Consider the following 115,343-nt stretch of genomic DNA (forward strand, 5'->3'; position numbering starts at 1 on the left):
GTGTACTAGAAACGAAAATTGAGTCGCCTGTCGTAAAAACCGCCTCTGCTGTAGTAATTCTCCAGGAACAACAAGGTCATTGATAGAAACCCGTGCAGAATGGTGGCGCAGTGATTTGGGATTACTGCGGCCAGCCATCGCAGGGGGTTGCAAATCTTTTTAATATTCAAATACATTTATAAAAAGCGGATCGGGACGATAGGTGTTTAACTGATCCCACCGTCACCGATTACCGCTTTGAGGGGCGTGCAAACCTCTTTATCTTTCATTCATCCTTTACATGCTCTATGATAGATCAACCATACAGCTGAGTAAACTTTGAACATCATTTTATAAACTTTCTGAGTTTCTTTGTAACGAAGTTCGTCGTCACCGGCCTTAGTATAGAGTGCAGCATACAGCCATTCCTGCAGCTGATCCCTGTATTGATGCAAGGTTATTTTCTTAAAGACACGTTTCATTATCTTTACAGGGTTAGCAGTTCTTTTTTTGTTAAATTCTTAGGGTACCATTCCAATTCATATTTTTCCTTTTCAGCTTCAGCATCAGTAATAACAAAGTTGTCTGCTCTATCAGCATAATAGAGCAGATAGCAACTGTCCAACAACCGAATGTTCATATCGTAGGTGAAAAGTAAGCTTCCCGCGCCGTGATTTTTATTACAATAACATTTTTCATGCGTTACAAAGTATCTCCAGTTTTGAAGCTTATTTTTGTGACCATAAACCCAATCAACAGCAAAAAACTCACTTATAACAGATAGCGGATTTGCCACTTCATTGTACTCGAGCTTCTTAATATTGATTTCCCAAGGTAAACGATCCGATTTCTTCATTTCAAATTCTTATTATGGTTCTTGGCCCATTGCTGATACAAATCAAATAGCTCCGAAACGTGTACCGAACCATTATTGGTTGTATTTCACAATAAAGCGGTTGTATTCTAGGAATCGCATATATCCAAATCGGTTGTAAAAAACATTTCTTTAGGCCGCTTTCTGATAATTTTCAACATACATTTCCTGCCTTTTAATTAAAGAGAACATGCGTAAGATCAGTTTAAACTTTATGTTGTTTAGTACTAACTGCCAGCATACCGAAAGGTCGGTTATGTCATTATCATGATTAGGCAATTGTCTGATGAAACGCTATTGGGCAAGCGGATTGCCCGTCAAGCCGATATAACTTCTTGTCCCAAAAGTCACTTACTTCTAGCGAAGCGTGTGCATCGAACAGATGTTATATGAAAAGAATTTGCTGGCATTAAGTTCATAACTTATCCATGTCTTTCCCATATGCCGTGACGAGTGCATCATGCAATAGCTCGGCTCGTGAATACTTTCCATCGCTCTAATCCCCAATTACCCCTTTATCGTCTATGCTGAATTCATCGAACCGAAATATATTCTTTGCAAGCCAGATCCAAAACTTACCTCTGGTCGGCTCAACTCAATTCCTAATGAACTTCTGAGTAAAATGATGGTATCTTCGGACACATCAAAGGCACTGTAAATTGTTTTATCTTTCTCTGCTTCAGTAAGTTGTTGCTTCTCGAAATTCTATCCGATGCTTTCCATGCTCTGTATTGCGATTCGTTTTAGTTGTTCTTTGGCATTAACAAATCGTCATCAGGGTTAAGATAATTAAAAAATACGGCCTCATTAGAGTTGAAATCACAATTCACAGCTTTATAGGGAATAGTTATAAATTATAACTGCTGCATCTTAGCGCAACCACAAAGTTCAGTTCCATTCAGAACCTGTAAAGGGTATATATATACAGCGTCGTCCGCTACGCTATCTTCGCTGCCCTTTACAGAACCCGCCTGGAAGCTGCTGCGGTGTTTAAGCGTCAAGATGCTACCCGTCTAAGCTGCATATTTCGCCAATTCAACATAGCCTGATTGCCGGTTAATAAGAGCGAACATGCGTGCGACAATATTATTACGAAGAATGTCTATCGTACTCATCTTGCTTTTGCCTCGCTGATCCTTCTTTGGTAGTAAGCCCTTAACTCTTTGTTGTGAATAATGGCACTGATTGCAGCTAAATGAAGCAGCTTTTTAAGCTGTTTATTAGCCAAATGGCTAACCTGCGTTTTTCCTCTGACGCTCGTTCCAGACGTATGTTCGAAAGGGGCTTTTCCGATATAACAAGCTAACTTTCGCCAGTTTGAAAAACTGGTAAAGTTATGGGTACTTGTAATCATATTCGCTGCAATGACAGGCCCTGACCTTTCATGCTGGTTAGCAGGTCATAGGTCTTCTTTAAAGAACATCACTATCAATAATACTTAATATCTGCGCGTCTAAGCTTTTGATTTGTGTGGTCAAGTGACCGATTATGCTTTTATAGACCTAAAACATCTCAGCATTGTCGGCTATCCCTGGTAATAAGCGCTGTTCTTTAAAGGTTGCTTCGAAGCCGCCCCTGTTACGTACCAGGCGGTCGCCCAAGGTCAACAGCGTTTGAAGTTTGAGTATACTTTTAGCTGGCAATACGTATGATTTGATATCGTCCCGGTGCAGCCAAGCATAATTCGCTATGCTCAGTATCAATAAAATCACTTTTACCGCAGTGCATACCAAGCGACTTCTTAATCTCAAGTGGAGAGATCATTGCGAATGGAACACCGGCTTTTTTAAAAGGGTTTGGACTTAGTGCTAATACTCTAAGCCAACTTTTTTCAGGTAGGAACTGTAAACTATGTTTGTCAGATAGCAGTTGATAAACGTTCTGCGTTAGAGATCCAAATTGCCGGGATGCCATCAGCTCCGAGCGGATAAATGCATTCGTCATGTTCATTAGCGGTCATATATGGAGATGGAGTGTGTTGGTTGCAGTGATCGTTGTGATTAGTTCGCGAGCTATCGTTTATTCTGAATTTATAATCAGGGTAAATATGACATACGTTCTTTTTATTTTATTTTAGCGTGCATATTAAATTGTTCTTTTTTCAGATATTAGGCCACCTTATCATTACAAATGAAGCCAATTGATAAACTCATCGATCTTTTAAAACAGGACAAAGTAATTCCGGTGATCGGTGCCGGTGTCTCGTATGCTGCTGCTGGGATTCCAGATTGGGCTGGTGCTATCGAGAACGGGTTGAATTTTGCAGAAGATCGCCATGTCAGATCAGAAGAAATCGATAAAACGCGCGTACTTTTATCCGCTGGCGATCTAGTCGGAGCAGCCGATGAGTTGAAAAAGGTTTTGAACGCTCCTGGTCATCCCTACGCTGATTGGTTGGAGGATCTTTTTGGAAATCCTAAAACTCCATCTCTGAAACTTTTGAATAACATTCATGACCTGTGTCCTTCAATCATATTGACGACTAACTATGACGATCTGCTTTCTGCCCCTTATAAAGTAAACAAGAAGAAAATATTCGACTGGACCCATCATAGTGAAATAGCGAGAGCACTTAATAAAAAGGAAGATTTTATACTTCATCTTCATGGCGTTTACCAAAACCCTGAATCTATTATTCTGAGTTCGACAGATTACAAAAGCCTGGCTGGTAATAAGGGTTATAAAACAATCCTGCAGAGACTTTGGTCGGAACATCACTTTTTATTTATTGGCTGTAGCCGTGATGGTATCCTGGATCCTGACTTTAGCACTGTGATCGATTTTATGAATAAATGGTTCCCGACCGTGCCACACGAGCATTATATTCTGATGAGGGAACCGGAATTAGCAAATGGCAGCCATATCGAGTTATTAAAAACAGCGAATGTACACACCATAACTTATGGTAAGGAATACGATGATCTCCCTGTTTTTCTGAAAGGCATCAATCCGAACCAGGATAAGATGGTGGGCCGTTTTAAAAAATTTGGAGAAGAAGTGGATGCTACCCTACACAGGTTATCTACTTCCGGCAAACTTGACCAATCCGCTGTCGATCAGTTTGTAAAAAACAGTTTACCTGATAAAGCCTACTGGTTGGGTTCAGCAGAGTTAAAAGCCCTCGAAGAGGCTTTGAGAAATCATAATCTTGAATTAAATAATAAGCGACAACAACTGGCATCTACTCAAGCACTCACCCGGGGCTTGGTGAGTGTTACCAAACTGGAGGAACTCATTGAATTATGGAATCGACACTCTGAAAATATCGCCTTATTGCTAAAGAGTGACATGATCGACACAGCGTTGCTTGCTCACAGTTTCCTAAAAGCTTTTCCTAACGGAATGTTAGACGATATTAAGCACCGCGCATGGGGAGCGATACACGGTCAGTTCTTCGATCATAATTTTAATCAGTTTATAGGAGAAGCAAAGCATATAAAAACGAGAACGATACCAGATGCCGAAGAAATATTTGCAGATCGCTACTTTTTCGAGAACCTAAAAAGGATACTTCAGTCATTAAAAGGTTTACTTGACCTGGACCCTGAAGTGGTTTTCCCTGACCTAGCTGAAGCTACGATCACACCTGATTCAGATTATCAATTGCTTTTTTTGGCAAAACAGGAGATCAGTCTAAGAAAAGCCGTTTATCCTTACGAAGTGAAGGCTGCCTTGCCGGGTGAAAAAACACTTCCTTTTGAAGATGCTGTTCTCATGCGCTCTGGTAATCAACACTTTGTCGTTGGCCATACTTCGCAGCATTGCTTTAGCTGGAATCCGCACAAAGACCTGTTTCCACAAACCTTTTTTACTGCTGAGATTGGTGAAGGAATAGGCCATGTAAAGAATTTGCAATCGTCCGGGCGGGTGATCACTTATATTTTCACCGATCGCAGACTATTGACTTTCCAAGACATGGAACTTGATGTGGAATCTAAAATAAACCAAACTTTCGCTAATGTCTTACTATTACCGGACGGGGAAAGCTTTTTAGGTTCCAAGTCCGTAGCCTCTAACGTTACGGGTGATTTTATATTTAGTATTGATAGCAATGGTTCCATTTCACCATTGCTATCGATCGTGGAATTATGGAAAAGGCTGTCAGATATGGAGCCGTTAAAAGGCCTTATTGACAGGCTACCTGAAGGGCAAATTCCGTCTTTCACTGAAGCAACGATACATGGCACAAAAATGAAGTCAGCAACTTGGTTTGGTGAACAAGTGATCGCTTTGACGGCAACCTTAACTATAAAATATTTCAAGTCTTCGGTTCTGATCATCTTCCGGTATGAGGAAGGGGAGCTAAAGATATTGTCCCGTGTCTTTTTCCCGGAAAAAATTTGCTACTCCTATGCTTTGATCGAGCAGGCTGACCGAATGGATCTTGTTGCCGGCTACGTTGCTATGGGCAACTTTTCTCTGATTCAATATTTTGAAGGGATCAATACCAAATTGGATACAAAAGCAGAGGGCCAACCGGCTATTTTGAAAAGGATAGGCTATAAGAATTCGGACATCTTATCCGTTCAACAAATTGCAGCTAACCGGATCGTAGCTATTAAAGAAAGTGACACTTTGTATGAGGTTGACCTGCCATCATTAACGAATCGTTCTATGCCGGTGGAAAATTTGATCCGGGTAACTTTGATAGTGCAGTAGTGTCTGGTAAAAGATTATGGAAATCAAATTGATCGTAGACAAGCCTGACAACATCTCCACGGCGTTGAAAAACGAAGCTATCGATCTGATCGCAAGTGGCGGACAGATCAGATATAACTATGCCAAAGCTGGTTTGCAACGTGCCGGGTTGATCGCGCTTCTTGTGGCGGACGATTTGATTATAGCGACAGCTTGTTTTAAAAACCCAAACGCAAGCTACAGAGACGATATTTTCGATATGGCGATGGTGTCCGATTTAAACAGGTCTTACTCTTATGAGTTAGGTTATATTGTTACCAGAAAAGGTTATGAAGGTCATGGCTCCTGTCAAAAGCTTTTGAAAGAACTATTCCCGCTTATTAGCGGCCATGCTATGTTCGCCACTACCCGAAAACCGGAGATGGTGCATATACTTAAGAAATTGGGGTTCCAACAACAAGGAGGCATCTATAAAGAAAATCTTATTCTGCTTACTTATAAATGATTTTCGATCGCTAAACTTTGATCATCCCTCAAATGAAAAATAATGACGCTCAATTTCAACTGCCTTCAAAGCGAAGGCTCTCTTTTACAGAACGACTCGAATCTTTAGATAGCTGGTTTATTGTTACGGCCAGTGCTGTACTTTATGTCGCTGCCGTGATGATTTTTTCCTGCATTGAATATTCGATCGGCGTAAAAGGGAACTTTAAAGATGAGTTATCCGGCTTTTGGGAATTGGTCTATTTCAATTTCATATCCATATTGACGATTGGTTATGGAGATGTATCACCTTTGGGCTATGTCAGGGTGCTAACGATCATTGAAGCAATCATTGGATTAACGATATACACTTTGAGCATTTCGGTAATCACGCTGAAACTTTTGCTACCTGCCAGACATACGATCGTATTTTCAAAATATGCTTATTATAGCACAGACGATGAGGCGTTTATGATCATTTATCTGAATACGGCTAAACAATTTATCACGAATCTTGAAACAACCTGGTATTTTAAACTGAATGAAGATTGGAAAACCGGTTCACCCAGCCGTGTTCCATTTATAACGAGGTCAGTGCAGACGTTTTATCTTGGGTACGGAATACCGGTCGAACGCTTGGTAGCGCAACTACACTCATATGACTGTCTTCGTGTTGGCTTATCGGGAGATCTTGGAATGACGCGTTATTCGACCTATGTTCAGTATGATCTCGAGGATATCTTAGTAATAGAAAACCGGGACGAGCTAAAGAATTATGAGGGTTTTTATCAGGTCGACGAGCATTGGCAGTCTGATAAGTTTTCCTCTTATTTTCACTACCGGCCGAAAGATGCAGCGACACTTGCTGAAAGGTTAAAGTCGCGTGTCTCCTGATCTAATCATTAGGTAAGCCTGATACGTAATTGCTGTTCGATATAGGCTTCAAATTTTTCTTCTCTGGACTCAAGCTTTGGCGGCACGTCGAATCTTAACAGGTGGACCTGGTCGTTCTCGATCGCCTGAGCGACGATTTCAGCGGTATCTTTGCTGTAATAACATTATATAATACACAGTAAACGATTATAAGGGTGCGGATAATCTGAAGTTTCAGGACCTTGCAGATCATATAATATACCAAACAGGTTTATTAATGCGAATAACATACGGATACGGTCCTGTTTCGTAACCTTATCAAAGATCTTCTCTTCGCGAAGTAATAAACCGAATCCAACGAGATCCGCATAATGCTCCCGCTGATAATTGATATTAGGGTAGTCTGCACTTAACTTTTGTACGTCATCGGCATCTGTTTCCAGGTCGCCGTTAAGGAAATGTGCGATCTCATGATAAGCCAACAGCTTTTCCTGGATCGTCAGAGTCAGAAAATGCGGATAGTCGAGTTGTTTATCCAGGATGATCTGTGGTCCTAAGGGCAGCTTAGTTTCCCTGAAATGCGCATAGGTCTCCACATACATTTCTATCAATTGCTCGCAGCTCACCTGCTGACCGGGGTTTCGTGAGCAGTCCAGTACCATTTCAGGAAAATGGATGGCCAGACTTAACTTTACAAGTTTATGTAAAATAGTGATCAGGGAAGAGCTGATAAAAAGGGCGTAAAACCGCTGGTCAGGGGAACGTCTGATCCTGGCGTACATGCGGCGGTTATCTACAGTTGTATAATAAAACCGCTCAGCAAATACAGCTTTCATATCTTCAGGAAGTGTTGCGCAGAAGTGTATTTTCAAACCATCTAATATGTGCTGATACCTGGTTCTTGTCGGCGTAAAATCAGCATCAAGATCATAGCGCGTGACTTCAGTTGCTCTCCGTAATGCTTACGCAACATCGCCCTTCTTTCTTCCAGATCTTCCGGTTCTGCCGCGTATTCGTATTCTTCTGCTTTGATGAGGTCGGCATATTCTTTTGCGGTATCGTACATATCTTAGTTATTCAACCGCGCAGTGAACAAATGAAGTTCTTCGTAGCTTTCAGCCATATCCCTTCCCATGAGTTGCTCCATAATTGTTCGATCGGTTACTATTTTTTCATCCTCAATAGTAAGGGATCGGTCGCGCCCTAATAACATCTCCCGCTCTGTTTCGCTGGTCTTTGCGCTTTCAAATGGAGCGATATGGGTACCTTCGGGACAGATGATCTTGATAAGTGCTGGCGTTTGGCCCGGATCAAGGGTATTGTAATGGTTTTGAACACACTCGTAATTTTCACCTGTCGACAGATAGGCCGGATAATTTATTTCTTTACCATTTTTAAACTGATCAAGGATCTGTACAGCGGTGACCCGGTAAACGGTTAGTTCATTTGGTAGTTCGTTTTTGCTGATGATTTCGTCAAGAATTGCGGTTGTATGCTGCCACTCATCAGGTAGCGAGCCATTGCGAAGCATAGCATTAAGGTCCGTGGCAAACATCTTTGAATCAAGATACGGATCGTTGCATTTATAGTGATCAAAATAGATCTGTTCTTCAGGCGTGAGGTTATCGTAAAAGTTTTGCATCGTAATAAGTGTTCAAGGTTGATAAAAGTAATGAACCTGTGACTATATCACAAGGATCGTTTCAGGGTTTATTGATTAAACTTAATACGGCCAGATACGGTGCTACTTTGGGCGTAAGTAAAAGCGAGAAACTTCAGGATCTTATCTTACAAAAAAATGGGCCTACCGAAGAGGAATTTGGCCGGCTTTTGGTAACCAAAAACACTTTCCTTAACTACTATCTGAACGCGCCAGTGAGCTACGTAGAACAAGATATCGAACGCATCAAAGGGACATTTCAGCACTTAGATGCTTTTATCGAAAAAGAAACGGTCTGGCCATAAAGGATTGTATCGACTTTTACAAGTTGGTGGTTGCGCTGGAAACAAAATGGATCAACAGACCTGAATAATGATTTGGACTTGAAAAAGTTGCTGAATTTAGTTTGATGACGGAAGGCCAATGATTGAATAAGAAGACACAATAATTAGAGTTACGTCCTTGGAGGTAAAATTTCCATAATGATAAACGTACAAAATTTAAAGTAGTGACGTATAATTAATATAGAGTGATATATTTGTATATCCAATTGAGATTATTTATTTGATTTGAGCGGGTCTTAAGAGAGACCTGTTTTTTAAAACATCGCTTATAAGAAGTGAGAGGCTGATTTTGATTTAAGTTACAAATCCCTCCCTCTCCGCTGAGTAAATCTCAAATTATTAAAACGCCTTAAATGCATTATTTAGGGCGTTTTTTGATTTTAGACAAGCCAAATATTCAATAAATTGCATGATGTTGATGACTTTTGGCTGAACATCGGCATGTCAAAACCGATAAGTCGTCAGGAACATTATATGTTTTTCGATGTAAGAATAGGGATCGTAATTCAGGCCATTCCTATTAGCCTGAATTACGATCCGCTGTTTTTATCAATATCCGGTATTTTGCTTCAAAATAGCTGCCCCACCAGCACTGCTTAGGTCTATTTGCCTTTGCGGTATAGGGTAGTATTCATTTTTGCCAGTTGTAAAATGGCCGCCTCTTACATCCTGAGTAAATTGGCCCTGGTAGGTTATGTAGGCATTAAGCTCCTGCGCAGCTATGCCCCACCTTACTAAGTCAAAAAAGCGGTGGCCTTCTAAAGCCAGCTCAATTTTGCGTTCGTAATAAATAGCCTTTAAGGCTAAATCTTTACTGCTGAAATAGCCGGAAGGATAAACGCTGATTTTGTAATTAGCGGCGGGTGTGGTAGAGAAGCCTGCGGTTGGTTTATCCGGGGTTTTGTATTTGTAAACAAAACCTACTGGTTTTGAAGCCCGGCTGCGAACCATATTTATCAAAGCTAATGCCCTTGTTAAACCACCGGTTTGTGCCTCTGCTTCTGCAGCCATTAACAAAACATCAGAAAAACGGATAATATTATTATTGATTCCCGAGCCTGGTGCCCATGAAAGCATATCGCCTTCGGTATCCTGCGCAGCCTGCCCAAACACCATTTTAATAGGTGAATACGGGCCGGCATAGGGTTGGTTACGTACCCAATCATTACCAGGATGGTTGCCCCAATCAAGGTAAGGGATGCCGCGTCTGCCAGCTGTCCAGTCTAAACGCGGGTCGATGTTACCTGCGTCCGGCGTAAATGATTGTGCCGATGTTAAATTCATATCTGTTTTTATCGGATGATCATTGTAGTTATCCAGGTATGGCAAGCCTGTTGCATCTGTACGGAAGTGATTTACCAGATCGATAGATGGCTGGTAGAAACCGCAGCAACCAAACGGGCTGCCGGTGCCATACGGAAAGTTAAGCATATCGCCGTTGTTGGCATTAGACGGCCCGCCAGGATCGGCGTTAGCAGCAGCCTGTACCGCAAAAACAGATTCGGGGCTGTTGTTGGTCGCAGCCCTAAAGTTATCCTCAAAACGGTCGTTCAATTGATACTTGGCACCAGAGGCAGTTTTGCCCTGAGCGATAACGGTTTCGAACAGATCCCGGGCTTCTGGAAATTTATGCTCAAATAGGTAGGTTTTGGCAAGATAAGCGCCTGCAGCCCCTTTATTAGCGCGGCCTGCATCGGCTTGGTCGCTTTCCATATTCTCATAAGCGAACTTAAAATCTTCCTCAATTTTTGGCCATATATCTGTGTTATTTGGCTGGTTAAAATCAGTAGTGTTTTCATCAATATAGGGCACATTATTAAACATCTTTTTAAGATCAAAGTAATAGTGTGCACGTAAAAAACGGGCCTGACCTAGTAAATTGGCTTTTTCTGTTGCCGAAACGGTGGTTACCTTCCCAATAGTACTTATTAGAACATTAGTACGTGAGATCCCTTCATAATCTGCCTTCCATTTGCTGTTAAAAAATCCGTTGGTGGGGTCACTGTTATACTTTTGGATCAGCTCTATCGGGGTTTGGTCGCCCGGATCACTACCTTTATTAGCATCGCCGCCGGCAACACCACCATAGATCCAATTATCCGGAGATGCTTCCCATGCACCACCGCCGCCGATGGAAGCGTCGCCACCCTGCTGGCCATCAAGTGCCGCATAAGCACCGATCAATAGCTGGTTGACGCCCTCTTTCGATACTAAAAGGGGGTTTTCCAGCGAGCCGGTTAATGGTTTATCTAAATATTTTTTACACGAGCTAAATGCCAGCGCACTGCCCAATATTATTGTGATCAAATTTCTTGTTTTCATCTTTTAATCTTTTACAATTATCAATTGGTTATAATGAAAAATTCACACCTATTAAAAAGGTACGGGGACTTGCGTAAGTACCTTCGTCAATACCAAAATTCAGTACCCCACCGTTTAATTCAGGGTCTGTGCCTGTATAACCGGTTAGGGTGAACAAGTTTGTTGCCGATGCATAAACCCTCAGTTTTTGGATGCCCGACTTTTTTGAAATATTGAAAGTGTAACCAATTTGCGCATTACGGGCACGTACATAAGTACCACTCTCCACAAAATAGGAGTTGGGTGTAGAGCCGCTGCTTACAGAGGCGTCCAGCTCCTGAACAGGCGCTTTGGCATTGTGATTTTCAGGCGTCCAGGAATCATACAATGCTGTTTTGCTTTTCGCTGTCTCAAATGACGAGTAAAAATCTGTCCAGTACTTAACATTATTCCAGATCTTGCCACCAAATGCCCCATACAATAGCATATTAAAATCAAACCGTTTGTAAGTGAAGCCAAGGTTCAAACCCGCTGTAAACTTAGGGTTAGGGTCGCCGATGAAGGTCCTGTCGGAATCGTTTATTACGCCGTCGCCATTAACATCTGTATAGCGGAAACGTCCTGGCTTAACATCTGTTTGGTAAATGGCATCCGGGTTACCGGTAGCTGCCTGTACTTTAGCATTTGCAGCGTCAATCTCTGCCTGCGAGTTCCAGAAACCGGCTGTTTGGTAACCGTAAAACTGGCCTATCGGGTGGCCAACTTCGTTCCGTACCATGTTCAAATCAAAACGGCGCGAAATATCTGAGTAGAAATAGGTGGCGCTGTTTGATACTTTGGTGATCTTGTTATTATAGGTTGTGAAAGACAGCGTGCTATTAAAATTAAAATCGTTGTTTATTTTAAAATTACCGGTTACCGAAACGTCCAAACCATCGGTTTTCATTTTTGCTATGTTAACATAAGGAACAGTACCGTTACCCTCGGTACCTAAATGTTCCGGATTAAATAGCAGGTCATTTATGTCTTTACGGTAATAATCGGCAGTAATGGATAGTTTATCACCAAAAAAGGTAGCATCAAAACCAATATTACTGTTGATATCCTGCTCCCATTTGGCTTCCGGGTTTCCTATGTGTTGCTGATAAAAGCCGGGCTGAATAACTGTACCGCCGCCTATTGGGTAATAGGATTGGCCGATACTGCTGCCATAGGTATTATAAGCATTATCAGGCGTAAGATTTCCCTGGTTACCCATAATACCCCAGCCACCGCGAATCTTTAGATCGGTTAACCACTTCACGTTTTTTAAAAAACTCTCCTGCGATATGCGCCACCCGGCACTTAATGCCGGGAAATAGCCATACTGGTGTTCTTTAGAAAATTGCGAAGAGCCGTCTCTGCGAATAGTGGCGTTGAATAAATATTTATCGTTAAAAACATAATCTAGCCTTGAAAATAAGGAGAAGATGGTGTAAGAGTTATGGTCGCCATAGTTGCTTGAGCCATTTGCGGAACCAGTATTTAGGTTAACATAGTTAGGGTCAAACGTGAAATAGTTCTGCCTGGTTGCTCCAATGTTGCTATTATAACTTTCAAAGGCTTCGCTGCCAACTACTGCTTTAATATCGTGCTTGCCTAATTTTTTATGATAAGTTAGGGTGTTTGTCCAGGTATAATTCCAATTGCTGTAACTGTCTTCTCCATAACCATTGGTCTGGGTATTCTCTTTACTCTCGTAAGTTGGGTAATTAAAGTAATGCGAATTACCGTTGCTAATATCGCCACCAAAAGTACTGCGGAAATTAAAGTCGTTCAGAAAATCGGCCTCGGCATAAACATTACCAAACAGGCGGTAAGCTACATTGCCGTTAACCTTTGACCGCTGTTGTATAGCAACCGGATTATTAGCATCTCCCAGGCCTGAGCCGTAGCTGCCTGCATAATTACCGGCTATATCATATACCGGTATAATGGGCTGCTGCCTGATGGCCATAGTAATAACACCATCGGGATTGTTACCACCAACTTTAGGGTTTTTTGTTACCGAATAAGCCAGGTTTTCGCCCACCCTAACATGTTTATTAAGATTGAAACTGGTATTGGCCCTTAAAGTATAACGTTTTTGATAGGTATCTATCAGTGTACCCTGCTGATTAAAATAATTGGCGGAGATAAGGTAGTTGCCCTGATCGCTGCCTCCGCTCACAGCAATATTATGACTGGTTATTGGCGCACTTTTAAAAATTTCGTGGTACCAGTCTGTACCGGCCTTATTTGCTTTGGTTATGCGGTAAAAGCTGTTAAAATCATCGCCGCTGGTATAGTACGGATTTACATAATATAACGAAGGATCTACAGACGGATTGCCGGCCATGGCACCTGCAGGCACTATATAATCGGGCAAGGTATAGCGCGATGCTGAACCATCCGGGTTATATTGCTCGTCCGTAAAATCTGTAATACCCGAGTTGGTTTGAGCCAAATGTTTCAGATCGGCCATTTCCTGCGGATTCAGCGTGTTCCAAACATTCCCGCTTTTTGGTTTCTGGATACCATAGTAAGCATCATACTGAATGTTTACTTTCCCTTTGCCCCGTTTAGTTGTGATGATAATTACACCGTTAGCAGCCCTTGCCCCGTAGATAGAGGCCGAGCTGGCATCCTTCAGGATCTGGAAGTTTTCAACATCATTTGGGTTCAGTGTGCTTACATCTTGCGTAGGTATACCATCAATAACGTATAATGGTGAGTTGTTACCAAAGTTATTGAAACCTCTTATACGCACTTGCGGCTCTTCGCCCGGCTGGCCCGAGCCAATTACCGTAACACCCGAAGCCTGTCCCTGTAACTGCGAGTTTACTGATGACGATGCTGTTTTGTTCAAATTTTTTACATCAACTACCGATACCGCACCCGTAAGGTCTTTTTTGCGTTGCGTGGTATAACCTACTACCACCACTTCGTTTAGTGATTTAGATTCTTCATTAAGTTTTACGTTGATCACCTGGCGTCCGTTTACTGAAACAGTTTGCGGGCTGAAGCCTACAAAGCTAAATTCAAGCGAGCCGGTGCCATCTGGCAGGGTGATGGCATATTTACCATTTACATCGGTAGTAACGGCAAGTGTACTCCCCTTTAGTTTTACCGTTACTCCTGGTAACGTTTGGCCTGCCATGTCTGTCACTAAGCCGGTAACGCTTAATACGTTTACGGCATTATCGCCTGCGGGCTTTACAATTACCACATTATCCATTATCTGGTAGGTGAGTGCCTGGTTACTAAGAATAATTTTCATGACCTCGTCAATAGTGGCATCTTTAGCAACAACCTCTATTTTTTTATCTTGATTTACCTGGTCAAGGCGGTAAAAAATGCTGTAAGTGCTGCTTTTTTCAATCTGCTTAAACATTTGCTTCACTGTAATGCTGTTCTCATTAAAGTTGAATATCTTTTGAGAGTATACCGCAGCGTGTATTTGCATTATCCCCGCCACAAGCAAAACGGTAACAAGCTTCATAATTTTGAGCGTTTTTCGCCAGACAGCAGGAGCCGTCACAGCTTTTCTGTAAAATTTAATCATAAATTTGCGTTTGTTAATTAGTTAATACAATGCTTCCCCAAGCGTTAGGGTATTAGCTATTAATTGATTTCCAATAAATACACCCGGATTGTTAGCGCAGTCCGGGTTGTTTGTTTTTTATAAAGTTTATCCCATATTGTTTGCTTAAGTTTTTTAGCTGTTTTATTTAGTTTTATCTTTTATGATCGTGATAATTCCCGTACTGGTAGCTGAGTAAGAAATAGGTGTATTTTGTTTGATGATATTCAGTACTCTATCAATACTCTTTACATTTTTAAAATTCCCCGAGTAACGAATTGCACGCAGCGTAGTATCTGCAATGCTGATCTTTACGTTATAACGGCGTTCTAAAACACGCGCTATCTCATCCATCGTGTTACTGTCAAAAACAAGCAGGTTGTCTTTCCAGCCAATATAATTATCCGTCTTATCGGGCGCAAACTCCGTAATTTGAATTTCGTTATACCTTTTTACAGGCATGTTATTAATGCCTGTTAAACCTGGTTCATTATTGGTACCATGGTTCCAGATACGCAGGGTTTGCTTTTGTTTAATGTGCATGCGATTGGTAGCATTAGCTTTTTGCCCCTTATCTTCTATAGATATTTCGCCGTTTACAACCGCTGTTTCAAAGTAGGGATCGTTAGGATATGCCTTTAAATTAAACCGGGTACCAATATCCCTAACGATGTAATTTTTGGTGTGCACTAAAAACGGAATATCCTTTTTGCCGGGGGCAATTTCAAAAAAGCCCTCACCTTCCAGATAAACAGTACGGGTTGTTTTACCAAAATCCGCCCCATATTTAAGTACTGAACCAGAATTTAGCCAAACCACAGAACCATCTGTTAACGTGATTTTGCTTATTTGCCCCGGAACGGCTGCTAGTTGGTTAACAGTGGCTTTAAAAGGGGTGTTATTTTTAAACGGCAATAAGGTTACGATAAGCATCGCAGCCACGCTTAAAGCCACAGCCAACCATATTTTGACGGCCTTTCCTTTAGATGGCTGCAGATTGGTTTTGCTTAAAAATAATTGATAGGCCTTTTTTGTATCTACTATTCCGTGGGGTTTTGTGAGCAAGCTTAATTGCCATGCTTCGTACAACTGGGCAAAGTATTGTTCATTCTCCGGATGAGCATTCACCCAGTTTTTTACAACTTCTTTTTCCTCATCAGTGGTTTGCTTAGTAATATATTTTACCAGCAGCATCTTTATGTATTCTTCTTCCTCCATTTATTAGTGGTATGACAACTCATTGTTAAATTACCCCCAATATTTTTTTACTATTTTATTAAATCAGTTGAATTATATTTGATATTTTAAACATTGGTCAATTAAGTTAACAGATTGATAAAATTGTTTTAATAAATCTTGCAGCCTTTCTGGATTTACCCTAACTTGTTAAAGTTTTTTAAAAAGCCCCTATCTTTAAAGTTTAAGTTTAATGTCAGAGGATAACGAAGTTTTATTAAGTAAGTTGATGAGTGGCGATAAGCAGGCTTACGAATGGCTTTTTAATCGCTATTATGCAAAACTTACTTTTTTTGCCAATCGTTTTGTGAATGACATAGCTATTGCCGAAGAAATAACCGGTGAAGTATTTTTTGTACTTTGGGAAAAGCGCGATCAACTAAAAATAAAATCTTCTATAAGTGCCTATCTGTATGGCATGACAAAAAACAGATGCATCAATTTTTTAAAGCATCAAAAAATAGAAAACCTGTATTTAAATTATTTGCTAAAAAATAATTTGGTGGATACGTGTGCAGCAGATACAGAAGCGGGTTATAATGATAAAGAATTAGCTCAACAAATTCAATTTGCTGTTGATAGCCTGCCCGAAAAGTGCCGGCAGGTATTTATGATGAGTCGTTATGAGGATATGAAGTATCGTGATATAGCTGCAAAGCTGAGTATATCGTCTAAAACAGTGGAGAGACATATGAGTATTGCGTTGGAACGACTGCGAAAAATATTGAAATACGTTTCTTATGTTATTTAGCATACAAGTTATGGAACCTGGCTTGCATGTATTTTAAGAATGTAATATGTTGATTTATTAGAACTGGAATTACAAATTTGTTCCATCTCCCCCCGGCAGTTTCGATAACAAACAATTTTTTGTTTTGCCACTTAGTTCCCAATTGAAAAATCATACCATAGTGCGACATAAATCAAAATCTGCTACCCCGGCCGAATTTGAACAGTTTGTATCAGATGTTAGAAGAAGTGAAGCCTCCCAGGACGAATTTGAACCATGTACTCGTTGGCGGTGAAGCTTCTATCAATCTTCACTTTTACGAAAAATTAATTTTTACTTACTGTTTTTTGCCAACATTGCCCATTTTTCGCAATTTAATTGCTTGTAGTAATAGCAGTATAACGGTAAATAAAAATAATTAAAGTAATAGGAAATCTTAACTAAGACATACATATTTGTAGCAACAATAGTGAATAACAATTTCAATTGTTTTTCCGCTGTCCAATTAACTTTGTAAGCTTAATTATAAAACCATATTCCTGATTAATTTATTTAACCAAATGCTTTCTAATCTGCATAATTAGGGGTTAATCTAGTCGGTTATTTCCAAATATGCAATATCCTGATCAGCATACGTACATACATATATACATATAAACCAATCCACCAATTATGCAATTTAAACACTTACTTTTATTATGTTTCTTTGCTTTAACCTGTCTCTTTGTTCAGCCTGTTTTGGCACAGAACAAAGTTATTACGGGAAAAGTAACTGATGCAAAAGATGGCTCCACGCTACCTGGCGTATCTGTAGTTGTTAAAGGTTCAACTACCGGCACAAATACCGATGCCAATGGCCAATTTAAATTATCAGTGCCCGAAACTGGTGCTACTTTAGTATTCTCTTTTATTGGGTATACCTCGCAGGAACTTGCCGCTACAGGCGCAGCTTTAAATGTTGCCCTGCAATCATCGTCCACAACGCTTAGCGAGGTAGTCGTGGTAAGCGTAGGGTATGGCTCTCAACGTAAAAAAGACGTTACCGGCGCGGTTGGAAGCATTAGCTCAAAAGATTTCAACCAGGGTGCTATTGTTAACCCATTGTCGCAAATACAAGGTAAAGTTGCGGGGGTAAATATTACACAACAGGGTGGTAACCCAAACAGTGAAGATGCCGGTATTTCCATACGCGGGCAAACTTCAATCACCGGGAACCAATCTCCATTATTTGTAATTGATGGTGTTGCCACAACAGGGAACTCTCAATTTCAAAATCTTTCTCCTGCTGATATAGAATCATACGATGTTTTAAAAGATGCATCTGCAACTTCTATCTACGGTTCACGTGGTGCAAATGGGGTAATATTGGTTACTACGAAAAAAGGCCGCCAGGGCCGTGCACAAATTGAGTACACTGGCTTTGTAGGGATTTCTAACCAGGCAAAATATTACGACCTGTTAAACGCATCGCAATACTCGCAAGCGATCAGGCAAATTGACGGCGTTAACCCGGCAACCTACGAAAAAGGCGGCAATGTAGACTGGCAGCGCGCTATTTCACGTACCGCTCTTACGCATAACAATAATATTGCGGTATCTGGCGGGGCAGCCGGGTTTAGCTACCGGGGTTCTGTAAATTATTCTTTACAAGATGGTACCATTATTAATAACGGCAGAAAACAGCTAGGTTTTAGGTTCAATGCAGATCAAAAAGCACTTAATGACAAATTAGTATTGTCGTTAAATCTGTCAAATACCACCATATACCGTGATCGGCTTACCGATGGTGCGCCGCTTAACCGTTATATTTTTAACGCTCCACCAACTTATCCAATCAGAAACGCCGATGGTTCATATAATACCTTCACAGATTTTGACCTGGCAAACCCGCTGTTGCACTTGCTTGAAACTACCAGCACTGCTACCACTTATCAAACATTAGGTAACTTTTCTGTAAACTATAATTTGCTTCCATCACTAAAGATTGGTGGTACCGGCGTATTGATACATGATAATACCCTGAGCCATTATTTCCAGCCAGCATTTCCGGGCGAAGGGAATTTAAACACAGCAACGCAACGAAGTGATAACAACAACTCGTACCAAAGTAATGCTCACATTGATTACAATGAGTCGTTCGGTAAACACAACATATCAGCAACTGCTGTATATGAGTATAACGATTTTTACACTGAATATTTCTCCGCACAAGGCTATAACTACCTGGTTCCAGAAAATTTAGACAACGTTTTACAAGGAGGCGACGCATCCAGAAATCAAATTAATTCGGGGAAGGATAACTACAAGATCATCTCTTTTCTTGCCCGTTTAAATTACAATTACAATAACAGGATTTATTTGACCGCTTCGGTACGTCGTGATGGTTCTGATAAATTTGGACCAGATCGTCATTATGGTACTTTTCCGGCGGTGAGCGTTGCTTATCGTTTGAAATCAGATCTGTTAAAAAATGTTAGCTGGATAGATGATATGAAGATCCGTGCAGGTTACGGTGTAGTGGGTAACTCAAGTGCCTTGAACCCTTACCAAAACCTTACGCTTTATGGTGCCGGACAAAAATATTTTGACGGAAGTAATTCATCTTTCCCATACCCAAGCAGCTATACTTATATACAAAATGCAAATCGCGATTTGCAATGGGAAGAACGTAAAGGTAGAAACGTAGGTATTGATTTCTCTTTATTTAACAACCGTTTATCGGGTGATATCAACTATTACAATGATAAAACCGATAAAATGATCTATAACTATGGTGTACCTACTCCGCCATTTTTCGTGAATACGATATTTGCAAACGTAGGTTCATTAACGAACAAGGGTTTAGAAGTTGCGCTTACAGGGCAGGTTGTAAAAAGTTCAAACTTCAACTGGAGTGTAAACGGGCAGATCACCTTCAATAAAACGAAGATTACCAGCCTTTCCGGAACTTACAACGGCTTCACTTTAGCATCAGACCAAATCATTACGGCTAGCGCTTCCGGCCGTGGTTTAAGCTCAAGCCAGTTAACCTATCTAAAGCCGGGTTACCCGATTGATGTGTTTTATCTAAATCATTTTGAAGGCATTGATGCCGACGGAAATACTATTTTAAGTGAGGATAAACGTTATATCGATCCAAACCCTAAGTTTAATTACGGTATAGGTAACACTTTTGCCTATAAAAACTGGAGTTTTAACTTTTTCTTCAGAGGTGTATACGGACAGAAAATATTTAACAATCCACGACTTATTTTCACTACACTTTCAAGATTACCGGGCAACAACGTAACGGTTGAAGCACTCACAAGCGGCAATAAAGATGTTCGTATTTCTGACAAATTCTTAGAAAATGCATCCTACCTGCGTTTAGATAACGCTTCTTTAGGTTATACCTTTAAAAATATCAAAGGCCTGTCTAACCTGCGGGTTTATTTAGCGGGTAACAACATTTTTGTTATTACCAAATACAAAGGTTTAGATCCGGAATTTGCGCCGAACTCTCATTACGTAGATGGTGGTACCAGCAATAGTACAGGTACAATACAATCATACCCTAAATCAAGAGCGTTTACGCTTGGAGCCAATGTGTCGTTCAAATAACATTACAGAATTAGAATATTAAAAACATGAGAAAGAAATTAATATATATATTACCGGCTTTGTGTGCTGCAGCAGCAATAATTAGTGGCTGTACAAAACTGGATAGCCAAGTTTATAACCAGGTACAACCCGGAGATTTTTTTAAGACTCCGCAGCAGACCAGTGCATTTCTGGCGCAGGCATACACGCCCATGACCAACATTCCCGCTAATGCTGTATTCCAGAACAACGAAGCATCATCAGACGAAATGATTGTGCCAACCAGGGGAAATGACTGGTATGACGGCGGTAAGTGGCAGTCGATCTGGTTGCACACCTTTCTGTTCGATATCGATAACATCAATAATGCCTGGAATGATATAAGCAGCGGCATTGGAAAAAGCAACTTAGTTTTAACCACGCTTGCAACACTGCCAGAATCAAATAAACCAGCTAATGCTGCGCAGGTAACTGCGGAAATAAAGGTATTAAGGGCCTATTACTATTTCATGTTTATGGATATGTTTGGTAATGTGCCTTTAGTTACAGATTTTAACCAGGATCCTACTACCATTGTACAATCTTCCAGAAAAGATACTTATGCTTTCCTTTTAAAAGAGGTTGAAGATAATGTCGAATTACTTTCTGATAAATCAGCAGCTAGCTATGGCCGCATGACCAAATGGGGCGGCTACATGCTTTTGTCTAAATTGTATCTTAACGCTCAGGTTTATACAGGCGTACCACAATGGCAAAAAGCTGCCGATGCAGCTGATAAGGTGATTAAATCAGGTAAGTATAGTTTGGCTCCAGATGTATTGTCAAACTTTGTTGTAGTGAACGAGGGCTCGCCTGAAAATATTTTTGTTGTCCCTTTTGATAACATCAATATTCCCGGGAATGGTATCGTAACTTCTACATTGAACTACAACAATATTTTCACCTATAATTTAACCGGCAGGCCCAACAACGGATTTTGTGCGCCAACCGCTTTTTATAACAGCTTTACCGATGGTGATGACAGGAAGAAAATGTGGGCTGTTGGCCAGCAATTTAGTTCTGCAGGTGCACCACTAACAGACGACGCCACAAAATTACCGGTAATTTTAAACCCTAATTTTACGGATTTAAGCAATGCCTCTGATGCATTTAAATTTGTTGGTGCACGTAGTATCAAATATGCGCCGCAGCCGGGTACAAACGGTAACAACAGCAATGATGGTGTTATCTTCAGGTTAGGTGATGCTTATTTAATGCAAGCAGAAGCCTTATTGCGATTAGGTAATGCGGGCGATGCACTTACTTTGGTAAATGCTATCAGGAGCAGGTCTGGTTTAACCACTGCATGGACAACAGCTGATCTTACCTTGCCAAATCTGCTTGCAGAACGTGGCCGTGAAATGGCTTGGGAAGGATGGCGCCGTAATGACCTGATCAGGTTTGAAATTGCCGACAATATCCCATATTTTACCGGTGCAAGGGTACCATCAAAAAGTGCAGATCCTGGTGATAAGCACACGTTGATATTCCCTATTCCACAACAACAATTAATTACCAATATTAAATTGGTTCAAAACCCAGGATACCCTGGTAAATAATATTAATTTACTTTAGTATAACGTGCTGCAATTGAGTTTTGCAGCACGTTTTTGTTTTATATTGCATCCTGATAAATTTAAATGAAAAGATGGCTGATACCTTTGGGGATATTATTTGTGCTGGCGTTAACTGCTTTAATCCCCATAAGGCAAACCTCTCAATTAATCATTAACTCATCATATTATAACGTATATCAAAACCTTGCAACGGCTACAGGTTGGGTCAAATGGTTCCCTTACTTTAAAAGTAACGCAGCCGTTATATCGCGGGATAAAGGCGGATTTAAGATTACAAACGCTTTGTCAGCGGTAGTGTTAAAACAAATTGGTTTGGGCGCTTTCCAAATTGAAGTTACCCTGGGTAATAATATTGTACAATACGATTGTTCTGTAACGGCTAGCGATACAATGGGCGTAGCGAAATTGAATGTGAGCCGCCGCACTGGTTTACTCAAGTATCTTTGGTTGTATGTGAAGGATTTTAATGATGACACATTTGCCTATAATTTAAAAAACTATTTAGAAGATCCCCTCCAATATTATGGCTTTGCAATAAAAAATCAGGTGGTAGAGAATAAGGTTATGATGGTAATTCGGCAAAAAAGTGCTCGTAATAATATTTGTCAAGACAACCTTGCTGCTTTTAGATATCTGCTTAATTTTTCAACCAGCGAGAAATTGAAAATTACCGGTCCGGTAGAACTGCAATACGTCGCTTCTATGAGTGATTCAGCTGAAGTGATGATTGGCTTACCGGTAGCAAAAAAGCTTCCGCAGGCTATACGGATCCAATATATGGACACCTATGGAGGGAAAGTGCTGGTTGGCTATTTTAAAGGGAAATATAAAGACAGGCAAAAATTATATGCTGCTATGAACTTATATTTAGCCGACCATTATCTACACGAACAAACTAAACCTTTGGAGAAATTTAGTAACAACCAACTACCGGATAAAGATGAAAGTACAGTTGATTTGCAAATAATTATTCCATACGTCTGATGGTTATTTTACCTGTTTACAATACTTACTGGGAGATTTAAAAAAGGGGATAGGTGCACAATATTATGCCAATGAAAAAGTACTTAAGAAAAACGCGGGTGGTTTATTTATGTATAATTGCCAGCACATTTTTTTGGTGCGCATGTAAACCTAAAAAGGCTGAACACAGCATTTTTAAAGCCCTTAATACAACGCAAACCCGGGTCAACTTTGTAAATAAAAATACAGAGGGGCCATCATTTAATATTCTTGACTACTTGTATTTTTACAATGGTGCTGGGATGGCATCAGCCGATTTTAATAACGACGGGCTGCAGGATCTCTATTTTGTATCTAACGAAAATGAGAACAAATTATATATCAATAAAGGAGGTCTCAGTTTTGAAGACGTCACTAAAAAGGCGGGCGTTTCAGGTTCAGGCAGCTGGAAAACGGGCGTAACGGTTGTAGATATCAATGGTGACGGACTGAAGGATATCTATATATCTGTAGTGAGCGGCTATAAAGGCTTTAAAGGTAAAAACCAACTTTTCATCAACAATGGTAACCTCACTTTTACAGAATCGGCAGCTAAGTATGGTTTAGACTTTGCCGGCTTTTCTACTCAGGCCTGTTTTTTTGATTACGACAAGGATGGCGACCTGGATATGTTCCTGCTTACCTCATCCGTACATGATAATAACTCTTACGGCGATGCTGCGCAACGCCTGGTTTATGACAAAAACGCAGGCGATCACTTGTTTAGGAACAATGGTGGTAAATTCACCGATGTTACCCAGAGATCCGGGATCTATGCCTCGGTTATCGGCTACGGGCTTGGTGTAAGTGTTGGAGATTTAAATAATGACGGCTGGGATGATATCTATGTAAGTAACGATTTTTTTGAACAGGACTATTATTATATCAACCAAAAGGATGGCACATTTAAAGAAGAGTTGAAGAACGCATTCGGGCATACGAGTTTATATTCCATGGGGAACACCATCAGTGATATCAATAAAGATGGTTACCTTGACGTGTTAAGTACCGATATGTTGCCCGAGGAAATCAAAGCGCTTAAATCTACGGTTAATGACGAATCCCTTGATATTTACAACCAGCAAGTTAACTCAGGGTATTATTATCAGTACACAAAAAATTGCTTGCAGCTTAATGTGGGTAATGGCAAAAAATTTGTAGATATCAGCCTGTATTCGGGTGTATCTGCTACCGACTGGACATGGTCGCCAATAGCACAGGACTTTGATATGGATGGACATAAAGACCTGTTTTTTTCTAATGGCATCAAAAGGCGCCTGAATGACATTGATTATATCAAATATATGAACGGTCAGGATAGCAACACGGGATTTGAAACCAACCGAACGTTTGATCAGACCAAATTAAACCTGATGCCTGCCGGCCAGGTGCACAATTACCTCTATCGTGGTGATGATCAGCTAAAGTTTACAGATATATCAGATGGTAATGATATGACAGCGCCGTCCATGTCATCAGGAAGCATCGCAGTTGATCTGGATAACGATGGCGACCTGGAACTGGTTACCAATAATATGGACGAACCTGCTAGCATTTATCAAAACACTACGATTGAAAACAGCGGGAAACACAAGCCTGCGTTTTTAAATCTGAGTGTAAAATATAGCAAAGGCAACATAGACGGTATTGGTACAAAGCTGTATTTGCGTTCTGCCAAACAGGTAGATCATCAGGAAATCCAAACCAGCACAGCTTACGCAAGCACTCAAAGCAACAGTCTATTGTTTACATTTTCCCCCGGTGACAAACCCCTTGAACTATTAGTTGTTTGGCCGGATAATAGTTATCAGCTCATCAAAAACTTTGATCTGAATAAAAAATCGGTTATTAATTACAATAATGGCAAAACCCAACCAAGTGCTGATTTGGGCAATCTGATCAGCAACTTTATAAAAGATCAGCAGCAGTTAAGCGCTGTAGATGTTAAAGCAACTGTCTTAGCAAATATTCCATCGTTTGACACGCCTGACTTTAACTATTACAACCTTTTACCACATTCCTATTCGCCGCATAACCCTGCCGTTGCCGTTGCGGATGCGAATAAAGACGGTGTGGAAGATATTTATGTAGGGGGCATACCAGGTGAAGAAAAATATATATTGGCGGGCAATAAAGATGGCAAATTCAGCTGGGTAGGAGTGGATGCTTTTGCTGCCGCAAAGGAGCAGGGCGATTTTGAAGCAAAGTGGACTGATGTAAATGGTGATGGCCTGCCGGATTTGGTGGTGATTAGCAGCAACCAGCCGTTTGTAGAAATGGAGAAAGCGGTGCAGCCGCGATTGTATATCAACAAAGGCAATTTTAAGTTTACATATCAACCTCTGCCAAAAATAAACACGCTGGTATCGAATATATTGGCTTATGATTTTGATGGCGACGGATGGAAAGACCTGTTGTTTACCAGCGCCGTAAACTTTAAGGACTACACTAAAGATGCCACATCTGCCATATTAATGAACCACAACGGTGCCTTTGTGCCATCTGCCATCGCAGACTATTCCGCATTGAAAAGCATCCATTATATATCTGATATCGCAACTGCCGATATCGATCATAATGGGGAAGATGATCTAATAATCAGCTCGGAATGGCAACCGGTGCAAATCTTTCTGAAAAAGGGTAAAAAACTTGTTAAATTCTCCTCCCCCTTACTTGACGGGCAAAAGGGCTGGTGGCAGTCGGCTATAGTTACCGATTTAGATGGTGATGGAAAAGCCGACCTGATTGCCGGTAACTGGGGCGAAAACAATAAGTATAACGTGAATAATGCGCAGCCACTGTATGCTTACAATAACGATGTTGACAATAATGGAAAGAATGATTTGTTACTGTCTTATTTCTACAAGGAGCAATACTACCCGTTTAGACCGAAGAACGACCTGGAGCAGGAACTACCTTATTTGAAGAAGGAATTTCTAAGTTTTCAAAAGATGGCCGATAAAACTACTGAGGAGATCTTCAAAGATAGGATCAGTGATAAAGGCCGCCTGGAAGCCAATCAGTTCAGCAGCATTTTTATAACCGATGTATTGAACGCCAAAAAATTCTCCCCGCTGCCATACTTGTATCAACAGGCGCCGATACATTCTATAACACCACTTAACAACGCTGGCGGGGATGTTTTATTAAACGGTAATTTTTGGGGTGTTGTACCATACGAAGGTAAATATGACGCGTTGGGCTTGGCTACAGCTCATTTTGATAAAAAGACCAAACAACTATCTGCACCCGAATATTGGTTAAACGACCTGCTTAATTCGCAAGAGATAACACACCTCTATCCTTACAAGACATTAACGGGAAATAGCTTTGTGGTGACCACTTATGATGGCCGGCTGATGCTTTTAACCAAGTAAATACCTGTGTTTCTTTTATGCTATTGTGGCGTGCGTATAGCACATAGGCAGCTAATGACTGCTTACAAATATAATTGCACCATTTGTTTCCAATACCTGGGTCGGTGTGCGTAATTATTCCAAATATACATTTCGTGGGCAATGGCTTTATCCCAAAGCAGGTGACTCAGCTGTTGATTATTGCCGATAAAGGGGTCTGTTTCCCCAACCGCTAAAATAATAGTGAGGTTGCGCATAGCAGCTAAAAGTGATTGCTCATGTTGGTTGGCTATGTATTGCTGCGGCATATTAAAATAGATATCCTCATTGTGGTAGCCATCAAACAAGTCTCTAAAGTCCGTAATCTGTTGGGTCAGATCGTACCGGCCACTCATGCCAACGGCTTTTTTGAAGAGCCTGGGATGTTTTAGCGCTAAGTTTACAGCGTGATAAGCGCCCATGCTGCAACCCGCAGATTCCAGATAGCCGGCGGCGTTTTTTTGATGTATTAGGGGAATTACTTCATCCAGAATATACCGCTCGTAGCTTAAGTGGCGCTGAATGCGGCAGAACGGGTGGGTGCAATGGTTGTAAAAACTTTCGGAGTCGATGCTGTCTACACAGTAAAGTTGCAACTCGCCTCCTTCCAGCTTTTGACGCAGCGCATCAACAATTCCCCAGTCCTCATAATCATAAAAGCGGGCCATCCGGGTGGGGAAAAACAAAACGGCCCGGCCGCCATGGCCAAATACCAGCAGCTCCATATCCCGCTGTAGCGCGGGGCTGTACCATTTGTGATATTCCCTGTTCATTTTTTCATTTTAACAGCCCGAAATATCTCTACTGGATGTTACCTCAGGGTAACCGCAGCGTTAACCATTATCGCCTATGGCAGTTTTTACGGCTTCTGTCCATATTTGATACCCGGCAGCGCTTAAATGTAAGCCATCCTCGATATAAAATTTTGGATCTGGCTTGCCATTAATATCCAGCATTTTCGGGAATATATCTATAAAGTGCCAGTTGGCGTTTAAATTTACTATTTCTCTTTCAATAAGCTCGTTAGCGTACTTGAAATTATCTACAATATTCCAGCGCGCAATACTGGGTTTGGCCGAAATGAAGTAGCAGGGGATATCGCCAAAGCGCTGTTTAGCTTTCTGCATTAGTTCTTCAAAAAATAAGCATACTTCTTCAGGGCGGCGGCCATCGCCAAGGTCATTATCTCCGGCATAAACTACCAGCCTTTTAGGTTGGTAGTTGGCCATTACTCTATCAAAAAACCATGTACAGGAAGCGAGGGTGGAGCCACCGAAGCCCAGATTAACCGGGTGGAATTCGGCGAGGTCTTTTTCCAGTGTGTTCCAAACGCGAATCGAAGAGCTGCCGTAAAAAATGGTTTCAGCGGTGTAGTTTTCAGCAAGACTTTTCTCTTCCAGCCTTTTTATATCATCTTCATACCATTGCATAGGGTAGCGGGATCAGTTAAAAATATGGGTTACGGTCGCAAACCTATCAATTCTTTGGGTGCTTTTGTAACCGGATATGTCATTAAAGGTCAAAATATACCAATATCGGGCCAAATTCCAAAAAAAAGCAGGCCGGTACTCCTACCGGCCTGCTCAAACGAAAACGCTAACTCACAAAATCAAAACTTATTTACTTTATCTAACAAACTTATACCTTATAGAGTGTTTGGCCTGCCGATGGTTTAATGATGCCAGCAAAATAGTTGGTTTATACACCGCTAATTTTTAGCTATGTTTGCTGCAAATAAACCGGTTAGGCTATACCGGTATAAAAGCCAGCCCGAGCAGATGCTAAACATCAACGAGATCAAAAAACCCATAGCTGCAGAAATTGATGTTTTTGAGGAGAAGTTTAAAACTTCGATGCAAAGCTCGGTGCCCCTACTTGATCGTATTACCCATTACATTGTAAAGCGCAAGGGCAAGCAGATAAGGCCAATGTTTGTTTTCTTTTCGGCCAGTATTTGCGGCGGTATCAACGAGTCTACCCATCGGGGGGCTGCCCTGGTTGAATTGCTGCATACCGCAACCCTGGTGCATGATGATGTGGTGGATAACTCTTATCAGCGCCGCGGATTTTTCTCTATCAACGCATTATGGAAAAATAAGATAGCCGTTTTGGTGGGCGATTACCTGCTCTCCAAGGGATTACTGCTTTCTATTGATAACGGCGACTTCAAATTGCTAAAAATAGTTTCTGAAGCGGTAAAGCAAATGAGCGAGGGCGAATTGCTGCAGATAGAAAAAGTGCGCCGGATGGACATCAGTGAAACCGTTTACTATGAAGTGATCCGCCAAAAAACGGCATCTTTAATAGCCTCCTGCTGTGCCTGCGGAGGCGCATCTGCAGGTGCCAGCGATGAAGTGGTCGAAAAGATGCGCCTCTTTGGTGAAAAGATCGGTATTGCCTTCCAGATCAAGGATGACATGTTTGATTTCGGTACCGACGATGTGGGCAAGCCCCTTGGCATCGATATCAAAGAAAAAAAGGTTACGCTGCCGCTCATCTACGCACTTAATAATGCCGATAGCAGTGAGAAGAAGCGGATGATAGGGCTGGTGAAAAACCATAACGACGACCCGAAGAAGATTGCGGAGATCATTGATTTTGTAAAGAAAAAAGGCGGACTGGAATACTCCGAGATCCAGATGAAAACGTATACCGATGCCGCTTTTGAGATCCTGAACAGCTTCCCGGCAGGCGATGCCCGAACTGGGCTGGAGCAGTTGGTACGCTTTACTACCGAGCGGAATAAATAATGCCACGCTCACCATTTATACCAAGTTGTTCAAAACTTGCTAACTTCGTAACATGCAATCCATTGATTTCAGCTTCTTAAAACTGGGCATATTTGATGTGCTTGATGTACTTTTGGTGGCTTTTATTATATACCAGTTATATAATTTGATCCGGGGAACCATTGCTGCCAATATTTTCATCGGCCTGATCACCATTTACCTGTTATACATGTTGGTGAAAGCATTGCACATGCAATTGCTTACCGGCATTTTAAGCAAGTTTGCCGATGTGGGCATCATTGCCATTATCATCGTTTTTCAGCAGGAAGTTAGGCGGTTTTTGCTGCTGGTAGGTAAAAACGCTTCGCTGCAGCGAAACAAGGCCTGGTGGAAGTATTTTTTTGGTAAGGAGGAAGCGGAGAAAAACAACTATACCCGTATTAAACCTATTATAGATGCCTGTAAAGTGATGAAGCAAACGCGGACCGGCGCGCTCATTGTGTTCGCTAAATATTACGACGAGCAATTTTACCAAAACAGCTGCGAAGTGGTGGATGCCAAGATCTCCAAACGATTACTGGAAAGCATCTTTCAAAAGAATAGTCCGCTGCATGATGGCGCAGTGGTGATAGCCGAGAACAAGATCAAGTCGGCCAGCTGTATTTTGCCGGTAACGGAGAAAGCGGATCTTCCCGCCCAATTTGGTTTGCGCCACCGGGCAGGTATAGGCGTTACCGAAGCCAACGACGCCACAGCGATCATCGTATCGGAAGAAACCGGAGAGATTTCCTACGCCAAGCAGGGCCGCATCAAAATGAATATCAGCTTCGCCGAACTGGAAAAGTTGTTGAACAAGGATTTCTAAATTTAAGGAATAGCCTTAATTGCAGGCATGTTTTTGTTTTCATTTGCGCCAAGTACCGGCATCTTCGAATTTCCTTCCAATTTGTATACCGGCATATTTGATTGTCCCCTCAGTTTAGCTACCGGCATATGATTGATATTGGTATAGTTGCCTGCTACCAGCAACGATCTGTTCAGTGCAGAAAATTGTTGCTGATTAGGCAAGGTATTTATTTGCGACAGCGGGTTGTAATGCTGTGTTTTATTCAAATCTTTCAGCATTGGCGCAATGGTAGCAGAATCCAGTATTATTGGCTTAAGAAGTTTGAGGGAACTGTTGTCGGGAACAGAAGACAGCGGCTGCAGGTTGTTTTGCGCCATTAACCTGGCGGTGCCCGAAAGTAGTACAGCTAAAAGTAAGATCTTCTTCATAAGCGGTTAGTTTAGAGTTACTAAAATAAATACTTTGCCTATTTATACTTGTTAAATTTAGTTAAATATTGTTGACGAAATATAATTTGATTAAATAAAAGAGCCACCCATTTTCACAGGCGGCTCTCAATTAAGATGATAACAAATATTTAATTCAGCGGAGCGATTGCTTTATCTGCAGCAGCAGCAGATGCAGTATCGCCCATTTTGCTGCGGGCTTCTTTGATATCGGTTAGTAGCTGGATCATCGTAGGCGCTACACCAAACTGCTTGTATTTAACGCCAAGCTCCCCCATGATGGTGATGGCTTGCTGTGCATATTCCGGGTTTTTAACGCGACCGGCAAATTCAGCCATTTTTCTAATTAATTGAAATTGCGAATTTACATCGCCGTTTTTAAAGGCATTGTAAACATATGGCCATTCAGCATCGGTGCCATTGCTTGCATATACGCCCAGAATAGCTTGTTTCAGCGAGCCGTCTGCATCCTTTTCATAAGTTTTCGCCAGTGCCAGCGCATTAGCCGGGTCTATCATGCCGATAGCATTCATAGCGGCACCTTCTATAGCATAACTTGGGTTGGCAAGTGCTGTTTTGAACAAATTTATATTGCCCGATGCTTTTAATTTACCCAAAGCGGTTATAGCAGCGGCGCGTACCAGGTTGTTCTCATCGCTTTGCGCAAGCTTAGTTAATATTGGTACAGCTGCATTGCGCATATCATCATGCGTAAGGTTAGCTGCATTAATGGCTTTTATACGCAGCATATAAAACTTATCCTGCATGGCAGCCAGCAAAATTTTGCGGGCAGTAGTGTTTGTGCTGGTTTGATTAGCCTTGGCCGCATCAATTGCCTCGTAACGATCTAAAAACAATGGCGCATTAGAGTATTGGAAAGCGTACTCATCTAAAGATTTAGTATCTGTCTTTTTAGTCAGCAGGATCTTGTCGCCATCCACATTCACCAGCTCTGGTTTGCTGGCAGCATCAAAGGTAAGGGTGTCGGTTTTATCGCGCATCCATACATTGTGGCGCACTTTTTTACCGCCTGCGTAAATATCTATGGCCATTGGCAAAATAAAGGCATTGCCATCCTGGGTCTGTTGCAGGTAAACAGTTTCCTTTTTTGCCGCATCATCCCATTTGTAGCTGATGTTGAGTAGTGGGTGGCCTGCACCATAATACCATTGATTAAAGAACCAGTTCAGATCTTTACCACTGGCTTCTTCCATAGCTAAGCGCAGTTGTTGTGCCTCGCCGTTTTTAAAGGCATTTGTTTTTAAGTAAATATTTAAACCTTTATAGAAAGCTGCGTTACCTAAATAGTTGCGCAGCATGTACAAAATACGGCCACCTTTTTGGTAGGTAACCACATCAAACACATCTTCCTTATCGTTATAATGGAAACGTACCAGGTTTTTGGTTTTGGCGGCAGGCTGGTTCAGGTAGCTTTGCATGGCTTCCAGGCTATGTGCATCGCCTGCGTCTTTACCGTATTTGTATTCGGCCCAGATACTTTCACTAAAGTCAGCAAATGATTCGTTTACAGTGAGATTGCTCCAGCTTTCGGCAGTAACATAATCACCAAACCACTGATGAAACAATTCGTGCACAATAGTGCTGCGACCAGCATCGTAGTAACGATCGTCCAGTTCGCGTTTAGTGCCTTGCACGTAAACACCGTGCAGGGTAGCCGATGTGTTTTCCATTGCGCCGCTCACATAGTCGCGAACCACAATTTGCGAATATTTATACCACGGATAATCAACCCCTAAAGTTTTGGAGTAGAATTCGATCGCTTCGGGCGTAAAGCCGAAAATGTCTTTAGCATACGGGGCGTATTTAGGCTCCAGGTAATAGCTAACTTCTTTTCCGCGCCACGTGTCTTTATAGATCTTGAAATCGCCAACGGCCATCATAAACAAATAGGGCGAGTGTGGTAATTCCTGTTTCCAGGTATCGGTACGGGTACCGTCGCCATTTACTTTCTGAGAAGCCAAACGGCCATTTGATAAGGTTACGTACTTAGCCGGCACCGTCATCGTGATCTCTTCGGTAGTTTTTTGATTTGGTTTATCAATAGTTGGGAACCATGCCGACGAGCTTTCAGTTTCGCCTTGTGTCCAGATCTGGGTAGGCTTATCTTTTTCGGTACCATCCGGGTTAATAAAGTATAAACCTTTGGCATCGCTGATGGCTGCGCTGCCTTTAACATGCAATTCGTTTGGCTTGGAGGTGTAATCGATATATACGGTGTAGTTTTCACCCCCCTGGTAAGTTTTATCCAGTTTGATGGCTACGCTGGCGCTATCCTGATAAGTAAATTTTAGCGGGATGTTTTTACCGTTTTTTACAATGGCAATGGTCTTTAGGTCCATTCCTTTTGCATCCAGGCGCAAGCTATCGGTAGGGTAGAAGTGTGGCTTCAAAGTAACCCACTCCTTGCCGTACATGTGGCGTTTTTTGTAATCGAACTTTACATCGAGCTTGGTATGCACCAGATCGTTAATTTTTGGCGTAGTTTCCCGGTACATTTTGTAAGCGGGGGTTTCGGCCGCCGGGGCTTGTGCCATGGCTGTTTGGAGGGCACAGGCACTAATACTGCCTGCCAATACAGCAGCGTAGATAATTTTCATAAATATTAATTAGTTTGAATAATATGCGTGCATAATAAAAGCTAAATTATTAGTTTTTATCTGATGTAAGACCACAATTAAGCATTAATGTTACACGCATATCCCACATAATCCCCTAAATTAGCCATCACCAATTATTGCACGATACATTTACCAAATTCGTTATTATGCAGCGCAGAAGATTTATCCAGAACGTAGCCGTTACCGGCACCAGTTTCCTTGTGGGTTCCAATTTGGCCATGGGGGGCGTATTTACAGGGTCGCCAAATAAAAAAGTAGTTTTAGGAGTGATGGGCGTAAATAGCCGCGGTGCGTTTTTGGCCCAAAAACTGGCAGGTATTCCGGATGCCGAGATAGGCTACATCTGCGATGTGGATACAAAGGCAATGAATAAATGTATTGCCGAAATTGAAAAGCTTACCGGCAAAAAGCCCAAAGGCATTACCGATGTGCGCCAGCTACTGGAGAAAAAGGATCTGGATGCGCTGGTAATTGCTGCTCCCGATCACTGGCACGCACCCGCTACCATTTTGGCCTGCCAGGCAGGTAAGCACGTTTATGTAGAAAAGCCCTGTAGCCATAACCCGCACGAGGGCGAAATGGCCATAGCCGCCGCCGCCAAATATAATAGGCTGGTGCAAATGGGAAGCCAGAGGCGGTCATTCAATAATGTACAGCAAATGGTGAAGGAGCTCCATGAAGGCATCATCGGCCGGGCATATTTTGCCAGGGGCTGGTATGTCAACAATCGCAAATCCATCGGTATTGGTAAAGATGCGCCTGTACCATCAAATTTAAATTACGATCTGTGGCAGGGGTATGCACCACGCCGCCCTTACAAAGATAACCTGATCCACTACAACTGGCACTGGTTCTGGAACTGGGGTACCGGCGAGGCCCTCAATAACGGTACCCATGAGATCGACGTAATGCGCTGGGGTTTGGGTGTTGATTTCCCTGATAGGGTGACCTCATCCGGTGGCAGGTTTGCTTTTAAAGACGATTGGGAAACGCCAGATACGCAAACGATATTAGCTAACTTCCCTAATAATACAGCCATTTCCTGGGAGGGCCGAAGCTGTAATAACTTTAACTCCGAAGGAGTTGGGCGCGGTGTAGTTTTTTATGGTGATAAGGGCACAATCTATTACGGCGGCGGTAACGGCTACCAGGTGTATGATTACGATAATAAACTGGTCAAAGAGATAAAGGATGAAGCGCCGGTGGATGCAGGTAACAAGGTAAGCCCTACAGAATTGCTGGACCGGATCCATCTTCAAAATTTTGTTAGCGCTGTACAGGGAGACGCGCAGCTAAACCAAACCATTATCAACGGGCATAAATCCACGGTAATACCGCAATTGGGCAATATTGCCCAGCGCATGGGGCGGGTTTTAAACTGCGACCCCCAAAATGGCCATATCCTGCACGATCCGGAGGCAATGAAGCTTTGGACCCGGGATTATCAACCAGGGTGGAATTTAAAGGTGTAGAAGACCTGCTAACCCCAGCCCCGGCCGCTCTTTTAAACAGGAGTTGAACGCCAAACGAATAATTAATACATCAGATCCAAAATGCATATGAAAAACACATGGATGATCCTCGTCCTGGCCCTGGTTGGCTTGGCGGCATCGGCACAAACAAAAGCTGGTTACACCAGTCTGTTCGACGGCAAAACGCTAAAAGGCTGGAAAAAGCTTGCGGGGAATGCAGAATACAGCGCAGCCAACGGCGTTATAACCGGCACAGCTGTGCTTAACTCAGGCAATACCTTCCTGGTGACGGAGAAAGAATATGGCGATTTTATATTGGAGCTGGATGTAATGACCGAAAGCAACCAAACCAATTCAGGTGTTCAACTGCGCAGCCATTACAACCCGACCGGGCACGAAGGCAAGGGTTTGGTATTCGGCCGCCAATGCGAGGTAGATCCCAGTGACCGCCAATGGACCGGCGGTATCTACGATGAAGGCCGGCGCGACTGGCTTTACCCGATGGAACTTAATGCTAAAGCCAAGCTGAACTGGAAACCGGGTGCATATAACCACATCAAAGTGGAATGCATTGGCAACGAGACAAAAACATGGATCAATGGCGTGGCTACTGCTTTTGTAGTAGATACGGTAGACGCTAAAGGTTTTATTGGTTTGCAGGTTCATGCCATCAGCGACGCCGGGCAGGCCGGTAAAAAGATCTTTTTTAAGAACATTCAAATCAAAACCACTAATCTTAAACCACAGCCATTTGCTAAAGATATATATGTAGTGAACCTCGTGCCGAATCTGTTGTCGGCCTATGAAAAACAGGATGGCTGGAAGTTATTGTTTGATGGTAAAACCAATGCCGGATGGCGCAGCGCAACCAGCATGCAGTTCCCCGCCAAGGGCTGGAAGGTAGAGGATGGGATGATCAGCGTAATCGGTTCTGCCGGGGGCGAGGCTGCCAATGGGGGCGACATCATCACCAATGGCCAGTTCAAGGCGTTTGATCTGTCGTTTGAATTTAGAATGGTCACCGGTGCTAACAGCGGGGTTAAATATTTTGTGACCCTGAGCGAGAAAACCACCGGCTCGGCCATTGGCCTGGAATACCAGGTGCTGGACGATGCCGTACACCCGGATGCCAAACTGGGCCGCGACGGCGACCGTACCCTGGCTTCCTTATATGATTTGATCCCTGCAAAAAAACAGGCCCGCTTTGTGCATCCCATTGGTGCCTGGAACATTGGGCGCGTTGTGGTTTACCCTAATAACCATGTAGAGCACTATCTCAACGGCATCAAGGTGTTAGAATATGACCGCGGATCAAAAGAATTCCGCGACCTGGTGGCGATCAGTAAGTATAAGATCTGGAAAGACTTTGGGGAGGCTGCACAGGGCCATCTGCTATTGCAGGATCATGGTTTCGACGTGAATTACAGGAATATCAAGATCAAAGCGTTGTAGCTAAGACGGAAAGTCCGAAAGATTTTTAAGACAACGAACGCTAGCAACGTACATAGGCCACAGAGGAGAAGGTTGATGCTTTTGCTTTGTGGCTTTTATTTTAAGGACAGGCAAATGTTTTTGCAAATAGGTGAAGAAATTTGCGACTTTGAAGCAAACTTTCAGTTAGCCAGGCTCTGCTGACTCTATGCCTTCTCTTTCCTCTCCGTGTTAAAATACACGAGCTATGCACAAACTTATAACCGAACACCCCACCGTCCGAAATCGAACGGTTTTTGTTATCTATTTATTTGTAAAACGCTGTTTATTAGTTGATTGTTATATTGGCATGTGTTTGACTATCTACCTAAAACATTTACAACAAAGGCGTGACGACGGAAGACAGGATATGGTATCTTGAGGCTAAAAAGCTAGCGAATGAGGCGTCGTCTGGCGAACTGATTGAACTATCTTTATTGCTGAAGCAAAACCCTGTTGTAGGCCACCGAGTACATGTTGTAAACAATTGGTGGGCCGATAGCCGGCAGCCGGAAACTGATGCAAATTTGCTGTTCAAGAAAATACAGCAGCGCATAAAAACTGCTGAATTAAACGAATCACAAGGATTTAAGCCAAACCAAAATAAACGGGGTTATTCATTTGAAAAGAATATTACAATGTTCAAAAATCACTTAAAAATTGCGCTAAGGCAGTTGGGTAAGCAGAAGATGTATGCAGCCATCAAAGTGGGCGGTTTTGCATTCAGTATCGCGGCCTGCATACTCATAGGTTTATATATTAAAAACGAAACAAGCTATGATCAGTCCTACCCGGATACGGACCGCATCTATAGGGTAATAGGGCAGTATAACGATAACGGGGTATTAAAAAAGTCTGTATCCTTACCCGCGCCTTTTGGTACTGTTGTAAAAGGGGATTTCCCGGAAGTGGAGCAGGCAGCACGGATAATGCCAAATACCCTTTTTGATGGTGCCGGCAGCAATGAAGTAAGTACCAGTGACAATAATCAAAATACGCATGATGAAGGTTTTGCTTATGCCGACCAGCAACTGCTCGATCTTTTAAAGTTACCAATGGTTTATGGCGACAGAAAACACGCGCTGGCCGAGCCTTTTACCGTGGTAATTACAAAAAGCAAAGCCGATAAGTATTTTCCAAAACAAAACCCGGTTGGTAAGCTGCTGTTTTTAAATAACGATCGCAGCAGGCCCTACAGGATTGGCGGCGTGATTGAAGATTTTCCGGCCACATCGCATCTTAACTATAATTTTTTGTTGACGCTTACCGGCAAAGAACTATGGAAGGGGGAACAAACTACATGGGGTGCAAACAATTACACCTGTTACGTAAAGGTGCACGCAGGGACTGATATCGCTCTGCTCGAAAAAAAGCTGATCAAAAATATCATGGCTAAATATGTACTGCCCGATATGATCAAAGCGGGTAATAAAAGAGCGATTGATGCAGTTGCTAAATCCTCATTAAAACTACAGCCCATTAGCGCTATCAATCTCAAATCTTACGACATCCATGATAACTTAATCCACGGCGATATCCGGTTTGTATGGTTGTTCGGCGGAGTAGCTGCCTTTATACTGCTTATCGCCTGCATTAATTTCATCAATCTTTCCACCGCAAAATCGGCAAACAGGGCAAAAGAAGTTGGCTTAAGAAAAGTAGTAGGATCAACCCGGGGCAGCCTGGTGCAGCAGTTTATCGTAGAGTCGCTGCTGTATAGCATATTATCTTTTGTAATTGCGTTGGCTGTAGCCGCTGCACTGCTCCCCTGGTTTAATGTTATTGCCGGTAAAAATTTGAGCTTCCCGCTCGCTGCTTTGTGGTTTTTACCATCACTTGTTGTAGCTGCAATAATCATTGGGTTTGTTGCTGGTATTTACCCGGCACTTTACCTGTCGGCATTTAAGCCTATCAATGTACTTAAGGGTAAGCTAAGCACGGGTAGCAAAAATTCTTATTTACGCAACGGATTGGTGGTGTTCCAGTTTGCTACTTCCATCACGCTGATCATCGGAACCCTTGTTATTTACAACCAAATGCAGTTTATTCTGAATAAAAAACTCGGATTTGATAAAGACCAGGTGTTGGTATTGCAGGGAACCAATATGCTGGGTTACCGTGCAAATGACCTAAAGACAGAACTGCTTAAACTGGCCGATGTTAAAAGTGTAAGTATTGGCGATTACCTGCCGGTAGATGGTTCCAAGCGTAATGGCAATGTGTTTTACAACGAAGGGAAAGTTCATGAGGATATTGGGGTAAGCGGGCAATATTGGTTCGTAGATAAAGATTACTTGAAAACCATGGGGGTAAAGCTTGCCGCAGGGCGTAACTTTTTGCCGGATGCTGCCGCAGATTCGCAGGGGGTTATTATTAACCAGGCGATGGCTAAACAACTTAACCTCGGCAACCCGATTGGTAAACGCATTACCGATGCTGGCGGTACGTTAAGCACGGTAGTGGGGGTGGTGCATGATTTTAACTTCGCATCTTTAAGGAACAATGTAGAAGGGCTGGTGATGCAGCTAAACAAAAGCAATGCGGCAATGATGTCGGTAAAACTGAATACCGGCAACGTGCAGCAAACGCTTAAGGCAATTAACGGTGTTTGGAAGACTTTCTCGCCCGAGCAACCCATCAGGTACACTTTTATGGACGATAGCTTTGCGGCCATGTATGCAGATGTACAGCGTATGGCACTTATATTTACCAGCTTTGCCGTATTGGCCATCATTATTGCTTGCCTGGGTTTATTTGGTCTCTCGGCGTTTATGGCCGAGCAGCGCAGCAAAGAAATAGGCATTCGTAAAGTGCTTGGTGCAAGTATCACCAGCATTACTGCACTATTATCTGTTGATTTCTTAAAGCTGGTTTTAGTAGCGATCCTGATTGCATCGCCTGTTGGCTGGTGGGCCATGCATACCTGGCTGCAGGATTTTGCTAATCGCACGCCTATACAATGGTGGGTGTTTTTAATTGCAGCATCATCAGCCATAGGTATTGCCATTTTAACGGTAAGTTTTCAATCGGTAAAAGCCGCATTAATGAATCCTGTAAAAAGCCTGAAGAGCGAGTAAGTAATAGTTATTTTTAAGCTTCAAATTCAGCAACAGGTGCTTAATAATGGTGTAATCAATACATAATTTGTCTAATCCCACAATCATGATAAAGAATTATTTAAAAGTTGCCTGGCGCAACCTCATCAAGAACAAAACGCATACGTTTATCAACGTTTCGGGCTTATCGGTAGGTATGGCGGTGGCCATGCTGATCGGGCTTTGGATATGGGATGAGCTGTCTTATGATCGTTATTTTGACAACCACAGCCGCATTGCGCAGATATTACAACACCAAACCATTAACGGCGAAACGCTGACCGGCCCTTCTATACCAATCCCGCTGGGCACTGCTTTACGCCAGGAGTACACCGGCGCCGGAAAAGATTTTAAATACGTTTCATTATCCAGCTGGACTTTCGGCATGAGCATAGCCGTCGGCGATAAAAAATTAGCCAGTCATGGTAATTTTGCACAGCCCGAAATTACAGAGATCCTAAGTCTCAAGATGCTGAAGGGGAGTCGTGCCGGATTAGCCGATCCGTCATCGGTCATGTTATCTGCCAAATTAGCCAAAGCAATTTTTGGTGATGCCGACCCGATGAACAAAGTGGTTAAACTAAATAACAAGTATGATCTAAAGGTTAGCGGCGTGTACGAAGATATGCCACGTAATACTACTTTTAACGATCTGGATATAATTGCTCCCTGGGATTTCTACCTCACTACGCAGCCCTGGCTAAAACGCGCGGAAACACGCTGGGGCAATAATTCTTTTCAACTTTTTGCACAGCTAAATGCCAATGCGGATCTAGATAAGGTGAACGCGCGTATAGGCGGACTCAAACAAAAAAATATTTCAGCTCAGGGCGATAAGGTGGGTGCCTCCTTTAAACCCGTGTTGTTTTTGCATCCGATGGATAAATGGCACCTGTACTCGGAGTTTAAGCAGGGGAAAAACACAGGAGGTGGTATCCAATTCGTATGGTTGTTTGCCATTATAGGCGTTTTTGTTTTGTTATTGGCCTGCATTAATTTTATGAATTTAAGTACCGCCCGGTCGGAAAAGCGCGCCCGTGAAGTAGGCATCCGCAAAGCGGTAGGTTCGGTACGCAGCCAGCTGATCACCCAATTCTTTAGCGAATCGTTTATGGTTGTTGTGTTTGCTTTCGTATTCAGTGTAGTACTTGTACTGTTGATTTTGCCATGGTTTAACCAGGTAGCTGGCAAAAGTATAGGGATTTTATGGGCAAACCCCTGGTTTTGGGCACTGGGGCTTGGCTTTAGTTTATTAACGGGTATCATTGCAGGTAGTTATCCGGCTTTCTACCTATCATCATTTCAGCCGGTAAAGGTGTTAAAAGGTACGTTTAAAGCGGGCCGTTACGCAGCAATTCCCCGCAAGGTATTGGTGGTGCTGCAGTTCTTTGTATCAGTTACGCTGATCATTTGTACCATCGTAGTTTTCAGGCAGGTGCAGTTTACCAAAGAAAGGCCGGTTGGTTACGACCGCACCGGCCTGGTGCAGGTTGATATGCGTACCGAGGCTATTCATAATAATATCAATGCTGTGCGTGCCGATCTTTTAAAAAGTGGCGCTATTGTAGATATCGCCGAATCTACCAGTCCGTTAACCGATGTATGGTCAAACAATAGCGGTTTAAACTGGCGGGGTAAGGCGCCAGATCTGCAGGACGATTTCGGTACGATAAGCGTAACCCCCGAATTTGGCAGAACGGCCGGCTGGAAGATCATTAAAGGCCGCGATTTCAATAAAAACTTTATCTCTGACACATCGGCAATCATTATCAATGAATCCGCCGCAAAGTTTATGGGCTTTAAAGATCCTATTGGTGAAATTGTAGATTGGGGCCAGAAACTGAAAATCATAGGGGTAGTGAAAGATATGGTGATGTCCTCGCCCTATGAACCGGTAAAAACCACTATTTTTCTAAATCTGACCAAAAATGGCGATGTGATTGATATCAGGCTGAACCCTAAAGTGGGTACCCATGAGGCGATTGGAAAGGTAGAAGCTGTATTTAAACAGTACGACCCCGGCAGTCCTTTTGAGTATAATTTTACAGATGAGGAATACGCCAAAAAGTTTGCAACCGAAGAACGTGTAGGTAAACTGGCGGGCTTTTTTACGCTGCTGGCAATATTTATCAGCTGTATGGGTTTATTTGGGATGGCATCATTTATGGCTGAGCAGCGTACCAAAGAAATAGGTGTGCGCAAGGTGCTTGGGGCATCTGTATTTGGCTTATGGCAAATGATGTCGAAAGACTTTGTGGTGCTGGTATCCGTGTCCATACTTGTGGCAGTACCCGTATCTTACTACCTGATGCACGGCTGGCTGCAGGATTACAAATACCGCGCGGAGTTATCCTGGTGGATCTTCTTATTCACCGGCTTCGGAGCTATCTTTATCACTTTATGCACCGTTAGTTATCAAAGTATCAAAGCAGCGTTAAGTAACCCGGTGAAAAGCTTAAGGAGCGAATAAGGAGGAAACAAGAATTCAAGATTCAGGAGCCAGGAATTTAGAATTTAAGGGAGAAGAAAAGGTTAAAAAAGAGAAAAGTCTGGCGTATAAACACCAGACCTTTCTCTTGTTATCTTACTTCTTTAATCTTGGCTTCTTGCCGCTAAACTAGCAGTATTGCTCAAATGCATCTATCAGGTTATCGGCTATCATCTGTGCCGGTCGGCCTTCAATCTGGTGGCGCTCAATGATGTGAACCAGTTTACCATCTTTAAACAACGCCATTGATGGCGACGAAGGTGGGTAAGGCAGCATTAGGTTACGTGCAGCATCAACTGCGTCTTTTTCCATACCGGCAAATACGGTTACCAATTTATCAGGATGTTTTTCGCTTTGTGCGGCCATTCTTGCAGCAGGGCGTGCATTAGCAGCAGCGCATCCGCAAACCGAATTAACCATAACAAACACGGTGCCCTGTCCTTTAATTGCTTCTTCTACAGATTGGGCATCTTTTAACTCTTCAAAACCAACCTTGGTTAGCTCGGCCCGCATTGGGGCAACAAAATATTCTGGGTACATAATGTTTATAGCTTAATTAATAATACAAAATTATCAAATCATTTCACATACACGGGCGTAATAAGAATAATCCTAAAGAATTTACGTTCGGGTTATAATCAGTTTTTGCCGTCAGAATTATATAATTAGTTATATTGCACTATCGGCAACCGCTGATCCCTGATTAATTTACTAGAGAAAAAACTTAAAAATAGAGCATTTAGGTAATGGGAATTTTTACGCAAAAAAACCACGCCCAACCCCGGGTTATACAGGTAAAAGCAAAGCATTTCAATAGCTTTAAAGTAGCTATGGCTGCTGGCCTTATTGTAGTAATGGTGCTAATGGCGGCGGTATTGCGCTTAAATAGCCAGGTTGTTCAACAAAATCACGAGAACAGCCGCCTCCATTCCCAAATTGCAACCTTGCAGGACGAGATTGACAAAACGCAGGAAGACGAGTTATTACTGAACGCCGAAAAAGAAGGTAACCGCGGTAAAGCCGTTGGATACATCGAAAGCATTCAGAACAAGCTAAAAGGCATCAATAATTATTTGAGCAAACGCGGCCTCAGGGGGATTGCTTTTAGAAACCTTGGCCTGGAGAGCAACAAACCAAAAAGCGATACCAAATTATACGGAGAGTTTAATGCCTACCTGGATAAGCTGGTCAATAACATCGCCTACATGCCAATGGGCTATCCGCGGTTAAGCTCTTTTACTTCGTTTTTCGGCTACCGCAGCAATCCCTTTGATTTTGGAAATGGCGAGTTTCACCCCGGCATTGATTTTAAAGGCAACAAAGGTGATGCGGTTAAATGCACAGCCAGTGGCAACGTTATTTATGCGGCCCGCGCCGGCGGTTACGGCAACTGCATACGTATTAAACATCCCAACGGGTTGGAAACCTGGTATGGCCACCTATCTAAAATTAATGTGCACGAAGGTCAGCGGGTTACTGTAGGCGACGTAATAGGCAAAGTAGGCTCAACCGGCAGATCTACCGGGCCGCACCTGCATTACGAGATTCGTAAAAACGGCCACCCGGTTAACCCAAAGCAGTATTTAAGCTTAAATATGTAGGCTTAGGTTACTTACTATATAGAAAAGCTGTGTTGTTGAAATGGCTTTTTTTGTGCCAAAGATTTTAACGTGGAACGTACAATGACAAGGTACTTCAGACTGCGTCAGTTGTTTTGAGTTTGCGTTGCGGCTTAGCAAAATCGGGCGCTAAATGCAGGCATCCGCAAGCATAATTTTTAAGTTCGGCACAGCACAATACCTTTTCTGATCCGCTGGTGTTTAAAAAATTAGCTATGCATAAAATTCAAGCTTTATTTCTAAATTTATATGCGGCAATAAACCCCGGTTGCCTTCAGCCAAATTAAAACCGTCATGAAGAAATTGTTAGCCGCTCTGCTGTGGCTTTGCCCCGTTGCGCTGCTGGCGCAAACAGGTAAGGTGTATGATGCCCTTACCGTTAAAAGTAAGATTCTGAACAGCGAGCGCAAATACGCCGTTTATCTGCCGCCGGATTACGAAACCAGCGGGCGCGAATACCCGGTGCTTTACCTGCTGCACGGCGCAGGCGACGACCAAACCGGGTGGGTGCAGTTTGGCGAGGTGCCCGGCATTACCGATAAATCCATCCGCGAAGGAACAGCCACACCAATGATCATCATTATGCCTGATGCCAACACCGGCAGGCGCGGTTATTTTAATGATATCAAAGGAGACTGGAATTATGAGGACTTCTTTTTTACGGAACTTTTGCCTTTTGTAGAAAAGAAATATCGCATAAAAAATGATAAGCGCTTTCGTGCTATTGCTGGCCTCAGCATGGGCGGCGGCGGCACCTTTGTATATGCGCTGCACCATCCGGAGCTGTTCTCGTCGGCATGCCCTTTAAGTGCTGCTACCGGGTTTCTTAACGCGGAGGATGCCAGATCTGCTATACTGAAGAATAACCCGAACGCTGCCGATAGCGCCATCACTAATTATTATAACAGATACAGCGTGATCCCTCTAATAAACGCTATGCCCGACGCTAACAAAAAAGCTATGCGCTGGTTTATGGATATTGGCGACGATGATTTTTTATACGAGGGCAACGGGCTGGTGCATAACCTGATGCGTAAAAAGGAAATTCCGCATGAGTACCGCGTACGCGATGGTGCCCATAATTGGACCTACTGGCGCGGATCTTTACCCTTGGTTTTAGAATTCGTATCGCAGGCATTTCATCAGTATTAGCGGCTAAAAACCTTTGTTCTTATTTATTCCAAAGCATTTTATGAATGCTCGGGAACAGCCGACTTATTAATAAACCCAAAGTAAATTTATCCAAATGGAACGCAGACAATTTTTAAGAAATACAGCCCTTACAGCAGGTGCTTTGGCATTTTTGGGTAACCGCAGCTTTGCTTCGTTACTGGCCGACCCAACTTTCCAGGTGATCCCATTGCGCAATAACGTGGGGATCTTTATAGAAAAAGGTGGCACCATCGCCTGGATGGTGAATAAGGAAGGCATTGTAGTGGTAGATGCGCAATTCCGCGATACAGCCCAGCATCTGATTGCTGAAATGCAAAAGAAAAGCGACAAGCCGTTCCAATGGCTCATCAACACGCACCACCACGGAGATCATACAGGCGGGAATATCGCCTTTAAAGGCATTGCAATAAATGTTGCTGCTCAAGCCAACTCGCTGATCAATCAAAAGGCGGCCGCTGCCAAGCAAAATAGCGACGATAAACAACTTTACCCGGACACCACTTTCACCGATACCTGGAAAACAAGGGTAGGTGATGAAAGTATCAGCGCACATTATTTTGGCCCCGGGCATACTAATGGCGATGCGATGATCCATTTTGAAAACGCCAACATTGTGCACACTGGCGACCTGGTATTTAATAAGCGATACCCTTTTGTAGACCGCAGTGCAGGCGCATCCTGTAAGCACTGGCCGCTTGCACTGGAATCGGCTCTTAAAACTTTTGATAAAAACACGCAGTATGTATTCGGTCATGCTTTCGACCCCATGAAAGTTACCGGCACCAGGGAAGATGTAAAACAAATGCAAGATTTTATGGAGAAACTGGTGGCCTATGTTGAAAGCAGCATTAAAGCTGGCAAAACTAAAGAAGAGATCTTAGCTGCGAAGACCATTCCTGGTGTAACCTTATGGCAGGGTGACGGCATTGAACGGGGATTACAGGCGGCCTACGACGAGTTGTCGGTGTAAGAATATTTGGTGAAAATATAAAACGGAGTTTACTAGAGAAATTGATAATGTTTACATGAGTGTAAGTGAGAAACGGCGGGCAATGGAAGAAGCCTTAAAATCCATTGTTATTCCATTTTTAAGATCCCAGGGCTTTAAAGGCACTTTCCCACATTTTAGAAGGGTAGCAGATGATCGAATCAATTTGTTGACTTTTCAATTTAGCTCGTCTTCGTCAAAGTTTACTGTCGAAATTGCCAACTGCTCTATAAAAGGCATACACTTAGGTTGGGGCGAAGATATTAAACCGACTAATTGCACTGCTCATCACATAAATCGCAGACACCGTTTGGGATCACTAAAAGGTGATCACTGGTTTGATTTCAGTAAAGTTTATATTCTCTTAAATATCTATAAACAAAGAGCTCATGAAATAATCAGCTTATGGGGCGACGCAGAAAGTTGGTGGGAAACAGATCCATTTGACCAACGTTCTGCTATGGTGCCTTTTGAAAGCTAATAAGCCGGCTTGATGCTGCTGAGCGGTAGCGCTTACCGTTCAAAATGTTAGTGATGATACGCAACAAGGGCAGGAGCAATATTGCGATGGGTTTTTTACCCATCGCAATGCTTAACATTAACATCCAAATAAATAACAATTACTTAATATTGCATTAATCCCGAGTTTCTACTTTCTGTTTAGCTTTAGCTAATTTATAGCTATAACAATGACGAAATACGAAAAAGAATTATGGCAAAAAATTGAAGCCTTTACGCTGGATGAACCGGGTGTTGGCTTCCGGTTTTCGGCCCGGCTGGCCAGGGAGAATGGCTGGAATATCGCTTACACACATCGTGTGATAGCCGAATACAAGAAGTTTATTTTCATGTGCTGTGTTACAGATACCGGTGTAACCCCATCGGATCCGGTAGACCAGGCCTGGCACCTGCACTTAACCTTTACCCGGTCTTACTGGACGGACCTTTGCAAAACCACCCTTGGCCGGGAAATCCATCACAACCCCACAAAAGGCGGCGAACAAGAAGCCAAAAAATTTGACAACTTTTATACCTCCACCCACCAATTGTATATCAGCAAGTTTGGCATACCTCCATCGGCAGATATCTGGCACACCAACCAGGAGCGCTTCAGCGATATCAATTTTCAACGGGTAAACACCGGCAAATACTGGCTGGTGAAAAAGCCAAAGCTCTCCGCTTATGCACTGATAGTTTCTTTCCTGATGCTGTCTTACGGGCTATTTGTACAGGCATCCGATAGTGCCGTAGCCATATGTGTCATGTTAGGCATCATCATCCTGGTAACGGTGGGTGTTTATAAATACGAGTCTGCCGGGAAGTTGGGCGGTAATAAAGATAAACGAAGTAATGATGGCGGGTCTGGTTGCAGTGTTGCTGGCTTCGGTGGTGATTTTTCAGCCCACCATAGCAGCCACGGGCATAGCGGAGACAGCCACAGCAGTGGTGAAAGTGGTTGCGGTAGCGGATGTTCGTCATCTGGTTGTAGTGGCTGTGGCAGCGGTTGCGGAAGTAGCAGCGATTAAGATGACACCCGGGGGGAGATCACCTTGCCAATTTATTTCTTGTTTGCATTTATCTTAAGATATTCATTATTGAGCCGGCGTCTGCCGGCTTCAATTATTATTTCCAATATTATAACCCTGCCGCCCCGTATAACTTTATAATTATCAATTCATCATCTTTTACTCCCGTTTTCAAGGTTTGTTAACATAGTTGTTGATAATTGTTCATTCAACAGTAATTGTGCAGTAACCTCCCCTTAATGTACTAAGTACACTTTTGCCGCAACGTAAATTAAATTTATTAAGGATGAAAAAAGTGTTACTTAAAAGAGTGTTTTTCGCTGCGATGTTCCAGCTGCTGTTTGTCATGGCAGCTATGGCGCAAAGCAATTTAGCCGGCATTTCCGGTACAGTTACCGGTCCGGGTGGTGTAGTTGTCCCCAATGCAACCATCACCGTTAAAAACGAATCAACCGGTTTTCAAATCAAATCTACTTCCACGTCAAAAGGGCTTTTCCTGTTGAAGGAGCTGCCGCTGGGTTCGCCCTACAGCATTACTGTTGAGGCAATGGGTCTCAACACCCAAAAACAAACCGGCTTTGCGCTTAACCAGGGCGATCTGTTACAGGTTACGTTTTTAATGGAAGATAAAGTTAACCAGTTGGGCGTTGTAGAGGTTAGGGCCCCTACATTGCGCAATAAGATCGAAAATATAGGATCATCTACCGCGGTAACCGCAAAAGATATCGCCAAGCTGCCGGTAAACGGCCGTAACTTTACTTCCCTGGCAGATCTGTCGCCCCTCAGCTCGGGCAGCAGCCTCAACGGGCAGCTGGCATCGGCAACTAACTATACTATTGACGGTATGGCGGCGCGCGGTACCATTTCAGGTGGTTTACCAACAGGTGCTTATTCTATATCACTGGAGGCAGTAAGAGAATTCCAAGTGGTTACCAACCAGTATGATGTTACTTATGGTAATGCAGGTGGTGGTACCATTAGTACAGTAACCAAATCAGGTACCAACGTATTATCGGGCAGTGCTTTTAGCTATGCACGTGCCAACTGGCTGTCCAGTAAATACGGACTTAACGGCGTTAAGCGGAACCAGGCTTTCTCTACCTATCAGTATGGTTTTTCGTTAGGCGGCCCTATCGTTAAAGATAAAGCGCAGTTTTTTATTGCCTGGGATCACCAGGCCGATTCAAGACCCTTGTACATTGCCAATATCCAATCTGCAGATGACGAAAAACGAAATAACGTTACCCAGGGTACTTTGGATAACTTCCTGACCATAGCCCGTAATAAGTACGGTGTGGCTAATTCGCCGCAGGTGGGCCAGTTTGATAAAACTAAAAACACCCATGCCGGTTTTGCCCGTATCGACTGGCAGATCAATTCAAAGAACCTGTTCACCATACGGGATAACTTTGTTTATGATTTGGACAACCAATCTGACGGGGATAATACGGCTATCAATATTTACGAGGTGTACAGTACCCGTAAGGCCTTAAATAACAGTGTTATGGCTTCATTACGCAGTATCCTTAGTCCAACGGTAACCAATGAGCTTAAGGTGCAGCACTACTGGGAATACAATAAGCTTTTTGCCAACGATCAGTTACCGGCAGATAATATTCCCCGCGCTATTGTCCAGAACATCCCTTCTGTAGCAGCGGATGGTACAAGCTATACTACTTCAATACAACTGGGTGGGCAGCGCTACGGTAACGACTATTTTAATAACAACGTTGCCCAGCTGATCGATAACCTATACTGGACAAAAGGCAAGTACAACTTTACCTTTGGCGGTGGCTTATCGTTCACTAACCAAAACTCTATTTATGGTAGCGAAACTAACGGCAGGTTTTACTTTACCGGCTTAACCAACTTTAATAACCTTACCCCGTACCGTTACGCAAGGGATATTTATTTATCTAACGACAGGAATATCAAGTTTAACATCCTTGCGCCAAATTTGTACGCGCAGGTACAAACGGTACTGTTCCCTGGTTTTGATATTACTGCCGGTATCCGTGCAGATTACACTACCTACCTGGACAGGGCCGCCTTTAACCAAACTGTATTTAATACACTGGGTTTAAATACCAACAATAAACTGGCTACGCTGCAAATACAGCCAAGGGTGCAAGCCACCTGGGATGTTGGCCAGAATGGTAAAGATATCATCCGTTTAGGTGGTGGTATCTTAGGTTCGGCGCTTAATCCGTACTCTATGATCAACAATATGCTGTTTGATGGATCGCATATTACCAGTGTGGATCTTACCGGCAGCCTGGTGCCTGTTCCTAACTTCCCTGGCTACCGTCAGAACCCGGCAAGTGCACCGGGAATGGACCTGGTTAATAATGCAAACATCCCTAAATTAACCACTTTCAATATCAATGGCAAGGATGCCAAAGTGCCTACTGTTTATAAAGCTAACGCATCTTATTCGCACTTCTTCAACCGTAACTTCCGGGTTACTGCCAGCGGTTATTTAAGCCTTGGCCGTAATAACTATACCTACATCGATAAAAACATGGCAGATCAGCCGTACTTCCGTATCGCGGCCGAAGATAACCGCGGTGTGTATGTGCCGGCTAATACCATCAATGCCGCAAACGGTTCGGCCGACTGGACCCAGGGCCGTAAAACTTCACAAGTAGGCCGTGTATTGCAGCTGGAGAGCCTGGGTAAAGTAAACCAGATGGCGTTTGTGATTGATGCGGATTACCGTTATTACAAACAAGGCGAAATTTCGGTATCCTACACCTGGAACCAGACGAAAGATAATACCTCATATAACGGTAACGTTGCCAACACTGCTACACTGGTACAATATGTAAAAGATGATCCGCGCAACCTGAGCCAGGTGGGCTACTCTGATAACCAGTTCCGCAATAAGGTAGTGGCATATGGTAGTTCGCCAACATTTTATGGCTTCAGCGCAGGTTTAAGGTTCTCCGGGGTAAGTGGTACCCGTTATTCTTTAACTGTGAATGGTAACGTAAACGGCGATTTTGTTGCCACTAACGATTTGGCCTTTATTTACGACCCGAATGCTGCCGGCACGCCGCAATACCTGAAAGATGGTATCAACGCTATTCTTAACAACCCAAAAGTTGAGAAAAGCATGAAGACTTATATCACCAAGAGCTTTGGTAAAATTGCCGAGCGCAATGGTGGTGTAAACCCTTTTTACGGTGTGGTTGATCTAAGGCTGATCAAGAAGATCACTTTGTATAAAAAGCACTACCTGGAAGTATCCGGGGACCTGTTTAACGTAAGCAATTTCATTAACAAAAACTGGGGTGTAAACCACAACCTGGGGGCCACTACTATTTACAACATCAAAAGCTTTGATGCTACAGCCAAACAATACGGCTACTCGGTTAACACCAATGCAGGCGTATCCGGCTTAAGCGGCAACCCTTATCAGTTCCAGGTAGGTTTACGTTATGGTTTTTAATCAGTTAAAAGATATGATCAAAAATAAATTGATAATAGCAGCCACCCTGGCTTTGGGTATTAGCTTTAACGCAAACGCGCAAACAGCGCCTGCTAAGCATGTAGTGCTGGTGACTGTGGATGGTTTCAGGCCCGAGTTTTACCTGGATAGCACTTACGCTATGCCCACGGTACGAGAGCTGATGAAGAACGGCATTGCTGCAAACGGGTTAAACCCGGTGTTTCCGTCGGTTACCTACCCGGATCATACCACAATGATGACCGGGGTTACACCGGCCAAACACGGTATATACTATAACACACCCTTTGAAGCAGAAGGCGCCACCGGCAAATGGTACTGGGATTATAACCTGATTAAAGTACCTACACTTTGGAGTGCAATGCACAAGGCTGGCAAAACAACGGCCTGTGTGCGCTGGCCGGTAACACTTAATGCGCCGATAGATTACCGCATACCCGAGTATTGGAACTATAAGGACATGAAGGATACCCGGGAATACACGGCAGCTGCCACATCCCCGGCCTCGTTATGGCAGGAGGTACAACAAAACGCAACGGGTTTGCTGGAGGCAGAAGATTTGAATGCCAATAATAACGAATTGGTGCAGGATGAGAACGTAGCGCGCATGGCAGGTTATATCATTAAGAAATATAAGCCCAATTTAATAGCGCTGCATTTGGCCTGTACCGACCATTATGAACATGAGAACGGGCGCGAACACTATATGGTTCGCGCTTCGGTGGCCGGTGCCGACAGGGCGATTAAAACCCTGGTAGAAAGCGTAAGCCGTGCGGGCCTGGCCGATAGCACCGTTTTTATTATTCTGGGCGATCATGGATTCGAGAACATTTACCGCAGCTTTAATCCCAATTACCTGTTGAAACAGGCGGGCCTGATTACCGATGTTAAAACCGGCAGCTGGAAAGCGCAGTTTCATTCATCCGGCGGATCATCCTTCCTGAAATTGAAAACCCCGGGCGACAAAGCAACGCTGAAAAAAGTAAGTGAGCTGCTGGCACAACAGCCCGATTCTGTTAAGCAATACTACCAGGTAATTGATAAAGCGCACCTGGATAAGGTAGGCGCCGACCCTGACGTATTGATCGCCCTGAGCGGTACAAACGGAACTACTTTTGGCAACAAGGCAGATTTGCTAACCGAAAAGTTCAGTAAAGTAAAAGGTACGCATGGCTTTTACCCGGATCATCAGCAAATCCAAACCGGGTTTGTCGCTTTTGGTCCCGGCCTTAAAAAAGGGGTGGTGATCCCGGTTATGAATATGGTGGATATTGCCCCACTCATAGCCAAGCTGAGCGGTGTAGACCTGCCAGCAACAGACGGCAAGTTATACCCCGAAATGTTGAAATAGTTTTATTGTGATTTTTTTAGGCCTGTTATCACCGGTGGATGGTAACAGGCCTTTTTGTTTGGCGGGCTGGTAGTCCTTAAGTCTGTTGTGAAAATGCCAACAACAAGATTAAATGTTGCCCTTCGGAAGAAGCTTGATAGTTATTGTAGGACGGATGATGGCATTGCCAAGAAATGCTTTATTCCCGAACTTGAGCAGCGATTCGACATTATTTGCATTAAAACTTGTTTGAGCTGAATAGTTTTGTATATAAATTACAGGAATGATTATAGATATATTTTTGTAGGCCTTCGTTTTGGCATAGTTGGATAAAGTAGTACATTCATCAAATTGAATTTTCCTGGTTGCATATATTTTTGTAAATAAACTATCAGCACTATCAGAGAATTTTATGCTGGTCACTTTAGAATTACTATCAATATCTATTTTTATTACAGTAAACGTGGAGGTGTAGCACTTATTCCAAAAATCCGGATTGTAAATTCGCCTGTAGACAGAGTTTTCAAAATCAGTAAGTAAGCTGTCTTTACTAATAACTGCCTTTAGTCGAGTATTTAATCCGAATGGGTGTTTTTGTTGTGCTTGAGCAATATTGGTAATAAGATATATTATCACGCAAATTGTGTTTCGTATAATAGCTAATTTAGACATGTTAGTTAGAGTTACACCTTTTACCTTTTGGCCCTACTGAATAGGCCAAGTTAGTAGAATCAAAAGATCCGGTAAGACTTAAATCATTTTTGATAGTGTTTGCGAACGTATCAGTAAATTGCAATCCACCTAATGATACGTTTTTTGCTTCCACATCACTTAATCCAGGAAACATCTGTTGTAAAGCCAGAGCCATTTGAGTAACATACTTGATAGCCATATCCTCATGTTGTAACCGATCCGCTGTTCCACTAGCCATTAAATACGCGTGAAGGGATTCATGCATTATTACTCTGGCAATATATTCTTGAGAATAATTGGGCAGATGGTTTAGATCTAATTGTACAGTAACATTTAGCCTAACATCAATTATACCGCCATTCGGGTCAGTAAAACCATCCGCATATGACGGCAAAGTGCTGACATCAATAAAGTTTAAATTCATCTTAGTTGAGTTTTCAAAGACACTGGTAATTAGCGAATTTATTTTATTGACAACTCCTGATAAAATAGTTGAATTTACCATACTTTTCAAACATGAAAGGGGTCGCCACACACAAAAATAGCGATGAGTCACCCATCGCCATTAAATCTTCCGCTCCCCCTTCAGGGGGCTGGGGGCTAAAATCTTTCTCTCAAAAACTCTCCGGTAAAGCTATCGGCCTTTTTAATCAGATCCTCCGGTACACCTTCAAATACGACGTTACCGCCGCGGTTGCCACCTTCGGGGCCGATGTCGATCACCCAGTCGGCGCATTTGATCACGTCCATATTGTGTTCTATCACAATAATGGTATTGCCGTGCTCTAAAAGGGCATCAAACGATTTCAGCAGCTTTTTAATATCGGCAAAGTGCAGCCCTGTTGTAGGCTCATCAAAAATGAAGAGCGTTTTATGCGTGTTATTGCCCTTTACCAGGAAGGATGCCAGCTTAATACGTTGTGCCTCACCGCCGGAGAGCGTATTGCTTGACTGCCCCAATTGTACGTATCCCAAACCAACATCAACCAGTGGTTTTATTTTGGCCAGGATTTTAGGTTCTTTGGCGAAGAATTCGAGTGCCTCATCAATAGTGAGCTCCAGCACTTCAGATACGTTCTTTTCGTTGTACTGCACATCCAGGATATGCTGTTTAAAGCGTTTGCCGTTACAAGCCTCGCAGGTAAGGAAGATATCGGCCATAAACTGCATCTCTATCTTTACTTCGCCTTCGCCCTGGCAGGTATCACATCTGCCGCCTTCCACGTTGAAGGAGAATGCGGATGGTTTCAACCCGCCGGCTTTTGAAACCGGCAAAGCTGCATACAGGTTGCGGATCTCGTCCCAGGCTTTTACATAAGTAACCGGATTTGATCTTGATGAACGGCCTATAGGGTTCTGGTCTACTAGTTCTACCTGCTCTATTTTGGCATAATCGCCCTCCAGGCTATCAAAGCTGCCGGTTTGCTCACCATTGTAATTGCCCAATACCTTTTGCAGGGCAGGTGCAAGCACACGTTTTACCAAACTGGTTTTACCAGAGCCCGATACGCCAGTAACCACCGTAAGCACACCCAGTGGGAATTTTGCATCTACATGGTTAAGGTTGTTTTCGCGGGCACCTTTTATTTCAATAAAATCGTTCCATTTGCGGCGCTGTGCTGGGATGGCGATTTCTTCGCGGCCACTCAGATATTTACCGGTAAGGCTGTCATCATCTACAATAATTTGCTCATAGGTGCCGGTAAAGATCAGGTTTCCCCCATGTGTACCCGCTTCTGGGCCGATATCTATAATATGGTCGGCGGCTTTCATGATCTCTTCCTCGTGCTCTACCACCAGCACGGTATTCCCAACATCGCGCAGGGATTTCAACACGTGCACCAGCCGCTGTGTATCACGCGGATGCAGGCCTATACTCGGCTCATCTAATACATAAATGGACCCAACCAAACTACTGCCCAGAGAAGTGGCCAGATTGATACGCTGCGACTCACCGCCAGAAAGGGTATTGGATAACCGGTTCAGTGTTAAATAACTCAAGCCCACATCATTCAAAAAGCTTAAGCGGTTGGTGATCTCTAACAGTAACCGTTTACCCACTTTAACATCCGTAGGGCTTAAATTAAGGCTGCTGAAAAACGCCAGTGCGTTATCCAAAGGCATCAGTACTACATCGGTGATTGATTTACCATCGATCTTTACATAGGATGCATCCTTGCGCAAGCGGCTGCCCTTACATTCGGGGCAGGTGGTTTTGCCGCGATAGCGCGATAGCAAAACCCGGTATTGAATCTTGTAGGTTTGCTCTTCCATCTCCTTAAAAAATTCATTAAGGCCACGGAAGTGCTGGTTACCGGTCCACAGTAATTGCTGCTGCGCTTCGGTAAGCTGATTATACTGGCGATGAATAGGGAAATCGAATTTAAGCGAGCTTTTCACCAGCTTATCGTTCCATTCGCGCATTTTTTCGCCGCGCCATGGGGCAATAGCACCCTCGTACACGGTTTTACTTTTATCAGGAACTACAAGGTCGTGGTCAATACCAATTACCTTACCATAGCCTTCGCATTTTTTGCAGGCACCATAAGGGTTGTTAAAGCTGAAGAAATTTGGTGACGGCTCTTCAAACCGGATATCATCCAGCTCAAAGCGATCGCAAAAGAAGCGTTCGCTCTCTGTTTCAGCTTCCGGTTCCCGGTAACGCACGTAGCAATCGCCCTTGCCTTCAAAAAAAGCAGTTTGGATACTGTCACCTAAACGGCTCACCGTTTCGTCCTCATCGTTTTTAGTGATGCGATCGATAACAATACGTACCGGTAAGCTATGGGTAGATAGCTGCGTGTTGTGGGCCGTTACCTGGCTCTCTGCATTCTGACTGTCAATCTCCGCCTGTACCGCTTCTTCCGCTTTTTGTTTTTTAGTTTTTGCTTTAGGCTTGGGGCCATCCGCTACTATTTCATTGATCGTTTCTGCCAGTAAATTCGCATTCAGGCTTTCATCCTCCAGTAAAGATTCAATACGGTTTAACTCGCCATTGATCTCTACCCGGATAAAACCCTTTTGCATCAGCACCGCCAGTTCTTCTTTTAAGCTGCGGTTATTGTGGGGGTGCAGCGGACAGAGCACAGTTACCTGCGTATCCTGCGGCAGGCTCATGATAAAATTGATCACATCGGTAACGCTGTCTTTTTTTACAATACCACCGGAAATAGGCGATACGGTTTTCCCTATCCGGGAAAACAGCAGCTTTAGGTAATCATAAATCTCCGTGCTGGTGCCCACGGTGGAGCGCGGGTTGCTGGTGATCACTTTCTGCTCTATAGCGATAGCCGGGGCAATACCTTTGATATAATCTACATCGGGCTTGTTCATGCGGCCCAAAAACTGGCGCGCATAGGAGGAAAGGCTCTCCACGTACCTGCGCTGACCCTCGGCGTACAAGGTATCGAAAGCCAAAGAGGATTTGCCGGATCCCGACATGCCGGTGATGACCACCAGTTTGTTTTTGGGGATAGCCACATCCATGTTTTTTAGATTGTGTACCCGGGCTCCCTTTATAATGATATGCTTTTGCGGATCTTTTTCTGCTTCCTTGATCATTTGCTGTTAGTGTTGTCCATAGTCGATAGTTAGCGGACCATAGAAAGAACCGATTTAATTGATTAAAGTTTAAACCTCTGGCACAAACCATCGTCTAAACATGAAACGATTTACTATGGGCTACGGTCCATTATCTGTGGACGCTTTGGAATTGCAAAAATCCTAAAATTTTTAGCCTTATCCAAATAGCCCGGCAGATTAGTATTTGGTTTATAGAACGTTTATAAAATACTTGCACTTTGCTGACACGTAACTTTATGTTCAAAGATGACATACCACTCCCCAAAAAATATTTGTTTTTATTTTTTAAAAATATTATATTTGAGGGTAACAAAATTCTTAACCCGAAAAGAAAACGCTATAGATAGAACTCTACATTTAATAACGACAAAAAATTAACTTTAGTTTATTAGTAGCTTTCTATGGATTTTCAATTGAAAAGTGATCAGGATCTAATCCATCTATATATCGCCGGAGACGAAGCAGGACTTGTGGAGCTTATCCGACGTTACCAATCCAAAATATATACTTCTATTTACCTGCTCGTTAAAGACGAGGCATTGGCCGAGGATATTTTCCAGGACACGTTTATAAAAGTTATTAACACGCTAAAAGCCGGCAAATATAACGAGGAAGGTAAGTTTTTGCCTTGGGTAACCCGTATAGGCCATAACCTGGTGATTGACCATTTTCGCCGTGAAAAACGTGCGCCTATGGTTAGCAATGGCGATGACTTTGACATTTTTGAAGTGTTGGGCAATTATGATGAAAGCGCGGAGGACCGGCTGGTGCGCGAGCAAACGCATAAAGACCTTAAAACATTGATACAGTTGTTGCCATCGGAGCAAAAAGAAGTGCTGATTATGCGCCATTTTGGTGATATGAGCTTTAAAGAAATTGCCGACGTTACCGATGTGAGCATCAATACCGCTCTTGGCCGAATGCGCTACGCCCTGAATAACCTGCGCAAAATGATGCAGACTAAAGAGTTGAGTTTAAAGAATTAAGGATAGGGTCTACTGATCAGTCAGACCTTCCGTTTAACGAAGAAATTGATGGCCTTGGCGTTCGCGCTAAGGCCTTTTTATTTGCTATCCGTCGGGTTGAAACCAACAGTAATGAAGCAGCAAGATGGTCTATAGATAGTTAAGGTGGATTTGCTATCCTGCTTCGTTGCCGTCCCATTTAGGAGACGGATAATAGATGTGACAACATATACGCTATCTCTTAGGGTAAATAGATTCGTCCCTTCGATACATTGCCATTACAAGCGTTACCATTTTGTTATAGGTATCAATACCCTGGGGTTGGTTATTGGCTTTTAAAAAGTTATCGTAAAATATGCCGGTGATCTCGTTCAGCTTGTTTTGGTAGCTTTGCCAGTACAGCCGCTCCTCCTTAAAATCTTTTTTTACATCTGCGGAGATGCGGAGCCTCATTTGTTTGTAAAGGAGGCTGTCGGCCCCGCGCAGGGTGAACATAAACTCGCCAACTGCCAGATGATAAGCAGAATACCGCAATAGTTTGTCTTTAGCTGCTGTAGCTGCTAAAAAACCGGCAAAGTTGGCTTCATCCTCGGGGCCGTACCCCGCCTGGTGCGACATTTCGTGGCAAGCCACAAATGGCCTTGCAAACACGGGTTGCTCATAATTCAGCTGCGCCTCGGTGGTAAAAGGATTGTAATAACCGGATGTGCCAATGTAGTTGATGATCGGCGTTAACAGCGATGGCTTTAGGCCAGGGCTATAGGTTTTGAAGCTGACCGAGTTGCCGCCCAGCGCTATTAATGCCTGCTTTGCACGGATATAGATGGTATCGTTGGTTTGCCTGAAGTCGGCGGGGGAGAGCCGACTGCGGGTGAGGTTGGCGCTATCGATTAAAATGTTGGTAACGGCCTGTAATTCGGCTATGCTAAATTTGCTTTCCTTCAGGTTTAGCCTTTCCGCAGCGGATGGGCGGAAATAATTCATTCCCCATAAAACATAAAACAGCAGGATAGCCGTTTGCATGCCAATGACCAGACCTGTGATCAACAGGCCTGAATTCAAAAATTGTTTTTTAAACAGCAGGCTAATTAGCCTCACTAACAGGTAAATAAGGTAAACTACTACTGCAATGTAAAGCAAATCGCCCAGGCTGAAAGGGACCACGTTAAAGACTGGGTGCAACACCTTGCAGATCAACGGGTATAGTCCTTGCGAATAATACTTTTCTACCGCGTAAGGATGCCCGGCAAACACCATTAGCAGGTAAATGGCTAATGCCAGGGCTGCCATGATGATGGCGCGTTTTAAAAAAGTCTTTTTAGCGAAATAACTCTTCATTTAGTCGCGTAAATATATCTGAAATTGCGCAGTCGTCATCCTTAACTTGTTTTGGCAACCCACGGTAGGGGTGTAAATTTTGCAGGTTACTTTGCAACGGTTGTCAAAACGAACTTTGTGTGCCAGAATTTAACGCCCCTACAAACCAAAAAGCCTCCTGTTGTGCAGAAGGCTTCTTGATATTGTTTTTATTTTACTTATTTAACCGAAACCGGAACCGATAATTTATCCCAGTTTAAAGTAAAACCTTTTGCGGTAATTTTGTAAACCAAACGCTCGTTCATTGCCGATGCTACCGGTTTAACGGTTACGCGCAACGCATCCTGAGCTTCTTCATATTTGTAGGCACCCCATTGTTTAGCAACTTTGTTAAAAATAACTGTCCAGGTGGTGGCAGTTGGGATAGCGAAGAAACCGTAAGTACCTGCAGCTAATTTCTTGCCTTCAACCATGATATCTTTACTGGTTGTAAATACGGTAGCTTCGTTAGCGCCTGCACGCCAAACTTTTCCATATTTTTCCAAGTCGCCAAATACCTTGCGACCCTTTACAGATGGGCTGCCGTAGTTAATACTGATGGTTGACCCGGCTACCGTACCGCTAACGCTATCGCGCGGACTCGGCATTGGTTTTGTTTGCGCAAAAGTTGCGGCTGAAATTAATAAGGCCAACACAAAAAATGCTGCTGCTTTTACTTGAAATGATTTTCTCATAATGTTAATGCGTATTAAGTTGTAGTATAAATTTATACCGGTTTTTAATTGTTGACAAATATAACCGCAAAGGGTTTAATCCGCTAATGCTAACCCAAAAATATCCACTCCAAAACAAACTAAAATTTAGCGACCGATAGAACTTTAGTCTGACGATAGTGCTTTTTCAGCAGAACCTACATTGCAGTTAGGAATTGACCGAAAGGTTAAACAATTGTTGTGAGTTTTGGCCCCTTGTTCTTAACAGGCAAGGGGTTTTTTATGTAAAAATATCTTCAACTACTGCACCTTAAATGTAATTACAGATCGGCCCGGGTTGCCCGCCGTATCAATCCCCTCCACTATCACCCGGTAACTGCCGGGGGCATTACCATTCCCAAAGCTAAAGCTGGTGTGGCCATCTTTATCGGTAGTTAAATTGGGGTTCCAGTAAACCGTGCCGCGGGAGTTGTTGACCTGCTCACCTGCTACCTTATACTTGGGCGAGTAGAACTCACGGGACTTATAATAACCGGGAGGCCTTATGGATACCAGCCCTGGTGACATAGCGCTTACCGCCATGCCGTCATCATCTGCCGAATCGCCCTGCCGGCTCGTTAAAACAACAACCCCCGCCCCGCCAATAATGCCGTAGATAGCGGCATTATTGCCTTTTAGGATCTCTACCGTTTCTATTTGATTGGGCAGATACAAATCAAGTGTTGCATCTCTTACCAGAAGACCGTCAACCACCAATTGCATGGGCTCGGGCCCCGTACTAGTTGCGCTCGCTATCAGGCTGCTGGTAGCATAAACTTTTCCATTTACTATTGTTGCTCCCCGTATTTTGCCGGCCAGCGCAGCCGTAAGATTAGGCGAATCTTTAAACTCCTTTCTAAAAAACACCTGGTCGGCGTTGCCTGCCCCATTAAGGCTGGTGGTGCGGTACGTTTGTTTAACGTTTATAGGTTTCTGGTCGGTGCCTTTGGCCTGGTTGATGCTGATCTCATTGTTGCCCAAACCTGCGACTGTTGTCAAATTTTCGTCCAGACTGCTTAAGGGTTCTCTATTTGGATTTATGGCGACGGCTTTTGCGTTTTTATCCATCAGAACTACGGCTTTATTCTTAATGGCGCCGTTCTCTATTTTTATCAAAAATTTGGCACGGTCGGTATAACCCAGATCAGCAAAAACCAATTTGCCGGAATTATCGGTGAGTACCGTTAATGATTGCCCGCTCTCCGGCAGCAACAGCGTCACTTTTTCCTGGGGCAGGGCCTTACCGTCTTTTGTATTTAAATGTCCGCTGATCAGCATACCGTTTTCGGGTTTAAAGGCGAAAGCAGGTTCAGTATCATTTAGTAAGCCGGCCCAGGTAAAGCGGCGGTAGCCCTGTGTAAGCAGCAATATATCCAGGTTGGTATTAGCATCCGCTGCGCCTGTAAAGTAGTACCCGGGCTGCTCGATGTAACCTTTTACTGCTGAAGTAAGCAACAAATCGGTAAGGATATTATGACCGGTATTTTCATCGCTTGCCAGTGCGCTTTCATTTAAAACGGCAACAGAAAAATAGCCGGGGGCAGGTGTTTCACTTGCCTTTGCATTTAAGTCAATTTTTATAACGTCATTGGTGGCGTAAACCGGTTTATCGCTAACCAGCGCTAAATTCAATAAATCATCATTCCTTATGAAAACCAAGCGCTCATTAGCCGGGCTCCCATCGGGGCCAAAAACGGTGATCTGCAAAACGCCGGTCTTTAGGTCTTTTTTGGGCAGATCAAAACCAATTACCTGGTTGTCCAAAACTGTTTTTACTGTTTTAACAACGCCATCCTGGTACATTACCACGTTAAGCTCTTTGTTCTTGTTCTCCAGATAAAAAGGCTTGTTGGCATTTATATCGATAGAAAGTTTACTTTCCGACTGGTTATTAACGGTCAGTGTCAACCCTTTCTCATCAACTTTTGGCAAATCAATTTTCGCTGTAGAGCCATCCAAATAAGTAACCCTGGCGGAGTATGTTTTGCCTGCCTCCGGGGTAATGAAAAACTGCCCCATACCTAAATGGGCCGTGGTAAATTTAGTGATTTCAGTGCCCGTGTTATCTTCAACAATCCCTTTGACAGCAACAGCCAAACCATCTGGACCTATTGCCTTAAAGGCCACACGTGCCGGCAAAGCGGTTACCATAGTACCACCTTCGGCAAAAAACTGCACATCGGGGTTGGTAACACCCTTAGCAGCATTATTTACCCGGGCTATGCTTTTACCTGTAACCGGTATTATTCTATCGAAAAAATATTTATCACCGGTATTTTGCATCCACTGTGTGTAGGCCCTCACCCTGAAATTACCCTTCGGGGTATAAGCGGGCAGGGCGAAATCACCCGCGGCCATACCATTGCTTAATTGTAGTATGATACTTTGCATCAGCGAATCATTTTTGCTGATCAGATCCACATGCAATAAGCTGCTTATTTTGGTTAGCTCATGGTTTTCACCGGCTGTAACATAGGCTTTAAAATATAGGGTATCGCCGGGGTTGTAGCTTGGCTTATCAAAATGAAGGTACGCCCTCTCGATGATCTTGCTGGTAGAAAGCGTGCGGAGTTTATCTACAACATCCTTTACATTAATTACATTTTGAGCATTGACATGCAGGTGCAGGGATACGATCGTAAAAAGCAAGATCAGCGGCTTACTCATAAGGCAGGATTTTTTTGTAAAATAATTGCCGGCTGGTAAAACCGGGTTTATAATTGGCAAATAAATGTACTGATTTTCAGCCTGCTAACACAAAAATTTTAAGATTTTTATCGAGTTTAGGCTATCCGGCGTCCCTGATCTCTTCCCAGTAAAGTGTTTCCTGGTAAAGACTGTTTTTAATGGCCACCTGGGCTTTAATTTTATCAAGCTCGGCTTTGACCTGTTCGGGGAGAAGCCCCGCGTGGATGGTATAATAGTAAATGGCATAGCCGGTTTTACTATTAATGAATTTGTAATGTTTATCAGCAGTATCCATAGTTGAAAATGCTTAATGTCATTATAATATAAACTGCCGGCATTTTGTTTTAGTATGTAGTAAGTGCATTAATTTACCTTGCCATGCTGAGGCACGAAGCATCTGTTAATCGATAGCTTGGCAGGCGTAAGGCATGGCACTTAATAGATCCTTCCTTCGTCGGGATGACAAAGTTGCTGAGGCACGCCTTGTCATTCTGATGTACGGAGCATCTGCTGGCGGGTAGCTTGGCAGGCGTAGGCATTGCACTTAATAGATCCTTTTTTAGCCAGGATTCACAAAACCAGCTTATCAAAAGCTCCCCCTTCAGGGGGTTGGGGGGCCAGTCGCCTGCCCGTGTTCGGGCATGTTCGGGCTGTTTACGCGCGTTCGGGCCGTTTGGAACGGTGATTTTTTGCGGAACGCAAACAAGAATGTGCCCATTACTTCGGCAAGCCAGGGCAATAAAAAACCGCCCTATTAGGGCGGCTCAAAATTATCTGTTCCTCATCTGAAATCTGCATAGCTGAAAATCAGCAGATCTGCTAAGTACCGTATTCTGTGGTGGTTACTTCGCTTTCTTCAAATTCATAATCAGTTAACGGCGGACATGAGCAGATCAGCGTACGGTCGCCATAAGTATCGTTCACGCGGCCCACCGATGGCCAGAATTTGTACTGAGCTACATACGGTAGCGGGAAACCTGCTTTTTGGCGGGTATACGGGTGCTCCCATTCGTTTCCGGTAATGACGGCTGATGTATGGGGTGCGTTCTTTAATGGGTTGTCGGTTTTGTCTAACAGGCCATTTTCTACATCCTCAATCTCGTGGCGGATGGAGATCATTGCATCGCAAAAACGGTCAAGTTCATGCTTAGGTTCTGATTCGGTTGGTTCCACCATTACCGTACCTGCAACCGGGAACGATACCGTAGGGGCGTGGAAACCATAATCCATTAGTCGCTTGGCAATATCTACCACCTCTATGCCGTAAGCTTTAAACGAGCGGCAATCCAGGATCATTTCGTGTGCGCATCGGCCATTTTTCCCCGTGTACAATACGTTATAATGATCTTTGAGGCGGGTTTTAATATAGTTGGCATTCAGGATAGCGTAACGGGTAGCATCGGTTAAGCCGGGGCCGCCCATCATAGCGATATAAGCATGGGATATGATCAGGATAGAAGCAGAACCCCATGGTGCCGACGACACCGCATGGATGGCTTTGCCGTTATCTATATCAACCACGGCGTGGCCTGGAAGGTATGGCACCAGGTGCTTAGCCACACCGATAGGACCCATACCCGGGCCGCCACCGCCATGCGGAATGCAGAAGGTTTTATGCAGGTTAAGGTGGCATACATCGGCACCAATATTAGCCGGGCTGGTTAAGCCTACTTGTGCGTTCATATTGGCACCATCCATATACACCTGGCCGCCGTGGGAGTGAATGATCTCGCAGATCTCGATGATCGACTCTTCAAATACGCCGTGGGTGGATGGGTAAGTTACCATCAGGCAGCTTAGCTCGTTCTTATATTGCTCGGCGCGGGCACGCATGTCCTCCACATCGATATTGCCGTTGTCATCGCATTTTACTACAACGATCTTCATGCCGGCCATAGCTGCAGATGCAGGGTTGGTGCCGTGTGCAGACGAAGGGATCAAAGCAATGTTACGGTGGGTGTCGCCCCGGTCATGGTGATAAGCGCGAATCACCATCAATCCCGCGTATTCGCCCTGTGCACCGGCATTTGGCTGCAGACTCATGGCTGCAAAACCAGTGATCTCACTCAGCCATTTGTTCAGCTCATCAAACAACTGCATGTAGCCGCCAACCTGGTCGGTTGGCGCAAACGGGTGCATTTTGCTGAACTCCGCCCAGGTAACAGGTACCATTTCGGTAGTGGCGTTCAGTTTCATGGTACAGCTGCCCAAAGCGATCATGGAGTGGCAAAGCGATAGATCTTTAGCTTCTAAAGATTTAATGTAGCGCAGCATTTCATGCTCGGAATGGTGGGAGTTGAAAATGGCATGGCTTAGATAAGGCGAGGTGCGCTGCAGTTCTGCAGGGATCACGCTTTGGATATCGCCTTTCAGTTCGTCGAAATTAGCATCAGCCAGGCTTTTGCCTTTTACCTTGGCAAAAAACCTCACAATGTTCTTCACATCCTCAGGAGAGGTAGTTTCATCCAAAGAGATGGTAACCTCGCTGCCGGTGTAATGGAAATTAGATTCGTTATTTAAAGCCTCCGAATGGATAGGCCCGGCCAGTACGCCAAGGTCAAACTTTAGTGTATCAAAATAGGTCTTATTTAGCTGTTCGAAACCCAGTGCATTTAGCGAGTTAGCCAGCAATACGGTTAAGCCATGGATGCGCTCGGCTATCAGTTTAACCCCTTTAGGGCCATGGTATACGGCATACATACCGGCCATGATAGCCAATAGCGCCTGTGCGGTACAAATATTAGAGGTTGCTTTATCGCGGCGAATGTGCTGCTCGCGGGTTTGCAGGGCCATGCGCAATGCATAGTTACCGGCTGCATCTATGGTTACCCCAATGATGCGGCCGGGCAGAGAGCGTTTATATTCTTCCTTAGTAGCAAAGAACGCAGCATGCGGGCCACCAAAACCCATTGGTACGCCGAAGCGCTGGGTGCTGCCCACAACAATATCTGCACCCCATTCTCCCGGGGGAGTTAACAGGATCAGGCTCATGATATCTGCAACTACGGTCAGCTTAATGTTCTTACTGTGCAATTGATCGGCAAAGCCTTTGTAATTGTACACCTCGCCATTACCGGCAGGGTATTGTACAATAGCACCAAACATGTCATCGGTAAGTTCCACATTGGCGTGATTACCTATTTGCAGCTTAATACCGTAAGGCTCGCTGCGGGTTTTCAGGATATCAATAGTTTGGGGAAACAGCTCCTCGCTCACAAAGAACACATTGGCTTTTGTATTTTTGCGGAGGCTGTATTGCATAAACATAGCTTCGGCAGCGGCAGTACCCTCATCAAGCAGAGATGCGTTAGCAATTTCCATCCCGGTAAGTTCTATTACCATGGTTTGGAAGTTAAGCAATGCCTGTAAACGGCCCTGTGCAATTTCGGCCTGGTAAGGCGTGTATTGCGTGTACCATCCCGGGTTTTCCAGGATGTTACGCTGGATAACTCCCGGCACAATTACATCATAATAACCCTGGCCGATGTACGATTTAAAAACTTTGTTTTTAGAGGCCGTAACCTTTAGTGTATTCAAATAATCGAACTCGCTTTTGGCGGCAGGCAGGTTCAAAGGTGCTTTAAGTCTGATACCGGCCGGAACGGTTTGGTCTATCAGTTCATCAAGCGTTTCCACACCGATGGTTTTTAACATTTTATCGGTATCAGCCTGGTTAGGGGCGATGTGCCTGTGCTGGAATTGCTCCTGGTAATCTATGTTCAGCTTCATGAAATGGGTGTACCTTAAATTTAGCGCAAAGGTACTATTTTACGTATTGAATAACAATTGGGTAATGTTTTAGTGACACTGCATTTACAAGCTGATTTTGTACTTCAAAAGATCTATTCAGATTCTGTTTTTTTGGCGGGTTTTACTTTTACGATTCCGTTCAATCGCTTGGTTTTGCCCGCCGATATTTTGACAGTAATCAGCAATGCCTGCAACGGGCCGGTGCATTTTAAGAAGCCATAAAATTGACCGCAGCGAATGGCATCGCCGTGAATGATTTTATAATTCAAGATAGCGGATTGAGCGTAGCATACTGCAATGGCGAAAGCACCCGCACAGAAGTAAAGTGGCAACAGGTGTTTTCCCCAACAACATTTTATTAACCTATCAACAGGTTATGCTGCGCCATTTAACGGCGACTATAAAGGGAAGCAAATGCCAGCTGAGGTATATTTATTACTTCATTGATTTTTGCAGCAACAACCGCCTCTCCGGTATTATCACAATTCTCCGTTACGCCAACTGCCGCAGATACATTTGAATCGTGTTCTCTAACCCAAAATACAGCGCATCGCTGATCAGCGCATGGCCTATGCTTACCTCGTCCAAAGCAGGGATACGCTGCGCAAAATATTTAAGATTATGCAGATCAAGATCATGCCCTGCGTTGATGCCCAAGCTTAAACGTTGGGCAGCCTCTGCTGCTGCTACATAGGGCGCTATGGCTGCTGCTTTATCAATGGTGTAATGAGTGGCGTAGGCTTCGGTATACAATTCAATCCTGTCTGTGCCCGTTGTAGCGGCAGCCTCCACCATCTCCACAATTGGATCAACAAAAATGGAAACGCGGATGCCTGCATCTTTAAATACCTTAATAATATCCTGCAAATATTGCTGGTGTTTTATAGTATCCCAGCCGTGGTTGCTGGTTATCTGACCCAAAACATCGGGCACCAGGGTTACCTGCTCCGGTTTACTAGCCAGTACAAGTTCTATAAACTTTTGTTCTTCACAATTACCTTCGATATTGAATTCGGTGGTAATAACCTTCTTCAGTTCAAATACGTCGGCATAGCGAATGTGGCGCTCGTCCGGCCGTGGGTGCACCGTGATGCCTTCTGCACCAAAACGTTCGCAGTCTGTTGCCACCCGGATCAGGTCGGGGTTATTACCGCCGCGTGAATTGCGCAGGGTAGCTATTTTATTAATGTTGACAGATAAACGGGCCATGGCACAAAGTTAACAGATACAATTATAACAAAGTGTTTAAACTATAAGTTTATAACGCAATTTGGGTTTTACCATTTGTTGCTTGCTATTACGTTTTAGCCGATTTACTTGCATTATATATCGTAATAGTTTCTTTAATTCGTCTGTTTATTCAACTATTTATTCAATATATTCGTAATAGTTATATATTCAGACTACCATTGACAGCTCCTCCAATACCATCAAATGAAAAACAGCGCCTAAAAGCGCTGGATGATTATGCTATTTTAGATACGCTGAGCGAAAGTGAATTCGACAGGATCACAGAACTTGCGTCCATTATCTGTGAGGTGCCTATTTCTTTGGTTTCTTTGGTTGATGAAAAACGGCAATGGTTTAAATCTGTATTGGGGCTTGATGTGCGTGAAACTGCGCGTGAGATTTCCTTTTGCCGGTACGCCATTTTAGATACCGGTTTAATGGAGGTTCCCGATGCTACTCAGGATCTTCGTTTCCAAAACAACAGCCTGGTAACTGGCGCTCCGGATATTCGTTTTTATGCAGGTTACCCCTTAATAGATCCTGAAGGGAACGCCTTAGGTACGCTCTGTGTAATAGACCGCAAACCGAGGGAGCTAACCGAAAAGCAAAAGAGGGCCATGCAATTGCTGGCACAGGAAGTGATGGTGCTGATAGCCGAGCGACGTAAAAAACAGGAACTGGTTAATTTCGAAAAACTCTTTAACCTGTCTAACGACTTGCTTTTTGTAGGTGGCAACGATGGTTATTTCAAGAAGATCAATCCTGCCTTTACAACATTAATGGGCTGGGATCAAGAATATCTGCTAAACACCTCTTCCTTCACATTTATCCATCCGGATGATATAGAGGGTACTTCCAGGCAACTGCAAAAACTAGCTAACGGGGAGGCTGTTGTAAATTTTCTGCAGAGATTTAAGACGAGATCAGGGGCGTACAAAACCATTCAGTGGACTTCAACCCCAGAAGCAGGTACCGGTAATATTTTTGGGATAGGCCGAGATGTTACCGAACAACAAGAGATGGCGGTGACGCTTAACCGAACCCGGGAAATGCTGGAGCGCACCAACCAGGTGGCTCGTGTTGGCGGCTGGGAAGTTAATCTTAAAACTCAGCAGGTATCGTGGACGGCGGTTACCAAAGAAATTCATGGGGTACCCGCAGATTATACGCCAAACCTGGCTACGGGGATAGATTTTTATAAGAAAGGTGAAAGTCGTGATAAAATTGCAAGAGTAATCAATGAGGCCGTTACCAATGGCACGCCCTGGAGCGAGGAATTACAGATCATTAATCAACAAGGGAAAGAAATTTGGGTACGGGCACTAGGTTATGTAGATTTTGAAAATGGCGTTTGCAACAGGCTTTACGGCACTTTTCAGGATATCGATGATTATAAGCGTGCCGAAATAGCACTCCATAAATCTATTATCCAGCAGCGTAAGCTAAACGACGAATTGAAGGTACAGGTTCAGCTTGTACGAGCAAAGGATAAAACCATAGAGGATATCCGCGAATATAAATTTTTGGCTGATTCGATCCCGGAGATTATCTGGACATCCAATCCTGATGGGAGTATTGACTATTACAATCGCTACTGGTTTGATTATACCGGCCTGACTTTTGAAGAAACCAGGGAATTTGGATGGCCGATTGTTTTGCACCCGGATGATATAGATAAAAACCGCCAAAAATGGCATCATTGCATGGCGACAGGAGAAGGTTATGAAAGTGAATTACGTTTCAGGCGTAAATCTGACGGTACCTATCGCTGGCACCGGTCGCGCGCGCTGCCGATGAGAAATGACGAAGGCCGAATTGTAAAATGGTTTGGATCATGCACGGATATCGATGAGTATAAGCGCGCCCTGGATCTGGAAAACCGGATCAGTCAGTTTGAAGATTTCAACCGGATTATAGCGCATAACCTGCGCGGGCCGGCCGGCAGTATTGGTATGCTGCTGGGTATGATAGCCGAAGAGGAAGATGCGACGGAGAAAGAAAATTTGTTTGATATGCTTACAACCAGCAGCGATACTTTAAACGAAACACTTAACGAATTGATGCGGGTGCTGGAAGTGCGCAATAATAAGAACATGACCTTTGATCATTGTTTCTTACCGGAGATTGTAAATATTACCGATGCTATGCTGAAAGGGCAGATCGCATCCAAAAAAGCGGTCATTACCACAGATTTGCAGGTGCTGAGCATGAAATTCCCGAAAATGTACCTGGAGAGCATATTTTACAACATGGTGAGCAACGCACTAAAATACAGCCAGCCGGGTTTATCCCCGCAGATCAACATAGGCTCTAAAATAGTGGACGGACGGGTTGTGCTTGCTTTTACAGATAATGGGCTTGGGATAGATCTGCAACGCCATGGCCAAAACATGTTCAAACTCAATAGCGTGTTTCACAAAGGGCATGATAGCAAAGGCGTAGGCCTGTTCATGACCAAAACGCAGATAGAGACCTTCGGCGGGAAGATCTCAGTTGAGAGCGAGCCGAATGTGGGGAGTACGTTTACTATAGTGTTTTAGGCGGAAGGTTTCCGTAAACCCGATAAGGCGCAAACTGGATAACTGATATCTCCCTTGCACAGTGCAAACATATTGACGTAATTATTAGTTTTGTGGTAAAGCACCAGCATTATGCCCTACACCTGCCCTAAATGCGAACGCGAATTAGTGAGCGAAACGCAAAGCCACTACTGTGCTAAGGTCAGCCTTGATGATCTGTTTAAGGGCAGATCGGCGGAATTGGTGCTGCTGTTTGATAAGCTGCTGGCAGACGTTGCCGACTGGCCCGGTGTACTGGTAGGCATCACTCCAAATTGCATCACTTTTGTGCACCGGCAAACTTTCTTTGTTATTCGCCCCATGCAAAAACAGCTCGATCTGAAGTTTTACTCCACTGAAAAAATGGAAGGCCCGCCCGTCTTCAAAAGCATAGCTACTGCTGGGAGGTTTCAAAATAATCTGCGCATAAGTAGCACCCACGATTTAAGGCCGCAACTTTTTAGTTGGATAAGCAAATCTTACGAGCTTTTGTAAATCTTCCGTCTTTAATAACCAATAGCTCTCCTCGTTATGAAACTGGCTAAAACCTTGTTTACGCTACTTATGCTTTTATGCTGCTTGCCCCAGGGAAAAGCACAAAATAATTATGCGCAACTAACCAACTACCAGCAATTTTACGGGATAGCCCGGGGTTTTGGCAAAAGCTGGATCACACTACGGCGGTTTGAAGATCACAGCCGCTATTTTATTCTATTAGTCAATCCGCAAACGCTCGAGACGCGGGTTGACCTGGCCGAATCGTACCAGGTACAGCCAATGAGCATGAAAGGCATCCGGAGTATGTTTAAAGCTAGTCCGTATGGAAAGGCGTTGATGAAATCCGAGCAGCAGTCTGTGCAGATCCAGGATGCGGGAATTGAAAGCGGGGTACCCAAAGATGCAGGTATCAGTTTAACCGCCGATCTTTGTCCGGCACACCGCCCGCTGGACAGGCGTATTTTTACTGATATCATAACAGGCTTTCAAAAAGTGGAGCGGCCGGTACCGATAGCCTTATCGGTAAGCGGCATCTGGATGCAGCACCACATTGCCGACCTGGACTGGCTGAAGCAATTGCAGCAGAACCATGAGATCAACATCACCTGGATCAACCACTCCTACAACCACCGCGTAAGCGCCAAAGCGCCGCTCAAAACAAACTTCCTGCTGGAACCGGGCACTGATGTCAACTATGAAGTGCTGGAAACTGAAAAAGCGATGCTGAAAAATGGACTGCTGCCCTCGGTGTTTTTCCGGTTCCCGGGGTTGGTGTCAGATCAGCAACTCGTATACAAGATAACCAATTTTGGCCTGATCCCCGTCGGGACAGATGCATGGCTGGCCAAAGGCCAGCAACCGCATGCAGGCAGCATCGTGCTCATCCATGGCAACGGTAACGAACCCACCGGCGTAGCGGATTTCATTAAACTGCTACAATCCAAAGCAGGCTCCATCGCCAACAAGCAATGGCTGCTGTATGATCTGCGGGAAACTGTGGAGGATGAATTTGAGGGAGGGAAGTAATGAAGTTGCTTATCTATCCCGTGGAATTCCGATATACATCGCCATGACCCTGCCGATGCCCCCCCTGCCGTCGTGCTGAATTTATTTCAGCATCCCACAGGACAAGTGAACCTTATGACCGTACTGATGCCCCAGCCGTCGTGCTGAATTTATTTCAGCATCCCACAGGACAAGTGAACATTAACCCGTGGGATGCCGATACCCATCTGAATGATTGTACTGGTGCCCCCCCGCCGTCGTGCTGAATTTATTTCAGCATCCCACAGGACGAGCGAATCTTATCTAAAACCATGCCGATATGCATTGGCATGACCGTACTGATTCCCTCCGCCGTCGTGCTGAATTTATTTGAGCATCCCACAGGACAGTGAACCTTTTCCCATGGGATGCCGATATGCATCGGCATGACGGCGTATAAAAACCAAAAAGGGATCCGGCTCTCGCCAAATCCCTCTTCTTAATATTACCTTGATTCCTGACTCTTACAGTCTTGAACCTATTCCTTAGTAGCGGTAGTATTCAGGTTTAAACGGACCGTCTACAGTTACGCCGATATATTCAGCCTGGTTTTGATCTAAAACTTCCAGTTCAACACCAATTTTAGCAAGGTGTAAACGGGCAACTTTTTCATCCAGATGTTTTGGCAAAGTGTATACTTTGTTTTCGTAAGCATCAGCATTGGTCCAAAGTTCAATTTGAGCCAAAGTTTGGTTGGTGAATGAGTTACTCATTACAAAGCTTGGGTGGCCGGTAGCGCAACCTAAGTTTACCAAACGGCCTTCTGCCAGTACAATTACGTCTTTACCGTCAATGGTATATTTATCAACCTGTGGTTTGATCTCAATTTTGCTGTCGCCATAGGTGCCGTTTAACCAGGCCATATCAATCTCATTATCAAAGTGACCGATGTTACAAACGATCGCTTTATCTTTCAATGCACGGAAATGCTCTTCGCGAACGATGTTCATGTTACCGGTAGCAGTAACAACGATATCAGCCTCAGCAATAGCGGTAGAAAGTTTCTTCACTTCAAATCCTTCCATAGCTGCCTGTAATGCACAGATAGGATCGATTTCGGTAACGATAACGCGAACACCTGCATTACGCAGAGAGTCTGCAGAACCTTTACCTACGTCACCGTAGCCGCAAACAACACCTACCTTGCCAGCCATCATTACATCGGTAGCACGACGGATAGCATCAACCAAGGATTCGCGGCAACCGTATTTGTTATCGAATTTTGATTTGGTAACCGAATCGTTGATATTGATAGCAGGCACCAATAAAGTACCGGCTTTCATACGCTCGTACAAACGGTGAACACCTGTAGTGGTTTCTTCAGATAAGCCTTGTATGCCGGCAGCCAGTTCAGGGTATTTATCAAACACCATATTGGTTAAATCACCACCATCATCAAGGATCATGTTTAAGGGTTGACGGTCTTCGCCAAAGAATAAAGTTTGCTCGATACACCACTCAAATTCTTCTTCGTTCATACCTTTCCAGGCATAAACAGCAGTACCGGCAGCAGCAATAGCAGCAGCAGCGTGATCCTGAGTAGAGAAAATGTTACATGATGACCAGGTAACCTCTGCACCGAGTGCCTGCAGTGTTTCAATCAAAACAGCAGTTTGGATAGTCATGTGTAAACAACCTGCAATACGTGCGCCCTTTAAGATCTGGGCAGGTCCGTATTCTTCACGCAGAGCCATTAAGCCCGGCATTTCTGCCTCGGCCAATTCAATTTCTTTGCGGCCCCAGGCAGCAAGTGAAATGTCTTTCACTTTATTTTTAACGTATGTTGTCTCTAATGTCGACATAGCTTATTTATTTTTTTATCAAAAATAGGTATTATAATGTGCAAACAAAAAATTGCCTGCTTGCAGGAACCCTTTATTGCCCTAGGGCAACTGCTATTCAGCTTTAAATGCACAGCAACGATAAATATTCAACTACATCCTTTTTACTGCATGGTCCTTGGCCGGAACTGTTTGGAGGTAGGCATAAATAGCATCTATCTCCTGCCTGTTCAGCATGTCAAATTTGGGCATCGGGGCCTTCAGCTTTCTGTGCGGGGCATCACCGTTTTGCAGGGCATTATAAAACTGTTCCTGGGTGTAGTCGCCGATACCAGTATTCTTATCAGGGGTGATGTTGGACGCAGGAACTTCGGTGCCGTTTTCGCCCTTCATTTTAATTCCGCCTGCCAAGTAGCCCTTGCTTTGATCCGGATACAGGTAATTTAAGTTGGTGAGTTTGTTGGAGTGGCAATGGAAACAGCCGAGGTTATCTACTAAGTAATAGCCGGTTTTTACTTTGTCGCTCGCAGGCGGAAGTGGTACGCTGGCCTGATAGGGCACAGGTTTAGCTTTTAAATTCATGAAGGCTTTGCCGATGAAGGTTAGTTTTGTTGGGCCTACAGTTGTATCAGCTGCGGCAACAGCAGCATCGCCCGAGCGGAAGTAGGCAATCATCGCGTCGATATCGCTATCGGCCATGTTAGGGCGAATCATATAGGAAAGGAAACGGCCATCCCGGGCCACACCGGTCTTGATCAGGTATTTTACTTCCGCATCACTGTATAGTGGCATAATGCCATTGGTTTTTGAGTGGGTGAGGTTGGAGGAGTAGATCTTCCCGGCAATACCTGGCACATCCTCTATATGGGTGCCAATAAATTTGTTGATTTTCCTATCATAATGGCAGCCCGCGCAAACACCAAAAGCCAGTACTTTTCCGCGGGCAACGGTGCTGGCCGTAGTGACCGCTTTGTAGCTGCTAGTAGTAGTAGCAAATTTGGTTTTACAACCGATAACTATGATGGCCATCATGGCGCTGATAGTAAACGTTATACTTATTTTTTTCATAGCGTTCTGCTTTGAAGTACTACGGGGTAAACAGTTTTTTGTTTGCATCGTTCTCACGCTCAGCTATAAAAAACAATAATGTGTAGCATTCCTAAATATGCCTCCGTAATACCGTTATAAACTTTAATACAAACACCTAAAACCAATGTTATGAAACGTAGAACACCGTTGCTGCTATTTGTGTTGCTTATCATCGCGTTAGCTGCCTGTAATAAAAGTAACATCAAACCTGATACTGGTAAGGATCTGGTGCTTACCGCTGCCGAGCAGCAGAAGGTAGCAGCGGATAATGCTTTTACACTTAAATTATTTAAAGAGATTTTTTCAGTTGAAACCGGTGCCAGGAACGTTTTTATATCACCCCTAAGCGTAAGCTTCGCAGTTGGGATGACGGCCAATGGTGCTAAAGGCACCACGCTGGATGGCATTAACAGTACCATGAATTTTTCCGGCTTCACCCAGTCGGCCGTAAATAGTTACTATAATAAACTGATCACCGAGCTGCCACAAATGGATCCTAATACCAAGCTCGGCATAGCCAATTCCATCTGGTACCGGCAAGGCATGGAGGTGGTACCGCAGTTTATAGAAACCAATAGCACAAATTACCAGGCCAGGGTGCAGGCCCTGGATTTTACCAGTGCCACGGCAAAAGACCAGATCAATAATTGGGTAAGTGAGAAAACGAGTGGGAAGATTCCCGCTATTGTTGATAACCTATCTGCTGATGCGCAGATGTATCTTATCAACGCCATCTATTTCAAAAGCATCTGGAAGAACAAATTTGATGTAGCTAAAACTCAAAAAAAGGCGTTTACGCTGGGGGATAACAGTACAGTCCAAGCCGATTTTATGAGCGGAAACCTTAACTATAATAATAATGTAATTACCGAAGGGGGCAAAGCCACCATCATAGCCGAGTTTCCATACTCAAATAACAAATTCAGCATGGTAGCTGTAATTCCGGATGCAGGCGTATCAATAAAACAATTGGTGGCCGGCATAGATTCTGCAAAATGGAAAAGCTGGATGGGCGGACTGGGTGCTCAGCATGGGCAGGTTAACTTGCCGAAGTTCAAATTTAGTTTTGCTAAATCAATGAAAGATCCGCTGATTAATTTGGGTATGAGGACTGCCTTTAGCGACATGGCTGACTTCAGCGGCATCCGCGCAAAAGGGGAACTAAAAATTTCTGAAGTGAAGCATAAAGCTTATGTAGAAGTGAATGAGCAGGGTACCGAGGCTGCGGCTGTAACTTCTGTAGAAATAGGTGTCACTGCAACCGAAGCCATTCCCGAGCTCAACCTTAACCGCCCCTTCCTCTTCGTGATCCGCGAAATGAAAACCGGGCTGATCTTATTTGCAGGCGTGGTAAATAACCCGTTGCTGGCAGGGGAATGATCATACTTTGTCATTCTGAGGAACGAAGAATCTGGTAAGGGCTATTTTGGTTTGCTGCCTGTAATTAGTTTAAAAGATGCTTCGTTCCGCAGTTTGACAGGTTGATTGTTACACAATAACCCCACCCATAAGCGGGTCGGTAAAGCTTGCTTTGCCTGTTTCTACCCGGCCTGCGTAGCGCTTTTCAAAATTCACGTGTCCTTTTACCTTCACGCTGAAATCGTACCAGCCGTGGCTCTTGGCCAGATCTAGTTTCATGGTTTGCGGGGCAAAACTTTCGCCTTGTATAGTCATATTTTTTGTTCCGGTTTTGTACGCATTGTCAATCACTTCAACCGTCAATGGCGTTTGATTGCCCGGAATGGCGAAAGTAAGCACTAAACTACCGTCTATCACATGATTTGTATGCTGATACCCTGCAAACACATCAAGGGATGGGTCTGCAGCGCTGCCTTTATATTCGCGGTAAAAACCGTTGGGGCCGTAGGCGCGCAGGTGGTATTGGCCATTCTCAAAATCGGTCAGTCGCCACTCATCCGTTAGGCTATCGCCAGCGGTGAGGGCATAGCTCCAGGTGCGCACAGCCTCCATTTGCTGCGGATCATGAAATGCAACATGCTTACCCGGTGCATAAACGTTAAATGGCGAGCCGAGCGATGCCTTGCCAAAAGCTTTATCGCCGGCTTTAAAGCTGATCACAAATGACTTTTTATCTTCGCTTAGCTTTCCATCAGCATAAAGTTCGTAAGCTAAAGCACTGGATGGTTTGATGCCTTTTTCCTGCTGCGGCATGTGCGGCGATGCGTGCCTGGTATTTTTGATCAGGCTGATATCGGCATCATTGAGTTGCGGAAAGGTTGGTAGCTTTTTAAATTGTGCCTTATGGATGCTTTCGGCATAGGCGTCCCTGTCTAAAAAAGGAGGGATGGTTGTTTTTTCGCCCGTATAGGGGCGAAATACCGAGGTGAGGTCGCCGCAAACGGTGCGGCGCCAGTCGCTGATGTTTTCTTCCTTAACCGTTTTGCCGGTTTTCTGCGCGATAAAGGTTTCCAGGAACTGCAGGCAGGAGGTATGATCAAATACCTCTGAATTTACATACCCGCCCCGGCTCCATGGGGATGCGACAACCATCGGTACCCTAAAACCAAGACCGATGGCATTCTCGCGATCGTATTTCTTGGGGAAGTTATGCCTATCCTGTTCCTGCTCCAGCGTTACAAATTCCACCCGGGTATCCAGCCCATTAGATACTTTGCCGGTGCCGGGTTTATGCGAGTGCGGCGCAACAAAAGGAGGAATGTGGTCAAAGTATCCGTCGTTCTCGTCATAGGTTAAAACAAAGATGGTCTTCTTCCATACGTCCGGGTTTTGCGTAAGGATATCCAGCACTTCAGATACATACCATGCCCCGTACCATGGCGCACCGGGGTGGTCGCTAAAATTTTCGGAACCTACCAGCCAGGATACAGTTGGGAGATTTCCATTCTTTACATCCTGCCGGAATTGATGCAGAACATCGCCTTTAGGTACCTGCATTTCGCGCGGGGTACCATTATCGTTATATTTAAGAGTACTTAGCTCGTGGTAATGTGGATCGTTCTTATTGGTATCAAATGCTTTTTTGTGGATGCTTTTAGCCTTTGGCGATAGCCTGTCGAACGCGCCTGCTGCGATCAGCTCCGGGTTATTTTTAATATCAGCAAGTTCATCCTGCAAATCTTTTAGTTCGCGTTTTAGCTTCCTCAACTGCTTGTCGTCAGCTGTCGCACTGCTCAATTTATTTTCTGCTTCTGTTATTTTAGCAGGGAGCACTTCCAGCCGCTTTTTCAGATAAATGGTGTGCTTATCATGCAGCCGGGTATGGTATTGCTCAAAAAACTCCAGGGGATTATCGGTAAAGTTAGAAAGCCATGCATCCTGCTCACCCTCAAAACCTACGGGGATACTCAGCTCATTTTGGTAGCATTTCCAGGAAATACCGGCTTCTTCCAATCGCTCGGGATAGGTCGTCCAGTTGAGGGTGCCAAAATCAGCATCCTCGTTCCAAACCCAGGCCCTGGCCTCCTCATTTTGCTTTTCGCGGATGGTGCCACTCCAAAAGAAAAGCCTGTTGGGAGTGGTGCCCGTTAGAGATGAGCAAAAATTCTGGTCGCACACCGTAAAGGCATCAGCCAGCGCATAGTTGAAGGGCAAGTCGGCGCGGGTATGGTAGCCCAGCGTTAGCGGCATATCTTTATAATCGGGGTGGCCAGATTGTTTTTCTATCAGCCACTGGTCAAACTTGCCATCGTTGCGCGCATTTACCTGGTTATTCCAGCTGTGCGGCAAGGAGTTCATCCAGGTAGCTTTGGTATTGTTGATATCCAGGTGAAACGGTGCAAAGGTTTCTCCCTTTTTGTTCGTTTGCAGCCAAACGGGATTTTTATTAGGCAGGTCGATAGCCCTCGGGTCGTTAAAGCCGCGTACGCCTTTCAGCATACCAAAGCAATGGTCGAATGAACGGTTCTCCTGCATCAGCAGCACAATGTGTTCGGCATCTTTCCAGGTACTGCCATGAGCCGGGTTAATGGCTAAAGCTTTTTGGATAGAGGCAGGTAATATGCTGCTTAATCCGGCCGCACCGGTAAGCAGGGCTGCTTTTTTAAGGAAATCTCTGCGGGTATTCAACATGGGTTAAAGATATTAAAACAGGCTGTATAAGTAAACAGCCGGGCGCTGCAAGATTATGAATCTGCTGTTAACTGTAAATAATATAAATATGAACGTTATGGTTAACTATAAATTTCGCTAAATTTCGTCCGCAATCTATAAACACCCAACCAGTCTATATTATGATCCGTAAAATCACGCTCAGTTGCGCTCTTTTTTTGTCCCTCGGAATGGTCGTTATGGCTCAAACCGGCCCATACACGCCCACTGCCGAGAATCTGGCGGCCCGCAAGAAGTTCCAGGAAATGAAATTTGGACTTTTTATCCACTGGGGTATCTACAGCATTTTAGGCGACGGCGAGTGGGTGATGAATGATAAAAAGATCCCCTATAATAGTTACAAACGGTTGGCCGATTTCTTTAATCCGGAAGGATTTAATGCAAAGGCTTGGGTAGCGTTTGCCAAAAAGGCGGGTATGAAATATATCACCATTACCTCTCGCCATCACGATGGTTTCAGCATGTTCGGCACCAAAATGTCTCCTTATAATATTGTGGATGCCACACCTTACCACAGAGACCCTTTAATGGAGCTGGCGAAGGAATGTGAAAAGGAAGGCATCGAGTTGCATTTTTACTATTCGCTGCTGGATTGGGGCCGGGCTGATTATGCCTACGGGAGCCCTATTGTGAATGGTAAACCTAAAAACGGTGACTGGGACAGCTATATCAAATTCATGAAAGACCAACTGACGGAACTGATTACCAAATACCCCGGTGTTAAAGGTATTTGGTTCGACGGGCACTGGGAGCGCAAAGAGGTGAACTGGCACTACGACGAGATTTACGGCCTGATCCACAGATTAAATCCTGCCATACTGGTGGGCAATAATCACCACCTGGCGCCAAAAGATGGCGAGGATTTCCAAATGTTTGAAAAAGATTTGCCGGGCGCCAATACTACCGGCTTCAGCGGTGAATCTACAATTGGGCAGTTGCCTTTAGAAACCTGCGAAACCATCAACAACAGTTGGGGCTTCAATATTAACGACCGGAGCTTTAAATCATCCAAACAGATCATTCACTACCTGGTAAAAGCGGCGGGCCATGATGCTAATTTTTTGCTGAACATCGGCCCGATGCCAAACGGCAAAATACAGCCGGAATTTACCGATACGCTGGCCATAGTTGGTGCCTGGATGCAGAAAAATGGCGAAAGTATCTATCATACCCGCGGCGGGTTTGTACCGCCGCAGCCATGGGGTGTAATTACGGCAAATGGCAAAACGCTATACGCGCATATTACCAATAGCCCATCGCAAGGATATGTTTTCATTCCCTTGATGAAAGAGAAGGTCAGTAAGGCGGTATTGTTAAGCGGCGGCAAAGCGGTTAAATACAAGCAACAACCCGAAGGGACTTTTATCTACACCGATGGCTTGACGCTCGATCCGGTGGATACGATTATTAAGTTGACGGTGAATTGAGTTGCATTGATAAGATTTGACAACTTTTTAAAAGTTGTCAAATCTCGGGTAGCTACTTACCCCTGCTCCTCAATTGCTATCGGTAAAAATTCCTCGTCGGCGCTTGGGCCGTAGCTGCCCGGTATTGGGATATCCAGCAGGCGCAGGTAAACACCCAATTGCGCCCGGTGGTGGATGATCTGCGACAGGGAGTTTCTGATCATTTCCCATTTTGGTCCGCGGCTAAAAATCGACGCACCGCTGCGCAGAGTCCAGGTTTCGTTCAAAAGCGCTTCACGCTCCGGTACCAGTGATTCCCGGCCGGCAACCAGCGATTTTTCAAACACTTCCATCAATTCTGCGGTGCTGTTTACAATGGTTGGGTCATACGGGGCTGCAGCAAAATCCAACACTTCGGTGTTCAATACCATCGGGATGTAGGTTGGCAATTCGGCAATGTGGGTAGCCAGGCTGCGGATATTCATGCTTTTTGCATGCGGCTGCCAATCATATTGGTCATTTGGGATGCGCTGCAGCATTTTGCGGGTAGTTTCAGATTCGTCGTTGAGTTGTTGCAGGAAAAATCCAATAGTTGTCATGATGATGTTGTTTTAGTTTGATGTCTTAAAGATACAACCCGATAATGACAGCCCTATGTCAGCAGGGAAATAATTTAAATTCCGCAACATCATATTCCGAGGGGCAGAGCGGGCAGAAATTGCCATTGATAGAGGGGTGGTATGGCTTGATTTCGACATAGGTGTTTCATTCCGCGAATGTGAATCGGGTGAAACACCTTTATATTTGATATACAGTATTTTATATTTTTTGGTGAAACACCCTTTCTGTGATTGAGTTTTGTTAAACAATTGATCGGTAATGGTTTATATAAAAATTAGAATATGGTTTAAATTGAGGTGAATCACCTTTCGTGAAACACCCTGCAACCGGTTATTGTGGTATGAACTTTATACTCGACAATAGTAATCCTGTTGTAGGTTTACAATAAATTTAGTTGATAGAAAATATCTTTTATCCCCAGGAGAAGGTGCAAAAAAGGCCGTGCAATTTGTGTGCACGGCCGTGGGTATTAAATATTAACTGATATAAAGAACGACACAAATGAGTTAATCAATTTGGATTAACCAACGGTGCACTGCCTGCTGCCGGTGGATTCAGTACAAATTCATCAGCGGGAACATCCCAATAATCAAGGAAGTTATAGTTGATAGTAGCCTTTGTATTTATTACTCCTGTGCTGCCTATTACAATTGCATTGGTGATACCGCCTCCTTTGCTTACATCGTAAGTGATGCCATAACGGCGTGCATCGTAAAAAGCAAGGCCTCTAAACACCAATGCTACCCGGCGCTCGCTCCTGAGTTGAGTGATTGCTTGTGCGGGGGTTAAATTTTTACTTGCCAATGTTGCAAGCCCGGCACCTTGTAAGGCACGAACATTATCAATGCTTTGTAAGCCAGCGGCGATGTTTCCTGTATTTATCAATGCTTCAGCCTTTATTAATTCATTTTCTTTCATAATTACCCAAGTCGGCATCGGCAATGTACCTTACGCCCTGCTGATTAACTTCTGTCAAACTGGTTAGCGCTTTGTATCCATAGATCTGTCCTATTTTGGTGCCAGGGTTTAAAGTAAGCTGTGTGCTCCCTGCCGCACTTGCTAATATGATTGACGGCCCGTCGATTCCATCGATTTTTGATGTTTGATGGCTGAAGTTTGTAGTCAAATTCCAATTAAAATCTTTAGACTTTAAAACATTGATATTTAACGATGCCTGGAAGCCATTTGACGAGAGGTCTATCGCATTACTTTTGATTTTGTTGGCCCCTGTTGACGGCGAAACGTCTACATCGTATATCACATTGTATCCTTTACGTGTCCAGTAGGTGGCGCTGAAATTCAATACTGATAGCCAGTTGCCCGACAGTCCGGTTACAGAAAAATCAGTGCCAAATTCAATCTCCCTGGACACTTCAACATTTAATGCCGGATTTTTACTTCCATTTTGAAGTGCAAATGAAAGGCTATTCCCTAAGTTTCTTGGATCCAAAACAGGGTATCTGTCGAAGGCATTCGGCTGTATCCCCGCTTTACCATAAGCAGCCCTCAATTTAAATTCTGGGATTCTACGGCCAAGTCCGCTGTTTTTCCAAAAACCAAACGATGACGGACGGATATAAGCGTTTGCATTTGGAAAGGTAAATGGCTTGGATCCCTGGCCAAATGCAGATGAGTAGTCACTGCGAAAGCCGCCGGATACGCCACCAAAATCGCCAATGTCTATTTTTTGATTTACAACATACCCGAAAGTTACAAATGGCTCGGTATAATCATACGCAACTGCTTGCGTTTGTGTTTGGTTAAAGTTATAGATAGGGTAGCTTGGTAAACCTAAGCCATAGGTATCAAACTCCTCGTATTTCTTTTTTCGATAGTCGTATTGTATTAATGTAGATGTGGTAATTGGCACATCGATATGAAAATCCTTTTCAAAATCGGTACGGATGGTAGCCGATCCGTTGAAGTTTTGGAAGGTTGTTTTATAGGTATTTTTATTTAATTCACCGGTATTGTCACCTGCATAGTTACCAATGAAACTGTTAAGATCCTGAGAGGCAATATTTGCAGATTGGTTTTGGTATATATAATTGGCCTCGCGATTGCTGTAGTTTAAGCCATATTTTGCATTCAACTCCAAAAACTTATTTACTTTGTAGTTAGCCTGGAAGTTTTGCAAAATATCAACACGATTATCGCGGGTACTGCCATATTCGGTATAATAAAACGGATTGTCGCCGTTAACGCTCACTGTGCCTGAATTTAGCGAGAAAGGGTAGGTGCCATCAGCAAGTGTCTGGTTAAAATCGTAAAATGGAGAAGCATTAAGTGCATTAAATATACCACCGGAATTGCCTATACCTAAATTTCTGTTAAGCGTATTCCTGATATAGATCAGTTGGGTTGTAGACCTTAACGTAAATCCTTTAAACAGCTCCATGCCCAAATTGGTTGTTAAGTTAGTGCGGTCGTTATAACCATTGGTACGGATGGTACTTTGCTCGTGATTATTAGTTACACCAACATTGTAGTCGAATTTTTCTGTAGCACCGGATATATTTACACCATTATTAGTAGTATAAGCGGTTTTAAATAGCTGCTTAATGTGGTCATAATACTTAAGATTGGTGCCGTATGCTTTGTTTGCGATATTTAATGGGTTCGACATGGAAGTAGGGTTGCCATTGCCCGATGGGAAAGCCCATGTTACACCGGGATAAGTGCCATCCTGATCTAAAGCGATGACATTGCCGCTGTTATCAACAAAGTTACCGTTAGCGTCGGTTTTAAAACTATTTAGTTTAGCTTGGTGTACATTACCACTGTTGATAATGCTATTGGCTGATACGCTGCTGGAGATCGTGATCTGTGGTTTTCCGAGGTGCCCTTTTTTGGTAAAGATCTGGATAACACCATTAGCTCCCTGGGCGCCATAAATAGTGGAAGAGGCCGCTCCTTGTACCACCTCTATATGGTCAACATTGGTAAGATCGAGCAAATTGATGTCGGTTGCGCCTGATTCCACACCATCAACCAATATCATTGGAGAGGTTCCTCTTTGAATGGTGTTAACACCCCTCAACATAATATTTGTGCGCGCTCCTGGAGTACCGTCAACAGACGAGATCTGTGCGCCCGGAACTTTACCAACCAGCGCCTGGTCGATAGATGCAGTGGGCGTCTGGGGGAGGTTTTTTGATGAAATAGCCTCTACGGAAATGCCAAGCTTGGCCTTGCTGGTTGCTACACCAGAACCGGTAACAACAACTTCCGTTAGCAGCCTGTTGGCTGTAGCCAGCTTTACATTTACTATCGTGCCTGTGATAGTGACCTCAGTAGTGAGGTAGCCGATAAAGCTGAACGATAATTTGCCGGCACTTATTGGTATGGATAAGGTGTATTTTCCATCGGCTGATGTTTGCGTGCCGATATTGGTTCCTTTAATACCTACGCTTACACCAGGAATTGGTAAGCCATCGTCCTGAGCAATTACGGTGCCCGTAATTGTTCGGGTTTGTGATTGGGCGTATAGGCTGGAGAAGGCCATAACTATCCCAATAAAAATTTTCAGTAAATTTTTTTTCATGAAATTGATCAGTTAGTTAATGAATAAAGATTTACAATGTACTATGTAACAATTGAACTACAAACTAGTCCCTCATTTTTATATATAATTCAATAAAAGGGTTTTTAAAGTTAGTTTTTTATTAAAATTGAATTTATATACGTATTATAATACTTTACTGTTAATTAATTGTGTAATTAATTAAAAATTTGAAAAAAAAATCTGGTTTTCGAGTAAAATCGGTTATATTTTTGCGTTTTAACTAAATATTACCCTTATAATAAGTTTTTTTCCAATTTAATTTGAATTTAGGTTAATAAACAGATTTTTATTCTGCTGTAATGGCTAATTAACGGGCTCTTTGTTAAAAAAAATCTCCTGCCTGTTCAATTTTTATCATGAAAAAATCTAAAATGAAATTTTATGCAAGATTTATCGTTGAGCGCTCCGTAAATATTTACTGACCATTTACCGGAGATTATCTGAAATGTCGCAATAGCGCTCAATTTCCCCCAAGAATACATCGGAGAATTTTTCAACTTTAATTTACTATGCATGCATAGTAAATTAAAGTTAACTTGTATATTTACCGCAACCAATATAATTTACTTTACAATGGATCATTTACTTACCGACACACCTGCGGGCTATGATTTTTCTATCAGCGATAATCAAAAAATGATAGGCCAGATGGCTAAAGACTTTGCTGAGAAACATATTCGCCCCAATGTAATGACCTGGGACGAGCAGCAAGAATTTCCGCTGGAACTGTTTAAGCTGCTGGGCGAAAGCGGTATGATGGGTGTGCTGGTTCCGGAAGAATACGGCGGCTCGGGCTTTGGTTATGCCGAGTATGTGACGGTTATCGTAGAGATCGCTAAGGTTTGCGGATCAATAGGTTTGTCGGTAGCTGCGCATAACTCCTTATGCACAGGGCATATCCTGGCTTTCGCCAGCGAAGCGCAAAAACAGCGCTGGCTACCCAAACTGGCCACTGCAGAATGGTTGGGCGCGTGGGGCTTAACGGAAGCTAATACCGGGAGCGATGCCATGGGTATGAATACCACAGCTGTACTAGATGGTGACCATTACATAGTTAACGGATCAAAAAACTGGATAACGCATGGCAAATCTGGCGATGTAGCGGTTGTGATGGTGCGCACCGGTGATAAAGGCGATAGCCACGGCATCTCTGCTTTAGTAATTGAGCGAGGCACCCCCGGCTTTAGCGCGGGTAAAAAAGAGAATAAGCTAGGCATGCGTGCATCAGAAACGACCGAAATGATTTTTGATAATTGCCGCGTACCGAAAGAAAATTTGCTGGGTGCAGCAGGCGAAGGGTTTAAACAGGCGATGAAAGTACTGGATGGCGGCCGGATTTCAATTGCGGCTTTGTCGTTGGGTATTGCCAAAGGAGCTTTTGAAGCTGCGGTTGCTTATTCGAAAGAGCGGCACCAGTTTGGGCAGCCTATCAGCAGTTTCCAGGGAATCTCTTTCAAACTGGCAGATATGGCTACCGAAATTGAGGCAGCCGAACTGTTAATTATGCAGGCTGCGGATTTTAAAAACCGGCACCTGCCGGTAACTAAACAATCGGCCATGGCTAAATACTTCGCATCAGAAGTAGCCGTGCGCTGCGCCAATGAAGCCGTACAGATCTTCGGCGGATATGGTTACACCAAGGATTTTCCTGTTGAAAAATTCTATCGCGATGCCAAATTGTGTACCATAGGCGAGGGTACATCCGAGATCCAGAAAATAGTGATCGCCCGGGAGGTACTTAAGTAGGGTATTATTTTTCCACAGCCATCGTGCCGGATTATTTCGGCATCGCAGGTGCAAAGTATGCAGGGTGTAAATAGCAACGCTTTTTAAATTTCCCCTGCCGTCGTGCCGAATTTATTTCGGCATCCCACGTGCAAGGTATGCAGCATGACGGCGTTGGAGGGAATTCGGTAGTATTCAGCGTCGCCTTCAAATTATCCAACAAAGGACTATTTCCCTGCCGTCGTGCCGAATTTATTTCGGCATCCCACGTGCAAGGTATGCAGCATTACGGCAGCTATACTTTCAAAATATCCCCCAGCCGTCGTGCCGAATTTATTTCGGCATCCCACGTGCAAGGTATTCGTTGGTTATTCTATTTCCAATTCGGCTTTCAGATCCTTCATCTCTGGATTTATAGATTTAATGAGGTTGATCTTCCATTCTTTGTGCCAGTTTTTCAATTGTTTCTCACGGTCGATAGCATCAGTGATGAGATGGAAATATTCATAATAAACCAAGTAGTATAACTTGTATTTTTTTACAAATTCAGACCCTTCATCATTTACATGTTGCCATACTCTGGTCCGTAAATCTGAAGTTACCCCGATATAAAACGTGGTTCGGTATGCGTTAGTCATGATGTAAACATGGGGCTCTTTATACTGCATAAGGTTCTAGGTTTTAGTTATAAAGGGGTAAGGTAATAATAATCTAAGTGCCAAACGGCAATCTGTCCGGTGGGGTGCCGAAATGTATTCGGCATGACGGCGTTGGAGATGGCGGGGCGGCGGGCTTTGCTAGTGGCAACCTGTCCTGTGGGGTGCCGAAATGAATTCGGCATGACGGCGTTGGAGGTGGCGGGGCGGCGGGCTTTGCTAGTGGCAACCTGTCCGGTGGGGTGCCGAAATATATTCGGCATGACGGCGTTGGAGGTGGCGGGGCGGCGGGCTTTGCTAGTGGCAACCTGTCCTGTGGGGTGCCGAAATGAATTCGGCGTGACGGCACGCGGGAGGTGGCGGGGCGGCGGGGCTTTTAAAGGTGGCAACCTGTCCCGTGGGGTGCCGAAATATATTCGGCATGACGGCGTTGGAGGTGGCGGGGCGGCGGGCTTTGCTAGTGGCAACCTGTCCTGTGGGGTGCCGAAATGAATTCGGCATGACGGCGTTGGAGGTGGCGGGGCGGCGGGCTTTGCTAGTGGCAACCTGTCCTGTGGGGTGCCGAAATGAATTCGGCATGACGGCGTTGGAGGGCATTCGATAGTAGTCAGCTTCGGCTTCAAATTATCCAACAAAGGACTATCCCCCTGCCGTCGTGCCGAATTTATTTCGGCATCCCACGTGCAAGGTATGCAGCATGACGGCTTTTGGGGCGGAGCGGGAGGTGATCCTTGGGGATTTTACTGGCTAATGAGCCCAGTCGCTTCAGGTATAAAATGTTAGTTTATTTTTTTGATGAGTTAATCAGGGTGGTCTATCTTTGGTAGCACTAATTTCTCCTAATTGAAAAAAGTTATCTTTTTATTTTATAACCATTATAACCAGGGCTTCGGGCGAAGATTTGCCTATCAAAGCGCATTGTGGGCTGTATTAACGGTGGGCCTGATTAACGCTTTTTCGTTGATGCTGTATGTGAATTTTGCCTTACTTAAAACTTACAGTTACCTAAACCGGCGAAGCTGGGAGCAAAACCTTATCGTGATCTGTTTGAGTTGCCTTGTGCTTGGCTACCATGTGTTTTGGCTGCTTTATAAAAAGGAGAAGATCGAGGCACTTCATTACACTACTGAAGATATTAAAAGGAGCGGCAGGTATCTCATCGTTTATATAATCGTTTCAATCATTGTGTTATTGCTGGTCATCAAAGATCATTACGCGCTGTAATATTGCCCGATTAGGAGGACGGCTAACTTCTTCATTTATTAAAGGGTATTGAAAAATCTAATCTATAGTTTATTAATCTGAAAATATTAGGGTTTGATCTTCACAGGAATTGCATCTACATAGTAAAAGGCACTGCGATCTACATTTTTAATGTTTACCTCCATCGGTCCATCGGTTTTGCTAATATGCACATTCAGACTGCCATCGGCATTTAAGGGGATAGATGCGTATTTTTTATTGTCGGCCATGGCAGGTGTAATACTGTTTTTCACCAGGTTAATGGTTAGTGCTACTGCGATAATGGTTAGCATGATTTTGGTGTAAAGGTCGGTTTTCATGTGAGTTGGTTTTGTTAACACCTAAAGTAAGCTTTTAATACCGGGTTTGTAAGTATTATAGTTTTTTACTATTTGCTTTCAAGACCTGGGCTTAGTTTAAAATTTGAGAAAGGTAGCGATGGAAAGATGACGAAATATTTTATGAATGGGATAAAGATGGGGTGGGTGAGGGAGTGATTTTAATGCGTTTACCCGAGCTTAAGGTTGTTGGTGAAAACACTCAACAACAGCGGAATCTCAGAAACACCACCAGTTTTACTTGCAGGTGCTTCCATAAATACCCTGTTCGGGGGCAGTCGGGCGTGTTTTTGATGTTTGCCCATAAACAGACCGCGAACAAAAATACAGTTCAAAAGCCCCAAAATTTGCAATAAGGATGAAAGTGGATACCGGCCCTGCGGCTAATGCCATGTGCGCGTATGAACGTACAGCCTGGGCCGAAGGCATTGCCCATATTGTGTTTACTGCAATTAATGTAGTTTAAAGCTTTAAAACTCCGGCATTTTAGCACTCGCCCCACCTAATCAACCTATTACAAAAACTTTTTATGGCAAGCCCTTGAAAATCAAAAAATACTACCTACCTTTGCAGTCCTTAAAATAAGGATAAAACAGTAAATACAAAAAGGAAAAAATGCCTACTATTCAGCAATTAGTTAGAAAAGGTAGAGTAGCTCTGGTTGACAAGAGTAAGTCACCAGCGTTGGACAGCTGTCCACAGCGAAGAGGCGTGTGCACCCGTGTGTACACCACTACCCCTAAAAAACCAAACTCAGCAATGCGTAAAGTTGCACGTGTGCGCCTTACAAATGGTAAAGAAGTTAATGCCTACATCCCAGGAGAGGGCCACAACTTACAAGAACACTCAATTGTTTTGATCCGTGGTGGTCGTGTTAAAGATTTACCGGGTGTACGTTACCACATTATCCGTGGTGCGTTAGATACATCAGGTGTTGCGGGCCGTAATCAACGCCGCTCTAAATACGGAACTAAACGCCCTAAACCAGGACAGGCAGCTGCTCCAACTAAGGGTGCACCAGCTAAGAAGAAAAAATAATTAAAGGAGGATAGTAATAATGAGAAAGTCAAAACCTAAAAAAAGAATCCTTCTTCCTGATCCAAAATTCAATGATGTTTTGGTAACCAGGTTTGTAAATAACATGATGTTCGACGGTAAAAAATCTACCGCCTACACTATATTCTATAATGCAATTGATATTGTTGAAAAGAAAACCAGCGAAAACGGTTTAGATAGCTGGAAAAAAGCTTTAAACAATGTAATGCCTGCTGTTGAAGTAAAAAGCCGCCGTGTTGGTGGTGCAAACTTCCAGGTACCTACCGAGGTTCGCCCGGAACGTAAAGTTGCTTTGGGTATGAAATGGTTAATCAGCTATGCCCGTCGTCGTGGAGAAAAAACGATGATGGAGAAATTAGCCGGTGAGATCATCTCTGCTGCTAAAGGTGAAGGTGCTGCTGTGAAGAAGAAAGAAGATACGCACAAAATGGCTGAAGCCAACAAAGCGTTTTCTCACTTCCGTTTCTAAAAAATTAGTGATTGAGTGAATTAAGGAATTAGTGATTTGGTAACATTATGCTAATCAGTAATTCGTTAATTCGCTCTTTCATTTAAAAATTAGTATTGGCGAAGCAAAATTCACTCAATCACTAATTCACTAATTCAATAATTAATATGTCAAGAGATCTAAGATATACAAGAAACATAGGTATTGCCGCTCACATTGATGCCGGTAAAACCACTACAACAGAGCGTATATTGTACTACTCGGGTGTGAGCCACAAAATTGGCGAGGTACACGAGGGTGCAGCTACAATGGACTGGATGGCACAGGAGCAGGAACGTGGTATTACCATAACCTCTGCTGCAACCACCGTAGATTGGAATTACAGGGGCCAAAAATATCATATCAACATTATTGATACACCAGGACACGTGGATTTCACCGTTGAGGTGAACCGTTCACTGCGTGTATTAGATGGTTTGGTATTTTTGTTTTCGGCAGTTGATGGTGTTGAGCCACAATCTGAAACCAACTGGCGCCTTGCTAATAACTACAATGTTGCCCGTATTGGTTTCGTTAATAAAATGGACCGTAGCGGTGCAGACTTTTTAAATGTTGTAAAACAGGTAAAAAGCATGTTAGGCAGCAACGCTGTTCCTTTGCAGTTACCTATCGGTTCTGAAGAGAAATTTCAGGGTGTTGTTGACTTGATCAACTGGAGAGGTATTGTTTGGAATGAGCATGATAAAGGTATGACCTTTACCGAAGTGCCTATACCTGCGGATATGATCGAAGAAGCTACAGAGTGGAGAGAGAAATTGCTTGAATCTGTTGCTGATTACGATGAAACTTTGATGGAGAAATTCTTCGAAGCTCCTGAATCAATCACTGAACGCGAAATTTTAGATGCATTGCGTAAAGCTGTGTTGGATGCTAAAATTGTGCCTATGGTTTGCGGTTCATCTTTCAAAAACAAAGGTGTACAAACCATGCTTGATTACGTGATGGAATTGCTTCCTTCACCTATGGATGTAGAAGGTATCATTGGTACCAACCCTGATACTGGCGAAGAAATTCTACGCAGACCATCAGAAAAAGAGCCGTTTGCAGCTTTAGCATTTAAAATTGCAACCGATCCTTTCGTAGGTCGTTTATGCTTTATCCGCGTTTATTCAGGTAACCTGGAAGCAGGTTCATATGTGCATAACATGCGTTCTGATAACAAAGAGCGTATCAGCCGTATCTTCCAGATGCACGCTAACAAGCAAAACCCTATCCCTAATGTGGGTGCAGGTGATATTGCTGCGGTAGTGGGCTTTAAGGATATTAAAACAGGTGATACCCTTTGCGACGAGAAACACCCGATCATCCTTGAATCTATGAATTTCCCTGAGCCGGTAATTGGTTTAGCTATTGAGCCTAAAACACAGGCCGACGTAGATAAATTAGGTTTGGCACTTGGTAAATTAGCAGAAGAGGATCCAACCTTCCACGTAAAATCTGACGAAGAAACCGGCCAAACCGTTATTAGCGGTATGGGTGAGCTTCACTTGGATATCATCATGGACCGTTTAAAACGTGAGTTTAAAGTAGAGGTTAACCAGGGTGCTCCGCAAGTAGCTTACAAGGAATCTATCACAGGTACCGTTCAACACCGCGAAACTTACAAGAAACAAACCGGTGGTCGTGGTAAATTTGCCGATATCCAGGTAATACTGTCACCAAACGATGAAGGTAAAGAAGGCTTGCAGTTTGTGAATGAAATCAGCGGTGGTTCTATCCCACGTGAGTTTATTCCATCTGTAGAAAAAGGCTTCGCTGCTTCTATGGCGAATGGTGTATTGGCCGGTTACCCGTTAACCAGTTTAAAGGTACGTTTAATTGATGGTTCGTTCCACGCAGTCGATTCAGATGCGCTGTCTTTTGAGATCGCAGCAAAATCTGCTTACCGTGAAGCGTTGCCAAGATGTAAACCAGTATTGTTAGAGCCGATCATGAAAATCGAGATCCTTACCCCGGAAGAAAACATGGGTGATGTAATCGGTGACATGAACCGTCGTCGTGGCCAGCTTTTGGGTATGGATTCACGCGCAGGTGCTCAGGTAATTAAAGCTACTGTACCACTTTCAGAAATGTTTGGTTATGTAACCCAGTTACGTACCATTACCTCTGGCCGTGCTACTTCAACCATGGAGTTTGATCACTATGCTGAAGCACCACGTAACGTACAGGAAGAAGTAGTTGCTAAAGTAAAAGGCAAAAAGAACAGCTAATAAATTTAAAGATCAGATAATTTGAGGATCTGAAAATGATCTTCAAGTTATTTTATCTTTAATATCAAAGTAAACCGGCTACCCTAATAAATAGCTCTTAGGAACAGCCATAAAATCAAACAACATGAGCCAACGAATCAGGATCAAATTGAAATCTTACGATTACAACCTGGTAGATAAATCTGCCGAGAAGATCGTAAAAACAGTAAAACCTACGGGTGCTGTAGTTAGCGGACCACTTCCGTTACCAACCGAAAAGAAAATTTTCACCGTGTTGCGTTCACCGCACGTAAACAAGAAAGCACGTGAGCAATTTCAGTTATGCTCTTACAAGCGTTTGCTGGATATCTACAGTTCAAATTCTAAAACTGTAGATGCTTTAATGAAGCTTGAATTGCCTAGCGGAGTTGAAGTGGAAATCAAGGTGTAACTATACCGGAAGATCCATACGAAAAGCCATTCTTGAAAAAGAGTGGCTTTTTTGGTTAAAGAATTTTATTTAAATTTGGTATATGGCCACTTACATTGTAAATCCCAAAGCGCACCAGGAAAAAGCTGTCGAGGCTTTTTTTGCCGCATTAGAAGTCTCCTTTACAAAAGATGATAATCAGGAAGAGGGTCTGCCGCCTCATGTAATAAAAGGTGTAAAACAAGGAGAAGCTGATTATGAAGCAGGCGAATACACTTCTTTTGCTGATTTTACAAAAAAACTCCATCTATTTAAGTAATGTTTGAACTTGTATTTTCCAGAAAAGCAAATCAGACGTTCGATACACTACAAGAGCAAATTTTAAATAAATGGGGTGAAAGCAGTCTTATAAAGTTTGAGAAGCGCGTGTACGATGTATTATTAATACTGTCTGAATCGCCTTTCGTATATAAAGAAGTGGAAAGCTACCTACAATTCGAAAAGCCACGGTTCATAAAAACTGTTCTTTATTTTATAAAATAAGTAACACGAGAGTTATACTTTTATTTTTTTGGGACAATCGGCAGGCCCCGATTTTATAGCGAACCCATGGTATCTTACTGTTTAAAGTATAAATTAAGCTATACCTTCCCATAATAAGCATGTTGGCTCAGGAAATTCAGCCAAACACTTTCCAATTCATCCGCCAGGTATGGCCTGATGGATATACCCGATGCCTGCGGTGACCAGGTTTGTTCTGCCAGGTTACCTGTTTTTAAAATATCGAAACTGAGGATCGGTTCTTTTTGCGGATTTAGCAAAACATCCAGTGCAACTTCTATCCGGTAGTAATTCCGGCCATTCTTAACTGCGGGGTAGGGGGCTGAGGCTATTACTCCGGAGGCAAAAATGCCTTTCGGCTCGCTACCCAGCCGTACAATATAGGCCCGGTCGCCAGGTTTAATGCTTTTATGGCTCACCACACTCCAGTTATCCACCAGCGAACCTTCCCGCTTTACCTTTTCAATATCATCCTCCAAATTAGCCCACTTAAATTTAACCGGGTTCCATCCAAACAGGTAGGCGTTCATAAAATTTGTAATTTAAACCTGCTGCCCCTTCAGGGGCCGGATGGCTTCAGCCTTTGCTATTCGTTCCCCTTTAATTCGTCCAGTTTATTGCGTTCCGTTTGGAGTTCACGAGCCAGTTTCTTTTCTTTTTCGTTGGCTTTTGCTTTGTAGGTCTTGTATTCTTCTTCCAGTTCGCTATAAAGCTTGGTACGGTATTTTGCTTCCCGGCTGTGGCTGCCTGCGCGCGCGATCACGATTGCCGCAATTGCCCCAAAGGTAATTACCAGTCCCCACATGATCCAGTTATAAGTTGCCTTGCTTACCGGCATGCCCAGCAGGCTTACCTGGTCTACCCGGGAGTTTGAAACCGAAAGGTTCTGATCTTTGGCGCTTAACTCTTTTTGTAGCGAATCGGCCCTTTTAGTTTGGGTTGTAATTTTACCGTTAATATCTACCAGTTTCCGTTTTGTGATATTCAAGGTATCAGAAAAGTTCTTCCACAAGGCGGATATCAGCGGTTGTTGGTAATGGTACACCCGGGTTAGCAGATATTGGTATTGGCCTTTAAGGCTTTTATCGTTAAGTAGGGCCGGGTCGGCAGGTTGTAGCCACGGCTTAGTTGCTACAGCATTGGTTGTCGCTGGCTGTTGCGCCGAAGGTGCCGTTACCGTTGCTGCCTTCACCGGGTAATACGGTTTTTTAGCATAAGGGTTATATTTCACGGCTGGCTTGGTTGGGGTTGGTTTAACAGCTGCGGGTTTCGCCCGTTTGACACTATCCTGGCCATAAGTTGTGGTGATACTACTTAATGTCAGTATTATTAAAATAGTTGCGGTTGATCTGAGAAGCTTAATCATATAATTGCAAATCGGGGGTAAATAAGTTTCAATCTTGGCGTACATTAATTTAAACGGTGCAATGTAATCTAAAGTTTGTTAAATTAATTATAAGTTAGCCGCCATGGCACTAAGCTGTTTTATTATCCGTAGGTATTTTTCAGTTCTTAAAAATATAAAAAAGATGCACACTACACATCATCAAGTGTAATTAGCAAAAGCATATCTTAGGCTTTTTATTTACAATATGCACATAGGTTTTATAGGGTTGGGCGATATGGGGCGATTATACGCCAAAGCTTTTGCAAATGCGGGATACACCGTTTGCGGTTGTGACCTACCCATCAATCGTGAAAGATTAGAGGAAGAGTTAAATCCATTGGGCATTACCCTAATGGACAATGGCAAAGACGTGTCGCGAATGAGCGATCTCATTATTTATTCGGTTGAGGCTGATAAATTGGAGCAGGTTGTAGCACAATGCGGCCCATCTACTAAATATGGTGCTATTGTGGCCGGGCAAACTTCCGTTAAACATCCGGAGATAGCCATATTTGAAAAGCACCTGCCAGCCGATGCGCAGATCATTACCTTCCACGCCATGCATGGGCCGGGCTTCGAACCTAAGGGGCAGAAATTGATCCTGATTCCGCATCGTTACGAAGGGGATTCGTACCAGCAGATGTTGAAATTGTTTACCGCCGTGGAAACAGATATTGTTGAAATAGCTGATTATCACGAACACGACAAAATCGTAGCCGATACGCAGGCCGTTACGCATGTTGGATTTGAAAGCATGGGCACCGCCTGGAAATCAGCCGGGTTTTTCCCCTGGGAAAATGCTAGTTATGTTGGAGGGATAGATAATGTGAAGATCTTAACTACTTTGCGCATTTTTAGCTATAAAGCACACGTATACGCCGGGTTGGCCATTTTGAATCCTTACGCCCGTCAACAGGTGAAGCAGTATGCCAATTCTGAATCAGAGCTGTTTAAACTGATGATCAAAGAGCAGGAGACGGAGTTTCGGGAGCGCCTGTATCGTGCGCGCGACTTTGTATTCCATGAAAGCCGCAAGCCAATCATGTTCAACGACGATGTGATGCGCGAATTTTCTCTGGCTAAGGATGCAGGCCACCAAAAGCCAAATTCGCACCTGAGTATCTTAAGTATGGTAGATGCCTGGTACCATTTGGGTGTAAACCCATATGATAATCTGATCTGCCAGACACCGCCCTTCCGCCTGCGCCTGGGCATAGCGGAATACCTATTTAAAAATGAGGAGCTGCTGGAAGAATCGATCCAGACTGCCTTATATGATAAAACCATTCGCGGCGATGATCTGGAATTTCACTCGGCAGTAAGAGAGTGGAGTGCCATTATAGGGTATGGCGATATGGAAGGGTATAAAAAACACTTTAACGAAGTGCAGGCTTTTTTCCAGGGGCGACTGGAAGAAGGGAACAAGCAAAGCGCGGAGATGATCAGGAGGCTGATGGAGTAATGTAAATGGAAGTTGTTTTTGGATTACACCTATAACACTTTACCAGATAGCCTTCTATACCGAACATTTTGTCTGTGAATCAAGCGAAATCGGCCGTCGTTGAGTTGTAGCTAATGGGTAGCTGCATATTTTTAGCATGTGCCCATTACCCCTTCATCTTCACCACATAGACTTCTTTCTTATCAGGCATATTGAATCGCACGTCGTTGCCTTCGTTATAAAACGGTTCGGCTATTTCCACCTCGACCGACTGGAACGAATTGCCAAGTATGGTCTGCGCTTGTTCTAATGTATAAATCTTATCCTTTATATTGAATACAAAGCCATACTTAGCCGCCTTTAACTGTTTCATGGTCACCTTGCCTTTTTCGACAGCAAAATTGATGGGTATGGAGTATTGCACCCTAACCGGCCGGCCATTCTGGATTCCGGGTTTCCATGCTCTTGAGTTGGCCAGGACTTTTACAGCTTCCGATTCGCAGCCTGCCCCGATGCAGTTAACGGGCGTAACGCTGCTGACCTTTCCATCGCGTTCTATAATGAAGCTTATTAATACTTTGCCGTTAATGCCAATCAGTTTAGCTACATCTGGGTAAACCAGGGTACGGCTGATATAATTGGAAAAGGCACCCAGGCCGCCCGGGTATTCGGGCACAAAGTCTACTGCCGTAAAGGTGAGTTTAGCTTGTTTAGCGGTATCGGTAGTAGGTGCTGATTGTGCAGTCGCCAACGAGACTTTAAACAATAATAAAAGTAGGGTGTGATAAGGTTTCATTCTGTAAATATAATTGATGGTATTGACATATATAAACGCCGTTTGATAAAAAACTTGGACAAGTAAGACGGTTATAAGCATTTCGGCAATGCAGACCTTACTGCACATCAAATGGCAATAGCAGTTGCGACTTTTGTCTTTAACATAAGATGTGCCTTAATTTAATAATTCGTTTAAATAATGTTAAACCAAAACCTTTAAAATCTGCATTTTCCAATTTTTTCCGGCTGCATTTTCTCCCATACAAAAAATATTAAAAAATAACTTGTTAAGTATTTGGGAATTAATACAAAATCCCTATCTTTGCCGTCCCTTAAAGGGGGAATAATATGCCTTGAACGAAGCCCTACTGCTTCGATGGGCACTAATAAAATAAAGAAAATGTCAGGAATAATTGGTAAAAAAGTAGGAATGACCAGCATTTTCGATGAAACAGGGAAAAACATTCCCTGCACTGTAATCGAAGCTGGCCCTTGCGTAGTAACTCAGGTCAGGTCTGTAGATACAGACGGATACGCTGCTGTTCAGTTAGCGTATGGCGAAAAGAAGGAGAAAAACACTTCTGGACCACTAAAAGGCCATTTTGAAAAAGCCGGCACTACTCCTAAGCGTAAGCTTGTAGAATTCAAAACTTTCACGGACGAAAAGAATCTTGGTGATACCATCACTGTAGATATTTTTGCTGCCGGTGATTTTGTTGATGTAGTTGGTACTTCAAAAGGTAAAGGTTTCCAGGGTGTGGTAAAGCGTCACGGTTTTGGTGGTGTGGGTATGCAAACTCACGGTCAGCACAATCGTTTACGTGCACCGGGTTCATTAGGAGCTTCTTCATGGCCTTCACGTGTATTTAAAGGTATGCGTATGGCTGGTCAAATGGGTAACGTTCGTGTTAAAGTACAAAACTTACAAGTGGTTAAAGTATTTAGCGAGCAAAACCTAATCGTAGTTAAGGGTTCCATCCCAGGAGCTAAGGGTTCATTCGTAATATTGGATAAATAAGATGGAAATCAACGTATTAAATCTATCAGGTAAAGAAACAGGTGCCAAGGTGCAGCTGCCTGAGTCCTTATTCGGTGTAGAGCCAAATGATCACGCTATCTACTTAGATGTAAAGCTGATCTTAGCTAACCAGCGTCAGGGAACGCACAAATCAAAACAACGTAATGAAATTGCAGGTTCAACCCGCAAATTACATAAACAAAAAGGTACAGGCGGCGCCCGTGCAGGTAGCATCAAATCTCCATTGTTCAATGGTGGTGGTCGTGTTTTCGGTCCGCAGCCGCGTGATTACAGCTTTAAGTTGAATAAAAAACTTAGATCATTAGCACGTGCCTCTGCTTTATCATACAAAGCAAAAGATAACAACATCCTGGTATTAGAGGATTTTAATTTTGATGCTATCAAAACTAAATCTTACATCCAGATGGAAGCCGACCTGAATGTTACTAACGATAAAACGTTATTAGTATTAGCCGGCGCTGAAAATAACAACGTTTATTTATCAAGCAGGAACCTGAAGAAAACCAAGGTTATTTCGGTTGAGCAGCTTAACACTTATGATGTGTTAAACGCTGGCAAACTGATCTTAACTACAGGTGCTGTTAAAACTTTGGAGGAAGCATTAGCTAAGTAATTATGGAAATTTTAAAGAAACCCTTACTTACTGAAAAGATTACTCAATTAACTGAGAAGCTTAATCGCTATGCTTTCAAAGTTGATCACAGAGCAAACAAAATTCAGATCAAAGGCGCTATCGAAGCTATGTATGGTGTTAACATTACAGCGGTTAACACAATGAAATATGTAGGTAAATTGAAGAGCCGCAACACCAAAGCTGGTGCAGTTACAGGCCGTGCCGCTACTTACAAAAAGGCCATCATTACGCTGAAAGATGGTGAAACAATAGATTTTTACAGCAACATATAATACGAAAATGGCAGTAAAGAGATTTAAACCGGTTACGCCGGGTACCCGTTTCAGAATTGATGTATCTAATTCAGATATCACAACTAACGTTCCTGAAAAGTCGTTAGTTGAAGCAGCCAACACAAGGTCGGGCGGTCGTAATCACAGCGGTAAAATGACTATGCGCTACTTGGGTGGTGGTCATAAACAAGCATACAGGATCATTGATTTTAAACGTAACAAGTTTGACATCCCTGCAAAAGTTGCAACTATAGAGTACGATCCAAACAGATCTGCGCGTATAGCCCTGTTACATTTTGTTGATGGTGAAAAACGATACATGATAGCTCCGGAAGGCTTAACAGTTGGAACGGTAGTTGTATCTGGCGAAGGTGCTGCACCAGAGGTTGGTAATACCATGCCTTTGAAGAACATCCCGTTAGGTTCTATCATCCACAATATTGAGTTAAACCCTGGCCAGGGTGGTATTATTGCCCGCAGTGCCGGTACTTACGCTCAGTTATCAGCACGTGATGGTAAATATGCCATTATTAAATTGCCTTCTGGCGAAACCCGTATGATCCTGTCAACTTGCTTGGCAACTATCGGTACCGTTTCAAATGGCGAGAAAGCAAATGCCGTGTTAGGTAAAGCTGGCCGCAAACGTTGGTTAGGCCGTCGCCCAAGAGTTCGTGGTGTTGCCATGAACCCGGTAGATCACCCTATGGGTGGTGGTGAGGGTAGATCATCAGGTGGTCATCCACGCTCACGTAAAGGTTTGTTAGCTAAAGGCTACAAAACTCGTGACAAGAAAAAAGGGTCTGATCGTTATATCATTGAAAGAAGGAAGAAATAATAATGGCACGTTCAATTAAAAAAGGACCTTACATAGATCATAACCTGGAAAGAAAAGTTCTGACCTTGAATGAAACTAGTAAAAAATCAGTTGTTAAAACATGGTCGCGCCGTAGCATGATCTCTCCTGATTTCGTTGGTCACACATTCGCAGTACACAACGGTAACAAGTTTATCCCGGTGTATGTAACAGAAAACATGGTTGGTCATAAGTTGGGCGAATTTGCTCCAACCCGCACATTCCGCGGTCACGCAGAAAAGAAAAAATAACAGGCAATGGAAGCAACAACAAAAATTAAAAGGTCTGTATTGATCAGGCAACAAAAAGAAGCTGCGAAACTCGTTGTGGGTGGCTCTTCTGTTGCCAAGTTACAGAACTGCCCAACTTCACCCCGCAAAATGCGTTTGGTGGTTGACCTGATCCGTGGTGTTGAAGTTAATAAAGCTTTAAGCATCCTGAAGTTTACAAATAAAGAAGCGGCTATTCGTGTAGAAAAACTTTTGTTCTCAGCTATCAAAAATTGGGAAGCAAAAAACGAAGGCAAACGCTTAGAGGATAATCTTCTGTTTGTAAAAGAAGTTTCAGTTGGTGGTGGTCGTCAGTTAAAAAGATTACGCCCGGCTCCACAGGGAAGAGGTTACCGTATACGTAAACGCTCTAACCATGTAACTTTGATAGTGGACAGTAAAAACGATAACAACTAATTTGAAATGGGACAAAAAGCACATCCAATAGGTAACAGGTTAGGGATCATCCGCGGTTGGGATTCTAATTGGTTCGGTGGAAATCACTATGCCGACAAATTAGTTGAAGACGAAAAGATCCGCAAATACTTATCAGCACGTATCAATAAAGGTGGTGTATCTAAAGTAGTAATAGAACGTACTTTAAAACGCATCACGGTAACCATCCACACTGCCCGTCCGGGTATTGTAATTGGTAAAGGCGGCGCTGAGGTTGATAAGATCAAAGAAGAGTTAAAGAAATTAACTAAAAAAGATGTTCAGATCAACATCTTCGAAATAAAACGCCCTGAGCTTGATGCGCAGTTAGTTGCCGAAGGTATTGCTAAACAACTTGAAGCACGTATCTCTTTCCGTCGTGCCATGAAAACTACAATTGCTTCTACCATGAGAATGGGTGCGGAAGGAATTAAAGTGATGACATCAGGCCGTTTAGGTGGCGCTGAGATGGCACGTACCGAACAATATAAAGAAGGAAGAATTCCTTTGCATACTTTCCGTGCCGATATCGATTACGCTTTGGCAGAAGCCTTAACCACTTATGGTAAAATAGGTGTTAAAGTGTGGATCTGTAAAGGTGAAGTTTACGGCAAACGTGATTTATCTCCAAACATTGGTGGTACTAGCAGCGCAAGCGGTAAAGGCGGACGTCCTGAAGGTGCAGCCGGTTTCGGCGGCCGTGATGGTGCAAGAGGTGGAGAGCGTGGCGGCGAACGTCGTGGCGACAGGAAACCAGGAGCAGGTAACGACCGTGGCAGAGGCGGACAAGGTGGTGGACAAGGTGGTAGCCGTCCGGGAGGACCAGGTGCTAACCGTCCAGGTGGACAAGGCGGCGGTAATCGTCCCGGTGGCCCAAGGAGATAACAATAATATAACAAGACATATCCGGGAGGATATAAAAGCTTAATAAGATGCTACAGCCAAAAAGAACGAAGTTCAGAAAGATGCAAAAAGGCAGAATGAAAGGGTTAGCCAGTCGTGGTACTGATCTTTCATTCGGATCTTTCGGTATAAAATCACTCGAAGCAGCATGGATCACCAGCCGCCAGATCGAGGCTGCACGTATTGCTGTTACACGTTTTATGAAACGTGAGGGCCAGGTGTGGATCAGGATTTTTCCTGACAAGCCTGTTACCAAGAAACCAGCAGAGGTACGTATGGGTAAGGGTAAAGGTGCACCAGAGTATTGGGTTGCAGTTGTACGCCCGGGCCGTATGATTTTTGAAGCAGAAGGTGTGCCTTTAGAGGTTGCCAAAGAGGCTTTACGCCTTGCCGCACAAAAATTACCGGTACAAACCAGATTTGTAACACGTAGAGATTACGTAGAGGCATAAATACAGAAGTTGGCAGTTTTGAGTTCGCATTATCAATTGAAGATAGCTTGAGCTTGGGACTAAAAACTCAAATTAACTAAATAAGAAAATGAAGAACTCAGAAATTATAGAGCTTTCAGCTGAAGAATTAGCAGCTAAGCTCAGCGAGGAGAAAAGCCAGCTTACTAAATTGAAATTTGCTCATGCTGTTTCGGCTATTGAAAATCCAACCCGTATTACTAAAGTGCGCAAGGAGATTGCTCGTTTAAATACTGAAATAACAAAGCGCAAAGCGGCGTCAGCTTCTAATTAATTTTAAGCGTGGAGAAAACAATGGAAAGAAATTTAAGAAAAACACGTACCGGCCTGGTAGTAAGCAGTAAGATGGAAAAATCTATTGTAGTTGCTGTAGAGCGGAAGGTGAAGCACCCCATTTATGGTAAGTTCGTTAAGAAAACTACCAAGTTTATGGCTCATGATGAAACTAACACCTGTGGTGTTGGCGATACCGTATTGATTATGGAAACCCGCCCGCTGAGCAAAAACAAAAACTGGAGATTAGTTCAAATTTTAGAGAGGGCTAAATAACATGGTACAGCAGGAATCAAGATTAAATGTAGCCGATAACAGCGGAGCTAAAGAAGTTTTAGTGATACGCGTATTGGGTGGTACCGGTAAAAGATATGCTTCTATCGGAGATAAGATCGTAGTTACCGTAAAAAGCGCTATCCCATCGGGTAACGTTAAAAAAGGTACCGTATCTAAAGCCGTAGTGGTTAGAACCAAGAAAGAGATCCGCAGGAAAGATGGTTCATACATCCGTTTTGACGATAACGCAGCAGTGTTGTTGAACAATCAGGATGAGCCAAGGGGCACACGTATATTTGGCCCAGTTGCCAGGGAACTGCGTGAAAAACAATTTATGAAAATTGTATCATTAGCACCGGAGGTATTATAATATGGAAAAGAAAGTAAACAAACCAGCTAAATTAAAGATCCGTAAGGGTGATTTAGTAAAGGTTATAGCCGGCGACTCAAAAGGTTCAGAAGGTAAAATTGTTGAAGTAATAATTGATAAAAACAGGGCGATTGTTGAAGGTGCCAACATGGTATCGAAACACACTAAGCCTAATGCAGCCAATCCTAACGGCGGAATTTTAAAGCAGGAAGCTGCTATTCATATTTCTAACCTGGCGCTGGTTGAACCTAAAACAGGAAAAACAACCCGTGTTGGCCGTAAATTAAACGATGCCGGCAAATTGGTTAGAGTATCTAAAAAATCAGGGGAGGAAATTAAGTAATGGCTTACGTACCAAGATTAAAATCGAAATACAAAGAAGAGATCCGCACTGCACTGAAAGATAAATTTCAGTACAAAAGTGTAATGCAGGTGCCTAAGTTGCAGAAAATTGCTATCAACCAGGGTGTTGGCGGTGCTACTACCGACAAGAAATTGATCGAGAACACTATCACCGAGTTAACTACTATAACTGGTCAGCAGGCAGTTTCTTCAAAATCTAAAAAGGATATCTCTAACTTTAAGTTGCGTAAAAACATGCCAATCGGCGTTCGTGTTACTTTGCGCGATAATACAATGTATGAGTTCTTAGATCGTTTAATTGCTGTTGCCCTGCCACGTATCCGTGATTTTAAAGGCATCAACGATAAAGGTTTTGATGGCCGTGGTAACTATACTTTAGGTATCACTGAGCAAATCATTTTCCCAGAGATCAATATTGACAAGATCAACAAAATTCAAGGTATGGATATTACCTTTGTAACCTCTGCTACCAACGATGTTGAAGCATTAGAGTTACTTAAGCAATTTGGTTTACCATTTAAAAATCAAACTCCAACTAACAATGGCTAAAGAAGGCGTAAAGGCTCGTGAAGTAAAACGTGCTAAATTAGTAGCAAAATATGCTGAAAAAAGAGCTGCATTAAAAGCAGCTGGTGATTTCCAGGGTTTGGATAAATTGCCAAAGGCATCATCACCTGTGAAATTGCACAACCGTTGCAAATTAACAGGCCGTCCACGCGGTTACATGCGTCAATTTGGTATTTCACGTGTTACATTCCGTGAAATGGCTCTTGATGGCAAGATCCCCGGCGTGAAGAAAGCAAGCTGGTAATAACCAGTAAAATACGAGCAGGCAAATTCAAAACATATAACATTATGTTTTGAATTTTTTTGTACCTTTGCGGCTCGAATTTTAAAAGAATTAACCGATGAAAGGTCACCCCGGATGTTACGGGAAGGAAACCATCATCATAAACAACAATAATGAATACAGATCCAATCGCAGATTATCTTACAAGAGTAAGGAATGCTATTAAAGCCAACCATAGGGTTGTTGAAATTCCTGCATCAAATCTGAAAAAGGAAATCACAAAAGTGCTTTTCGAAAAAGGTTACATTGCTAATTACAAATTTGAGGACAACGGTCCACAAGGCAGCATCAAAGTTGCTTTAAAGTACCACCCGATAACTAAGATCCCTGCTATCCGCAGCATTTCACGTATTAGTAAACCAGGTTTGAGGAAATACGCCGGTATGGATACCATGCCACGTGTATTAAATGGTTTAGGTATCGCTATCCTATCGACTTCTAAAGGTGTAATGACCGATAAAGAGGCTCGTACGCAAAATGTAGGTGGCGAAGTTTTATGCTACGTTTATTAATAGGAGGAAATTAAGCAATGTCAAGAATAGGAAAAGCACCTATAGCACTAACCAGCGGCGTTACTATCACTGTATCTGCAGATAATGTAGTTACCGTGAAAGGCCCAAAAGGTGAGTTGCAACAGGCAGTTGATAGAGATATCATCATCGAGCAGGAAGACGGCCAGTTATTGGTTAAACGTCCATCAGATCAAAAACGCCACAAAGCGTTACATGGTTTATACCGCTCATTAATAAATAACATGGTTGTTGGTGTAACAGAAGGCTACAAAATTCAGCAAGAATTAGTAGGTGTAGGTTACCGTGCAACTAACACAGGTAATACTTTAGATTTAGTGTTGGGTTATTCTCACCATTACGTGTTTGAGTTACCAAAAGAAATTAAAGTTACAACCACTGCTGATAAAGGTAAAAACCCTACCATCATCCTGGAATCTAACGATAAACAATTGATAGGACAAGTAGCTGCGAAGATTCGTTCGTTACGTACACCAGAGCCTTACAAAGGTAAAGGTATCAAGTTTGTTGGCGAAATATTGAGAAGAAAAGCAGGTAAATCAGCATCTAAAAAATAATCGTCATGAAATTATCAAGAAGAGACAGGATTAAAAAAGGCATTCGTAAACGCCTTTCAGGATCAACAGCACGCCCTCGTTTATCTGTTTACAGAAGCAACAAAGGTATCTACGCACAAATTATTGACGATGTAACCGGTAAAACACTTGTATCAGCTTCATCTTTATCAAAAGATTTCACAGCAGATGGTACCAAGTCGGATCAATCGGTAGCTGTTGGCAAAATGGTAGCTGAAAAAGCTATTGCCGCAGGTATTAAAGATGTAGTGTTTGACAGGAATGGTTATTTGTACCACGGCCGTGTTAAATCACTGGCAGAAGGTGCACGTGAAGGTGGTTTAAACTTTTAATCGAAACAGGAAATGTCAACAATCAACATAAAAAGAGTAAAAACCAGCGAGATCGAATTAAAAGATCGCCTGGTGAGCATACAACGTGTAGCCAAAGTAACAAAAGGTGGCCGTACATTCAGCTTTTCTGCCATTGTGGTAGTAGGTGATGAGAACGGTGTTGTAGGTTACGGGTTAGGCAAAGCAAAAGAAGTTACCGAGGCAATTGCTAAGGGTATTGACGATGCTAAAAAGAACTTAGTTAAAGTTCCTATTATCAACGCTACTATCCCTCATGAGCAGATAGGTAAATTCAGTGGTGGTTTTGTATTTATCAAACCAGCAGCAAACGGTACCGGTGTTATAGCTGGTGGTGCAATGCGTGCTGTGTTGGAAATTGCCGGTGTACATAATGTATTGGCAAAATCTAAAGGATCATCAAACCCACACAACGTGGTTAAAGCAACTGTATCTGCATTATCACAATTACGTGATGCACACACAGTAGCTCAACAACGCGGTATCAGTTTAGGCAAAGTATTTAACGGATAATCAGTCATGTCGAAAATCAAAATAACACAGATAAAAAGCGTTATCGACAGAAGCGAGCGCCAAAAAAGAACTGTTGAGGCTTTAGGCCTTAAGAAAATTAACCACAGTGTGGAAGTTGAAGCCACTGCGGCTATTATAGGTATGGTACGTAAAGTAAACCACTTGGTAGCAGTAGAAAATATTTAATATCATGAATTTAAGTAATCTTAAACCTGCAGAAGGTTCTACCAAAAATAGGAAAAGAATTGGCCGTGGTACAGGTAGTGGCCGTGGCGGTACATCAACCCGTGGCCATAAAGGTGCCGGTTCACGTTCAGGTACCTCTACCAAGGTAGGGTTTGAAGGTGGCCAGATGCCATTACAGCGCCGTGTGCCTAAGGTAGGTTTTAAAAACCCTAACCGTGTGGAATATGTTGGTGTTAACCTTGACGTATTGCAAGCATTAACTGAAAAGTATACCTTAGCTACAGTTAACTTCGATACATTAAAAGAACATGGTTTGGTATCTAAGAATGGCCTGGTTAAAATCCTTGGCCGTGGCGAGCTTACTGCCAAGTTAGAAGTTACAGCACATGCATTTACTGCTACTGCTCAAAAAGCTATTGAAGCGGCTGGCGGAACTATTGTAAAGTTATAATTTTCGATGAAGAAATTTTTCACCACATTATCCAACATCTGGAAAATTGAGGATCTAAGAGTGCGTATAACAAACACACTCTTATTTCTTTTGATATACCGCGTTGGTTCGTTTATCGTATTGCCGGGTGTAAATGCGGCTACTCTTAATTCTGCTAAAGCTAAAGAAGGCCTGGTAGGATTGCTGAATATGTTTGCAGGCGGATCATTCTCACGGTCTTCCATTTTTGCATTGGGTGTAATGCCTTATATTTCTGCATCCATCGTGGTTCAGTTATTAGGTATAGCGGTGCCTTATTTTACCAAGTTACAAAAGGAGGGTGAAAGCGGCCGTAACAAGCTTAATCAGTGGACCCGTTATCTAACAATAGCGATCACTGCGTTGCAGGCTATTGGTTACCTGAAATCTCAGGTTGGAGCTGATGCAATGCTGATCCCAAATCCATACTTTATTATCCTAAATACTTTCGTATTAACCGCAGGTACATTATTTGTAATGTGGTTAGGTGAAAAGATCACTGATAAGGGTATTGGAAATGGTATTTCGCTAATCATTATGGTGGGTATTATAGCCCAGTTGCCAAGTGCTTTCGTTACTGAATTTCAATCCCGTACCGGTGGAGCTGGTGGTTTAATTACCTTCATCGTTGAAATTGTAGCACTGTTGGGTGTGGTAATGTTTACCATCCTCATTGTGCAGGGAACACGCAAGATTGCTGTACAATACGCAAAACGTATTGTGGGTAACAAACAATACGGTGGCGTACGCCAGTACATACCTTTAAAGGTAAATGCTGCCGGTGTAATGCCAATCATTTTTGCGCAGGCATTAATGTTTATACCTAATACAATTGCCCAGTTTTATCCCGGTGCAGCATCAAACGGAATTTTGATCGCGTTATCAAATTACAACTCGTGGCAACATAACCTCGTATTTGCTATATTGATCATTCTGTTCACTTATTTCTATACGGCAATTACCGTTAATCCTAAACAGATGAGCGATGATATGAAGAAGAATGGTGGTTTTATACCGGGTGTAGCGCCAGGTAATGCCACTACAACCTTTATTGATGAGGTGATCTCAAAGATCACTTTACCTGGATCTATCTTTTTAGCTATTGTTGCCATTATACCGGCTATTGCCAGTATGGTTGGAGTAAGCAGCTTATTTGCAAGGTTCTTTGGTGGTACATCGCTGATCATTCTTGTAGGGGTTGTGTTAGATACTTTACAGCAGATAGAAAGCCACTTATTAATGCGTCATTACGATGGATTAATGAAGACAGGCCGGATCAAAGGGCGCTCAGGCGTTCCTGCAGCTGCTGGTACTACACCAACAGCCATCTAATATAAAACATGTCTAAGATCATTTATAAGTCTATTGAAGAGATAGAGCTGATAAGAGAAAGTTCTTTACTTGTTTCCAAAACACACGGGGAAATAGCCAAGGTTATAGGCCCCGGTGTAACTACACTCGAATTAAACAAATTAGCCGAGACCTTTATCCGTGATAATGGAGGGGTCCCGGCTTTTTTGAATTACGGGGGATTCCCATATTCATTATGTATTTCGCTTAACGATCAGGTGGTACACGGTTTTCCGAGTAAAAAGCCCTTGGTTGACGGTGATCTTGTATCTGTTGATTGCGGTGTTGTTCTGAACAAATTCTACGGAGACTCGGCCTATACTTTTGCCATTGGCGAAGTTGATGAGCAGACTAAAAAGCTGATGCGGGTAACCAAAGAATGCCTGGATCTGGGTATTGAGAAAGCGGTAGTTGGAATGCGAATAGGCGACGTTGGTTATGCCATACAAGAGCATGCTGAAAAAAACGGATTTGGTGTAGTAAAGGAACTCGTAGGTCATGGTGTAGGTACACGCCTTCACGAAAAGCCGGAGGTACCAAATTACGGCAAACGTGGGTCGGGCATCAAATTGGAGGAAGGTATGGTTATCGCCATTGAGCCAATGATTAACGCTGGCCGTGCCGGTGTTAAGTTTTGGGATGATGGATGGACCGTATCAACGGTTGATAAGAAACCATCCGCCCATTATGAGCACACAGTTGCTGTTAAAAAGGGCAAAGCAGACATTTTATCAACGTTTTCGTACATTGATAAAGTTTTACAAGAAAAATCGAATAATTAAAATATTTTTATTAATTTTGCATCCCGGTTTTGGGGTGTATAATTAAGTAATAATCAATAAAATATGGCTAAACAATCATCGATCGAGCAGGACGGTACAATTCGGGAAGCGTTGTCAAATGCAATGTTCAGAGTTGAGCTTGAAAACGGTCATGAGATTATTGCACACATATCGGGTAAAATGCGTATGCACTATATCAAAATTCTTCCTGGTGACAGGGTGAAGTTAGAGATGAGCCCGTATGATTTAACAAAAGGAAGAATAACCTACAGATATAAATAACAACGAGATGAAAGTTAGAGCATCCATTAAAAAACGCAGTGTTGATTGCAAGATCATCCGCCGTAACGGGAAACTTTATGTGATAAACAAAAAGAATCCTAAATACAAACAGCGTCAGGGATAATTAAGAAAATTGTAGTGATCCGTACAACGGTGGCCCGCCGTTCGGTTATTACGTAAAAACACAAAGAAAAATATGGCAAGGATCTCCGGTATTGATTTACCAAAGAACAAAAGAGGCGTTATAGGTTTAACCTATATTTACGGTATAGGCCGTTCAACCGCCGAAGTAATTTTGAAACAGGCTGAAATTGATGAAAATATCAAAGTTCAGGACTGGAATGATGAGCAGTTAACTGCTATCCGTACGATCATCAACGATCAGATCAAGGTAGAAGGTTCGTTGCGTTCTGAAGTTCAGTTGAACATCAAACGTTTAATGGATATCGGTTGCTACCGTGGTACCCGTCACCGTAAAGGCTTGCCGTTACGTGGTCAGCGTACTAAAAACAACTCACGTACCCGTAAAGGAAAACGTAAAACAGTTGCTAACAAAAAGAAAGCTACTAAATAGTAAATAATGATTGGTGAGTGGCAGGTATTGATACCATGCCCTTCGCCAGGAATATAAAATTATAAAAACGGTTAATGGGTCCGAATTAGAATTCACTAATTCAGTAATTCATCAACTCAATAATTAAGACAATGGCAAAAACCAAAAAAGTTACCAAGAAACGCATTGTAATTGTAGAGTCGGTTGGCGAAGCACACATCAATGCAACTTTTAACAATATCATTATTACCCTTACCAACAAAAGCGGCCAGGCAGTGTCATGGTCATCTGCTGGTAAAATGGGTTTTAAAGGTTCTAAGAAAAACACACCATACGCTGCTGGTCAGGCTGCTGCCGATTGCGGTAAAGTAGCTTACGATTTAGGCTTACGTAAGGTTGAAGTTTTTGTTAAAGGTCCTGGTTCAGGCCGCGAATCTGCAATACGTACATTGCAAACAACCGGTATCGAAGTAACTACCATTAAGGACATCACACCGCTTCCACACAACGGTTGCCGTCCATCAAAACGCAGAAGAGTTTAATTCACTAAATTTTTAAAGCTAAGATTCGGCAGCTACAGGCTGTTTGATACTTTAAAACACACAAATAATGGCAAGATATACAGGCCCAAAATCAAAAATTGCGCGTAGGTTCCGCGAGCCGATCTTCGGTCCGGACAAGGCGTTGGAAAGAAAAAACTACCCACCCGGAATGCATGGCGCTTCTAAAAGAAGAGGAAAGCAATCTGAGTACGCGGTACAGTTAATGGAAAAACAAAAAGTTAAATATACTTATGGTGTATTAGAGCGTCAGTTCGAGAACTTGTTCCATACTGCATCAGCAAAAGATGGTATCACTGGTGAAAACTTGTTGAAGTTCCTGGAAGCACGTTTGGATAATGCAGTTTACCGTTTAGGTATTGCTCCAACACGTTCTGGTGCACGCCAGTTAGTTGGTCACAAACACATTACTGTTAATGGTTCTGTTGTAAATATTGCATCATACCAATTAAGAGCTGGTGACGTTATCGCTGTTCGTGAAAAATCGAAGTCTCTTGAGGCTATCAGTAATTCTGTTGCTGGTCGTAAGATTAACAAATATAGCTGGTTGGAATGGGATGCTGCCGAATTAACAGGCAAGTTCTTAAATTATCCAAACCGCGATGAGATACCAGAGAACATTAAGGAAAACCTTATTGTGGAGTTGTACTCAAAATAAGAATTAGATTTGAGATGAGAGATATGAGATTTGAGATTGATTCGCAAATCCCATATCTCAATTTTCAGTTTACAACATTTACAATTTCAGGCGATTTGGATAGGGGTTTTCGGGAGTGGCGTTTTAGTTCACACATCTCATATCTCGCATCTCAAATCTATTATCAAACTAACAATAAACAAAAGATATAAATGGCAATTTTAGCATTTCAAAAACCAGACAAGGTTATCATGCAGAAATCAAATGATTTTGATGGCACGTTTGAGTTTCGTCCGTTAGAACCAGGCTTCGGTGTAACCATTGGTAATGCTCTGCGTCGTATCTTACTTTCTTCATTAGAAGGGTATGCTATCACTTCAGTACGTATATCTGGCGTGATGCATGAGTTTTCAACCATCAAAGGTGTGGTAGAAGACGTTACCGAGATCATCCTTAATTTAAAACAAGTTCGTTTTAAAAAGACAGGTGAATCTGGCGATAATGAGAAAATATTTGTGATCATTAACGGTCAGGATGCTTTTAAGGCAGGCGACGTGAGTAAATTTTCAAACAATTTTACTGTATTGAACCCTGATCTTGTTATTTGTAACATGGATTCATCAGTAACGCTTGAAGTTGAGCTTACTGTTGCTAAGGGCCGTGGTTACATTTCTAACGAAGAAAATAAAAACCCGGATGCTAACGTAGGGGTTATAGCTATCGATTCTATCTTTACGCCTATAAAAAACGTTAAATACACGCTTGAAAATTACCGTGTAGAGCAAAAAACGGATTATGAAAAATTGATCCTTGATATCTCTACAGATGGTTCTATTCATCCGGAAGATGCGTTAAAGCAAGCCGCTAAGATCCTGATCCAGCACTTTATGCTTTTCTCTGATGAGAATATGATGTTGGAAGCACAAGCTAAAGAGGAGACAAAAGAAGTTGATGAAGAAATTCTTCATATGCGTAAGATCTTGAAAACCGAATTGGTTGATCTTGATCTTAGTGTACGTGCATTGAATTGCTTAAAAGCTGCTGATATCCGCAGCCTGGCCGACTTGGTTTCTTACGATGTAGCTGATATGCTTAAATTCAGAAACTTTGGTAAAAAATCATTAACTGAAATTCAGGACCTGGTTAAATCAAAAGGTTTATCTTTTGGTATGAACCTGGCTAAATTTAAGTTAGACGAAGAATAACAATTGAGAGGCAGGAGTGTAAGATGTGGGAAGCAAGACTATTTTCTTGAATCTTTATGTCTTTGTTCTTGATTCTAAAACTAGCGTAATTCCGCGGGCTTGATTAAGAAAAGTCGCCCAACGGTATGCACGTGCAAAAATTAAAAAACAATGAGACACGGTAAAAAAGTAAACCATTTAGGCCGCACAGACAGCCATCGTAAAGCGATGATGTCTAACATGGCATCTTCGCTTATTCAACACAAGCGCATTACAACAACCTTAGCTAAGGCAAAAGCTTTACGCGGGTATGTTGAACCATTATTAACTAAATCAAAGAATGATACTACGCATTCTCGTCGTACAGTATTTAGTTACTTACAGGATAAAGAAGTAGTAAGCATGCTGTTCCGCGATGTTGCTGAGAAAATTGCTAACCGCCCGGGTGGTTATACACGTATCGTGAAATTAGAGAATCGTTTAGGTGATAATGCTGAAATGGCGATCATCGAGCTGGTTGACTACAACACTGTTTACGGTAAAGATGTAGCTGCTAAAACGGAAAAGAAATCAACACGTCGTCGTGGTGGTGCTGCTAAAGCGAAAACTACTGATGCACCTGTTGAAGCTGCTCCAGTTGCTGATGCTGCTCCGGTTGCTGAAGCTGCTCCGGCTGTAGAAGAAGCTCCTGCAGCTCCTGCTAAGAATGAAGAAAATGCAGAAAAAGGCGAGTAATTAGCCCGTTACTGATATTGAAAACGGCTTCCAAATTTTGGAGGCCGTTTTTGTTTTAGGTTGTTGTACCAACTAATTTTAATCACGGTAGTCGCTGAGCAGGCACTGAGCATTGTAAACGTTTTATTTTATTTGAGTCAAACTTTCCGATGCTAAAATTTAGGTTTCGCTCATTGTTTTAATTGCTGCTATGCTGCCAATCTGAATGTTTCGCTTCAGATACGGGGCTCACTTTCTTGCTTCTAGTAATTTCCTCGGTAAACTAATACCCAATCCCCCGGGCTCTCTTGTTTAAATGACCTGTTGGAAATGCTTTCATCGGTTTGTGTCCATCTAAATTTAGTTACTCAGTTTCATTTGCTGCTGATTAATAATCCTCCTTTCATTTTTCTTGATTTTAAAAACCCTTAACCCTTTATCAGGTTAGTCTATTATAAAGTTTTAATATGGCAAACGTAGCAGACCAAATGGTTGAGATGTTGGTAGAAGCAGGCATCAAAAGAATATACGCCGTTACCGGCGACAGCTTAAATGAAGTAAACGATGCGGTGAGGCGCGAAGGCAGTATTCAGTGGGTGCATGTTCGGCATGAGGAGGCAGGCGCTTATGCAGCCGGCGCAGAAGCGCAGGTAACGGGTACTTTGGCCTGTTGCGCAGGTAGCAGCGGCCCTGGGCATGTGCATTTGATCAATGGTCTGTACGATGCGCATCGCTCCGGCGCACCGGTTATTGCCATTGCATCTACTATTCCAAGTTTTGAGTATGGTACAGAATATTTTCAGGAAACCAATACCATCAAGCTTTTTGAAGATTGCAGTTATTATAACCAGGTTGCTACTACTCCCAAGCAATTTCCCCGCATGCTGCAGGCTGGCATTCAGGCAGCGTTACATCGTAAAGGCGTTGCGGTTATTGGCGTACCAGGCGATTTGACGAGTATGGAACAGGTGGAGATCCTCACCGCAACAGCTAATTTTAACCCTCAGCCCGTGGTGCGCCCGTCAGATGCTGACTTGCTTCAACTAGCTGGTTTACTCAATCAACATCAAAAGATCACCATATTCTGTGGTATCGGTGCTGCCGAAGCACATGATGAGGTAGTTCGGCTGTCTCAAATGCTTAATGCAACCGTGGCTTATTCTTTTAGGGCCAAAATGGACATCCAGTATGATAATCCAAACGAAGTGGGCATGACCGGTCTTTTAGGTTTACCATCTGCTTACCATAGCATGCACGAAAGTGATCTGCTACTTTTACTGGGAACGGATTTTCCATATACGCCTTTCATGCCAACAGATTGTAAAATTGTGCAGGTAGATATCAAACCTGAACGCATTGGCCGCAGGGCTAAGGTTGAAGTTGGCTTATGCGGCGATATAAAAGATACGCTAACTGCATTATTACCTTTAATTTCACAAAATACGGATGATAGCTTTTTAAAGGCTCAACTGGAAGTTTATGCCGGGGTTAAAGATAATATGCAAACTTATGTAGCTGATGGAGGCAAAAAGGAAAAGATCCATCCGGAGTTCATTGCCAGTTTAATAGATGAATTGGCTACCGATGATGCTATTTTTACCGTGGATACCGGCATGAGCTGTGTTTGGGGATCGCGTTATATCAGTGCTACCGGCAAGCGTAAAATGATTGGCTCGTTCAACCATGGGTCCATGGCGAATGCTATGCCACAAGCAATAGGGGCGGCTTTAGCTTGCCCGGGCAGGCAGGTGATTGCCCTTTGCGGTGACGGTGGGCTGTCGATGTTGCTTGGCGATCTGGCAACTATTACCCAATATAACCTGCCCGTGAAGATCATTGTATTTAATAATCGTTCGTTGGGAATGGTGAAGCTGGAAATGGAAGTGGCAGGTTTAACAGACTGGCAAACCGATATGTTGAACCCGGATTTTGCGATGGTAGCCAAGGCAATGGGGATTAAAGGCATTACCGTAAAGGATCCGGAAGATGCCAAACAGGCCTTGCGCGAGGCGCTGATGTTTAACGGACCGGTGCTGGTGAATGTATTTACCGATCCGAACGCGCTGGCGATGCCGCCAAAGGTAGAAATGGCGCAGGTAAAAGGTATGGCGCTATCCATGACAAAATTAATACTGAACGGACAGATGGACGAAGTACTGGATACCGTAAAATCGAATTATAAACACCTGAAAGATTTAATTTAAAATCGAATCCTGTGAAAAAAGGCGTATCATCGCACGAATTAAAATTTCCCTTTTAAGGGAATAATTGGCCCATGAATACACGCAGACAGCGCATACTTACCTGGTTACTGGCCATCATTAGCCTTGGCTTTTTGGTGCTCACCGCGTTGGTGATCATCTATCCAACTTCACTTATTGATTTGGAGTTCTCTAAAGAGATACAAGAGCACCAGAATAAGTTTTTGGATACCAGTATGTCCATCATCAGTTTACCTGGTTACATGCCGGAGTCTCCGGTGATGATCGTTTTAACCAGCCTGGTGTTATTCATATTTAAGTACAAAAAGGCGGCAATATACGTACTGCTTACCATGTTGGCTGGTTTAGTAAGCACCATAGTAAAAGCGCTGATAAACCGTCCGCGTCCTGGTGATGATATTGTCAGGGTAGTATTCAAAACTACCCAGCAAAGCTTTCCAAGCGGCCACGTATTATTTTACGTGGTGTTTTTTGGTTTCCTTACACTTTTAATGTACCAGCTGGAAGGCGTTGCAAAAGGTCTGCGTATAGTTATTGGGGGGCTTAGCCTCTTCCTGATTTTTTCTATTCCATTCTCACGCATCTACCTCGGGGCGCATTGGTTTACAGATGTTTTAGGTGGCTTTTTATTGGGCTTATTATGCCTGTACCTGCTCTCGTGGTTTTACCTGCGCAAGCCTGCGGTTAGCGATGAAGCCCCAAAGCCGGAAGTGAAATAATAGTAAAAAGATATACGGATTAAATTTTTGGAATTTGAAACAGCATTCTCGATAGATTATCGGGTTTCATTTACTTTATGTACTGCTGAATTACCTGCTGCAATTGGCCTGCCTGGATCACCCCACTCTGGCGCCACTTGCTTTGCCCATTTTGGAAAACCATCAGCGTAGGCACGCTTTGCACCTTGTACGCACTGGCGGCAGCCGGGTTTTTATCAATATCAATTTTAATAATTGTCACCTTATCGCCAAGAGCATCTTTTACCTGTTTTAAAATCGGTGGCATCATTTTACATGGGCCGCACCATTCGGCGCTAAAGTCAACAAGAACTGGTTTGTCTGATGCGATGATATCCTGAAAGTTTGCCATTGTTTTAATCTCCTTTTAGTTTAAACGCTGAAAGCGGCAATACGTTTCAGGAATAACTTTTTAATTGCATTTACAAGCAGATGATTTGGGTATAAGAAAATTGTACATGCCTTATTTTAAAGTATGAAAGCACCAAATTTTCGTTAATTACTTTCCTTGTTGACCACCTAAGCCAGAAATAGTTTTTTTTGCACGCCATAAACGGTTTAAATAGTAGGGTTTACAGCAACTTAATTTATCTTCGCAGTCAAAATTTTCACAAATGGCAAAGGCATCTGAAATTAAAGTAGGAAATATTTTACGCTTTAACGGCGAACTGGTAACCGTAACAGAAGTATTGCACCGTACCCCGGGTAAGGGCGGCGCTTTTTATTTAGATAAATTTAAGAATATTAAAACCGGCAGGATCGTAGAGGCTCGTTTGGCAACCGACGAGCAGGTTGAAATTTGCCGCGTGGAAACTAACGATTTTCAATACCTGTATGAAGACGGTGATTACATGGTGATCATGGATAACACCAGTTTCGACCAGCATAACATTCCTAAAGCATTGTTTGGCCCGGCTGTTAAATTCCTTAAAGAGGGGATGAGCGTCATCGTTTCTTTTGAAAGCGAAGAGCCAATAATGGCGACCGCTCCAAATTTTGTTGAGCTGGAAATCACTTATTCCGAACCGGCTGTTAAAGGCGATACCTCTTCAGGTGCGCTAAAATCGGCGACTACAGAGAACGGCGTAGAAATTAAGGTTCCTCTTTTTGTAAACCAGGGCGACCGTGTAAAAGTTGATACCCGCACAGGTG

General features: G+C 43.3%; 105 protein-coding genes and 1 pseudogene (1 of these 106 cut by a window edge). 70 read left to right on the forward strand and 36 right to left on the reverse strand.

Going from position 1 to position 115,343, the window contains the following annotated elements; translation table 11 throughout:
• Positions 1-269: 269 nt before the first annotated feature.
• The 4 genes from A0256_08920 to A0256_08935 form a co-directional block, all read right to left on the reverse strand.
• Complete coding sequence (locus A0256_08920) at positions 270-461, reverse strand: hypothetical protein (GenBank protein AMR31539.1); 192 nt, start codon at positions 459-461, stop codon at positions 270-272.
• A gap of 5 nt (positions 462-466) precedes the next feature.
• On the reverse strand, positions 467-835 hold the full coding sequence (locus tag A0256_08925) for a hypothetical protein (protein ID AMR31540.1): 369 nt from the start codon (positions 833-835) through the stop codon (positions 467-469).
• Positions 836-1,964: 1,129 nt separating this feature from the next.
• Complete coding sequence (locus A0256_08930) at positions 1,965-2,207, reverse strand: hypothetical protein (protein ID AMR31541.1); 243 nt, start codon at positions 2,205-2,207, stop codon at positions 1,965-1,967.
• A gap of 148 nt (positions 2,208-2,355) precedes the next feature.
• Positions 2,356-2,586 carry a hypothetical protein gene (locus tag A0256_08935; protein ID AMR31542.1) on the reverse strand — a complete coding sequence of 77 codons (231 nt, stop codon included), beginning with the start codon at positions 2,584-2,586 and terminating at the stop codon, positions 2,356-2,358.
• A gap of 397 nt (positions 2,587-2,983) precedes the next feature.
• On the opposite strand from A0256_08935, the gene A0256_08940 reads away from it, so the two are divergent.
• Genes A0256_08940 through A0256_08950 form a run of 3 tightly spaced genes read left to right on the forward strand, consistent with a single transcriptional unit; the run spans position 2,984 to position 6,868 of the window.
• Positions 2,984-5,512, forward strand: a complete 2,529-nt coding sequence (locus A0256_08940) for a hypothetical protein (GenBank protein ID AMR31543.1) — start codon at positions 2,984-2,986, stop codon at positions 5,510-5,512.
• Between the two features lie 16 nt (positions 5,513-5,528).
• On the forward strand, positions 5,529-5,996 hold the full coding sequence (locus A0256_08945; protein ID AMR31544.1) for a hypothetical protein: 468 nt from the start codon (positions 5,529-5,531) through the stop codon (positions 5,994-5,996).
• A 32-nt stretch (positions 5,997-6,028) separates the two neighbouring features.
• A complete protein-coding gene (locus A0256_08950) occupies positions 6,029-6,868 on the forward strand; it encodes a hypothetical protein (GenBank protein AMR31545.1) in 840 nt (279 codons plus the stop codon).
• 164 nt (positions 6,869-7,032) lie between these two features.
• Here the strand turns inward: A0256_08950 and A0256_08955 are convergent, their stop codons facing one another.
• Genes A0256_08955 through A0256_08965 form a run of 3 tightly spaced genes read right to left on the reverse strand, consistent with a single transcriptional unit; the run spans position 7,033 to position 8,489 of the window.
• Positions 7,033-7,683, reverse strand: coding sequence for a hypothetical protein (locus A0256_08955; GenBank protein AMR31546.1), 651 nt, complete (start codon positions 7,681-7,683; stop codon positions 7,033-7,035).
• 41 nt (positions 7,684-7,724) lie between these two features.
• On the reverse strand, positions 7,725-7,913 hold the full coding sequence (locus A0256_08960; GenBank protein AMR31547.1) for a hypothetical protein: 189 nt from the start codon (positions 7,911-7,913) through the stop codon (positions 7,725-7,727).
• Between the two features lie 3 nt (positions 7,914-7,916).
• Positions 7,917-8,489 (reverse strand): hypothetical protein, encoded by a 573-nt coding sequence (locus A0256_08965; GenBank protein AMR31548.1) that lies wholly within the window; start codon positions 8,487-8,489, stop codon positions 7,917-7,919.
• Positions 8,490-8,497: 8 nt separating this feature from the next.
• Between A0256_08965 and A0256_08970 the strand changes: the two genes are divergently transcribed.
• The gene (locus A0256_08970) at positions 8,498-8,812 is read left to right on the forward strand and encodes a hypothetical protein (protein ID AMR31549.1); all 315 of its coding nucleotides are present in this window, start codon (positions 8,498-8,500) and stop codon (positions 8,810-8,812) included.
• Between the two features lie 588 nt (positions 8,813-9,400).
• Here A0256_08970 and A0256_08975 read toward each other — a convergent pair.
• The 3 genes from A0256_08975 to A0256_08985 form a co-directional block, all read right to left on the reverse strand.
• On the reverse strand, positions 9,401-11,173 hold the full coding sequence (locus tag A0256_08975; protein ID AMR31550.1) for a carbohydrate-binding protein SusD: 1,773 nt from the start codon (positions 11,171-11,173) through the stop codon (positions 9,401-9,403).
• 28 nt (positions 11,174-11,201) lie between these two features.
• A complete protein-coding gene (locus A0256_08980) occupies positions 11,202-14,450 on the reverse strand; it encodes a SusC/RagA family TonB-linked outer membrane protein (GenBank protein AMR34484.1) in 3,249 nt (1,082 codons plus the stop codon).
• A gap of 447 nt (positions 14,451-14,897) precedes the next feature.
• The gene (locus A0256_08985) at positions 14,898-15,971 is read right to left on the reverse strand and encodes a hypothetical protein (protein AMR31551.1); all 1,074 of its coding nucleotides are present in this window, start codon (positions 15,969-15,971) and stop codon (positions 14,898-14,900) included.
• A gap of 211 nt (positions 15,972-16,182) precedes the next feature.
• Here A0256_08985 and A0256_08990 point away from each other — a divergent pair, with 211 nt between their 5' ends.
• The 5 genes from A0256_08990 (at position 16,183) to A0256_09010 (ending at position 26,293) form a co-directional block, all read left to right on the forward strand.
• Positions 16,183-16,740: a hypothetical protein gene (locus A0256_08990; protein AMR31552.1), complete on the forward strand. Its 558-nt coding sequence runs from the start codon at positions 16,183-16,185 to the stop codon at positions 16,738-16,740.
• A gap of 717 nt (positions 16,741-17,457) precedes the next feature.
• Positions 17,458-20,319, forward strand: coding sequence for a hypothetical protein (locus A0256_08995; protein ID AMR31553.1), 2,862 nt, complete (start codon positions 17,458-17,460; stop codon positions 20,317-20,319).
• 26 nt (positions 20,320-20,345) lie between these two features.
• Positions 20,346-21,896 (forward strand): hypothetical protein, encoded by a 1,551-nt coding sequence (locus tag A0256_09000; protein ID AMR31554.1) that lies wholly within the window; start codon positions 20,346-20,348, stop codon positions 21,894-21,896.
• 81 nt (positions 21,897-21,977) lie between these two features.
• Positions 21,978-22,898 (forward strand): hypothetical protein, encoded by a 921-nt coding sequence (locus A0256_09005; GenBank protein AMR31555.1) that lies wholly within the window; start codon positions 21,978-21,980, stop codon positions 22,896-22,898.
• A gap of 71 nt (positions 22,899-22,969) precedes the next feature.
• On the forward strand, positions 22,970-26,293 hold the full coding sequence (locus tag A0256_09010; protein AMR31556.1) for a hypothetical protein: 3,324 nt from the start codon (positions 22,970-22,972) through the stop codon (positions 26,291-26,293).
• A gap of 62 nt (positions 26,294-26,355) precedes the next feature.
• On the opposite strand, the gene A0256_09015 is transcribed toward A0256_09010, so the two are convergent.
• Both A0256_09015 and A0256_09020 read right to left on the reverse strand, forming a co-directional pair.
• On the reverse strand, positions 26,356-27,084 hold the full coding sequence (locus tag A0256_09015) for an esterase (GenBank protein AMR31557.1): 729 nt from the start codon (positions 27,082-27,084) through the stop codon (positions 26,356-26,358).
• Positions 27,085-27,144: 60 nt separating this feature from the next.
• On the reverse strand, positions 27,145-27,741 hold the full coding sequence (locus tag A0256_09020) for a GDSL family lipase (GenBank protein AMR31558.1): 597 nt from the start codon (positions 27,739-27,741) through the stop codon (positions 27,145-27,147).
• 24 nt (positions 27,742-27,765) lie between these two features.
• On the opposite strand from A0256_09020, the gene A0256_09025 reads away from it, so the two are divergent.
• From A0256_09025 to A0256_09035, 3 genes are all read left to right on the forward strand, one after another.
• Entirely contained in the window at positions 27,766-27,987 is a 222-nt protein-coding gene (locus A0256_09025) for a hypothetical protein (GenBank protein AMR31559.1), read from the forward strand.
• 102 nt (positions 27,988-28,089) lie between these two features.
• A complete protein-coding gene (locus A0256_09030) occupies positions 28,090-29,061 on the forward strand; it encodes a polyprenyl synthetase (GenBank protein AMR34485.1) in 972 nt (323 codons plus the stop codon).
• Between the two features lie 52 nt (positions 29,062-29,113).
• Positions 29,114-29,905, forward strand: a complete 792-nt coding sequence (locus tag A0256_09035; protein ID AMR31560.1) for a hypothetical protein — start codon at positions 29,114-29,116, stop codon at positions 29,903-29,905.
• A gap of 2 nt (positions 29,906-29,907) precedes the next feature.
• Here A0256_09035 and A0256_09040 read toward each other — a convergent pair whose 3' ends face one another.
• Both A0256_09040 and A0256_09045 read right to left on the reverse strand, forming a co-directional pair.
• Positions 29,908-30,315 carry a hypothetical protein gene (locus A0256_09040; protein AMR31561.1) on the reverse strand — a complete coding sequence of 136 codons (408 nt, stop codon included), beginning with the start codon at positions 30,313-30,315 and terminating at the stop codon, positions 29,908-29,910.
• A 149-nt stretch (positions 30,316-30,464) separates the two neighbouring features.
• Positions 30,465-32,888 carry a peptidase M1 gene (locus A0256_09045; protein ID AMR34486.1) on the reverse strand — a complete coding sequence of 808 codons (2,424 nt, stop codon included), beginning with the start codon at positions 32,886-32,888 and terminating at the stop codon, positions 30,465-30,467.
• A 230-nt stretch (positions 32,889-33,118) separates the two neighbouring features.
• Between A0256_09045 and A0256_09050 the strand changes: the two genes are divergently transcribed.
• The 4 genes from A0256_09050 to A0256_09065 all read left to right on the forward strand — a co-directional run bounded on the left by A0256_09050 (position 33,119) and on the right by A0256_09065 (position 41,479).
• Complete coding sequence (locus A0256_09050; GenBank protein AMR31562.1) at positions 33,119-34,444, forward strand: dehydrogenase; 1,326 nt, start codon at positions 33,119-33,121, stop codon at positions 34,442-34,444.
• 87 nt (positions 34,445-34,531) lie between these two features.
• Positions 34,532-35,896: a hypothetical protein gene (locus A0256_09055; GenBank protein AMR31563.1), complete on the forward strand. Its 1,365-nt coding sequence runs from the start codon at positions 34,532-34,534 to the stop codon at positions 35,894-35,896.
• Between the two features lie 656 nt (positions 35,897-36,552).
• Positions 36,553-38,991 (forward strand): hypothetical protein, encoded by a 2,439-nt coding sequence (locus tag A0256_09060; protein ID AMR34487.1) that lies wholly within the window; start codon positions 36,553-36,555, stop codon positions 38,989-38,991.
• A gap of 85 nt (positions 38,992-39,076) precedes the next feature.
• Positions 39,077-41,479 carry an ABC transporter permease gene (locus A0256_09065; GenBank protein ID AMR31564.1) on the forward strand — a complete coding sequence of 801 codons (2,403 nt, stop codon included), beginning with the start codon at positions 39,077-39,079 and terminating at the stop codon, positions 41,477-41,479.
• Positions 41,480-41,626: 147 nt separating this feature from the next.
• Here the strand turns inward: A0256_09065 and A0256_09070 are convergent, their stop codons facing one another.
• A complete protein-coding gene (locus A0256_09070; GenBank protein AMR31565.1) occupies positions 41,627-42,037 on the reverse strand; it encodes a hypothetical protein in 411 nt (136 codons plus the stop codon).
• 206 nt (positions 42,038-42,243) lie between these two features.
• Here A0256_09070 and A0256_09075 point away from each other — a divergent pair, with 206 nt between their 5' ends.
• The 7 genes and pseudogenes from A0256_09075 (at position 42,244) to A0256_09105 (ending at position 51,623) form a co-directional block, all read left to right on the forward strand.
• Positions 42,244-43,098 carry a hypothetical protein gene (locus tag A0256_09075; protein AMR31566.1) on the forward strand — a complete coding sequence of 285 codons (855 nt, stop codon included), beginning with the start codon at positions 42,244-42,246 and terminating at the stop codon, positions 43,096-43,098.
• A gap of 312 nt (positions 43,099-43,410) precedes the next feature.
• Positions 43,411-44,268 carry a 1,4-beta-xylanase gene (locus A0256_09080; protein AMR31567.1) on the forward strand — a complete coding sequence of 286 codons (858 nt, stop codon included), beginning with the start codon at positions 43,411-43,413 and terminating at the stop codon, positions 44,266-44,268.
• A gap of 94 nt (positions 44,269-44,362) precedes the next feature.
• The gene (locus A0256_09085; GenBank protein AMR31568.1) at positions 44,363-45,259 is read left to right on the forward strand and encodes an MBL fold metallo-hydrolase; all 897 of its coding nucleotides are present in this window, start codon (positions 44,363-44,365) and stop codon (positions 45,257-45,259) included.
• A 55-nt stretch (positions 45,260-45,314) separates the two neighbouring features.
• Complete coding sequence (locus A0256_09090) at positions 45,315-45,758, forward strand: hypothetical protein (GenBank protein AMR31569.1); 444 nt, start codon at positions 45,315-45,317, stop codon at positions 45,756-45,758.
• Positions 45,759-45,966: 208 nt separating this feature from the next.
• A pseudogene (locus A0256_09095) lies at positions 45,967-46,443 on the forward strand (hypothetical protein).
• Between the two features lie 646 nt (positions 46,444-47,089).
• The gene (locus tag A0256_09100) at positions 47,090-50,254 is read left to right on the forward strand and encodes a TonB-dependent receptor (GenBank protein ID AMR31570.1); all 3,165 of its coding nucleotides are present in this window, start codon (positions 47,090-47,092) and stop codon (positions 50,252-50,254) included.
• A gap of 13 nt (positions 50,255-50,267) precedes the next feature.
• The gene (locus A0256_09105; protein AMR34488.1) at positions 50,268-51,623 is read left to right on the forward strand and encodes an AP endonuclease; all 1,356 of its coding nucleotides are present in this window, start codon (positions 50,268-50,270) and stop codon (positions 51,621-51,623) included.
• 108 nt (positions 51,624-51,731) lie between these two features.
• Here A0256_09105 and A0256_09110 read toward each other — a convergent pair whose 3' ends face one another.
• The 3 genes from A0256_09110 to A0256_09120 all read right to left on the reverse strand — a co-directional run bounded on the left by A0256_09110 (position 51,732) and on the right by A0256_09120 (position 55,853).
• Entirely contained in the window at positions 51,732-52,274 is a 543-nt protein-coding gene (locus A0256_09110) for a hypothetical protein (protein ID AMR31571.1), read from the reverse strand.
• Between the two features lies 1 nt (position 52,275).
• Complete coding sequence (locus A0256_09115; GenBank protein ID AMR31572.1) at positions 52,276-52,800, reverse strand: hypothetical protein; 525 nt, start codon at positions 52,798-52,800, stop codon at positions 52,276-52,278.
• Between the two features lie 95 nt (positions 52,801-52,895).
• The gene (locus A0256_09120; protein AMR34489.1) at positions 52,896-55,853 is read right to left on the reverse strand and encodes an excinuclease ABC subunit A; all 2,958 of its coding nucleotides are present in this window, start codon (positions 55,851-55,853) and stop codon (positions 52,896-52,898) included.
• Between the two features lie 425 nt (positions 55,854-56,278).
• Here A0256_09120 and A0256_09125 point away from each other — a divergent pair, with 425 nt between their 5' ends.
• Positions 56,279-56,863, forward strand: coding sequence for an RNA polymerase subunit sigma-24 (locus tag A0256_09125; GenBank protein AMR31573.1), 585 nt, complete (start codon positions 56,279-56,281; stop codon positions 56,861-56,863).
• Between the two features lie 213 nt (positions 56,864-57,076).
• On the opposite strand, the gene A0256_09130 is transcribed toward A0256_09125, so the two are convergent.
• From A0256_09130 to A0256_09155, 6 genes are all read right to left on the reverse strand, one after another.
• Entirely contained in the window at positions 57,077-58,180 is a 1,104-nt protein-coding gene (locus A0256_09130) for a hypothetical protein (GenBank protein ID AMR31574.1), read from the reverse strand.
• Between the two features lie 197 nt (positions 58,181-58,377).
• Complete coding sequence (locus A0256_09135) at positions 58,378-58,893, reverse strand: hypothetical protein (protein ID AMR31575.1); 516 nt, start codon at positions 58,891-58,893, stop codon at positions 58,378-58,380.
• 279 nt (positions 58,894-59,172) lie between these two features.
• A complete protein-coding gene (locus A0256_09140; GenBank protein AMR31576.1) occupies positions 59,173-61,638 on the reverse strand; it encodes a hypothetical protein in 2,466 nt (821 codons plus the stop codon).
• Between the two features lie 61 nt (positions 61,639-61,699).
• Positions 61,700-61,894 (reverse strand): hypothetical protein, encoded by a 195-nt coding sequence (locus tag A0256_09145; GenBank protein AMR31577.1) that lies wholly within the window; start codon positions 61,892-61,894, stop codon positions 61,700-61,702.
• 524 nt (positions 61,895-62,418) lie between these two features.
• Positions 62,419-65,328 carry a glycine dehydrogenase (aminomethyl-transferring) gene (locus A0256_09150; protein AMR31578.1) on the reverse strand — a complete coding sequence of 970 codons (2,910 nt, stop codon included), beginning with the start codon at positions 65,326-65,328 and terminating at the stop codon, positions 62,419-62,421.
• Positions 65,329-65,841: 513 nt separating this feature from the next.
• Positions 65,842-66,558 (reverse strand): pyridoxine 5'-phosphate synthase, encoded by a 717-nt coding sequence (locus A0256_09155; GenBank protein ID AMR31579.1) that lies wholly within the window; start codon positions 66,556-66,558, stop codon positions 65,842-65,844.
• Between the two features lie 200 nt (positions 66,559-66,758).
• Between A0256_09155 and A0256_09160 the strand changes: the two genes are divergently transcribed.
• From A0256_09160 to A0256_09170, 3 genes are all read left to right on the forward strand, one after another.
• On the forward strand, positions 66,759-69,119 hold the full coding sequence (locus A0256_09160) for a hypothetical protein (GenBank protein AMR31580.1): 2,361 nt from the start codon (positions 66,759-66,761) through the stop codon (positions 69,117-69,119).
• Between the two features lie 111 nt (positions 69,120-69,230).
• A complete protein-coding gene (locus A0256_09165) occupies positions 69,231-69,632 on the forward strand; it encodes a hypothetical protein (protein ID AMR31581.1) in 402 nt (133 codons plus the stop codon).
• Between the two features lie 69 nt (positions 69,633-69,701).
• On the forward strand, positions 69,702-70,661 hold the full coding sequence (locus A0256_09170; GenBank protein ID AMR34490.1) for a polysaccharide deacetylase: 960 nt from the start codon (positions 69,702-69,704) through the stop codon (positions 70,659-70,661).
• A 503-nt stretch (positions 70,662-71,164) separates the two neighbouring features.
• Here the strand turns inward: A0256_09170 and A0256_09175 are convergent.
• Positions 71,165-72,481, reverse strand: a complete 1,317-nt coding sequence (locus tag A0256_09175; protein ID AMR31582.1) for an adenosylhomocysteinase — start codon at positions 72,479-72,481, stop codon at positions 71,165-71,167.
• Positions 72,482-72,613: 132 nt separating this feature from the next.
• Positions 72,614-73,528 (reverse strand): hypothetical protein, encoded by a 915-nt coding sequence (locus A0256_09180; protein ID AMR31583.1) that lies wholly within the window; start codon positions 73,526-73,528, stop codon positions 72,614-72,616.
• Positions 73,529-73,678: 150 nt separating this feature from the next.
• On the opposite strand from A0256_09180, the gene A0256_09185 reads away from it, so the two are divergent.
• Positions 73,679-74,929, forward strand: a complete 1,251-nt coding sequence (locus A0256_09185) for a proteinase inhibitor I4 serpin (protein ID AMR31584.1) — start codon at positions 73,679-73,681, stop codon at positions 74,927-74,929.
• Between the two features lie 108 nt (positions 74,930-75,037).
• Here the strand turns inward: A0256_09185 and A0256_09190 are convergent, their stop codons facing one another.
• Entirely contained in the window at positions 75,038-77,596 is a 2,559-nt protein-coding gene (locus A0256_09190; GenBank protein AMR34491.1) for a phospholipase C, phosphocholine-specific, read from the reverse strand.
• Between the two features lie 212 nt (positions 77,597-77,808).
• Here A0256_09190 and A0256_09195 point away from each other — a divergent pair, with 212 nt between their 5' ends.
• Positions 77,809-79,065: an alpha-L-fucosidase gene (locus A0256_09195; protein ID AMR31585.1), complete on the forward strand. Its 1,257-nt coding sequence runs from the start codon at positions 77,809-77,811 to the stop codon at positions 79,063-79,065.
• A gap of 56 nt (positions 79,066-79,121) precedes the next feature.
• Here the strand turns inward: A0256_09195 and A0256_09200 are convergent, their stop codons facing one another.
• The 3 genes from A0256_09200 to A0256_09210 form a co-directional block, all read right to left on the reverse strand.
• Positions 79,122-79,643, reverse strand: a complete 522-nt coding sequence (locus A0256_09200) for a damage-inducible protein DinB (GenBank protein AMR31586.1) — start codon at positions 79,641-79,643, stop codon at positions 79,122-79,124.
• A 532-nt stretch (positions 79,644-80,175) separates the two neighbouring features.
• On the reverse strand, positions 80,176-80,583 hold the full coding sequence (locus A0256_09205; protein AMR31587.1) for a hypothetical protein: 408 nt from the start codon (positions 80,581-80,583) through the stop codon (positions 80,176-80,178).
• A complete protein-coding gene (locus tag A0256_09210) occupies positions 80,570-83,209 on the reverse strand; it encodes a hypothetical protein (GenBank protein AMR31588.1) in 2,640 nt (879 codons plus the stop codon). Before A0256_09210 ends, A0256_09205 begins: the two co-directional genes overlap by 14 nt.
• Before the next feature lie 594 nt (positions 83,210-83,803).
• Between A0256_09210 and A0256_09215 the strand changes: the two genes are divergently transcribed.
• A complete protein-coding gene (locus A0256_09215; GenBank protein AMR34492.1) occupies positions 83,804-84,976 on the forward strand; it encodes an acyl-CoA dehydrogenase in 1,173 nt (390 codons plus the stop codon).
• 347 nt (positions 84,977-85,323) lie between these two features.
• On the opposite strand, the gene A0256_09220 is transcribed toward A0256_09215, so the two are convergent.
• Positions 85,324-85,623, reverse strand: coding sequence for an endonuclease (locus tag A0256_09220; protein ID AMR31589.1), 300 nt, complete (start codon positions 85,621-85,623; stop codon positions 85,324-85,326).
• A gap of 93 nt (positions 85,624-85,716) precedes the next feature.
• Between A0256_09220 and A0256_09225 the strand changes: the two genes are divergently transcribed.
• Both A0256_09225 and A0256_09230 read left to right on the forward strand, forming a co-directional pair.
• Positions 85,717-86,103 carry a hypothetical protein gene (locus A0256_09225; protein AMR31590.1) on the forward strand — a complete coding sequence of 129 codons (387 nt, stop codon included), beginning with the start codon at positions 85,717-85,719 and terminating at the stop codon, positions 86,101-86,103.
• A gap of 351 nt (positions 86,104-86,454) precedes the next feature.
• Positions 86,455-86,835: a hypothetical protein gene (locus A0256_09230; protein AMR31591.1), complete on the forward strand. Its 381-nt coding sequence runs from the start codon at positions 86,455-86,457 to the stop codon at positions 86,833-86,835.
• Between the two features lie 86 nt (positions 86,836-86,921).
• On the opposite strand, the gene A0256_09235 is transcribed toward A0256_09230, so the two are convergent.
• The gene (locus A0256_09235) at positions 86,922-87,173 is read right to left on the reverse strand and encodes a hypothetical protein (protein ID AMR31592.1); all 252 of its coding nucleotides are present in this window, start codon (positions 87,171-87,173) and stop codon (positions 86,922-86,924) included.
• A 633-nt stretch (positions 87,174-87,806) separates the two neighbouring features.
• On the opposite strand from A0256_09235, the gene A0256_09240 reads away from it, so the two are divergent.
• The 6 genes from A0256_09240 (at position 87,807) to A0256_09265 (ending at position 91,917) form a co-directional block, all read left to right on the forward strand.
• Positions 87,807-88,229 carry a 30S ribosomal protein S12 gene (locus A0256_09240; GenBank protein AMR31593.1) on the forward strand — a complete coding sequence of 141 codons (423 nt, stop codon included), beginning with the start codon at positions 87,807-87,809 and terminating at the stop codon, positions 88,227-88,229.
• A 19-nt stretch (positions 88,230-88,248) separates the two neighbouring features.
• Positions 88,249-88,716, forward strand: a complete 468-nt coding sequence (locus A0256_09245) for a 30S ribosomal protein S7 (protein AMR31594.1) — start codon at positions 88,249-88,251, stop codon at positions 88,714-88,716.
• Positions 88,717-88,862: 146 nt separating this feature from the next.
• On the forward strand, positions 88,863-90,965 hold the full coding sequence (fusA, locus tag A0256_09250) for an elongation factor G (GenBank protein ID AMR31595.1): 2,103 nt from the start codon (positions 88,863-88,865) through the stop codon (positions 90,963-90,965).
• Positions 90,966-91,089: 124 nt separating this feature from the next.
• Positions 91,090-91,395: a 30S ribosomal protein S10 gene (locus tag A0256_09255; protein ID AMR31596.1), complete on the forward strand. Its 306-nt coding sequence runs from the start codon at positions 91,090-91,092 to the stop codon at positions 91,393-91,395.
• An 82-nt stretch (positions 91,396-91,477) separates the two neighbouring features.
• The gene (locus A0256_09260) at positions 91,478-91,693 is read left to right on the forward strand and encodes a hypothetical protein (protein AMR31597.1); all 216 of its coding nucleotides are present in this window, start codon (positions 91,478-91,480) and stop codon (positions 91,691-91,693) included.
• Positions 91,693-91,917: a hypothetical protein gene (locus A0256_09265; protein ID AMR31598.1), complete on the forward strand. Its 225-nt coding sequence runs from the start codon at positions 91,693-91,695 to the stop codon at positions 91,915-91,917. The genes A0256_09260 and A0256_09265 overlap by 1 nt, the downstream gene beginning before the upstream one ends.
• A gap of 98 nt (positions 91,918-92,015) precedes the next feature.
• On the opposite strand, the gene A0256_09270 is transcribed toward A0256_09265, so the two are convergent.
• Positions 92,016-92,465, reverse strand: coding sequence for a hypothetical protein (locus tag A0256_09270; protein AMR31599.1), 450 nt, complete (start codon positions 92,463-92,465; stop codon positions 92,016-92,018).
• Between the two features lie 56 nt (positions 92,466-92,521).
• Positions 92,522-93,346 (reverse strand): hypothetical protein, encoded by an 825-nt coding sequence (locus A0256_09275; GenBank protein AMR31600.1) that lies wholly within the window; start codon positions 93,344-93,346, stop codon positions 92,522-92,524.
• A 181-nt stretch (positions 93,347-93,527) separates the two neighbouring features.
• Here A0256_09275 and A0256_09280 point away from each other — a divergent pair, with 181 nt between their 5' ends.
• Positions 93,528-94,784, forward strand: a complete 1,257-nt coding sequence (locus A0256_09280) for a prephenate dehydrogenase (GenBank protein AMR31601.1) — start codon at positions 93,528-93,530, stop codon at positions 94,782-94,784.
• A gap of 145 nt (positions 94,785-94,929) precedes the next feature.
• Here A0256_09280 and A0256_09285 read toward each other — a convergent pair whose 3' ends face one another.
• Entirely contained in the window at positions 94,930-95,559 is a 630-nt protein-coding gene (locus tag A0256_09285) for a hypothetical protein (GenBank protein ID AMR31602.1), read from the reverse strand.
• Positions 95,560-95,940: 381 nt separating this feature from the next.
• Between A0256_09285 and A0256_09290 the strand changes: the two genes are divergently transcribed.
• The 30 genes from A0256_09290 (at position 95,941) to A0256_09435 (ending at position 114,173) form a co-directional block, all read left to right on the forward strand.
• Positions 95,941-96,558 (forward strand): 50S ribosomal protein L3, encoded by a 618-nt coding sequence (locus tag A0256_09290; protein AMR34493.1) that lies wholly within the window; start codon positions 95,941-95,943, stop codon positions 96,556-96,558.
• Position 96,559: 1 nt separating this feature from the next.
• Positions 96,560-97,192 carry a 50S ribosomal protein L4 gene (locus A0256_09295; protein ID AMR31603.1) on the forward strand — a complete coding sequence of 211 codons (633 nt, stop codon included), beginning with the start codon at positions 96,560-96,562 and terminating at the stop codon, positions 97,190-97,192.
• Between the two features lie 2 nt (positions 97,193-97,194).
• Complete coding sequence (locus A0256_09300) at positions 97,195-97,485, forward strand: 50S ribosomal protein L23 (GenBank protein AMR31604.1); 291 nt, start codon at positions 97,195-97,197, stop codon at positions 97,483-97,485.
• Positions 97,486-97,492: 7 nt separating this feature from the next.
• Complete coding sequence (gene rplB, locus A0256_09305) at positions 97,493-98,320, forward strand: 50S ribosomal protein L2 (GenBank protein AMR31605.1); 828 nt, start codon at positions 97,493-97,495, stop codon at positions 98,318-98,320.
• Between the two features lie 2 nt (positions 98,321-98,322).
• Positions 98,323-98,589: a 30S ribosomal protein S19 gene (locus tag A0256_09310; protein ID AMR31606.1), complete on the forward strand. Its 267-nt coding sequence runs from the start codon at positions 98,323-98,325 to the stop codon at positions 98,587-98,589.
• Positions 98,590-98,595: 6 nt separating this feature from the next.
• Positions 98,596-99,024, forward strand: coding sequence for a 50S ribosomal protein L22 (locus tag A0256_09315; protein AMR31607.1), 429 nt, complete (start codon positions 98,596-98,598; stop codon positions 99,022-99,024).
• A 6-nt stretch (positions 99,025-99,030) separates the two neighbouring features.
• The gene (locus tag A0256_09320) at positions 99,031-99,927 is read left to right on the forward strand and encodes a 30S ribosomal protein S3 (GenBank protein AMR31608.1); all 897 of its coding nucleotides are present in this window, start codon (positions 99,031-99,033) and stop codon (positions 99,925-99,927) included.
• Between the two features lie 47 nt (positions 99,928-99,974).
• Positions 99,975-100,397: a 50S ribosomal protein L16 gene (locus A0256_09325; GenBank protein ID AMR31609.1), complete on the forward strand. Its 423-nt coding sequence runs from the start codon at positions 99,975-99,977 to the stop codon at positions 100,395-100,397.
• Between the two features lie 88 nt (positions 100,398-100,485).
• On the forward strand, positions 100,486-100,689 hold the full coding sequence (locus A0256_09330) for a 50S ribosomal protein L29 (GenBank protein ID AMR31610.1): 204 nt from the start codon (positions 100,486-100,488) through the stop codon (positions 100,687-100,689).
• Between the two features lie 20 nt (positions 100,690-100,709).
• Complete coding sequence (locus A0256_09335; GenBank protein AMR31611.1) at positions 100,710-100,964, forward strand: 30S ribosomal protein S17; 255 nt, start codon at positions 100,710-100,712, stop codon at positions 100,962-100,964.
• Between the two features lies 1 nt (position 100,965).
• Positions 100,966-101,334: a 50S ribosomal protein L14 gene (locus A0256_09340; protein AMR31612.1), complete on the forward strand. Its 369-nt coding sequence runs from the start codon at positions 100,966-100,968 to the stop codon at positions 101,332-101,334.
• 1 nt (position 101,335) lies between these two features.
• Positions 101,336-101,677 carry a 50S ribosomal protein L24 gene (locus A0256_09345; protein ID AMR31613.1) on the forward strand — a complete coding sequence of 114 codons (342 nt, stop codon included), beginning with the start codon at positions 101,336-101,338 and terminating at the stop codon, positions 101,675-101,677.
• On the forward strand, positions 101,677-102,246 hold the full coding sequence (locus tag A0256_09350; protein AMR31614.1) for a 50S ribosomal protein L5: 570 nt from the start codon (positions 101,677-101,679) through the stop codon (positions 102,244-102,246). The genes A0256_09345 and A0256_09350 overlap by 1 nt, the downstream gene beginning before the upstream one ends.
• Positions 102,239-102,508, forward strand: a complete 270-nt coding sequence (locus A0256_09355; protein AMR31615.1) for a 30S ribosomal protein S14 — start codon at positions 102,239-102,241, stop codon at positions 102,506-102,508. The genes A0256_09350 and A0256_09355 overlap by 8 nt, the downstream gene beginning before the upstream one ends.
• A 152-nt stretch (positions 102,509-102,660) precedes the next feature.
• A complete protein-coding gene (locus A0256_09360) occupies positions 102,661-103,059 on the forward strand; it encodes a 30S ribosomal protein S8 (GenBank protein ID AMR31616.1) in 399 nt (132 codons plus the stop codon).
• A gap of 17 nt (positions 103,060-103,076) precedes the next feature.
• Positions 103,077-103,634, forward strand: coding sequence for a 50S ribosomal protein L6 (locus tag A0256_09365; GenBank protein AMR31617.1), 558 nt, complete (start codon positions 103,077-103,079; stop codon positions 103,632-103,634).
• Between the two features lie 5 nt (positions 103,635-103,639).
• Complete coding sequence (locus A0256_09370) at positions 103,640-103,984, forward strand: 50S ribosomal protein L18 (GenBank protein AMR31618.1); 345 nt, start codon at positions 103,640-103,642, stop codon at positions 103,982-103,984.
• 12 nt (positions 103,985-103,996) lie between these two features.
• Complete coding sequence (locus A0256_09375; protein AMR31619.1) at positions 103,997-104,515, forward strand: 30S ribosomal protein S5; 519 nt, start codon at positions 103,997-103,999, stop codon at positions 104,513-104,515.
• A 6-nt stretch (positions 104,516-104,521) separates the two neighbouring features.
• Positions 104,522-104,701, forward strand: a complete 180-nt coding sequence (locus A0256_09380) for a 50S ribosomal protein L30 (GenBank protein ID AMR31620.1) — start codon at positions 104,522-104,524, stop codon at positions 104,699-104,701.
• 4 nt (positions 104,702-104,705) lie between these two features.
• Positions 104,706-105,152 (forward strand): 50S ribosomal protein L15, encoded by a 447-nt coding sequence (locus tag A0256_09385; GenBank protein AMR31621.1) that lies wholly within the window; start codon positions 104,706-104,708, stop codon positions 105,150-105,152.
• A 6-nt stretch (positions 105,153-105,158) separates the two neighbouring features.
• Complete coding sequence (locus A0256_09390; protein AMR31622.1) at positions 105,159-106,502, forward strand: preprotein translocase subunit SecY; 1,344 nt, start codon at positions 105,159-105,161, stop codon at positions 106,500-106,502.
• Between the two features lie 8 nt (positions 106,503-106,510).
• A complete protein-coding gene (locus tag A0256_09395; protein AMR31623.1) occupies positions 106,511-107,302 on the forward strand; it encodes a type I methionyl aminopeptidase in 792 nt (263 codons plus the stop codon).
• Positions 107,303-107,365: 63 nt separating this feature from the next.
• Positions 107,366-107,584: a translation initiation factor IF-1 gene (gene infA, locus A0256_09400; protein ID AMR31624.1), complete on the forward strand. Its 219-nt coding sequence runs from the start codon at positions 107,366-107,368 to the stop codon at positions 107,582-107,584.
• A gap of 196 nt (positions 107,585-107,780) precedes the next feature.
• Positions 107,781-108,158 carry a 30S ribosomal protein S13 gene (locus tag A0256_09405; GenBank protein ID AMR31625.1) on the forward strand — a complete coding sequence of 126 codons (378 nt, stop codon included), beginning with the start codon at positions 107,781-107,783 and terminating at the stop codon, positions 108,156-108,158.
• Positions 108,159-108,289: 131 nt separating this feature from the next.
• The gene (locus A0256_09410; protein AMR31626.1) at positions 108,290-108,679 is read left to right on the forward strand and encodes a 30S ribosomal protein S11; all 390 of its coding nucleotides are present in this window, start codon (positions 108,290-108,292) and stop codon (positions 108,677-108,679) included.
• Positions 108,680-108,746: 67 nt separating this feature from the next.
• Positions 108,747-109,355, forward strand: coding sequence for a 30S ribosomal protein S4 (locus tag A0256_09415; protein AMR31627.1), 609 nt, complete (start codon positions 108,747-108,749; stop codon positions 109,353-109,355).
• Between the two features lie 191 nt (positions 109,356-109,546).
• Complete coding sequence (locus A0256_09420; GenBank protein ID AMR31628.1) at positions 109,547-110,539, forward strand: DNA-directed RNA polymerase subunit alpha; 993 nt, start codon at positions 109,547-109,549, stop codon at positions 110,537-110,539.
• 150 nt (positions 110,540-110,689) lie between these two features.
• A complete protein-coding gene (locus A0256_09425; GenBank protein AMR31629.1) occupies positions 110,690-111,253 on the forward strand; it encodes a 50S ribosomal protein L17 in 564 nt (187 codons plus the stop codon).
• A gap of 446 nt (positions 111,254-111,699) precedes the next feature.
• Entirely contained in the window at positions 111,700-113,436 is a 1,737-nt protein-coding gene (locus A0256_09430; protein ID AMR31630.1) for a pyruvate dehydrogenase, read from the forward strand.
• Positions 113,437-113,507: 71 nt separating this feature from the next.
• Positions 113,508-114,173, forward strand: coding sequence for a hypothetical protein (locus tag A0256_09435; GenBank protein AMR31631.1), 666 nt, complete (start codon positions 113,508-113,510; stop codon positions 114,171-114,173).
• A gap of 70 nt (positions 114,174-114,243) precedes the next feature.
• On the opposite strand, the gene A0256_09440 is transcribed toward A0256_09435, so the two are convergent.
• Complete coding sequence (locus A0256_09440) at positions 114,244-114,543, reverse strand: thiol reductase thioredoxin (protein ID AMR31632.1); 300 nt, start codon at positions 114,541-114,543, stop codon at positions 114,244-114,246.
• A 262-nt stretch (positions 114,544-114,805) separates the two neighbouring features.
• Here A0256_09440 and A0256_09445 point away from each other — a divergent pair, with 262 nt between their 5' ends.
• Positions 114,806-115,343: the 5' portion of an elongation factor P gene (locus A0256_09445; GenBank protein ID AMR31633.1), read on the forward strand. Its footprint extends 23 nt past the window's final position; only the first 538 of its 561 coding nucleotides appear in the window; its start codon is at positions 114,806-114,808; its stop codon lies off the right edge, out of view.

Source organism: Mucilaginibacter sp. PAMC 26640, assembly GCA_001596135.1.
Classification (GTDB): Bacteria; Bacteroidota; Bacteroidia; order Sphingobacteriales; family Sphingobacteriaceae; genus Mucilaginibacter.

Coding starts and splice junctions, on each gene's coding strand:
- A0256_08920 (AMR31539.1), bottom strand. CDS start 461: ATGAAACGTGTCTTTAAGAAAATAACCTTGCATCAATACAGGGATCAG.
- A0256_08925 (AMR31540.1), bottom strand. CDS start 835: ATGAAGAAATCGGATCGTTTACCTTGGGAAATCAATATTAAGAAGCTC.
- A0256_08930 (AMR31541.1), bottom strand. CDS start 2,207: ATGATTACAAGTACCCATAACTTTACCAGTTTTTCAAACTGGCGAAAG.
- A0256_08940 (AMR31543.1), top strand. CDS start 2,984: ATGAAGCCAATTGATAAACTCATCGATCTTTTAAAACAGGACAAAGTA.
- A0256_08945 (AMR31544.1), top strand. CDS start 5,529: ATGGAAATCAAATTGATCGTAGACAAGCCTGACAACATCTCCACGGCG.
- A0256_08950 (AMR31545.1), top strand. CDS start 6,029: ATGAAAAATAATGACGCTCAATTTCAACTGCCTTCAAAGCGAAGGCTC.
- A0256_08955 (AMR31546.1), bottom strand. CDS start 7,683: ATGAAAGCTGTATTTGCTGAGCGGTTTTATTATACAACTGTAGATAAC.
- A0256_08960 (AMR31547.1), bottom strand. CDS start 7,913: ATGTACGATACCGCAAAAGAATATGCCGACCTCATCAAAGCAGAAGAA.
- A0256_08965 (AMR31548.1), bottom strand. CDS start 8,489: ATGCAAAACTTTTACGATAACCTCACGCCTGAAGAACAGATCTATTTT.
- A0256_08975 (AMR31550.1), bottom strand. CDS start 11,173: ATGAAAACAAGAAATTTGATCACAATAATATTGGGCAGTGCGCTGGCA.
- A0256_08980 (AMR34484.1), bottom strand. CDS start 14,450: ATGAAAATTATTCTTAGTAACCAGGCACTCACCTACCAGATAATGGAT.
- A0256_08985 (AMR31551.1), bottom strand. CDS start 15,971: ATGGAGGAAGAAGAATACATAAAGATGCTGCTGGTAAAATATATTACT.
- A0256_08990 (AMR31552.1), top strand. CDS start 16,183: ATGTCAGAGGATAACGAAGTTTTATTAAGTAAGTTGATGAGTGGCGAT.
- A0256_09000 (AMR31554.1), top strand. CDS start 20,346: ATGAGAAAGAAATTAATATATATATTACCGGCTTTGTGTGCTGCAGCA.
- A0256_09005 (AMR31555.1), top strand. CDS start 21,978: ATGAAAAGATGGCTGATACCTTTGGGGATATTATTTGTGCTGGCGTTA.
- A0256_09010 (AMR31556.1), top strand. CDS start 22,970: ATGAAAAAGTACTTAAGAAAAACGCGGGTGGTTTATTTATGTATAATT.
- A0256_09015 (AMR31557.1), bottom strand. CDS start 27,084: ATGAACAGGGAATATCACAAATGGTACAGCCCCGCGCTACAGCGGGAT.
- A0256_09020 (AMR31558.1), bottom strand. CDS start 27,741: ATGCAATGGTATGAAGATGATATAAAAAGGCTGGAAGAGAAAAGTCTT.
- A0256_09025 (AMR31559.1), top strand. CDS start 27,766: ATGGGTTACGGTCGCAAACCTATCAATTCTTTGGGTGCTTTTGTAACC.
- A0256_09030 (AMR34485.1), top strand. CDS start 28,090: ATGCTAAACATCAACGAGATCAAAAAACCCATAGCTGCAGAAATTGAT.
- A0256_09035 (AMR31560.1), top strand. CDS start 29,114: ATGCAATCCATTGATTTCAGCTTCTTAAAACTGGGCATATTTGATGTG.
- A0256_09040 (AMR31561.1), bottom strand. CDS start 30,315: ATGAAGAAGATCTTACTTTTAGCTGTACTACTTTCGGGCACCGCCAGG.
- A0256_09045 (AMR34486.1), bottom strand. CDS start 32,888: ATGGCACAAGCCCCGGCGGCCGAAACCCCCGCTTACAAAATGTACCGG.
- A0256_09050 (AMR31562.1), top strand. CDS start 33,119: ATGCAGCGCAGAAGATTTATCCAGAACGTAGCCGTTACCGGCACCAGT.
- A0256_09055 (AMR31563.1), top strand. CDS start 34,532: ATGAAAAACACATGGATGATCCTCGTCCTGGCCCTGGTTGGCTTGGCG.
- A0256_09060 (AMR34487.1), top strand. CDS start 36,553: ATGTTCAAAAATCACTTAAAAATTGCGCTAAGGCAGTTGGGTAAGCAG.
- A0256_09065 (AMR31564.1), top strand. CDS start 39,077: ATGATAAAGAATTATTTAAAAGTTGCCTGGCGCAACCTCATCAAGAAC.
- A0256_09070 (AMR31565.1), bottom strand. CDS start 42,037: ATGTACCCAGAATATTTTGTTGCCCCAATGCGGGCCGAGCTAACCAAG.
- A0256_09075 (AMR31566.1), top strand. CDS start 42,244: ATGGGAATTTTTACGCAAAAAAACCACGCCCAACCCCGGGTTATACAG.
- A0256_09080 (AMR31567.1), top strand. CDS start 43,411: ATGAAGAAATTGTTAGCCGCTCTGCTGTGGCTTTGCCCCGTTGCGCTG.
- A0256_09085 (AMR31568.1), top strand. CDS start 44,363: ATGGAACGCAGACAATTTTTAAGAAATACAGCCCTTACAGCAGGTGCT.
- A0256_09090 (AMR31569.1), top strand. CDS start 45,315: ATGAGTGTAAGTGAGAAACGGCGGGCAATGGAAGAAGCCTTAAAATCC.
- A0256_09100 (AMR31570.1), top strand. CDS start 47,090: ATGAAAAAAGTGTTACTTAAAAGAGTGTTTTTCGCTGCGATGTTCCAG.
- A0256_09105 (AMR34488.1), top strand. CDS start 50,268: ATGATCAAAAATAAATTGATAATAGCAGCCACCCTGGCTTTGGGTATT.
- A0256_09110 (AMR31571.1), bottom strand. CDS start 52,274: ATGTCTAAATTAGCTATTATACGAAACACAATTTGCGTGATAATATAT.
- A0256_09115 (AMR31572.1), bottom strand. CDS start 52,800: ATGGTAAATTCAACTATTTTATCAGGAGTTGTCAATAAAATAAATTCG.
- A0256_09125 (AMR31573.1), top strand. CDS start 56,279: ATGGATTTTCAATTGAAAAGTGATCAGGATCTAATCCATCTATATATC.
- A0256_09130 (AMR31574.1), bottom strand. CDS start 58,180: ATGAAGAGTTATTTCGCTAAAAAGACTTTTTTAAAACGCGCCATCATC.
- A0256_09135 (AMR31575.1), bottom strand. CDS start 58,893: ATGAGAAAATCATTTCAAGTAAAAGCAGCAGCATTTTTTGTGTTGGCC.
- A0256_09145 (AMR31577.1), bottom strand. CDS start 61,894: ATGGATACTGCTGATAAACATTACAAATTCATTAATAGTAAAACCGGC.
- A0256_09150 (AMR31578.1), bottom strand. CDS start 65,328: ATGAAGCTGAACATAGATTACCAGGAGCAATTCCAGCACAGGCACATC.
- A0256_09155 (AMR31579.1), bottom strand. CDS start 66,558: ATGGCCCGTTTATCTGTCAACATTAATAAAATAGCTACCCTGCGCAAT.
- A0256_09165 (AMR31581.1), top strand. CDS start 69,231: ATGCCCTACACCTGCCCTAAATGCGAACGCGAATTAGTGAGCGAAACG.
- A0256_09170 (AMR34490.1), top strand. CDS start 69,702: ATGCTTTTATGCTGCTTGCCCCAGGGAAAAGCACAAAATAATTATGCG.
- A0256_09175 (AMR31582.1), bottom strand. CDS start 72,481: ATGTCGACATTAGAGACAACATACGTTAAAAATAAAGTGAAAGACATT.
- A0256_09180 (AMR31583.1), bottom strand. CDS start 73,528: ATGAAAAAAATAAGTATAACGTTTACTATCAGCGCCATGATGGCCATC.
- A0256_09185 (AMR31584.1), top strand. CDS start 73,679: ATGAAACGTAGAACACCGTTGCTGCTATTTGTGTTGCTTATCATCGCG.
- A0256_09195 (AMR31585.1), top strand. CDS start 77,809: ATGGTCGTTATGGCTCAAACCGGCCCATACACGCCCACTGCCGAGAAT.
- A0256_09200 (AMR31586.1), bottom strand. CDS start 79,643: ATGACAACTATTGGATTTTTCCTGCAACAACTCAACGACGAATCTGAA.
- A0256_09205 (AMR31587.1), bottom strand. CDS start 80,583: ATGAAAGAAAATGAATTAATAAAGGCTGAAGCATTGATAAATACAGGA.
- A0256_09210 (AMR31588.1), bottom strand. CDS start 83,209: ATGAAAAAAAATTTACTGAAAATTTTTATTGGGATAGTTATGGCCTTC.
- A0256_09215 (AMR34492.1), top strand. CDS start 83,804: ATGGATCATTTACTTACCGACACACCTGCGGGCTATGATTTTTCTATC.
- A0256_09220 (AMR31589.1), bottom strand. CDS start 85,623: ATGCAGTATAAAGAGCCCCATGTTTACATCATGACTAACGCATACCGA.
- A0256_09225 (AMR31590.1), top strand. CDS start 85,717: ATGACGGCGTTGGAGATGGCGGGGCGGCGGGCTTTGCTAGTGGCAACC.
- A0256_09235 (AMR31592.1), bottom strand. CDS start 87,173: ATGAAAACCGACCTTTACACCAAAATCATGCTAACCATTATCGCAGTA.
- A0256_09240 (AMR31593.1), top strand. CDS start 87,807: ATGCCTACTATTCAGCAATTAGTTAGAAAAGGTAGAGTAGCTCTGGTT.
- A0256_09245 (AMR31594.1), top strand. CDS start 88,249: ATGAGAAAGTCAAAACCTAAAAAAAGAATCCTTCTTCCTGATCCAAAA.
- fusA (AMR31595.1), top strand. CDS start 88,863: ATGTCAAGAGATCTAAGATATACAAGAAACATAGGTATTGCCGCTCAC.
- A0256_09255 (AMR31596.1), top strand. CDS start 91,090: ATGAGCCAACGAATCAGGATCAAATTGAAATCTTACGATTACAACCTG.
- A0256_09260 (AMR31597.1), top strand. CDS start 91,478: ATGGCCACTTACATTGTAAATCCCAAAGCGCACCAGGAAAAAGCTGTC.
- A0256_09265 (AMR31598.1), top strand. CDS start 91,693: ATGTTTGAACTTGTATTTTCCAGAAAAGCAAATCAGACGTTCGATACA.
- A0256_09270 (AMR31599.1), bottom strand. CDS start 92,465: ATGAACGCCTACCTGTTTGGATGGAACCCGGTTAAATTTAAGTGGGCT.
- A0256_09275 (AMR31600.1), bottom strand. CDS start 93,346: ATGTACGCCAAGATTGAAACTTATTTACCCCCGATTTGCAATTATATG.
- A0256_09280 (AMR31601.1), top strand. CDS start 93,528: ATGCACATAGGTTTTATAGGGTTGGGCGATATGGGGCGATTATACGCC.
- A0256_09285 (AMR31602.1), bottom strand. CDS start 95,559: ATGAAACCTTATCACACCCTACTTTTATTATTGTTTAAAGTCTCGTTG.
- A0256_09290 (AMR34493.1), top strand. CDS start 95,941: ATGTCAGGAATAATTGGTAAAAAAGTAGGAATGACCAGCATTTTCGAT.
- A0256_09295 (AMR31603.1), top strand. CDS start 96,560: ATGGAAATCAACGTATTAAATCTATCAGGTAAAGAAACAGGTGCCAAG.
- A0256_09300 (AMR31604.1), top strand. CDS start 97,195: ATGGAAATTTTAAAGAAACCCTTACTTACTGAAAAGATTACTCAATTA.
- rplB (AMR31605.1), top strand. CDS start 97,493: ATGGCAGTAAAGAGATTTAAACCGGTTACGCCGGGTACCCGTTTCAGA.
- A0256_09310 (AMR31606.1), top strand. CDS start 98,323: ATGGCACGTTCAATTAAAAAAGGACCTTACATAGATCATAACCTGGAA.
- A0256_09315 (AMR31607.1), top strand. CDS start 98,596: ATGGAAGCAACAACAAAAATTAAAAGGTCTGTATTGATCAGGCAACAA.
- A0256_09320 (AMR31608.1), top strand. CDS start 99,031: ATGGGACAAAAAGCACATCCAATAGGTAACAGGTTAGGGATCATCCGC.
- A0256_09325 (AMR31609.1), top strand. CDS start 99,975: ATGCTACAGCCAAAAAGAACGAAGTTCAGAAAGATGCAAAAAGGCAGA.
- A0256_09330 (AMR31610.1), top strand. CDS start 100,486: ATGAAGAACTCAGAAATTATAGAGCTTTCAGCTGAAGAATTAGCAGCT.
- A0256_09335 (AMR31611.1), top strand. CDS start 100,710: ATGGAAAGAAATTTAAGAAAAACACGTACCGGCCTGGTAGTAAGCAGT.
- A0256_09340 (AMR31612.1), top strand. CDS start 100,966: ATGGTACAGCAGGAATCAAGATTAAATGTAGCCGATAACAGCGGAGCT.
- A0256_09345 (AMR31613.1), top strand. CDS start 101,336: ATGGAAAAGAAAGTAAACAAACCAGCTAAATTAAAGATCCGTAAGGGT.
- A0256_09350 (AMR31614.1), top strand. CDS start 101,677: ATGGCTTACGTACCAAGATTAAAATCGAAATACAAAGAAGAGATCCGC.
- A0256_09355 (AMR31615.1), top strand. CDS start 102,239: ATGGCTAAAGAAGGCGTAAAGGCTCGTGAAGTAAAACGTGCTAAATTA.
- A0256_09360 (AMR31616.1), top strand. CDS start 102,661: ATGAATACAGATCCAATCGCAGATTATCTTACAAGAGTAAGGAATGCT.
- A0256_09365 (AMR31617.1), top strand. CDS start 103,077: ATGTCAAGAATAGGAAAAGCACCTATAGCACTAACCAGCGGCGTTACT.
- A0256_09370 (AMR31618.1), top strand. CDS start 103,640: ATGAAATTATCAAGAAGAGACAGGATTAAAAAAGGCATTCGTAAACGC.
- A0256_09375 (AMR31619.1), top strand. CDS start 103,997: ATGTCAACAATCAACATAAAAAGAGTAAAAACCAGCGAGATCGAATTA.
- A0256_09380 (AMR31620.1), top strand. CDS start 104,522: ATGTCGAAAATCAAAATAACACAGATAAAAAGCGTTATCGACAGAAGC.
- A0256_09385 (AMR31621.1), top strand. CDS start 104,706: ATGAATTTAAGTAATCTTAAACCTGCAGAAGGTTCTACCAAAAATAGG.
- A0256_09390 (AMR31622.1), top strand. CDS start 105,159: ATGAAGAAATTTTTCACCACATTATCCAACATCTGGAAAATTGAGGAT.
- A0256_09395 (AMR31623.1), top strand. CDS start 106,511: ATGTCTAAGATCATTTATAAGTCTATTGAAGAGATAGAGCTGATAAGA.
- infA (AMR31624.1), top strand. CDS start 107,366: ATGGCTAAACAATCATCGATCGAGCAGGACGGTACAATTCGGGAAGCG.
- A0256_09405 (AMR31625.1), top strand. CDS start 107,781: ATGGCAAGGATCTCCGGTATTGATTTACCAAAGAACAAAAGAGGCGTT.
- A0256_09410 (AMR31626.1), top strand. CDS start 108,290: ATGGCAAAAACCAAAAAAGTTACCAAGAAACGCATTGTAATTGTAGAG.
- A0256_09415 (AMR31627.1), top strand. CDS start 108,747: ATGGCAAGATATACAGGCCCAAAATCAAAAATTGCGCGTAGGTTCCGC.
- A0256_09420 (AMR31628.1), top strand. CDS start 109,547: ATGGCAATTTTAGCATTTCAAAAACCAGACAAGGTTATCATGCAGAAA.
- A0256_09425 (AMR31629.1), top strand. CDS start 110,690: ATGAGACACGGTAAAAAAGTAAACCATTTAGGCCGCACAGACAGCCAT.
- A0256_09430 (AMR31630.1), top strand. CDS start 111,700: ATGGCAAACGTAGCAGACCAAATGGTTGAGATGTTGGTAGAAGCAGGC.
- A0256_09435 (AMR31631.1), top strand. CDS start 113,508: ATGAATACACGCAGACAGCGCATACTTACCTGGTTACTGGCCATCATT.
- A0256_09440 (AMR31632.1), bottom strand. CDS start 114,543: ATGGCAAACTTTCAGGATATCATCGCATCAGACAAACCAGTTCTTGTT.